This is a genomic window from Sulfitobacter sp. M13 (assembly GCF_053474885.1).
The window spans coordinates 1,232,672-1,347,369 of record NZ_CM130281.1; the positions used below are offsets into that span (position 1 = coordinate 1,232,672).

General features: G+C 58.6%; 99 protein-coding genes and 9 pseudogenes (2 of these 108 running past the window's edge). 54 read left to right on the plus strand and 54 right to left on the minus strand.

Annotation, left to right across the window (positions count from 1 at the left end; all coding sequences use genetic code 11):
- The 3 genes in view from xdhC to xdhA are tightly spaced (each overlapping or abutting the next) and all read right to left on the minus strand, a layout consistent with a single transcriptional unit that may run on beyond the window.
- Positions 1-333, minus strand: the 5' portion of a protein-coding gene (xdhC, locus tag ACVBAU_RS05840) for a xanthine dehydrogenase accessory protein XdhC (protein ID WP_448328416.1). 639 nt of this gene lie to the left of the window's left edge; 333 of the gene's 972 nt are visible here — the first part of the coding sequence; its start codon is at positions 331-333; its stop codon lies beyond the left edge, outside the window.
- A complete protein-coding gene (gene xdhB / locus ACVBAU_RS05845; protein WP_448328418.1) occupies positions 323-2,725 on the minus strand; it encodes a xanthine dehydrogenase molybdopterin binding subunit in 2,403 nt (800 codons plus the stop codon). The genes xdhC and xdhB overlap by 11 nt, the downstream gene beginning before the upstream one ends.
- Positions 2,722-4,140 (minus strand): xanthine dehydrogenase small subunit, encoded by a 1,419-nt coding sequence (gene xdhA / locus ACVBAU_RS05850; RefSeq protein WP_448328420.1) that lies wholly within the window; start codon positions 4,138-4,140, stop codon positions 2,722-2,724. Before xdhA ends, xdhB begins: the two co-directional genes overlap by 4 nt.
- Before the next feature lie 223 nt (positions 4,141-4,363).
- Between xdhA and dnaE the strand changes: the two genes are divergently transcribed.
- A complete protein-coding gene (gene dnaE / locus ACVBAU_RS05855) occupies positions 4,364-7,897 on the plus strand; it encodes a DNA polymerase III subunit alpha (RefSeq protein WP_448328422.1) in 3,534 nt (1,177 codons plus the stop codon).
- A gap of 52 nt (positions 7,898-7,949) precedes the next feature.
- Here the strand turns inward: dnaE and ACVBAU_RS05860 are convergent, their stop codons facing one another.
- Positions 7,950-8,144, minus strand: coding sequence for a SlyX family protein (locus tag ACVBAU_RS05860; RefSeq protein ID WP_138924016.1), 195 nt, complete (start codon positions 8,142-8,144; stop codon positions 7,950-7,952).
- A 170-nt stretch (positions 8,145-8,314) separates the two neighbouring features.
- Here ACVBAU_RS05860 and hisS point away from each other — a divergent pair, with 170 nt between their 5' ends.
- The 3 genes from hisS to hisG are packed head-to-tail and all read left to right on the plus strand — an operon-like array spanning position 8,315 to position 11,588.
- Positions 8,315-9,823: a histidine--tRNA ligase gene (hisS, locus tag ACVBAU_RS05865; protein WP_448328424.1), complete on the plus strand. Its 1,509-nt coding sequence runs from the start codon at positions 8,315-8,317 to the stop codon at positions 9,821-9,823.
- The gene (locus ACVBAU_RS05870) at positions 9,823-10,902 is read left to right on the plus strand and encodes an ATP phosphoribosyltransferase regulatory subunit (protein ID WP_448328426.1); all 1,080 of its coding nucleotides are present in this window, start codon (positions 9,823-9,825) and stop codon (positions 10,900-10,902) included. Before hisS ends, ACVBAU_RS05870 begins: the two co-directional genes overlap by 1 nt.
- Positions 10,899-11,588, plus strand: coding sequence for an ATP phosphoribosyltransferase (hisG, locus tag ACVBAU_RS05875; protein ID WP_335745100.1), 690 nt, complete (start codon positions 10,899-10,901; stop codon positions 11,586-11,588). The genes ACVBAU_RS05870 and hisG overlap by 4 nt, the downstream gene beginning before the upstream one ends.
- A gap of 135 nt (positions 11,589-11,723) precedes the next feature.
- On the opposite strand, the gene ACVBAU_RS05880 is transcribed toward hisG, so the two are convergent.
- Positions 11,724-12,155 carry a DUF1489 family protein gene (locus ACVBAU_RS05880; protein ID WP_448328428.1) on the minus strand — a complete coding sequence of 144 codons (432 nt, stop codon included), beginning with the start codon at positions 12,153-12,155 and terminating at the stop codon, positions 11,724-11,726.
- Positions 12,156-12,289: 134 nt separating this feature from the next.
- On the opposite strand from ACVBAU_RS05880, the gene ACVBAU_RS05885 reads away from it, so the two are divergent.
- A complete protein-coding gene (locus tag ACVBAU_RS05885) occupies positions 12,290-14,572 on the plus strand; it encodes an adenosylcobalamin-dependent ribonucleoside-diphosphate reductase (RefSeq protein WP_138924011.1) in 2,283 nt (760 codons plus the stop codon).
- Positions 14,573-14,944: 372 nt separating this feature from the next.
- Positions 14,945-15,961, plus strand: a complete 1,017-nt coding sequence (locus tag ACVBAU_RS05890) for a hypothetical protein (protein ID WP_448328431.1) — start codon at positions 14,945-14,947, stop codon at positions 15,959-15,961.
- Here ACVBAU_RS05890 and ACVBAU_RS05895 read toward each other — a convergent pair.
- The 3 genes and pseudogenes from ACVBAU_RS05895 to ACVBAU_RS05905 all read right to left on the minus strand — a co-directional run.
- Positions 15,883-16,041: pseudogene (locus tag ACVBAU_RS05895) on the minus strand (transposase domain-containing protein); the annotation flags it as partial. The gene ACVBAU_RS05890 and the pseudogene ACVBAU_RS05895 overlap by 79 nt on opposite strands.
- A 59-nt stretch (positions 16,042-16,100) precedes the next feature.
- Positions 16,101-17,188 (minus strand): IS3 family transposase gene (locus ACVBAU_RS05900; protein ID WP_448325853.1). Its coding sequence is split into 2 segments (ribosomal slippage): positions 16,101-16,927 and positions 16,927-17,188, totalling 1,089 coding nucleotides; the frame shifts between segments, so codons are not numbered across the junction.
- Positions 17,189-17,301: 113 nt separating this feature from the next.
- Positions 17,302-18,476 (minus strand): annotated as a pseudogene (locus ACVBAU_RS05905) (IS3 family transposase).
- Positions 18,477-18,545: 69 nt separating this feature from the next.
- On the opposite strand from ACVBAU_RS05905, the pseudogene ACVBAU_RS05910 reads away from it, so the two are divergent.
- A pseudogene (locus ACVBAU_RS05910) lies at positions 18,546-19,133 on the plus strand (IS30 family transposase); the annotation flags it as partial.
- A gap of 118 nt (positions 19,134-19,251) precedes the next feature.
- Here the strand turns inward: ACVBAU_RS05910 and ACVBAU_RS05915 are convergent.
- Together ACVBAU_RS05915 and ACVBAU_RS05920 are read right to left on the minus strand one after the other, a co-directional pair.
- A pseudogene (locus ACVBAU_RS05915) lies at positions 19,252-20,300 on the minus strand (DUF3179 domain-containing protein).
- A 324-nt stretch (positions 20,301-20,624) separates the two neighbouring features.
- A complete protein-coding gene (locus ACVBAU_RS05920) occupies positions 20,625-21,086 on the minus strand; it encodes a thiol-disulfide oxidoreductase DCC family protein (protein WP_448328433.1) in 462 nt (153 codons plus the stop codon).
- A gap of 321 nt (positions 21,087-21,407) precedes the next feature.
- On the opposite strand from ACVBAU_RS05920, the gene ACVBAU_RS05925 reads away from it, so the two are divergent.
- The 6 genes and pseudogenes from ACVBAU_RS05925 to ACVBAU_RS05950 all read left to right on the plus strand — a co-directional run bounded on the left by ACVBAU_RS05925 (position 21,408) and on the right by ACVBAU_RS05950 (position 25,041).
- Positions 21,408-21,680, plus strand: a complete 273-nt coding sequence (locus ACVBAU_RS05925) for a hypothetical protein (protein ID WP_448328435.1) — start codon at positions 21,408-21,410, stop codon at positions 21,678-21,680.
- A 515-nt stretch (positions 21,681-22,195) separates the two neighbouring features.
- Entirely contained in the window at positions 22,196-22,669 is a 474-nt protein-coding gene (locus tag ACVBAU_RS05930; RefSeq protein ID WP_448328437.1) for a tRNA (cytidine(34)-2'-O)-methyltransferase, read from the plus strand.
- Between the two features lie 189 nt (positions 22,670-22,858).
- Positions 22,859-23,464 (plus strand): DUF1415 domain-containing protein, encoded by a 606-nt coding sequence (locus ACVBAU_RS05935; protein WP_448328439.1) that lies wholly within the window; start codon positions 22,859-22,861, stop codon positions 23,462-23,464.
- Between the two features lie 347 nt (positions 23,465-23,811).
- A pseudogene (locus ACVBAU_RS05940) lies at positions 23,812-23,982 on the plus strand (IS66 family transposase); the annotation flags it as partial.
- 153 nt (positions 23,983-24,135) lie between these two features.
- The gene (locus tag ACVBAU_RS05945; RefSeq protein ID WP_138924003.1) at positions 24,136-24,342 is read left to right on the plus strand and encodes a cold-shock protein; all 207 of its coding nucleotides are present in this window, start codon (positions 24,136-24,138) and stop codon (positions 24,340-24,342) included.
- Positions 24,343-24,654: 312 nt separating this feature from the next.
- Entirely contained in the window at positions 24,655-25,041 is a 387-nt protein-coding gene (locus ACVBAU_RS05950) for a DUF6481 family protein (RefSeq protein ID WP_335745107.1), read from the plus strand.
- A gap of 116 nt (positions 25,042-25,157) precedes the next feature.
- Here the strand turns inward: ACVBAU_RS05950 and ACVBAU_RS05955 are convergent, their stop codons facing one another.
- The 5 genes and pseudogenes from ACVBAU_RS05955 to ACVBAU_RS05975 form a co-directional block, all read right to left on the minus strand.
- Entirely contained in the window at positions 25,158-25,457 is a 300-nt protein-coding gene (locus ACVBAU_RS05955; RefSeq protein ID WP_448328442.1) for a hypothetical protein, read from the minus strand.
- 192 nt (positions 25,458-25,649) lie between these two features.
- A pseudogene (locus ACVBAU_RS05960) lies at positions 25,650-26,428 on the minus strand (IS3 family transposase); the annotation flags it as partial.
- Positions 26,429-27,328, minus strand: a complete 900-nt coding sequence (locus ACVBAU_RS05965) for a transposase (RefSeq protein ID WP_448328443.1) — start codon at positions 27,326-27,328, stop codon at positions 26,429-26,431.
- Positions 27,329-27,369: 41 nt separating this feature from the next.
- Entirely contained in the window at positions 27,370-27,840 is a 471-nt protein-coding gene (locus tag ACVBAU_RS05970; protein ID WP_448328444.1) for an IS110 family transposase, read from the minus strand.
- A gap of 239 nt (positions 27,841-28,079) precedes the next feature.
- Positions 28,080-28,360 (minus strand): annotated as a pseudogene (locus tag ACVBAU_RS05975) (hypothetical protein); the annotation flags it as partial.
- An 841-nt stretch (positions 28,361-29,201) separates the two neighbouring features.
- Between ACVBAU_RS05975 and ACVBAU_RS05980 the strand changes: the two are divergent.
- The 4 genes from ACVBAU_RS05980 (at position 29,202) to ACVBAU_RS05995 (ending at position 32,493) form a co-directional block, all read left to right on the plus strand.
- Positions 29,202-29,735 (plus strand): cupredoxin domain-containing protein, encoded by a 534-nt coding sequence (locus tag ACVBAU_RS05980; protein ID WP_448328445.1) that lies wholly within the window; start codon positions 29,202-29,204, stop codon positions 29,733-29,735.
- A 10-nt stretch (positions 29,736-29,745) separates the two neighbouring features.
- Positions 29,746-31,065 (plus strand): ABC transporter transmembrane domain-containing protein, encoded by a 1,320-nt coding sequence (locus tag ACVBAU_RS05985; RefSeq protein ID WP_448328447.1) that lies wholly within the window; start codon positions 29,746-29,748, stop codon positions 31,063-31,065.
- 4 nt (positions 31,066-31,069) lie between these two features.
- Positions 31,070-31,510: a c-type cytochrome gene (locus ACVBAU_RS05990; RefSeq protein WP_138923999.1), complete on the plus strand. Its 441-nt coding sequence runs from the start codon at positions 31,070-31,072 to the stop codon at positions 31,508-31,510.
- Between the two features lie 680 nt (positions 31,511-32,190).
- On the plus strand, positions 32,191-32,493 hold the full coding sequence (locus ACVBAU_RS05995) for a hypothetical protein (protein WP_448328449.1): 303 nt from the start codon (positions 32,191-32,193) through the stop codon (positions 32,491-32,493).
- A gap of 171 nt (positions 32,494-32,664) precedes the next feature.
- On the opposite strand, the gene ACVBAU_RS06000 is transcribed toward ACVBAU_RS05995, so the two are convergent.
- The 7 genes and pseudogenes from ACVBAU_RS06000 to ACVBAU_RS06030 all read right to left on the minus strand — a co-directional run bounded on the left by ACVBAU_RS06000 (position 32,665) and on the right by ACVBAU_RS06030 (position 39,840).
- A complete protein-coding gene (locus ACVBAU_RS06000; protein WP_448328451.1) occupies positions 32,665-33,381 on the minus strand; it encodes a copper resistance protein B in 717 nt (238 codons plus the stop codon).
- 29 nt (positions 33,382-33,410) lie between these two features.
- Positions 33,411-35,309, minus strand: coding sequence for a copper resistance system multicopper oxidase (locus ACVBAU_RS06005; protein ID WP_448328453.1), 1,899 nt, complete (start codon positions 35,307-35,309; stop codon positions 33,411-33,413).
- A 164-nt stretch (positions 35,310-35,473) separates the two neighbouring features.
- Positions 35,474-35,809, minus strand: coding sequence for a hypothetical protein (locus ACVBAU_RS06010; RefSeq protein ID WP_448328455.1), 336 nt, complete (start codon positions 35,807-35,809; stop codon positions 35,474-35,476).
- A gap of 107 nt (positions 35,810-35,916) precedes the next feature.
- Positions 35,917-36,380 (minus strand): annotated as a pseudogene (locus tag ACVBAU_RS06015) (integrase core domain-containing protein); the annotation flags it as partial.
- Positions 36,381-36,825: 445 nt separating this feature from the next.
- On the minus strand, positions 36,826-37,836 hold the full coding sequence (locus ACVBAU_RS06020; protein WP_448328457.1) for an ABC transporter substrate-binding protein: 1,011 nt from the start codon (positions 37,834-37,836) through the stop codon (positions 36,826-36,828).
- Entirely contained in the window at positions 37,815-39,182 is a 1,368-nt protein-coding gene (locus tag ACVBAU_RS06025; RefSeq protein ID WP_448328459.1) for a sensor histidine kinase N-terminal domain-containing protein, read from the minus strand. Before ACVBAU_RS06025 ends, ACVBAU_RS06020 begins: the two co-directional genes overlap by 22 nt.
- Complete coding sequence (locus ACVBAU_RS06030) at positions 39,172-39,840, minus strand: response regulator transcription factor (protein ID WP_093734456.1); 669 nt, start codon at positions 39,838-39,840, stop codon at positions 39,172-39,174. Before ACVBAU_RS06030 ends, ACVBAU_RS06025 begins: the two co-directional genes overlap by 11 nt.
- Positions 39,841-39,946: 106 nt before the next feature.
- On the opposite strand from ACVBAU_RS06030, the gene ACVBAU_RS06035 reads away from it, so the two are divergent.
- The 3 genes from ACVBAU_RS06035 (at position 39,947) to ACVBAU_RS06045 (ending at position 42,984) form a co-directional block, all read left to right on the plus strand.
- Positions 39,947-40,933: a Bug family tripartite tricarboxylate transporter substrate binding protein gene (locus ACVBAU_RS06035; RefSeq protein WP_335745232.1), complete on the plus strand. Its 987-nt coding sequence runs from the start codon at positions 39,947-39,949 to the stop codon at positions 40,931-40,933.
- A gap of 70 nt (positions 40,934-41,003) precedes the next feature.
- Positions 41,004-41,486 carry a tripartite tricarboxylate transporter TctB family protein gene (locus tag ACVBAU_RS06040; protein WP_448328461.1) on the plus strand — a complete coding sequence of 161 codons (483 nt, stop codon included), beginning with the start codon at positions 41,004-41,006 and terminating at the stop codon, positions 41,484-41,486.
- 4 nt (positions 41,487-41,490) lie between these two features.
- The gene (locus tag ACVBAU_RS06045) at positions 41,491-42,984 is read left to right on the plus strand and encodes a tripartite tricarboxylate transporter permease (RefSeq protein ID WP_273053637.1); all 1,494 of its coding nucleotides are present in this window, start codon (positions 41,491-41,493) and stop codon (positions 42,982-42,984) included.
- A gap of 147 nt (positions 42,985-43,131) precedes the next feature.
- On the opposite strand, the gene ACVBAU_RS06050 is transcribed toward ACVBAU_RS06045, so the two are convergent.
- Both ACVBAU_RS06050 and ACVBAU_RS06055 read right to left on the minus strand, forming a co-directional pair.
- On the minus strand, positions 43,132-43,986 hold the full coding sequence (locus tag ACVBAU_RS06050) for a DUF481 domain-containing protein (protein ID WP_138923986.1): 855 nt from the start codon (positions 43,984-43,986) through the stop codon (positions 43,132-43,134).
- 126 nt (positions 43,987-44,112) lie between these two features.
- Positions 44,113-45,042, minus strand: a complete 930-nt coding sequence (locus tag ACVBAU_RS06055; protein ID WP_171048925.1) for a LysR family transcriptional regulator — start codon at positions 45,040-45,042, stop codon at positions 44,113-44,115.
- Between the two features lie 203 nt (positions 45,043-45,245).
- On the opposite strand from ACVBAU_RS06055, the gene ACVBAU_RS06060 reads away from it, so the two are divergent.
- Complete coding sequence (locus ACVBAU_RS06060) at positions 45,246-45,440, plus strand: hypothetical protein (RefSeq protein WP_448328464.1); 195 nt, start codon at positions 45,246-45,248, stop codon at positions 45,438-45,440.
- Positions 45,441-45,706: 266 nt separating this feature from the next.
- The gene (locus tag ACVBAU_RS06065; protein ID WP_335745230.1) at positions 45,707-45,982 is read left to right on the plus strand and encodes a DUF3253 domain-containing protein; all 276 of its coding nucleotides are present in this window, start codon (positions 45,707-45,709) and stop codon (positions 45,980-45,982) included.
- Here the strand turns inward: ACVBAU_RS06065 and ACVBAU_RS06070 are convergent.
- The 3 genes from ACVBAU_RS06070 to ACVBAU_RS06080 form a co-directional block, all read right to left on the minus strand.
- On the minus strand, positions 45,979-46,299 hold the full coding sequence (locus ACVBAU_RS06070) for a hypothetical protein (protein ID WP_448328466.1): 321 nt from the start codon (positions 46,297-46,299) through the stop codon (positions 45,979-45,981). The genes ACVBAU_RS06065 and ACVBAU_RS06070 overlap by 4 nt on opposite strands.
- Complete coding sequence (locus ACVBAU_RS06075; protein ID WP_448328468.1) at positions 46,299-47,645, minus strand: Y-family DNA polymerase; 1,347 nt, start codon at positions 47,643-47,645, stop codon at positions 46,299-46,301. The genes ACVBAU_RS06070 and ACVBAU_RS06075 overlap by 1 nt, the downstream gene beginning before the upstream one ends.
- 225 nt (positions 47,646-47,870) lie before the next feature.
- Positions 47,871-48,227: a RidA family protein gene (locus ACVBAU_RS06080; RefSeq protein WP_138923981.1), complete on the minus strand. Its 357-nt coding sequence runs from the start codon at positions 48,225-48,227 to the stop codon at positions 47,871-47,873.
- 94 nt (positions 48,228-48,321) lie between these two features.
- On the opposite strand from ACVBAU_RS06080, the gene ACVBAU_RS06085 reads away from it, so the two are divergent.
- The 6 genes from ACVBAU_RS06085 to ACVBAU_RS06110 all read left to right on the plus strand — a co-directional run bounded on the left by ACVBAU_RS06085 (position 48,322) and on the right by ACVBAU_RS06110 (position 55,796).
- The gene (locus ACVBAU_RS06085; protein ID WP_448328471.1) at positions 48,322-49,194 is read left to right on the plus strand and encodes a LysR family transcriptional regulator; all 873 of its coding nucleotides are present in this window, start codon (positions 48,322-48,324) and stop codon (positions 49,192-49,194) included.
- A gap of 120 nt (positions 49,195-49,314) precedes the next feature.
- Positions 49,315-50,775 (plus strand): aldehyde dehydrogenase family protein, encoded by a 1,461-nt coding sequence (locus tag ACVBAU_RS06090; RefSeq protein ID WP_448328914.1) that lies wholly within the window; start codon positions 49,315-49,317, stop codon positions 50,773-50,775.
- Positions 50,772-51,779, plus strand: a complete 1,008-nt coding sequence (locus tag ACVBAU_RS06095; protein ID WP_448328473.1) for a membrane dipeptidase — start codon at positions 50,772-50,774, stop codon at positions 51,777-51,779. The genes ACVBAU_RS06090 and ACVBAU_RS06095 overlap by 4 nt, the downstream gene beginning before the upstream one ends.
- A gap of 47 nt (positions 51,780-51,826) precedes the next feature.
- Positions 51,827-53,377 (plus strand): BCCT family transporter, encoded by a 1,551-nt coding sequence (locus ACVBAU_RS06100; RefSeq protein ID WP_448328475.1) that lies wholly within the window; start codon positions 51,827-51,829, stop codon positions 53,375-53,377.
- Positions 53,378-53,448: 71 nt separating this feature from the next.
- On the plus strand, positions 53,449-55,152 hold the full coding sequence (locus ACVBAU_RS06105) for a hypothetical protein (RefSeq protein WP_448328476.1): 1,704 nt from the start codon (positions 53,449-53,451) through the stop codon (positions 55,150-55,152).
- The gene (locus ACVBAU_RS06110; RefSeq protein ID WP_448328478.1) at positions 55,149-55,796 is read left to right on the plus strand and encodes a DUF3726 domain-containing protein; all 648 of its coding nucleotides are present in this window, start codon (positions 55,149-55,151) and stop codon (positions 55,794-55,796) included. Before ACVBAU_RS06105 ends, ACVBAU_RS06110 begins: the two co-directional genes overlap by 4 nt.
- A 145-nt stretch (positions 55,797-55,941) precedes the next feature.
- Here ACVBAU_RS06110 and ACVBAU_RS06115 read toward each other — a convergent pair whose 3' ends face one another.
- A complete protein-coding gene (locus tag ACVBAU_RS06115) occupies positions 55,942-57,396 on the minus strand; it encodes a sensor histidine kinase (protein ID WP_448328480.1) in 1,455 nt (484 codons plus the stop codon).
- Between the two features lie 323 nt (positions 57,397-57,719).
- The gene (speB, locus tag ACVBAU_RS06120; protein ID WP_335745220.1) at positions 57,720-58,697 is read right to left on the minus strand and encodes an agmatinase; all 978 of its coding nucleotides are present in this window, start codon (positions 58,695-58,697) and stop codon (positions 57,720-57,722) included.
- A gap of 201 nt (positions 58,698-58,898) precedes the next feature.
- Between speB and ACVBAU_RS06125 the strand changes: the two genes are divergently transcribed.
- Entirely contained in the window at positions 58,899-60,287 is a 1,389-nt protein-coding gene (locus ACVBAU_RS06125; protein ID WP_448328482.1) for an NAD-dependent succinate-semialdehyde dehydrogenase, read from the plus strand.
- Positions 60,287-61,696, plus strand: coding sequence for a dihydrolipoyl dehydrogenase (locus tag ACVBAU_RS06130; protein ID WP_448328483.1), 1,410 nt, complete (start codon positions 60,287-60,289; stop codon positions 61,694-61,696). Before ACVBAU_RS06125 ends, ACVBAU_RS06130 begins: the two co-directional genes overlap by 1 nt.
- A gap of 147 nt (positions 61,697-61,843) precedes the next feature.
- Here the strand turns inward: ACVBAU_RS06130 and ACVBAU_RS06135 are convergent, their stop codons facing one another.
- A complete protein-coding gene (locus tag ACVBAU_RS06135) occupies positions 61,844-62,749 on the minus strand; it encodes a LysR substrate-binding domain-containing protein (RefSeq protein WP_448328485.1) in 906 nt (301 codons plus the stop codon).
- A 100-nt stretch (positions 62,750-62,849) separates the two neighbouring features.
- On the opposite strand from ACVBAU_RS06135, the gene ACVBAU_RS06140 reads away from it, so the two are divergent.
- From ACVBAU_RS06140 to ACVBAU_RS06150, 3 genes are all read left to right on the plus strand, one after another.
- The gene (locus ACVBAU_RS06140) at positions 62,850-63,845 is read left to right on the plus strand and encodes a zinc-binding alcohol dehydrogenase family protein (protein WP_448328487.1); all 996 of its coding nucleotides are present in this window, start codon (positions 62,850-62,852) and stop codon (positions 63,843-63,845) included.
- A 280-nt stretch (positions 63,846-64,125) separates the two neighbouring features.
- On the plus strand, positions 64,126-64,431 hold the full coding sequence (locus tag ACVBAU_RS06145; RefSeq protein WP_206338714.1) for a Dabb family protein: 306 nt from the start codon (positions 64,126-64,128) through the stop codon (positions 64,429-64,431).
- Positions 64,432-65,562, plus strand: a complete 1,131-nt coding sequence (locus tag ACVBAU_RS06150) for an aminodeoxychorismate synthase component I (RefSeq protein WP_448328489.1) — start codon at positions 64,432-64,434, stop codon at positions 65,560-65,562.
- 37 nt (positions 65,563-65,599) lie between these two features.
- Here ACVBAU_RS06150 and ACVBAU_RS06155 read toward each other — a convergent pair whose 3' ends face one another.
- The 10 genes from ACVBAU_RS06155 to hmgA all read right to left on the minus strand — a co-directional run bounded on the left by ACVBAU_RS06155 (position 65,600) and on the right by hmgA (position 74,515).
- Positions 65,600-66,910, minus strand: a complete 1,311-nt coding sequence (locus tag ACVBAU_RS06155) for a TRAP transporter large permease (protein ID WP_448328490.1) — start codon at positions 66,908-66,910, stop codon at positions 65,600-65,602.
- The gene (locus tag ACVBAU_RS06160) at positions 66,903-67,361 is read right to left on the minus strand and encodes a TRAP transporter small permease (RefSeq protein ID WP_448328492.1); all 459 of its coding nucleotides are present in this window, start codon (positions 67,359-67,361) and stop codon (positions 66,903-66,905) included. The genes ACVBAU_RS06155 and ACVBAU_RS06160 overlap by 8 nt, the downstream gene beginning before the upstream one ends.
- Complete coding sequence (gene dctP, locus ACVBAU_RS06165; protein WP_448328916.1) at positions 67,358-67,993, minus strand: TRAP transporter substrate-binding protein DctP; 636 nt, start codon at positions 67,991-67,993, stop codon at positions 67,358-67,360. Before dctP ends, ACVBAU_RS06160 begins: the two co-directional genes overlap by 4 nt.
- A 27-nt stretch (positions 67,994-68,020) precedes the next feature.
- Positions 68,021-68,377: a hypothetical protein gene (locus ACVBAU_RS06170; protein ID WP_448328494.1), complete on the minus strand. Its 357-nt coding sequence runs from the start codon at positions 68,375-68,377 to the stop codon at positions 68,021-68,023.
- A gap of 76 nt (positions 68,378-68,453) precedes the next feature.
- Entirely contained in the window at positions 68,454-68,636 is a 183-nt protein-coding gene (locus ACVBAU_RS06175) for a DUF2783 domain-containing protein (protein ID WP_138923965.1), read from the minus strand.
- 2 nt (positions 68,637-68,638) lie between these two features.
- Entirely contained in the window at positions 68,639-70,264 is a 1,626-nt protein-coding gene (locus ACVBAU_RS06180; RefSeq protein WP_448328495.1) for an FAD-dependent oxidoreductase, read from the minus strand.
- A 23-nt stretch (positions 70,265-70,287) separates the two neighbouring features.
- Entirely contained in the window at positions 70,288-71,238 is a 951-nt protein-coding gene (locus tag ACVBAU_RS06185) for an MBL fold metallo-hydrolase (RefSeq protein ID WP_448328497.1), read from the minus strand.
- A gap of 12 nt (positions 71,239-71,250) precedes the next feature.
- Positions 71,251-72,507: a fumarylacetoacetase gene (gene fahA, locus ACVBAU_RS06190; RefSeq protein ID WP_448328499.1), complete on the minus strand. Its 1,257-nt coding sequence runs from the start codon at positions 72,505-72,507 to the stop codon at positions 71,251-71,253.
- Positions 72,504-73,157, minus strand: a complete 654-nt coding sequence (gene maiA / locus ACVBAU_RS06195; RefSeq protein ID WP_448328501.1) for a maleylacetoacetate isomerase — start codon at positions 73,155-73,157, stop codon at positions 72,504-72,506. The genes fahA and maiA overlap by 4 nt, the downstream gene beginning before the upstream one ends.
- Positions 73,154-74,515: a homogentisate 1,2-dioxygenase gene (gene hmgA, locus ACVBAU_RS06200; RefSeq protein ID WP_448328503.1), complete on the minus strand. Its 1,362-nt coding sequence runs from the start codon at positions 74,513-74,515 to the stop codon at positions 73,154-73,156. Before hmgA ends, maiA begins: the two co-directional genes overlap by 4 nt.
- Positions 74,516-74,723: 208 nt before the next feature.
- Here hmgA and rlmF point away from each other — a divergent pair, with 208 nt between their 5' ends.
- Positions 74,724-75,641, plus strand: a complete 918-nt coding sequence (rlmF, locus tag ACVBAU_RS06205; protein ID WP_448328505.1) for a 23S rRNA (adenine(1618)-N(6))-methyltransferase RlmF — start codon at positions 74,724-74,726, stop codon at positions 75,639-75,641.
- A gap of 62 nt (positions 75,642-75,703) precedes the next feature.
- Here rlmF and ACVBAU_RS06210 read toward each other — a convergent pair whose 3' ends face one another.
- From ACVBAU_RS06210 to ACVBAU_RS06230, 5 genes and pseudogenes are all read right to left on the minus strand, one after another.
- Complete coding sequence (locus ACVBAU_RS06210; protein ID WP_138923958.1) at positions 75,704-76,483, minus strand: potassium channel family protein; 780 nt, start codon at positions 76,481-76,483, stop codon at positions 75,704-75,706.
- 177 nt (positions 76,484-76,660) lie between these two features.
- The gene (locus tag ACVBAU_RS06215) at positions 76,661-77,437 is read right to left on the minus strand and encodes a MetQ/NlpA family ABC transporter substrate-binding protein (RefSeq protein WP_448328507.1); all 777 of its coding nucleotides are present in this window, start codon (positions 77,435-77,437) and stop codon (positions 76,661-76,663) included.
- Positions 77,438-77,489: 52 nt separating this feature from the next.
- Positions 77,490-78,164: a methionine ABC transporter permease gene (locus ACVBAU_RS06220; RefSeq protein ID WP_448328509.1), complete on the minus strand. Its 675-nt coding sequence runs from the start codon at positions 78,162-78,164 to the stop codon at positions 77,490-77,492.
- On the minus strand, positions 78,154-79,209 hold the full coding sequence (locus ACVBAU_RS06225) for a methionine ABC transporter ATP-binding protein (protein WP_448328510.1): 1,056 nt from the start codon (positions 79,207-79,209) through the stop codon (positions 78,154-78,156). The genes ACVBAU_RS06220 and ACVBAU_RS06225 overlap by 11 nt, the downstream gene beginning before the upstream one ends.
- 118 nt (positions 79,210-79,327) lie before the next feature.
- Positions 79,328-82,477 (minus strand): annotated as a pseudogene (locus tag ACVBAU_RS06230) (4Fe-4S double cluster binding domain-containing protein).
- Between the two features lie 96 nt (positions 82,478-82,573).
- Between ACVBAU_RS06230 and ACVBAU_RS06235 the strand changes: the two are divergent.
- The gene (locus ACVBAU_RS06235) at positions 82,574-83,059 is read left to right on the plus strand and encodes a MarR family winged helix-turn-helix transcriptional regulator (RefSeq protein ID WP_448328512.1); all 486 of its coding nucleotides are present in this window, start codon (positions 82,574-82,576) and stop codon (positions 83,057-83,059) included.
- A 6-nt stretch (positions 83,060-83,065) separates the two neighbouring features.
- Here the strand turns inward: ACVBAU_RS06235 and ACVBAU_RS06240 are convergent, their stop codons facing one another.
- Positions 83,066-83,524 carry an Lrp/AsnC family transcriptional regulator gene (locus ACVBAU_RS06240; protein ID WP_448328514.1) on the minus strand — a complete coding sequence of 153 codons (459 nt, stop codon included), beginning with the start codon at positions 83,522-83,524 and terminating at the stop codon, positions 83,066-83,068.
- A gap of 114 nt (positions 83,525-83,638) precedes the next feature.
- Here ACVBAU_RS06240 and ACVBAU_RS06245 point away from each other — a divergent pair, with 114 nt between their 5' ends.
- Positions 83,639-84,571: a DMT family transporter gene (locus ACVBAU_RS06245; protein ID WP_448328516.1), complete on the plus strand. Its 933-nt coding sequence runs from the start codon at positions 83,639-83,641 to the stop codon at positions 84,569-84,571.
- A gap of 41 nt (positions 84,572-84,612) precedes the next feature.
- On the opposite strand, the gene ACVBAU_RS06250 is transcribed toward ACVBAU_RS06245, so the two are convergent.
- The 6 genes from ACVBAU_RS06250 to ACVBAU_RS06275 all read right to left on the minus strand — a co-directional run bounded on the left by ACVBAU_RS06250 (position 84,613) and on the right by ACVBAU_RS06275 (position 91,413).
- The gene (locus ACVBAU_RS06250) at positions 84,613-85,695 is read right to left on the minus strand and encodes an SMP-30/gluconolactonase/LRE family protein (protein ID WP_448328519.1); all 1,083 of its coding nucleotides are present in this window, start codon (positions 85,693-85,695) and stop codon (positions 84,613-84,615) included.
- A 127-nt stretch (positions 85,696-85,822) separates the two neighbouring features.
- A complete protein-coding gene (locus tag ACVBAU_RS06255) occupies positions 85,823-86,980 on the minus strand; it encodes a saccharopine dehydrogenase family protein (protein WP_448328521.1) in 1,158 nt (385 codons plus the stop codon).
- Positions 86,981-87,142: 162 nt separating this feature from the next.
- Positions 87,143-88,570, minus strand: coding sequence for an alanine/glycine:cation symporter family protein (locus ACVBAU_RS06260; RefSeq protein WP_138923949.1), 1,428 nt, complete (start codon positions 88,568-88,570; stop codon positions 87,143-87,145).
- A 161-nt stretch (positions 88,571-88,731) separates the two neighbouring features.
- Positions 88,732-89,682, minus strand: coding sequence for an asparaginase (locus ACVBAU_RS06265; protein WP_448328523.1), 951 nt, complete (start codon positions 89,680-89,682; stop codon positions 88,732-88,734).
- A gap of 153 nt (positions 89,683-89,835) precedes the next feature.
- The gene (locus tag ACVBAU_RS06270; RefSeq protein ID WP_448328525.1) at positions 89,836-90,429 is read right to left on the minus strand and encodes a poly-gamma-glutamate hydrolase family protein; all 594 of its coding nucleotides are present in this window, start codon (positions 90,427-90,429) and stop codon (positions 89,836-89,838) included.
- 33 nt (positions 90,430-90,462) lie between these two features.
- A complete protein-coding gene (locus ACVBAU_RS06275) occupies positions 90,463-91,413 on the minus strand; it encodes a class II glutamine amidotransferase (protein ID WP_448328526.1) in 951 nt (316 codons plus the stop codon).
- Positions 91,414-91,594: 181 nt separating this feature from the next.
- On the opposite strand from ACVBAU_RS06275, the gene ACVBAU_RS06280 reads away from it, so the two are divergent.
- The 13 genes from ACVBAU_RS06280 (at position 91,595) to ccoS (ending at position 103,837) form a co-directional block, all read left to right on the plus strand.
- Positions 91,595-92,365, plus strand: coding sequence for a GntR family transcriptional regulator (locus ACVBAU_RS06280; protein ID WP_448328528.1), 771 nt, complete (start codon positions 91,595-91,597; stop codon positions 92,363-92,365).
- Positions 92,362-93,192 (plus strand): tryptophan 2,3-dioxygenase, encoded by an 831-nt coding sequence (locus ACVBAU_RS06285; protein ID WP_448328530.1) that lies wholly within the window; start codon positions 92,362-92,364, stop codon positions 93,190-93,192. The genes ACVBAU_RS06280 and ACVBAU_RS06285 overlap by 4 nt, the downstream gene beginning before the upstream one ends.
- Before the next feature lie 11 nt (positions 93,193-93,203).
- On the plus strand, positions 93,204-94,379 hold the full coding sequence (gene kynU, locus ACVBAU_RS06290; protein ID WP_448328918.1) for a kynureninase: 1,176 nt from the start codon (positions 93,204-93,206) through the stop codon (positions 94,377-94,379).
- 107 nt (positions 94,380-94,486) lie between these two features.
- Positions 94,487-95,203 (plus strand): transcriptional regulator FnrL, encoded by a 717-nt coding sequence (gene fnrL / locus ACVBAU_RS06295; RefSeq protein WP_448328532.1) that lies wholly within the window; start codon positions 94,487-94,489, stop codon positions 95,201-95,203.
- 87 nt (positions 95,204-95,290) lie between these two features.
- On the plus strand, positions 95,291-95,698 hold the full coding sequence (locus ACVBAU_RS06300) for a universal stress protein (RefSeq protein ID WP_448328534.1): 408 nt from the start codon (positions 95,291-95,293) through the stop codon (positions 95,696-95,698).
- Positions 95,699-95,821: 123 nt separating this feature from the next.
- Positions 95,822-97,420: a cytochrome-c oxidase, cbb3-type subunit I gene (gene ccoN / locus ACVBAU_RS06305; protein ID WP_138923943.1), complete on the plus strand. Its 1,599-nt coding sequence runs from the start codon at positions 95,822-95,824 to the stop codon at positions 97,418-97,420.
- Positions 97,421-97,431: 11 nt separating this feature from the next.
- The gene (gene ccoO / locus ACVBAU_RS06310) at positions 97,432-98,256 is read left to right on the plus strand and encodes a cytochrome-c oxidase, cbb3-type subunit II (RefSeq protein ID WP_335745196.1); all 825 of its coding nucleotides are present in this window, start codon (positions 97,432-97,434) and stop codon (positions 98,254-98,256) included.
- Positions 98,257-98,268: 12 nt separating this feature from the next.
- On the plus strand, positions 98,269-98,487 hold the full coding sequence (locus ACVBAU_RS06315) for a cbb3-type cytochrome c oxidase subunit 3 (protein WP_448328536.1): 219 nt from the start codon (positions 98,269-98,271) through the stop codon (positions 98,485-98,487).
- Positions 98,480-99,343 (plus strand): cytochrome-c oxidase, cbb3-type subunit III, encoded by an 864-nt coding sequence (gene ccoP, locus ACVBAU_RS06320; protein WP_448328538.1) that lies wholly within the window; start codon positions 98,480-98,482, stop codon positions 99,341-99,343. Before ACVBAU_RS06315 ends, ccoP begins: the two co-directional genes overlap by 8 nt.
- Before the next feature lie 158 nt (positions 99,344-99,501).
- Entirely contained in the window at positions 99,502-101,064 is a 1,563-nt protein-coding gene (ccoG, locus tag ACVBAU_RS06325; RefSeq protein ID WP_448328540.1) for a cytochrome c oxidase accessory protein CcoG, read from the plus strand.
- Position 101,065: 1 nt separating this feature from the next.
- The gene (locus ACVBAU_RS06330) at positions 101,066-101,518 is read left to right on the plus strand and encodes a FixH family protein (protein ID WP_448328542.1); all 453 of its coding nucleotides are present in this window, start codon (positions 101,066-101,068) and stop codon (positions 101,516-101,518) included.
- A complete protein-coding gene (locus ACVBAU_RS06335) occupies positions 101,515-103,665 on the plus strand; it encodes a heavy metal translocating P-type ATPase (protein ID WP_448328544.1) in 2,151 nt (716 codons plus the stop codon). The genes ACVBAU_RS06330 and ACVBAU_RS06335 overlap by 4 nt, the downstream gene beginning before the upstream one ends.
- Before the next feature lie 10 nt (positions 103,666-103,675).
- Entirely contained in the window at positions 103,676-103,837 is a 162-nt protein-coding gene (gene ccoS / locus ACVBAU_RS06340) for a cbb3-type cytochrome oxidase assembly protein CcoS (protein ID WP_093734199.1), read from the plus strand.
- Here ccoS and ACVBAU_RS06345 read toward each other — a convergent pair.
- The gene (locus ACVBAU_RS06345; RefSeq protein WP_448328546.1) at positions 103,834-104,721 is read right to left on the minus strand and encodes a LysR family transcriptional regulator; all 888 of its coding nucleotides are present in this window, start codon (positions 104,719-104,721) and stop codon (positions 103,834-103,836) included. The genes ccoS and ACVBAU_RS06345 overlap by 4 nt on opposite strands.
- A gap of 101 nt (positions 104,722-104,822) precedes the next feature.
- Here ACVBAU_RS06345 and ACVBAU_RS06350 point away from each other — a divergent pair, with 101 nt between their 5' ends.
- The 3 genes from ACVBAU_RS06350 (at position 104,823) to ACVBAU_RS06360 (ending at position 106,706) form a co-directional block, all read left to right on the plus strand.
- Positions 104,823-105,320: a lactoylglutathione lyase family protein gene (locus tag ACVBAU_RS06350; RefSeq protein WP_138923935.1), complete on the plus strand. Its 498-nt coding sequence runs from the start codon at positions 104,823-104,825 to the stop codon at positions 105,318-105,320.
- Between the two features lie 142 nt (positions 105,321-105,462).
- On the plus strand, positions 105,463-105,939 hold the full coding sequence (locus ACVBAU_RS06355) for a DUF305 domain-containing protein (protein ID WP_448328548.1): 477 nt from the start codon (positions 105,463-105,465) through the stop codon (positions 105,937-105,939).
- Between the two features lie 47 nt (positions 105,940-105,986).
- Positions 105,987-106,706, plus strand: a complete 720-nt coding sequence (locus tag ACVBAU_RS06360) for a glutaredoxin (protein WP_335745238.1) — start codon at positions 105,987-105,989, stop codon at positions 106,704-106,706.
- Between the two features lie 135 nt (positions 106,707-106,841).
- Here the strand turns inward: ACVBAU_RS06360 and ACVBAU_RS06365 are convergent, their stop codons facing one another.
- The gene (locus ACVBAU_RS06365; protein ID WP_448328550.1) at positions 106,842-112,664 is read right to left on the minus strand and encodes a GEVED domain-containing protein; all 5,823 of its coding nucleotides are present in this window, start codon (positions 112,662-112,664) and stop codon (positions 106,842-106,844) included.
- Positions 112,665-112,973: 309 nt separating this feature from the next.
- Here ACVBAU_RS06365 and ACVBAU_RS06370 point away from each other — a divergent pair, with 309 nt between their 5' ends.
- Both ACVBAU_RS06370 and cbiB read left to right on the plus strand, forming a co-directional pair.
- Entirely contained in the window at positions 112,974-113,813 is an 840-nt protein-coding gene (locus tag ACVBAU_RS06370) for a hypothetical protein (RefSeq protein WP_448328552.1), read from the plus strand.
- On the plus strand, positions 113,810-114,698 hold the 5' portion of the coding sequence (gene cbiB / locus ACVBAU_RS06375) for an adenosylcobinamide-phosphate synthase CbiB (protein WP_448328554.1). It continues 53 nt past the right edge of the window; only the first 889 of its 942 coding nucleotides appear in the window; the start codon lies at positions 113,810-113,812; its stop codon lies beyond the right edge, outside the window. The genes ACVBAU_RS06370 and cbiB overlap by 4 nt, the downstream gene beginning before the upstream one ends.

Sequence of the window (114,698 nt, forward strand, 5' to 3'; positions counted from 1 at the left end):
GGGGTAGGTGTCGGGCAGGGCGTCCAGCGTGACGGCATCGAAAACCTCGATCACCACGGTCACCGCCCCGCCACAACATTGGTTCATTGCGGGACCAAGGGCCGCGCGGGTCAGTTTGCTGCGGGGGCCACCCGCCAGCATCATGGCGGCATCGCGCATGGATTGCAGCTCGAGCTGGCCACCGCCGATGGTACCCAAGGCCCCGCCGTCCCAGACCAGCATCGATGTGCCCGCCGGACGTGGGGCAGACCCTTTGACCTGCACCACAACGATGCGCGCGACATCGCCATGCGCTGCGACCGCTTGGGACAGGGCTGCGCGGTCAAAGGGCATTGCGGGTTTTCCCGATCGCGGTCAGTACCGCTTCGGCTGTTGCGGGTGTTTGCAGATCGCTAAATCCGTCGCCACAGGCGCTGACCGCATCCGACAGCGCCATGAAGGCCGAGATCCCCAGCATCAGCGGCGGTTCTCCCACCGCTTTTGACCGATAGACCGTTTGCGCGGGGTTGGGTTCGTCCCAGAGCGCCACATTGAACACATCGGGCCGGTCAGAGATGGCGGGGATCTTATAGGTCGACGGCGCGTGGGTTTTCAGCGTGCCTTTGTCGTCCCAGACCAGTTCTTCAGTCGTGAGCCAGCCCGCGCCCTGCACATAGCCGCCTTCGATCTGGCCGATGTCCAGCGCAGGGTTCAGCGACGCGCCCGCATCATGCAAAATGTCGGCGCGTAGGATCCTGTTTTCGCCGGTCAGCGTGTCGATCACCACTTCGGTGACTGCGGCACCGTAAGCAAAATAGAAGAACGGGCGGCCCTTGCCTGCGATGCGGTCCCATTCGATCTCCGGTGTCTTGTAGTAGCCTGTCGATGACAGTGAGACGCGGTTTTCATAGGCAGAGGCGGCAGCTTGGGCAAAGCTAATGGCCTCCTCCCCGATCTGCACCTGCCCGTCGGCAAAGCGCACCTGATCTGGCGTTGTCTGATAGCGTTCGGCCAGATGGTCGGCGATGCGGTCGCGGATTGTGTCGCAGGCCGCTTGCACCGCCATGCCGTTCAGGTCCGTCCCCGAAGACGCCGCCGTGGCCGAGGTGTTGGGCACTTTACCCGTGTCCGTCGCGGTGATCTTGACTGCTGACAATTCGACGCCAAAGCGACTTGCCGCAACCTGAGCGACCTTTTGGAAAAGGCCTTGGCCCATTTCCGTCCCGCCGTGGTTCAGGTGGATCGACCCGTCCTGATACACATGCACCAGCGCCCCCGCCTGATTGAGGTGGGTGAGCGTAAAGGAGATGCCGAATTTCACCGGCGTCAGCGCGATACCGCGTTTCAGGATCGGCTGGGTCACGTTCCAATCCGCAATCGCAGCGCGGCGGGCGGCATAGTCCGAGGTTTGGGCCAGCCGGTCGGTGAGCGCGTTGATAATGCAGTCTTGCACGGGTTGGTGGTAGGGCGTGGTTTGCGCATCTTTAGGCTTGGGTGGCGTGCCGTCTTGTGGTGCAGGCGGCGCGCCGCGCGAGGCAAGGTCGGCCGCTGCATCGGGCACGGCGCGGTCGTCATGGGCCTGACCGATCGCATCAGGCTGCATCACATCAGCATAGAAATTCGCCCGCCGCACCGTCAGTGGATCACGGCCGAGTGATTGTGCGATATGGTCCATCACCCGCTCGATCCCCACGATCCCTTGAGGCCCGCCAAAGCCGCGAAATGCCGTGGCGCTTTGGGTGTTGGTGCGCAACCGGTGCGAGGTGATGCGGATGTTATCAAGGTTATAGGCATTATCCGCGTGCAGCATCGCACGATCCGCCACGGGCAAGGACAGGTCCATTGCCCAGCCACAGCGGGTGTAATGGGTGAAATCCAGCGCGCTGATCCGGCCCTCAGTGTCAAAGCCGACGGTATAGTCGATGCGGAAATCATGACGCTTTCCAGTGACGATCATGTCGTCGTCACGGTCATAGCGCATTTTGCAGGGGCGTCCTGTGCGCGCGGCGGCTACGGCGCAGGCCACGGCGAGGGCGTTGCCCTGACTTTCCTTGCCGCCAAAGCCACCACCCATGCGCCGCGTCTCGACCCGCACTGCGTGCATGGGTTTGCCTAGGGCCTCTGCCACTTTATGCTGGATCTCGGTCGGGTGCTGGGTCGAGGAATGGACGACCATATCGCCATTGTCTTGCGGCAGCGCGAGTGCGGCCTGACCTTCCAGATAGAAATGCTCCTGCCCACCAATATTGATCGTCCCGCTCAGGCTTTTGGGGGCCGTGGTCAGGGCGGCTGCGGCGTCGCCTTTTTGGTAGATGCGGGGGCCGTCTTCGAAGCGGGACTCAGCGGCCAGCGCCTCTTTAATGGTAAGGATTGGGGAGGTCGGTGTGATGTCTAGATGCCCAAGCCGCGCCGCGTGGCGTGCCGCAAGGTGGGTCGTCGCGACAACCATGAACACAGGCTGGCCCGCGTAATGTACCGCGTCGGTGGCCAGCAGGGGTTCGTCATGGTTGGAGGGCGACACGTCATTGTCAAACGGCAGATCTGCCGCCGTCAGCACCGCCACCACACCGGGGGCGGCTGCGACATCGCGCAGGTCCATGCCATCAAGTGTGCCCGCGGCAACAGTGCTAAGGCCAAAGGCGATGTGCAGCGTTGTGGCCGGTGTCGGGATGTCATCGACGTAGCGCGCGGCCCCCGTCACATGGAGCTTGGCGGCGTCATGGGGGAGGGATTTAGCAACGCTCATGCTGTCACCTCGTGCAGGTTCGTGGGCACGCCATTTAGATCATGCAAATAGCGCAACAGCAGGTTCTGGGCGGTGAGCAGACGATACTGCGCCGAGGCGCGCATGTCGGTCATCGGCTGGTAATCCAGCGCCAGCGCATCCATGGCGCGGCGGATCGTGGCCTCGTCAAAGGATTGATTGACCAGCAGCGCTTCGGTCTGGGTCGCCCGTTTCGGCGTGCCCGCCATACCGCCAAAGGCGATGCGTGCGTCTGTGATCAGGTCATCCTCGCGGGTGATGTTGATACAGCCGCACAGCGCCGAGATGTCCTGATCGAAGCGTTTGCTGATTTTGTAGCAGCGCAGCGTGTCATCCTTGGCAGTTGGCAGCTTTGGCACGGTGATCGCCTCGACAAATTCGCCGGGGGCGCGGTCTTGCTTGCCGTAGTCGATAAAGAAATTTTCCAGCGGTAGGCTGCGGCTGCTGTCACCGTGGCGCAGGTGCAGCGTTGCCCCCATGGCGATGAGTGCCGGAGGGCCGTCCCCGATGGGCGAGCCATTGGCGATATTGCCCCCGATGGTTGCCGCGTTGCGCACCTGCGCCGAGCCATACCGCCGCAACATCGCGCCAAGGCTGGGGTAGAGCGGTGCGAAATGCGCTTCGAGCGCTACGATGGTGGTGGCCGCGCCGATGCGCCAATGATCGCCGCCATCGGTGATGCCGCGCAGGTCAGGGATTTGGTTGAGAAACACCACCGGCCCTAGATCGCGAATTTGTTTGGTGACCCAAAGCCCCACATCCGTCGCCCCTGCGATCAAGGTCGTGTCGGGGTGGTCGGCGTACCAGCGGGCTAGTTCATCTGTGGTCGTGGGGTGCGAGGTCGCAGGGGGCTGTCCGCCCCCGTCCGGCTGCGCCGGCCCCCCCGAGGATTTAGGGCCATCTGGAAGTTTGAGGTTTCTCAGGTGGGCCGGCACGGGGGTTGCCTCGGCCGCTTTGGCAGCCCGAATTATTGGCGCGTAGCCGGTGCAACGGCACAGGTTGCCGGCTAGTGTTGTGTCGTGGTCGGTGGCCCCGTTCAAGTGGTCGGTGGCCATGGTGACGGCAAAGCCCGGTGTGCAAAAGCCGCATTGGCTGCCATGGTGGTCGATCATGGTTTGCTGCACCGGATGCAGGCTGCCATCGGGCGCGGCAAGCCCTTCGACGGTGGTGACGGCCTTGCCATTGATCTGGGGTAGGAACAGGATGCAGCCGTTCAGCGCACGGTGGCCCTGGTCGTCGCTGATCATCACGGAACACGCGCCGCAATCGCCTTCGTTGCAGCCTTCTTTGGTGCCGGTCAGATGTCGGGTTTCGCGTAGCCAATCCAGCAGCGTCGTGGTGGGAGAGACGCCGGTCAGTGACACGACTTCCCCGTTGAGGAGAAAAGTGATGTCCATAGGGTTCGTTCCGCCGCGGTACCTTAGCCCGTGATCTGCGCGGCGTTCGATGCGACGTAGAACGCGGCGCGGGCAAATGTTCAGCGAGGCTAGGCGGGGGCGAGGGGGCTTGGCAAGAGATTTCGTGGGATAAGGACTTGGTCGTGCGTGGTATTGCCGGAAAACTGCGTACGTGGCACCGGTGGGTCTGGTGACTGCGGGTGGGCTTGGGTAAGTTGGCGCTATGGCACAAGCACCCCGATTCATTCACCTGCGCACGCACTCCGAATATTCGTTGTTGGAAGGGGCGTTGCGGCTGAAAAAGCTGCCTGATCTGTGCAAGAGTGCCGGTATGCCCGCAATGGCACTGACCGACACCAACAACATGTTCGCCGCGTTGGAATATTCGGTCGCTATGGGCGGTGCCGGGGTGCAGCCGATCATCGGGTGTCAGGTTGATCTGGCCTATGTGACGGTGCAGCCGGGTGAAAAGCCGCGCGATCCGGCCCCTGTGGTTTTGCTGGCCCAATCCGAGGTCGGCTATGAGAACCTGATGAAGCTGAACTCTTGTCTGTATATCGACAAGGGCGGTGCGCTGCCGCAGGTCACGCTGGAGGAGCTGGAGGCGCTGAACAGCGGGCTGATCTGTCTGACCGGCGGCGCGGGCGGGCCTGTGGGGCAGTTGTTGCAAGGCGGGCAGCGCCCTGCCGCCGAGGCGCTGATGGCGCGGTTGCACGGGGCATTCGCGGACCGGCTGTATGTCGAGTTGCAACGCCACCCCGGCGAGGACGGCCAACCGCTGGCCGAACAGCTTACCGAACGCGGCTTTGTCGAGCTGGCCTATGCTATGGATATTCCGCTGGTCGCGACGAATGACGTCTATTTCCCCAAGGCCGATATGTACGAGGCCCATGATGCGTTGATCTGTATCGCGGACGGTGCCTATGTCGACCAGCAGCACGAACGCCGCCGGCTGACGGCGCAGCATTATTTCAAGTCGCAGGCCGAGATGGTGACGCTGTTTGCCGATCTGCCCGAAGCCATCGACAACACGGTCGAGATCGCCAAACGCTGCGCCTTTATGGCCTATCGTCGTGATCCGATCCTGCCGAAATTCGCGGATAACGAGATCGAAGAACTGAAGCGGCAGGCGCATGAGGGGCTGAAGAACCGACTTAAGGTGATCCCCCATGCCACCAGCGTCGAAGACTATGAAAAGCGGCTGGATTTTGAACTGGGCATCATCGAGGGCATGGGGTTCCCCGGCTACTTCTTGATCGTTGCGGATTTTATCAAATGGGCCAAGGACAACAATATTCCCGTCGGGCCGGGGCGGGGCTCGGGGGCGGGCAGTCTGGTGGCCTATGCGCTGACCATCACCGACCTTGATCCGCTGCGCTATCAACTGCTGTTTGAACGGTTCCTGAACCCCGAACGGGTATCGATGCCTGACTTTGACATCGACTTTTGCATGGATCGTCGTGAAGAGGTGATTCAATATGTGCAGCGCAAATACGGGCGCGACAAAGTAGGGCAGATCATCACCTTTGGTGCGCTTTTGTCCAAGGCGGCGGTGCGCGACATCGGGCGGGTGTTGCAGATGCCCTATGGGCAGGTGGATCGTCTGTCTAAGATGATTCCGGTCGAAGGCGTGAAGCCCGTCAGCATCGAAAAGGCTTTGGCGGATGAGCCGCGCTTGCGCGAAGAGGCCAAGAACGAAGAGGTCGTCGCGCGGCTGCTGAACTATGGCCAGCAGGTCGAGGGGCTGTTGCGCAACGCATCGACCCACGCGGCGGGGGTTGTGATCGGGGATCGGCCGCTGGACGCGCTGGTGCCGCTGTATCAGGATCCGCGCTCCGACATGCCCGCGACGCAGTTCAACATGAAATGGGTGGAACAGGCCGGTCTGGTCAAGTTCGATTTTTTGGGTCTCAAGACCCTGACCGTCATCCAGAACGCGGTAGACCAGATCAAGTCTTCGGGCCGTCATTTGCATGTGGCCGCTGACGGGACAGAGCTGTTTGCGCCGCCCGAAGGCTTGATCGACGATATCGCCACCATCCCGTTGGACGACGAGGCATCCTACAAGCTTTATGCCAGCGCCAAGACGGTCGCGGTGTTCCAGGTGGAATCCAGCGGCATGATGGATGCCCTCAAACGGATGAAACCGACCTGCATCGAGGATATCGTGGCTCTTGTGGCCCTGTACCGTCCCGGCCCGATGGAGAATATCCCCACCTATTGCGAGGTCAAAAACGGCCAGCGCGAGCGGGAATCCGTGCATCCGTCGATTGACCACATCCTAGAGGAAACCCAAGGGATCATCGTTTACCAAGAACAGGTTATGCAGATCGCGCAGGTCATGGCGGGCTACAGCCTTGGCGGCGCTGACCTGTTGCGCCGTGCGATGGGTAAAAAGATCGCCGAGGAAATGGCCAAGGAACGCCCCAAGTTCGAAAAAGGCGCGATGGCCAACGGCGTCGATAAAAAGAAAGCGTCGGAAGTTTTCGACCTGTTGGAAAAATTCGCCAACTACGGTTTCAATAAATCCCACGCTGCGGCCTATGCCGTGGTCAGTTATCAGACGGCCTGGCTCAAGGCGAACCATCCCGTCGAATTTATGGCTGGCGTGATGAACTGCGATATCCACCTGACGGATAAGCTGGCTGTCTATTTCGAAGAGGTCCGCAAGCGGCTTGAACTGCCGTGGGTGCCGCCTTGCGTGAACCGCAGTGATGCGACGTTCAAGGTGGTCGAGGGCGCGTTGGTCTATGCCTTGGGGGCGTTGAAGAACGTCGGTGTCGAGGCGATGAAGCTGATCACCGAAGGCCGCAAGATTGACGGTGTCGACAAGCCCTTTGCCACATTGTTCGATCTGGCGCGGCGGGTTGATCTGAAACGGGTGGGCAAACGCCCGCTTGAAATGTTGGCGCGGTCTGGTGCGTTTGATCAGCTGGACAATAATCGCCGTCGTGTCTGGCAATCGCTGGACGGTTTGGTCAGCTACTCTGCCGCGATCCACGAACAAAAAGCCTCTAATCAGGTGTCGCTGTTTGGCGAGGCGGGCGATGATCTGCCCGAGCCGCGTATCGTGCCGTGCGATGACTGGGAGGCCGCTGAACGACTGACCGAAGAATTCAAAGCCATCGGCTTTTATCTGTCGGGCCACCCGCTGGATGACTACATGGGGCCGATGAAGCGTAAATCCGCCACCGGCGGGGTGCCGTTTCTGACGCTGGACGAGCTAACTGCAAAAGTGTCGATCAAAGGCGCGATGAACGCCCGTTTGGCCGGGATCGTCGCCGGACGGCAGGAACGTAAATCGGCGCGCGGCAATCGCTTTGCCTTTGCACAGCTGTCGGACCCGACAGGCGCGTACGAGGTGACATTATTTTCGGACACGCTGGAACTGGCGCGTGATCACCTTGAAACCGGATCAAAGGTTGTGGTCATGGTCGAGGCCACAATGGAAAGCGACCAGCTGAAACTGCTGGGCCGGTCTGTGGTGCCGATCGACACGGTGGTCGAGGATGCGGGCAATATGGGGCTGCGCATCTTTGTGGAGGACGCAGGGGCGATTCAAGCGGTCGCCGATGTCTTGGCAGGTGCGCGATCTTCGGCGCGCAGCGCGGGCAAGGGGCCGGTGCAACTATGCCTGATGGACCCGACGTTGCCCGGCGAGGTCGAAGTAGACCTCTGTGCCGAATACCCCGTCACCCCCAAGATCAAGGGCGCAATCCGGTCATTGACCGGCGTGATGGAGGTCGAGGAAATCTGATGGCGGCCATTTGGCACGACGGCAGCTGTCCTGCGCCGCCCGTAGCCCCAGATCAGTAGTGCGGCGGGCGTTCGTTCCCGATAACGACGCCTTCGGAGCCTGACGCCTCGCGTTCACCTTCGCGCTGCATCAGCATATGGACCCGCCGCGTCAGCATTGCGATCTCGTTCTCCTGACGGGCAACGACATCGGACAGGTCATCCACCGTGCGGATCAGATGGGCCATTTGTTCTTCGAGCTTATCCATGAGGGCACCTTCTCAACTTGCGCATTTGCCGCCCTCCTAACAGGTTGCGCTGCGTTAGATAAGGGGGGATGCGTGCGCAGGTCTGGACAGCGCGGGCCCGCGTCGCTTGCCCTTAGCGGGGGGTTGGGCTAGACGCGAAGCGCGATATTTAGCCCACAGGATGTGATCCAATGGCCAAGCCAAAAAAGACTCCCCGCCCCAAAGCCGAAGCGCCAAAGGGATTTCGTGATTATTTCGGTGCAGAAGTCACGCAGCGCGCCGAGATGCTGCACAAGATTGCGCAGGTCTATCATCGCTACGGGTTTGACGCTTTGGAAAGCTCCGGCGTGGAGACGGTGCAGGCTTTGGGCAAGTTCCTTCCCGATGTGGACCGCCCCAACGAAGGTGTGTTTGCGTGGCAAGAGGATGCCGAGGCCGACAAGCCCGGCGACTGGCTGGCCCTGCGCTATGACCTGACCGCACCGCTGGCGCGGGTCTATGCCCAACACCGCAACGATCTGCCCACGCCCTATCGCCGCTATGCGATGGGACCGGTCTGGCGCAACGAAAAGCCGGGTCCGGGCCGGTTCCGCCAGTTTTACCAGTGCGATGCCGATACTGTCGGGGCACCTTCGGTTGCAGCAGATGCGGAAATCTGCGCGATGCTGGCGGATTGTCTGGAAGAGGTCGGGATTGAGCGCGGCGATTACATTGTGCGCGTGAACAACCGCAAGGTCTTGAACGGTGTGATGGAAGTCGCAGGCGTGCTGGACCCCGCCAACCCTGATCTTTTCGCCCACGAACGCGGCATCGTGTTGCGTGCGATCGACAAGCTTGACCGGCTGGGTCTGGACGGCGTGCGCGCATTGTTGGGCGCGGGCCGCAAGGACGACAGCGGTGATTTCACCGATGGGGCGGGCCTGACAAATACACAAGCCGATGTTGTCATGGGCTTTATGCAGGCCAAGCGCGACACCGGTGCCGAAACCGTCGCGCGGCTGCGTGAACTGGTCGCGGGTTCTGCCACAGGGGCGCAAGGCGTAGACGAGTTGGAAACCATCGCCGATCTGATGGCGGCCGGTGGGTACGGCTCTGACCGCGTTGAGATTGACCCATCCGTTGTGCGCGGCCTTGGCTATTACACCGGTCCGGTTTTCGAGGCGGAGCTGACCTTCGAGGTCAAGGACGACAAAGGGCGCGTGCGCAACTTTGGCTCTGTCGCGGGCGGGGGGCGCTACGATGATCTGGTCAAACGTTTTACCGGACAGGAAGTCCCTGCAACGGGTGTGTCTATCGGTGTCGACCGTCTACTGGCGGCCTTGCAGGCCAAAGGCCGGATGTCAGCGCAGGCCGAAGGGCCGGTGGTGGTTACCGTGATGGAAAAGGACCGCATGTCCGATTATCAGGCGATGGTCGCCGAACTGCGGCAAGCAGGCATCCGCGCCGAGGTCTATCTGGGTAACCCCAAAAACTTCGGTAACCAGCTGAAATACGCAGACCGCCGTGCCAGCCCGGTAGCGGTGATCGCGGGCGGGGATGAATTCGACAAGGGCATGATCCAGATCAAGGACCTTATCCTGGGCGCTAAAATTGCTGAAAGCGCGACGCTCGAGGAATGGAAAGACCGCCCGAGCCAATATGAAGTGGCGCGTGGTGACCTTGTCGCCAAAGTGCGTGAAATACTGGAGCTGAACCGCTGATGGCGACCCGATCCGAAATCCTTGCCAAGGCCGCGAGCCTGCGCGCCTTGTTCGAGGCGCAGGGGGCAGTGGTGGTTGAGCCGCCGATCTTGCAGCCTGCCGAAACCCTGCTCGATCTCTACGGCGAAGACATCCGCGCGCGTGCATACGTGACGTCGGACGCGATGCGGGGCGAACAGATGCTGCGCCCCGATTATACCTTGCCAGTGGTGCAAATGCATATGGCGCATGGCGCGGACCCGGCACGCTATACCTACGCGGGCGAAGTGTTCCGTCGTCAGGAACGTGACCCCAACCGTGCCAACGAATATATCCAGGCCGGCTACGAAGTCTTTGACCGCGGCGATCCCGCAGCGGCCGATGCCGAAGTCTTTGCCCTGATCCAAGGCGCATTGTCGGGGTTGCCGGTCACGGCGGTGACGGGGGATATCGGTATCCTGATGGCTGCGGTTGCGGGGCTCGATACATCGGCTTCGCGCAAGGCGGCGTTGATGCGCCACATCTGGCGGCCCCGCCGGTTCCGTGCGCTGCTCGACCGCTATGCTGGTAAAACGCCGATGCCTGCATCGCGTGCCGCTTTGCTGGCCAGTGACGGTGCGATCACCGCGCCGCTGATCGGACTGCGCAGCTTGGACGAGATCGAAACCCGCATCGCGGCCCTGCGTGCCGACGCCGCCGAACCGGCGCTGTCGCGCACGCAGGTGTCCTTGTTACTGGCGTTGCTGGATGTGCGGGAAACCATGCCTAATGCGATCAGCCAACTGCATGACCTTGCCGTCGACATGCCCGCCATCTCTGACGCGGTGGACCGTGTTGCCGCACGGGAAAAGGCGCTGGCCGCACGCGGTGTCGATACAGATAACCTGATATTCGAAGCCAGCTTTGGCCGCGTATCGATGGAGTATTATGACGGTTTCGTTTTCGGCTTCCGCGCCGCAACGCGGCCAGATTTGCCTACGATCGCTACGGGCGGGCGCTATGATGCGCTGACCCGTCGTTTGGGGCAGGGTGGTGAAATCCCCGCGGTCGGCGGCGTGATGCGCCCCGGTCTGATGCTGGAACTGGAGGCAGGTCAATGACGATCAAACTCGGTGTGCCCTCCAAGGGGCGTCTGATGGAAAAGACCTTTGAATGGTTCGCCGCACGGGGGATCACCTTGCAGCGCACGGGATCCGAACGTGAATACGCGGGTGCTGTCGAAGGGATAGACGGCGTGTCGCTGATCTTGCTGTCTGCGGGTGAAATTCCCCGCGAACTGGCCGCAGGGCGCATCCATCTGGGCGTCACCGGCACGGATCTGGTGCAAGAGAAACTGGCGTTGTGGGATCAGCTTGTTGCGCCGGTGGATGAACTTGCGTTTGGGCATGCGGACCTGATCATCGCGGTGCCGCAAGCCTGGGTCGATGTCGATACGCTCGACGATCTGGATGCCGCTGCCTCGGCGTTCCGCGACAAACACGGGTTCCGTCTGCGTATTGCCACAAAATACCACCGTCTGGTGCGGGAGTTCCTGCGCAGCACAGGCGTTGCGGATTACGCGCTGGTCGACAGCCAGGGCGCGACAGAGGGCACGATAAAGAACGAAACCGCAGAGGCGATTGCCGATATCACCTCAAGCGGGGAGACCCTGCGCGCCAACCACCTCAAGATTCTGTCCGATGGGATGATTTTGCGGTCGCAGGCGACACTTTGGCGCAGTCGGATGGCGGATATGGATGACGCTGATCGCGCCACGATGACCGCCCTGCTGGCGCGGCTGTCCTAACGCGCTGACGCGCGGCATCTTGCTGATGCGCCTCCGGCGGGAGTTTAAGGGCAAAATGAAGCTGCACGCGCAGCCCTGCTTCATTTTGCCAAATAAACTCAAATCCCGCGGGGGCTGCGGGTGCGAGGGGTACGGTTAAAGTACGCCAATCTCGGCCAGGGCGCGGTTCAGCTCTGTGGGCAGGGGCTCTTCGTGTTCGCGGCCCTCGGGCAGGTCGGCTGGGGCATCTTGAGGGGCGAGGTATCGCCAGCCTTGAAATGGACGTTTGAGACTGCCCTGAACGCGGATAATCTTTGGATCAAGTACAATCGCGCAACGCCGTACGCCGTCCGCGCCCGAAGCCTCTTCCAGACGCAGGATTTTCTGGCGGCACTGGATGACGCCTTTGATCACCCAGAAAATTGACCCGCCGTTCAGAATTTCGGGTTCGCGCTTGGGCCACATGCGAGTCACGTGACGGGGAAAACCGTCGCTGGTCCGCGCCTGTTTTTTTTCCTGCCATGCAGCTAGATCATCGACGGTTTCGGTGCCTACCGACAACTTGATGAGATTAATATGATTTTTCACAGAATCCTCCTGCATCCGCATGCTCCGGACACGACATAATGTAGACGTTAGGGCGTCGGCTTCAACCTGTTGTGCTTGCGCTTTGATTTGGGGTATGGTGAACACCTTCCCAAACAGCTCTCAAGGAATCGAATATGTCACGATTTGCCGCCCCCATTGCCGAACAGATTTGGGACATGAAATACCGTTTTAAAGATGCGGATGGCACGCCGCGCGATGTAACGGTCGAAGACAGCTGGCGGCGCATTGCCCGCGATCTCGCGCAGATCGAAGACGCACCTGAAAAATGGGAAGAGGCGTTCTATGAGGCGCTGGAGGATTTCAAATTTCTTCCCGCTGGACGGATCACTGCAGGTGCCGGCACCGCGCGCCGCGTGACATTGTTCAACTGTTTCGTCATGGGTACCGTGCCCGACAGCATGGCCGGCATCTTTGACATGCTTAAAGAAGCCGCGGTTACCATGCAGCAGGGCGGCGGGATCGGCTATGATTTCTCGACCATTCGTCCCCGTGGCGCGGATGTTTTGGGGGTCTCCGCTGACGCCTCCGGCCCGCTGAGCTTTATGGATGTGTGGGATGCGATGTGCCGGACGATCATGTCCGCCGGTTCACGCCGCGGCGCGATGATGGCCACGATGCGCTGCGACCACCCCGATGTCGAAGATTTCATCTCCGCAAAATCTGACCCTGCGCGCTTGCGTATGTTCAACATGTCGGTGCTGATCACCGACCCCTTCATGGATGCGGTCAAGGCAGATGCCAGCTGGGATCTGCTGTTCAATGGCAAAGTGTACCGCACCGTTCAGGCGCGTGATCTGTGGAACCGGATCATGAAGGCAACCTATGAGTTCGCCGAACCCGGTGTGATCTTTATCGACCGCATCAACGAAGCCAACAACCTGAGCTATTGCGAAACCATCGCCGCCACAAACCCCTGTGGCGAGCAGCCTTTGCCGCCCTATGGCGCATGTCTTTTGGGGTCGATCAATATGGCGCGGATGGTGTCCGATCCGTTTGGCGACAACCCTCAGCTGGACGTCGAGGCACTGAACAAGCTGGTCGCGACTGCTGTGCGCATGATGGATAACGTCGTCGATGTGTCGAAATTCCCCCTCGACGAACAACAGGCCGAAGCAAAAGCCAAGCGCCGCATCGGTCTGGGCGTGACCGGTCTGGCGGACGCGCTGCTGATGGTTGGGCTGCGCTATGGTTCGGACGAAGCGGCAGATCAGACCGAAGCCTGGCTCAAGGCGATTGCGCGGGCTGCGTATCTTGCATCGGTTGATCTGGCGAAAGAAAAGGGCGCATTCCCGCTGTTCGAAGCGGATGCCTATCTGGCGTCGGGCACCATGCAGCAGATGGATGATGATGTGCGCGATGCCATCGCTGAAAACGGCATCCGCAACGCGCTTTTGACCTCTATCGCGCCCACTGGCACCATCAGCCTCTATGCGGGCAATGTCAGCTCGGGGATCGAACCGGTGTTTGCCTATGCCTACACACGCAAGGTTTTGCAAAAAGACGGCAGCCGCACCGAAGAAGAAGTCGTTGATTACGCTGTGCAAATGTGGCGCGATCTGAAGGGTGACACGCCGTTGCCCGACTATTTCGTCAACGCCCAGACATTGGCCCCCTTGGACCACGTTAAAATGCAGGCCGCGGCGCAGAAGTGGGTCGACAGCAGTATCTCGAAAACCATCAACTGCCCCGAAGACATCAGCTTTGACGCGTTCAAGGATGTCTATATGGCGGCGTGGGATCAAGGCTGCAAAGGCTGCACGACCTACCGCCCCAACGATGTCACCGGATCGGTTCTGTCCGTCTCTGAAAGCGCCGACACAGCGCCCGGCGAAATTGCAGCGCAGGCCACGTCGGAAGAGGGCGGTGAAGTCGTCTATATGTCCGACCCGCTGGACCGCCCCGAAGAGCTGGAAGGGTCCACTTACAAGATCAAATGGCCCGACAGCGAGCACGCGCTGTATATCACCATCAATGATGTGGTGATCGGGGGCCACCGTCGTCCGTTCGAAGTGTTCATCAACTCCAAAAACATGGAGCATTTTGCCTGGACCGTCGCGCTGACACGCATGATCTCGGCCGTGTTCCGCCGTGGCGGGGATGTTTCCTTTGTCGTCGAGGAGCTGAAGGCCGTCTTTGATCCGCGCGGCGGGGCCTGGCTGCGCGGCAAGTATATCCCGTCGATGCTGGCCGCTATCGGTGGCGTGATCGAACAACACCTGATCGCAACCGGTTTTATCGCCGGTGAAGGGCAGGGGCTCAAGTCTGACCCACAGGCTAAGGTCGTCGGCCTTGACGCTCCGCGTGGCAAAGCCTGCAGCAGCTGCGGCCAATACGACCTACGCATGGTCGAAGGCTGTATGACCTGCGGCAGCTGCGGTCACAGCAAGTGCGGGTGATATGAGGCTCAATGTGTATTGATGAAAAGACAGGCAATTGAGAGCCACTTTGGCCAAATTGTCTGCCACTGATCAGGTCTATTTCTTCCACTGACCTCTAAGTCATTGAAATTGCTTGATGCAGAAATCGCCGGCCCGAGAGGGTCGGCGCTTTCTTTTCGAGTGTTTGAAGCTTCCGGCTCCTCTTGACCCCACAGCGAAAAACGGTGTTTGTTCGGGGTATGAAAACGCATCGCCATATCCAACTCATACGAGTTTCCTGATCTGCCTCCCCATCGGGAGCGGCACCAGAGACATGCGATTTTCATACCATCCGCTCTTTTTCGCGTGCTGCCGTTTCCTGCCCTTCCTTCCCGGATTTGGAAACTGACCATGAAGCGTATCAAGATTATCGACGTTCCCCACTATGAAACCGATCCGAAAGTGATCGGCGAACACCTGACTGAATTCTTGAAGAAGTACCGCAAGGACAAGGTCGCAGCAGATCTCATTGGTAGCGATGAGCGGTCTGTAGAATTTGACGTCAAAGACTTTGACATGTTTGGAGACGAGTTGTCTGACGGTGTTGAACTCACATTCGAAGACATCCGTCGCATCAACGCGCGCTCAAGCAAGCTCGCCAAGGACCGTGTTGCGGCAGCCGGTGTCTCGCACCTCAAACGCGAGGAGTATGACCGCTTGGAACCGTCTCTGACGGGGATGCAGGTCATCATGGCCAAGAGCCAAACCTGGGCTGACGAAATTGCTGCTCAGTTGCATGACGACATGCCCTGGATGGGTCGGGCAACAGAATATGCATGGCATGCCCTGCGTCGCTCTGCACAGCGCGGGGAGCCCGTCCTGATCCGTCCGGTAATCCTGAACGGCCCGCCCGGTATCGGGAAGAGTGTCTGGGCGCGGTCGCTGGCGGCAGCGCTGGACATTCCCTATGCGGACGTCGATGCAACGAAGGGAGGCGCCGGGATGGCTCTGGTTGGTGTTGAACGGGGCTGGGGCACCGTAACCGCGCCATTGTTACCGCGGCGATTTAGCTTTGATGCGTGCCACCAGATCGGTGTCATGCACGAAGTCATCAAGGAACTCATGCCAGGTTTTGTTGGTGATACGAGCGGCGCGGATCATGTCCATCAGCTCTTCGATCCCGTCATCGGTCAGTGTGGTGCTTGTTTCGTCGGGTCCGACGTAAACGCTGACGATGTTTCCATAGGTCAGGTTGTCGTCGTTGGAGATGATCGCTTCGAGAAGTTCGGCATCCTCGCCCAACATTTTGGCTACGTAGTCGATGCTGCAGACATGGGTCACGGCAGCCATCAGGTGGCCTGTGAATGGGCAGTGTCCAGCGGCACCCAATTCCACGGCAGCAATTCATCCAGCCGGTTGATCTTGTGATCGTGGATACGGTCGAGGATGTCGGCGAGATAGGCCAGTGGGTCGAGACCATTCAGCTTGGCAGTTTCAATGACGGTCATTGCACGCGCGAGGGTTTCTGGGTAATCCCCCCATTTTTAATGAGGTCCAGCGGTAGAATTCAGGCGGCTGTTTTCAGTTTCATTGCGGGTGTTATGCCGCCGATGCCCATGTTGGGTCGTTCGTTGTTGTAAGTCCAGAGCCATTCCGTGGCCTGATCCTGTGCCTCCTCGATGGTTTCAAAGATGTACTGGCTGAGCCATTCGCCGCGAACCGTGCGGTTGTAGCGTTCGATATAGGCGTTCTGTTGGGGCTTTCCGGGTTGGATGTATTCCAGCCTAACGCCTTGTTTTTCTGCCCATTCCATGAGCTTTCCACTGACATATTCGGGTCCATTATCAATACGAATAGCCTTGGGTTTTCCACGCCATTCGATGATCTGGTTCAGACTCCGCACCACGCGCTCGGCTGGCAATGAGAAGTCGACTTCGATGCAAAGGCCCTCGCGATTGAAGTCATCCAGGACGTTCAGTGTCCGGATCGACCGGCCGTCAGAGAGCTGATCGGCCATAAAATCCATCGACCACGTCTCATTTGGCTTGTCAGGCACAGCCAGCGGTTCTGGCTTGTCGCGCTTCAGCCGTTTCTTGGGTTTGATCCGTAGATTCAGCTCCAGTTCGCAGTAAATCCGGTACACGCGTTTATGGTTCCAACAATAGCCCTGCACGTTGCGCAGATACAGAAAGCACAGGCCAAAGCCCCAGGTGCGCTTGTTTGCCGTCAGACGTTCCAACCAATCGGCGATCTCCTCGTTCTCGGTGCTCAGCGTTGGACTGTAGCGATAGCAGGTCTCACTGATCTGGAACGTGCGGCACGCCAGCGCGACACTGACCCCATGCACCGCCACCATCTTCATGGCCATCTCTCGTCGATGAGACGGCCTCAAGACTTTTTTCCGAGGGCTTCCTTGAGCAACTCATTCTGCATGCTCATCTCCGCATACATCTTCTTGAGGCGGCGATTCTGCTCGGCCATGTCCTTCATCTCTGCGATGAGCGACGCGTCCATACCGCCAAATTTAGCCCGCCATTTGTAAAAGCTGGCACTGCTCATCCCGTGCTCCCGGCAAAGCTCAGAGACCGGCACACCGCCCTCCGCCTGCTTCAACACAGCCATGATCTGCGCATCGCTAAATCGTCCGTTCTTCATCGTAAATCTCCTCAGATATCTTGCCGAGAAAATTCTACTTTTGAACACCACTAATTTTAGGGGGGATTACCCCAGCAGTTGTGCGCGGAGTCCTTGGGGTTGAATCTGTGGCCTTAGGCGGCCATTTTGTCCATCGTCTTTCTCTGCAAGAATTCCATTGGCGTCAGGTTGCCTAATGCTGAATGTGGCCTGCACCAGTTGTAGTACTCTTGCCATTCTTCCAGCGTTTCACGCGCATCTTTTAATGTCCCAAACAGCGTTTCATTGAGGCATTCATCTCTGAGCTTGCCGTTGAAGCTTTCTATGAAACCGTTCTGCTGGGGCTTCCCAGGCGCAATGTAGTGCCAATCGATGCCTGTATCCTGAACCCACTTCAGAATTGCCATGCTCGTGAACTCGGTACCATTGTCCGAGACAATCGTCTTTGGCATGCCACGCTCAGCGATGATGCGGTCCAGCTCACGCGCAACCCGTTGGCCCGACAGTGATGTGTCCGCAACCAGTACAAGGTTCTCGCGGCTGAAGTCATCAACAACCGCCAAGATGCGGAAACGACGTCCGTCTGTCAGCGCGTCTGACACGAAATCTAAGCTCCAGCGTTGGTTTGGGCCATCCGGGACCACCATCGGCTTTCTCGTACCTAAGGCGCGTTTCCTGCCGCCTCTGCGCCGTACTTGCAGCTTCTCTTCGATATAAATGCGCCTCACCTTCTTATGCCCTCTCATGCATGTAAACATGCACTGCTGGGTGACAGTTCACAGCAAAACCTTCCCGCGCGACCATCACATGGACGCGGCGGCAACCAAACCGCCGCCGTTCCCTCGAAACGCGCTTGATGGCATCCCTTAGCGCGGCATCATCACCACGGCGCGACAGGTATCGCACCGAAGACCGGTCAATTTGCAGCACTTTACACGCCCGTCGCTGGCTGACCTGATGGACCTCCATCAAATGCGCCACCGCTTTCCGCTTCACAACGGGCGTCACCATTTTTTTAAGTTGATGTCTCGCAGCATGGCATTGTCCAACATCTGCTCCGCCAATAACTTCTTCAGCGTGCCGTTCTCGTCTTCCAAAACCCTCAGCCGCTTCGCGTCAGACGGCTCCACTCTCGGGGCATCGCTGCGCGATACCCTGTCATGCAGTGCATACCGCCATACTTTGATTTTTATTTGTAGAATGTCGCAGAGCTGATCCCGTGCCTCCGACATACATCGGCAGTCTTCTCATCAGCTTCGTGTTCCTTGATCATCGCTATGATCTGTTCGTCCGTAAACCGTGCCTTCATTTGTCCGTCCTTTTGTTAAGCGGACTCTACACAAAATTGGCGGAGTTTTAGGGGCTCAGGTCACTTGCCCATTTGCGGGCGACGCGATCCATTCGTAGGTCTCGTCATGCCACTTTGAAACGCAGCGGTCTCGGCCAGATAAAGGATGCCATATAAATCAAGGAAAGACCGGCAGATGTCGAAGATAGGGCTGTCCCAGGGCACTGGGAAGGAGACTTGTTCGCAGGTTCTGGCAACAGCTTTATAGCCACATTGGTCGAACGCCATACCCGTTTTGTGATGCTGGCCAAGGTTGGCAACAAAGACAGTCACAGCGTCATTCAGGCTTTAATCAAGCAGGCGCGCAAGCTACCCAAAGATCTCTATCGTTCACTGACTTGGGATCGCGGATGTGAAATGGCTGGGCACAAGGTCTTCACCTTCGCGACCGATATCGATGTCTTTTTGTGCGACCCGCACAGCCCTTGGCAACGCGGTACAAACGAAAATACAAACCGCCTGCTAAGACAGTACTTTCCAAAGGGCACCGATTTGTCGATACATAGCCAAGCAAAGCTGAGCGCCGTCGCAAGACAGCTCAATGAGCGGCCTCGAAAGACGCTGGGATACGAAACTCCCGCAGAGCGTTTCAATGCATGTGTTGCGTCGACCCGTTGAAACCACCCTGCGCAGCTGACTTTCACCAATCGAGAATGCTGCACGATGTATGAATTGCCGGTTTCGGGAAGGCGCAGTGTGGCATTGGAGCCAGGTCTGAATGTCGGCTTCGGGCCGTTTAGTCCCTGAGCATCCAACGACCCTCGGGGTGGAAGGCGTGAAACGCGAAAGCGAAGGGGATGTCATGCGCCACATCCCGGCCCTGGGCATCGCGGACACGGACATTACCCACCTCGCGCCCCTGACCAATGTTTCCGGTATCGAGCGCGGAGGCCTGCCCCTCGGCCCAACTCAATGTCAGCCCCCCCTCTTTGATTATGCGTTCACGGGACAGGCGCGTTAGCGGCCATGCCTGGTTACCGACCCGGACCACACGTTCCAGAGGTGGAATGCCGTGCGGCGGGTCCTCGCCCGAATAGAGGAAAGGCCGGGATGTATCGTAGTTGCGATAAGGGTTCGTTCCATAGGCCCTTCGCCAGTCCGGCTCGTCGAGCACAAGCCCGTTTGGATGCGCGTCGCGGAACGCCGCCCAGCTTTCCATCCAGGCTGGAAGCTGAATCAAAGTGCGTCCTGTCATCTCACCTGCGATACCTTCTCCCAGTGCCTGCTGCCACCAGCTTTCTGTCTGTTGGTCGTACATGATCATGTCCGAATGGCGTAGCAGCCCGGAGACGCCGAAGGTCAGCGTGCGTCCGCTAACCCGCCCGTCGAAAACCATTCCAGTGTTACAGAGCGGGCAGAAGGTGACGGTGATCGGTTGACCATCACCACGTCGTTCACGATCTCGTGCCACATCAAGTAGCGGATTGGATAGGCACGGGCCGCGCCGTCGTCGGACAGGTAGGTCATCACAGGTTCGCGGTCATTGAGCCGCGTCTCCTCGGAAGCTCGGATGAAGCTGGGGTCGAGGATCGCCGGGATACCATCGCGCGGCGGCCCGCCAGAGGCGACCTCGCCGAGGTCAATGGCACGGCGCGAGAAATCCGTGTTGGGCCACGCGGCGTCAAAAGGGTTCACCTGCGCCGTGGCTGGTGCGGCGGCCAGCAGGGGCAGCGCGGCAAGCACCTGCAAGAAGGAGCGCCACGGTCCGAAGGAGCGCTTGGGCAGGAAGAGATTTCGGGTCATAGCAGAAGCTCCGGATAAGAAAGTACCGCCAGCATAGAACATCTCTTGATCACGCCTTGTACACAATTGCGTCAGCCTGCCGCACCGAAACGCATCGGCGGCTGTGTCAGAAGATCACGGGATTAGCCCACCGTTTGCCCCGCAAAGTCAGCTTATGACTCGTCGCTTGCCACAAGCGGGCCGTTTGTGAGCTCGGCGATAGCGTTAGACATCTGGCGCACGACGCGCGATCGCCCACCGATAGTACTACGCGATGCACGAATGACTGCAATCGAAGGCTGTAGCGCAGCGCTGAAAAGACCGACCAGAGGCGGCTTTGGGCCGAGATTTGTCCTTTGAACGCATGGCGTAGATCGCTCGGAATGCTCAGGTCATCAGTCTTCGGCGCAGCTTATCGTCGGGCGTAGCGCACATGTCAGACTTGCCGAAGCGATACCGATTGTGCGCTATCCGGCGATATATCCATTCGCGGAGCCCTCGCGGGAGAACGCGTAACAGGCTGGCGAGCCTTGCTCCACCGCCCAAGCGCTCGCCAATCCGGATGATCGCTTCCATTCCGGACCATGCTTGCCCGTCTTCAATAAAGAGCCAGGTCTCAGGGTCCACCGGATCCAGTCCGTAATGACGCACGAGAGCATCGCCCGTTTTCGACTGGGCGGGGCAGAGGCGGAACGTCCCAGCTTTATCCAGTTTCGCGATTGTGCGCGCACCCCAGGAGCAAAGTGCGCAGTCGCCGTCCATGACCGCTATTTGGCCACTGTCGTCGAAGGCAGGAACGGCTGGATCCTCTCGATACGAATAGGCTGTTCTCTCTGCAAGTGCTGCCATTCTACTCTCCATAGTTCTTTGGACCCAGCATGTGCCGTTTCGTACGAAACGACAACAGTGGGCGAGGGTGATCCGCAAGTGCCAGTTTGGCGATACAAACCTGAAGGGCAGCGTCCTCCGCGGTGCGTGATTTCATCCGTCTCCCAATTTTGGGGTTGCGACGAGTGGGCCGCACTGCGGCATCGCAATCCTATGCTGAAGGTCGGCGTTGGGCCGTGCTAGTCACTCTGTCAGCCTTCGATAAGGTCCGGAAAAAGCACCACATGGGTATGGCTCGGAAAACGTAACTCTAAGTCTGACTGGGGTGTCTCGGACCCCAAAATGCCATTCTCCGTCGGCGCTTTGATCACAGCTCTGGCTGTGTTGGGCGCGACCCCGAGGATGACGGCAATATCTCCTTGGCCCAACATGGCCGCAGGTCAGAACTGCACGCAAGAGCTCAGCGACTACCGCGCGGAAGTTCTGCTCAGCGGCATATCGCGTGTGCCGGTCGGCCATAACTCCGATATCCAGAAGTTCGTCCATAAATTTTACCTGGTCGAGACACACCTCGAGAAACCAGCCGGTGAACCGCATGAGCGTAGCAAGCGATAGGTTTCCCCGCCCGTCTCGGTCACCCTGACGCATTCGGTCGGCCACGTAGGGCATCCAACACGATCCTGATCTTCTCTTCTGATGAATAATGCTTGCGCCCCTCTCATCGGTACTGCGTATCGACTGCCGGGCAGCGGCGCGCGCGCTTGATATCCTTGACAATCTTCTCGCTGGGGCTTTTCGTTGTCTTTCTCATCGTCCGCCTCTCGGTGGCTACGATGAGCAACAAACCCTGACTTAGCAAATGACCCGATTTGGACCCATAGGCGCTGACGTCAGACGGGATAAATCTTAGCACGCTGTCCAGTTTTGCAAGACCACGTCACAGGGCCGTTCCTGATCTGGTCCGGCGGAGCCTCTTGTCGGATGTTGCCCTGCATTCAACATCAGTTGAGAGCCCAGAATGCCGCGTTTGGGCGGCAAAGTTGGCGTTGTGAAAGGTTCGGTGATCAGGCTAAGAGGACGCTAACGATGGCCCGATCCTGCGCCCGTGATTTAGAAAGCACGCACACCCTATGTCTGATCTGCGCATGAAGATGGTGTTGGTGACGCCTGAAATTCCGTACAATACCGGTGCTATCGGGCGGACCTGCGTCGCGTTAGATCTGGAGCTTATCCTGATCAAGCCCTATGGGTTTTCTCTTGACGAAAAGTCAGTGCGGCGGGCCGGAACGGATTACTGGAAGCATGTTAATCTTACTGAATATGACAGTTGGCAAAGCTTTTTGGGGGACCGAAAACCATCGCGCGATGATCTCTATTTTTTCGAAGAACACGGCGCTCAGACTTTTTATACTCCGGACTATCAACCGAATTCTTATTTGGTTTTCGGGTGTGAATCTGCGGGCCTGCCGCCTGCCATCTTGGATGGCATGAATGACCGCGTATTCAATTTACCGATGCTTGATACACGTGTACGGTCGCTCAACTTGGCAAACGTAGCTACAGCGGTCGTTTATCAAGCGATGCGCACTCAGTTGGGTGGGTGAATGCAGCGTCCTGCACGAATGTTAGTAACGCGGGCTGCCCGCGTAGCAGTCGGAGATCGGTTTCAAGGCCGGCTATAGGCCGACTGCCAGTGGCGAAGGGCAAAATGACACAATTGACGGTTGTGACTGCGCTGCGTCGATTTTTTTGGCTTTTGCAAACACATTGGAAATTGGGGCAGAATATGCATCATGTTTGTCAAACAAGAGAGGACCTGTCGTATCACTAAGTTTGACCTAAAGACGCTATCAATAGCTCATCAAGACGTGGTCAAAAACACCCGTCGATGGCTTGACCAAATGGTCGTAGGATTAAATCTATGCCCTTTTTCCTCTAGCGTCATCGCCCGAGAGCAAGTGTATTATGCCGTATGTGACGCGACCACCGATGCACAACTGCAGCAGTTCTATTTGACTGAATTACAGCGCCTGCTTGGGGCCAACGAAAATGACATTTCCACAAGCTTGCTCATGTTTACCCAAGGCCTAGAAGAGTTCGGTGATTACCTCGATTTGCTCGACTGGTTTCAGAGCCTATTGGAGCAAGCAGACCTGACAGAGCATGTGCAATTGGCATCATTTCACCCTCAATATCAATTTGAGGGTGTGGCTGTAGACGATCTTAGCAACTTTACTAATCGCTCACCCTATCCAACCATACATCTTCTGCGTCAAGATCAGATGACTAAAGTCCTGGCTCACGTTTTGGAGCCCGAGAAAATTTATTTAGATAACATCAAAACATTGAACAAACTTGGTCGCCGCCAGATCGAAGTACTCTGCCCCTGGGGTATATAAAAACCGTTTGCACTGTCTTTTGGCGGCGCCCGTCGTCAGGAAACTTGGGTCCAAAGGCGGCTTGAACTAAGAGAGAGTTTGGATCATCTGGTTTTTTGCATCGCTATCACCCAACTTTGTGGTGAGCGGCAGCAAAGTTAGCTTGGCTGCCATTTGGGCTCTTGAAATGCTGCGGGATTGACCAACGTCTGCTTTCGGGGAGGCCGTGCTACAGCCTGAATAGACTGGCCCAAGGCCAGCTATGCGCCGTACGTATCGGTCGACACAATCGGCGGAATACGGCTTTTGGTCACGCTCTGCATGGAGGTCTGGTCGAGGCGCTCAAGTACATCATAAAATAGTGGGGTGGTCTGCGCCTGTTGCTGACTGACGGCCGCATCGAGATGGACAGCAATGCCGTCGAACGCGCGATTCGTCGCATAGCTGTGAACCGCGAAAAAAAAAGGGGGCTGTTCGCTGGCCGCGACGCCGGAGCAGCAAACTGGGGTGGCATCGATTCCTTGTTCGAGACCTGCGAATAGAACTTGCATGCTTGGATAAAGAGGGATAGACCTGATACTGTTACGTTATCTCTATCGATTTTTCTGCTCCTTACGGCTCAGTGATACGATCCTGCACTGACTAGCCGAACTGCCGCATTTCGCGGGCAGTGTTTTTTAAGGAGAATTACGATGGCTAATGGCACCGTAAAATGGTTCAACTCTACTAAAGGTTTTGGTTTTATCGCCCCTGAGGGTGGTAGCAATGATGTGTTTGTGCACATCTCAGCGGTCGAGCGCGCAGGGCTCACTTCGTTGAGTGATGACCAGAAAGTTACATTCGATATTGAGTCCGGCCGCGATGGTCGTGAAAGCGCAGCCAATCTAGCCTTGGCTTAAGGCTTTCCCTTTAGGGGGTAATTCTGACAGATAATGGCGGGCGGGTCGGAGACGGCGCGCCCGCTTTCGGATTTCCATGCGGTAGCCCGATCTATTCGCAAGCCGTTTATTCTGCATGACCTTTCAACTGTATTCAGTATGACCTCAGGCGATCACAAAGTGCGCCCTATCAATGCAATGCATGATCTCAACGTGTGCTTTGGAGAAAATCCAGCTAGGCTCGTCCGATAATACCTCAGGTGGCCATTGCATTGATGAAGCCTACAATCCTATTTTATTACTGAACCACACAAACACGAGCCAAAAAAATATATGAAGAAGACCGATCTAGATCGCTTTGACGGACGTCTCAAGAACGCTTCCGAAGCCAAGCAAAATAAACTTGAACGTTTCAAAGCTGCAGCCAATGATCCGGAGCGACTGGCGAAGAATGCTCAAAGAGACGAAGCCGCTGCTGCCCGCAAGTCTGCGCGACAGGCCAAGGCGACAAAGTTGCTACAGGAAAAAGAAGCCCGCGAGCGGCAGCAGGCTGAGATTGCCAAGCGCGAGGAAGAGCAGGCCGAAGTGCACGAGGCAGCCCTTAAAACGGAACTTTCTGAGACTGTCGAGCAAGCGCTAGCTCAACCAGAAACCCGTGAAGCGGAGCGCAAGGCAGAACGGGACCGCCGCTATGCTGCGAGACGAAACCGCAAGCGCTGATTAAACCGAAGTGGTCGCTCGAGGATGAAAATTGCTCGTCAATTTTTGGTTCCGAGTGGCCGTTCCTTTAGCGTTGTCCAAGGGTCAGCATCGCTAAATAAGATTAGCATAGCTTTCTAGGCTTCGGAGGCGGCCAACATCTCGCCGCCGTAAGCATCCATCAGCTCCGCCCCAAATTCCTCGGCACCTTCGATACGTAGGGCTGAGATATGAGCGACGGCGGCATTGCGCACCTCGCGGCTTGGGTAAACCGTAACGATGGCAAAACGGTCTAATTCAACATCCACGAGCATTGAATGTTTTGCGCCCAAAGCCAGAAGCCCCGGAAAGTATTTTCGCATCATGAGCTCTGTCACATGTTGCAAAGTCTCAGTCTCGCCTACCATTCGCCAAGTTGTGATTGAAACAAAACTCATTTTTATCGTCCTCCGCTATATACAAGCGTAGCAGAGTTCGAGGATCTTGTCCCCTCGGTAAGATAACCGTCTTTCGTGGCCCTGACCGCTTCCGCTGCTGCCCTGCCGTCATCGGCACTGCGGCAAAGGTCTCGTAATAGCACTATCAGTCTATTAGACCTGTCGCGCTTTCGTGCGGCCCCAAGGGCTCGCTTAAGCCACCTTTCGGTCGAAGGCGACAGGGCTTTCCCATCCCAGTGCTGAGTGACGGCGGCGCGGATTGTAGAATCCGTTGATGTATTCGAAGATTGCCATCTCGGCCTTCCGTCGTGTTTCCTAAGGATTTCGCCAGATCAGCTCTGCTTTGATGGTTTTGAAGAAAGTCTCGACGACAGCATTATCATAACAGTGACCCTTTCCGCTCATCGATACCTTGAACCTGTGTTGGCGCAGAATCTTCTGATAGTCGTGAGAACAATATTGGGCGGATTCAACCGGTCGTCGCAACATCTTCGTTTATATCCTGTTTGAGCAGCCGGTCGAGTGCCTCTGCAGGCGTTTGCCAGCCGATGACGCGCCGAGAATGTAGATCCATGATCACGGCCAGATACAACCAGCCCTCGCGCGTCCAGACATAGCTAACATCGCCCGCCCATTTCTGATTTGGCTCGTCTGCGGTGCAGTTTCGGTCCAGTAGGTTCGGCGCAATGTTGAACTTATGATCGCTGTCCCCCTCTTGTCTTATGAATTGAGGAGTTCTTGTGCGAAGCTGGAACAGCTACCCAGGCTGAGGCGGGATTGTTCCTTGATATGAGCCAAAGTCACCAGATCAGATCGTTGTCTGCGACTGGCAGGGCGGCTGCGGAAAGCCCGCAAGCCGCTCGAGCTGACACCGACAACGTGACACAGGCGGCTGACTGGGAGGTGTGCCCGGTGTTCCTCGCGAGCCTAAATCTCATTGCTTTAGGCCAGCGAAGTACGCGGTGGCCTTCCTAAGAAACAGCCATGTCAGCCTCCATTGGCAATTTTTGCAAATCATACCCGAATGACTTGGCCCGACGTTTGAGATTGCCGAGCACAGGATTGCGGTATCGTTCCTCGTAATGAGACGCGCCGGGATCCTGATAAGTCATGCTGTGGCGCAGGGTGTTGTAGAATAAAACTGCGATCTTGCGCGCCGTTGCCGTGACTGCTTTCGCTTTGCCTGCCCTTGCTGCCAGCCGCCGGTAAAATGCGCCCAGTGCCGTATCGCTTCGTCCAATGGTGACCGCAGCCAGGCGTAGCAAGGCCGCCGCACGGCTGGATGATCGCCGCGTTCGGGATGATAGAACTTTGCCGCCGGAGATCTTGTTACCGGGTGCCAGACAGAGCCACGATGTGAAGTGCTTGGCACTCGGCCAAGCGCGCAGGTCAGTGCCGCATTCGCCTACTAGCTTGAGCGACAAGGACGGTCCCATCCCATGGATTTGCGTTAGATCAACGCCGAGGACGCCGAACAACGCTGCCCTGCCATCGAACGAAGGGGTGCTGACCTGCTTGGTTTTGGTGCGTGGGCGCGGCAACTCACTTGGGTCATGTTCAGTAACGGAACCCAATGCCGCCAGCGTCGCCTCGAGGTGGCGATCACATTCCAGCATCTTGGTCTGATAGAAGTCATAAAGCTCCAACGATTGGGTCAGCGCAAAGATGTGCTCGGCCCGATCATTCCCATTAAGCGCGGCTTTGATCGTCTCAGTTGAGGCGCGACAAGGCACATCACGATGGGAGGCCAACACATCCAAGTCCCGTTCGCCCGCAACAATCGCACGGATGATCTTCATCCCTGTCACGCCAGTGATATCAGATACAACATGATGCAGCTGCAGGTTCATCTCCATCAGTGCCTTCTGCATGTGCTCCCCTCTTAGGACATCGCTATGCGATACCCTGCCGGTCAATGGATATGAGCCGCCGCATACTCGACCAGCCGTTCCCGTTGGCGCAAATAGGCCCGCAGCGTTGCAATCTCAGCTGTTGGTCGAAAGCTGCCACGCAGAAGCCCATATGAATGCAGCTGCCGCAGCCAACTGGCGTCACTGACGTCGGTTTTGCGACCCGGCACGTTCTTGGCGTAGCGCGCGTTGACCAGAATAACCTCGAAGCCGCGCTGTTCGAGTATCTCGTAGGCTGGGAGCCAATACACGCCCGTGGATTCCATCGCGACGCTGGTCACACCGTGCGATTTGAACCAGTCAGCGAGATCATGCAGATCATGAGTGAAGGTCCCAAACGCACGCACCGGTGTATCCGTTACGTCGGGGTTCACCGCTGCCATATGTTCGCGCGAGCCGATATCAACAGCGGCAGCGCCGATGTTCACGGTCTCAATTGCGGGGGTCCGTCCGGTCTTTTGCTTTGCCATCATCTATCCTCCTGTCGGCAACAGAAGGGCGTGGGCTATGCAAATCCGTCATCTTCCTAACCGGGATCACCGAAAAACGGCGTCACCACTCTCAAGTTCGCATCAACCCATGGACCACGTTCTTTAACGGGGTTCTCGACAACATCGAGACCACCAATAAGCGAACGGCCGCTGCCCTTCATAGCACAACATAGCACAGGCTGTTTCTACCGCGCACAGGCGGGCTCCAACCCGGAACAGTTTTTTAAGATATCGCGCTCCTGCTTGAGGAACTGGATCTCGCGTCGAAGCCGATCATTCTCTTTGGCAAGGCTCAAATCTTCTTTCGACACCACATCAGTGCCTCGATGCGCTGTGATCCATTTGTTCAGCGTCGACATCCCGACGCCCACCTTCTCGGGACATTGCTGGGCAATACCCTGTCAGGCAATGGATCATCCGCCACCTGTTTCCGCGTCAGCCCGCTTGTCAGTGCGATCCGCACCGCGTCCTGCCGGAATACGTCCGTCCGCTTCAGTCCCAAAGTTGATCTTCTTTATTGCAGTAAATGCTATCAAAGCGGCGGCACGAATGCGCGCCAGGTCCAAATTTGGACCTGGCTTCCAACCCTGCCATGCTGCGGGTCATATAATAAAATGGGCTCGCTCAATCCAGGATTGACAAACCTCTAAGGTCACAGCTACCACCTATTTATGTATTGTAGTGGCTCAATCTTGGTAGTGATAAAGACATTTTTATGTCTAGTGCTGATATTGACGTTGGCTCTGCTAGCCCCTTCCGCGAGCCATGCTACGTCTGGAATGCACGGCGATTATCATGCGATGATATCCCAAGCCGACGATCAAGATGCCGAACATATGCATAAATTCGCACAGCCCAAAGCACCGCATGGAGATTGCGGTGCTGTCGCGGAAACGGCTGCTGATGCTGAATCTTCGGGGCAGTGTTGTAGCGGAGTCTGCTTTTCTGTTTTTCTGGGCGACACAGTTAGTGATTTTGTGGAACAGGCAACAAGTGGCAAATACCTGACCCTCCACGCACAAGCCGAGTCCATTGAGCCTTCCGGTTTTCTCCGACCTCCCCATTCCTGATCTAATCTAAGGCTCCATGCGGGGTCTTCGCATTACGCATCGCTATGCGTGATCCCGACGTCCATGGTTCTCAGCGCCGGTCGGGCAATGACTGCCATTATGTCTGAAGATCACGACATTGAGCTTATTGCCGAGCGTGCGAAGTGGAAGCTGACAGTCACTCAAGTGAAATGGCTCAGAGCGTAGGGCATTGGGTGAAATCCCTGGTCATCCACCATTTCGAGAAGTTTGACCCAATCAAGAACCAATAAACACAGCCTTGTGGAACAGATCATGAATGCAGCCCTCAATATTTTTACCCTCTGTCTATCGTTGATTTCGATCGGCACACTCACGCAAGCAAGCTCGGGCAAAGGCCAAAAGCCTCGCTCCACCGCCTACAACCTGCCGGGGCACGATCCGATTGGAAAGCCCGGTGATAACGCTTCTATAACAAGAACAATCGAAATTTCGATCAAAGAAACCGAGAACGGCTATTTGCTGTTTGAGCCAGACGCGATCCATATCGAAAAGGGTTCAGTTGTAAGGTTTGTAGTCAATAACCCGGGCGATCTGGATCACGATTTTTTTCTTGGCTCGTTCAATGAAATTGCTGAACACAAGCAATGGATGCGTGAACACCCAGACATGCAGCATGACGGCCTCAATGCTGTTTCCATCTCAAGTGGGCAAAGTGACGAGTTAGCATGGCAGTTCTCAGCCGCGACGAAACTCGAATTTGCCTGCCTCCGGCCTGCTCATCGCGAAGCAGGTATGTGGGGAGTCATCATGGTACATGAGCGCCTTGCCTCAAACTCCAACGGGTGAGGTTATTCTAATGACGTTCATGGATAGATATCACGTGTTTGTACACGACGTATCCGCCATCTTTGGATACGACTACAACGACGCGACGCCCGATTGGGTACATCCGTTTATTCACATCATCCTGATTTTGACGCCGGCGTTGCTGATCACTGCCGGCGGCTATCTTGTACTTCGCGGGCTTTTGGGGTTCTGGCGAAGACAGAGCGCACCCGCAATTCAGTTCCAGCCTATTCGGGGACTCGATGCGGGTCTTTTCGCCAGCGTCTTGAGGTACTCAAAACGGCAACAGGCCATCATGGTCATGATCAGCTTGATTGCTATGCCGATACTCTATTTGACCTTGGAATTGCCAAAACAGATCGTGAACAATGCGCTGGATGGGCCGCGTTTTCCAATCAACGTCTATGGCTGGGACATGGATCAGCTTTCCCTGCTCCTACTGCTCTGCGGTCTTTACCTTCTGGCGATCATTTTGAACGGGCTTAATAAATACATCCTGAACGTATTTAACGGCTATGTCGCTGAACGGTTTTTGCGGCGTTTCAGGTTGCTGGTCTACCGGCAGTGGCGCAGAGATCCTAACTCCACAGACAAAAGCGAGATCGTCCCGATCCTAGCTCAGGAGGTTGAGCCGATCGGGGGCTTCGCGGCGGATGTTCTCACCTTGCCGATCCTGCAAGGCGGTACTCTCGCGACCATCCTGCTGTTCATGTTTATTCAAGATCCGGTTTTGGGCGCTGCCGCACTTACGGTTTTGCCCATTCAGCTGGTCCTGCTGCCTAGATTACAGCGTCGGGTCAATGTCCTGTCGCGCACAAGGATCAAGGAGGTACGACAGCTCGGCAGGCACCTCAGCGACCAGTTGCGCGCAAGGCAAGCCGAGTCTGGTGGCCTGGGCCCGGCAAGCGCGAGTTTTCGAGAACTTGAGCGGGTGCGACGCAGAATATTTCGATTGAAATTCTTTATCAAGGCACTGAACAATTTCCTGACTGCTCTTACTCCGTTTCTCTTCTACTCGTTGGGCGGGTACTTTGTAATCGAGGGCCGGATTACGCTTGGAGCGCTGGTCGCTGTGCTAGCCGCTCACAAGGACTTTTCGGCACCCCTGAAGGAACTCTTCCGATACTATCAGACCCTCGAAGACACAAAGATAAGGTATCAGGAGATTACGAATTTTTTCAGGAAAAATGAGCAGTTTTCTCAACCCGAAGAACGACGAAGTCCACCAGTTGATCCAGTGCCTACCATGTCGCAATTCGTCAATCGTCGTGGCCAGCATTACACTGCGGGTACGCTTGGGCCTCGCCGCAACTTTAAAGAAGGAATTTAGCTAAATGAAATGGATAGCGATTGCATTTGCCTTGATCGTAATGATTGCCGGGGCTTGGTACATCACTCCGAACGGTAATCAATATACCAGGCCATCGACGGACCGAAAACCAACCTTGCCAGAAGGTGCGATCGTTTCCGTTACCCTGCCTGCCAGCTTTTCCGAGCAGGAGCAAATTGGCGCGCGCGCCTATGATGCAGCCTGCGCTGCGTGCCACGGCGCAAATGCGCAGGGTCAGGACGGCATTGCCCCGCCTCTGGTGCATAAGATTTACGAACCCGGCCACCATGGTGACATGGCTTTTGTCCTTGCGGCGAAAACCGGCGTTCGTGCGCATCACTGGAGGTTTGGGAACATGCCCGCCGTTGAGGGCGTGACGAAAGCCGATGTTCTCAATATCGTCGCCTACGTTCGTGCATTGCAGCGCGCCAACGGTATCAACTGAGCCACCCGTGCGGAGGAAACAACAGCCATCGTTTGAGCGCAGGAATTCGAAGCGCAAGAGCCGATGGGCCGATGTCGCTAAGTCTGACGCGCTTTCTTGCAGAGTGGCTTGGTCTAATTGAGATCGCGGTTAACCCGCACATGCCGTGGAATATCCTGGCTTCGACCTGCATGCGCTTGATGCACCAGCCGGCATAAACACCCGCAAACCACACCTTGAGACATTCGAGGATGGTCGCAGCGCTATGAGCTGGACAGAAAAGATCGGCGCTAACACCGCCGTTAGAATGGCGGTGTTAGCGGTTGCGACATGGTCGGTGGCCTGAACCATTTACCAATCCGATACAGTGTATGTGAACCTCGCCTCATCGGTGCCCATCTGGGCTTCTCTTTGTCGCTTTAGCGCCGCCCACGTTCAAACCCAAATATCTCACCGTAAATCGCTAAACCCCACCTAAATTACGTCGTTAACGACGTCATTTAGCACCTCGTTTAGATAATCATCGGGAAATCTTGCGGGCGGGCACAACGGAACGGTTGCGAACTTAACGGGCAGGGCAGCTATCAATATGACGCCAATATCGCATTATCAGAAGGGTAGGGGGTAAACTGGACAACGCCAGTTATTCCGCATGTTGGCAGTTCGCAACGCAAGCATGGCAAGTGTAGCTTTTGCTCCGAATGACGATGGCGGTCTTGGGGTGCATTGGCTGGACGGCCGCCGATATCACCGCGCGGCTGACGGCAGCCGCATTGAAAATGCCATACCAGTGCGAGATCGACCCTGATGTTAAAATCGAGCCTATAAATGTGATGGGCGCAACTGCGATCAACTGTTATCAAAAATCTGCGGGCGGCGCTGGGGCCGACGCCATCGCCGCAGCTTACCGTGACCGAACGGTGGATGAAATCCGCGATACCTCAATAGTAAGGCTGGCGGACCACGACTGGACGCAACCTGTCGCCATTTACGAAGATGGCTGAGAAGTCGCTGGCTGCCTTGAGGCTGGACCCGCTGCTGATATCCTGAAAATAAATGTTTCGGCTATTTGGTTCGCCGGAGCCAAAACTTAAAGTTGAAAAACCACAATGGTCAACGGCGCGCATCGGCCCGCAGACAATCTGCCTGCGGGCCGATAACTCACTTATCAAGCATCAGAAAAACAGACGTGTCCCGAACACAAGGGAGAGATTGTCGCTTTGGCCCCCCGCAGCCTCAGTCAGGTCGGCCGTGCCGCCAAAGGACTTCTCGTAATTCACTCCGACGTAGGGCGAAATGGCGCGATCCACGAGATCGTAGCTGAGCCGTGCGCCGATCTCGATCGTTGCACCGCCAGCCGCTTGGCCCGCTTCGGTGTCATCCTTGAACGGCATGTTGACTTCGATGCTTGGCGTCAGGATCAACCGGTTGGTCAGCAGAGCCTCGTATTCAGCCTCAAACCGGCCGAACGGGTACTCGGAGAGATAGAGATCCGCGTCAATTTCGAACCACTGCGGCGCGAGCCCTTTGACACCGACCACCAGATTGTACCGGTTCGGGCCCTCGGTCGGGGTGCTGGCATGCGCACCGACCACAGCATCAAAGAATGTTGAAATCGGCATTTGCAGACGCAGCTGGTTTTCGAGCGTTTCGAAGTCGTTTGACGATGTCTCCATCTCCGCTTCGCTTCTGAATACCAGCCGCAGTTCGTCGTTGCCGACCATGGCGTCGAAATCCCAAACCAGAACATCTTCGTCATTTTCGCCTAAACGATATTCAAGCTGCTCGACTTGGACGCCATAGATCAGCGGTGGCACACCAGGCTCTGCAAAGACAGCGCCGGCAGTAAAGGTTGCCAGAGCCACTGCTCCGGACGTGATAAGGTTTTTCATCTGAGTACCTTTTAGATTTGTATGGGAGCTCATGTCGGACCACCGACAACGACGACTTTGCGGAACATGCCCGCTTCGGCGTGGTAGGACAGGTGGCAGTGGAAGGCCCACTGACCCGAGGCATCAACTTCGGTTTCGGTATAGACCGTGGTGCCGGGATTGATGTTGACGGTATGCTTGATGGGGTTCCACTTGCCCTTGCCGGTATCAAGCAAGGACCACATGCCGTGCAGGTGCATCGGGTGCGCCATCATCGTCTCGTTCACGAACTTAAAGCGTACACGCTCGCCATAGTTCAGTACGATCGGGTCGGCATCCTGCATTTTAACGCCGTTGATCGACCAGATATAACGCTCCATGTTACCGGTCAAACGCAGTTCAATGGTGCGCGTCGCCTTGCGATCCCGGAACAGTGGTTGGCTTGCTTTCAGGTCGTCATAAGACAGAAACTTGCCGCCGTTCGCTGCATGAGGCGTCAGCCCGCTCCCTTTCGCATAGAACTCGGTTTTGCCGTTCATGTCGTTCATGCCTGCCATGGATTTCTTGGACATTTTCATGCCGCCCATATCCATGTTCTTCATGTTGTGCCCCGCGTGAGCACCGGCCTTCTTTTTGGGCATCTTCATGCCGCCCATATCCATGTTCTTCATGTTGTGCCCCGCGTGAGCATCGGCCTCCTTATTGGGCATCTTCATATCGCCCATATCCATGTTTCCCATGTCATGCCCTGCGTGTGGATCGGCATCAGTTTTCGGCATTTCCATTCCGGCCATGTCGTTCATGCCGGTATCGGTAAGGTTCATTTTCATACCGCCCATGTCCATGTTCCCCATGCTCATGCCATCCATGTCCATGCCCATACCACCCATCATGCCTGACATATCAGCCATGGTAAGAAGCGGTTGCGGGCGCAAATGAGGGACACCGCCGACAAGTCCGGCCTGCGGTGTAAGGGTGCCCCGCACCAGTCCCGTACGGCCCATCGATTCAGCGATCACCGAATAGGGCATGTTCTTACGCGGCTCGACGATCACGTCGTAGGTCTCTGCGACAGCGATGCGCAGCTCGTCAACGACGACAGGTTTCACGTTGTTGCCGTCCGCTTGCACGACAGTCATCTTCAGGCCCGGTACCCGCACATCGAAGTACGTCATTGCTGACGAGTTGATGAGCCGCAGGCGCACTTTCTCGCCTGCTTTGAACAGGCCGGTCCAGTTTTGTTTGGTGCTCTGCCCGTTAATCAGGGCGGTAAAGCCTTGGATGTCCTCAACGTCAGTCGGGGTCATCCGCATTTTGCCCCACATCTTGCGGTCTTTGAGGGTCGCTTTCAGCCCGTCTGCCCGAGCGTCGTTAACAAGATCATCGAGCGTGCGTTGGGAGCGGTTATAATAGTCGGCCGAGCGTTTCACGTTTCGGAAGATCTTGTTGCCGCTGTGGGGGTGCTTATCGGTCAACTGCACGACATAGTCGCGATCGGCATGAACAGGATCGTGGCCTTTTGGCTCGATCACGATCGCTCCATAGGCACCATCAGGCTCTTGAAAGCCGGAGTGGCTGTGGAACCAATATGTGCCCGCCTGCTTGATCGGGAAGTTGTAGGTGAAGGTCGTGCCCGGCTTTATGCCGTTAAAGCTGATGCCGGGCACGCCGTCTTGGCGGAACGGCAGGATCAGACCGTGCCAGTGGATCGACGTCGACTCGCGCAGGTTGTTTTTCACGTTCAGGGTGACGTTTTCACCCTCTTTGAAACGCAAAACAGTCGGGATCTGGCTGTTGTTATAGCCGACGCCCTTTTTCTTGAAGTCACCGGTGTCGATACGGATGTTGTCGACACTGATGTCATAGGTTCCGGCAGTGGCGCTTAGCCCGCCCAAAGTGGTTACCGCCAACCCCAGAAGGGCCGCGCGGAACATGGCAATGGAATTCATTTCCATTCCTTTCAATGATTTACAAATGAGAACGGCGCGCGAGAACGCGACGTGAGTTTCTTTGTCTATATGTGAGTTCGCCAAAAGCCGCGGATGCATTCAGATCGCGGTTACACGTCTAAAGATAACCGACCTTTAAGATTGGTTAAAAACAGGCGTTGGCTTTAGCTTGTCGCGCGCGGTGGCGGCGTCTCGATTGCGGCGAAAATTTTGTAGGATTTGGTCTGGAGCGAAAGGTGGCTGATGGAAATCCGGATCGCTGGGGGCTGTGAAAGCTTGTAGGTGGCGCACGACGCAATTAAGCAGTGGCCTGCCATCGCAGCGCAGCCATCATCGGCACCATTCATTCCGCTCGGCTGGCCGCACATAGAACTTGCGTGGACACCGGCCATTTCATCGGACGCCGCTCCCGCTGATGCGGTAGTATGCGTCATCAGCGACGGTAACGTCACCGTAAGCGCCAGCAGGAAAACCAGAAAATAGCTGCGCAGGTTTGACATGTCATCCAGTTCGAGAGGGCTTCCTAATCTCGATCAGGTAACACAGGTTTTATAAAAAGAATAGGGCATGAGCTACTCCTCATTGGTTGGGCAGTATCTAGCGTAAATTAAGCTAATTTTTGCACCGGCTGATCGGGGTTGGTTGTTTTGTTTCTATGCCAATGGACCACGGCTGGTAGCCTGCCGCCAAGGGTAGAATGCGGTCGCTTGTGATTGTAGAACTCGATCCACTTTCTGACGCCCGCTTTAGCTTCTGAACCGGTCTTCCAAGCATGCAACTAGACGCACTCGTACTTCAGAGACCGCCACAGTCGTTCGACAAAGATGCTGATCCGTTGCCCGGCAGGGTTATGCGCAGCATGATCCCGAGTGGGGCGGCGGGATGTCAGGTTTCTGATAGATCGGCATGAGGCCCATCATCCGCATCAGGCGTCTGATCCGCTTCTCGTTCAGCAGATGGTCTTCATTGCGTAAATGCCACGTCATCCGCTGGCCGTCAGGGTAATGCCGAAAGCAATGTCCCGAGAGGCTGCCGCACACCGTAAAACGGGGTCTCCAGGAACTGCTTGTCCCCTCTCATCGAAACTGCGTTTCGACTGCCGGGCAATGGATCAGCCGCATCAGTTCGAGGGGCATCTCCGTCTCTCCCTTAGGCTCATAATAAAACGACGACCGCGAGATCGACAGCAACGCACACTGCTTGCTGACTGACAGATCTGATAGGTTCGGCTCAATCATCTTGCGCCTCATTTGCCGGTCCAAGGTTCCAATGTGAATGGCCGGTTGCAGGCACTGGGACCACCGACGAAGATCGCACCCTTGGGCTAAACGTTCTTCGCTTCGACACGTCGAAAAACGAACCCCACCAGACCATTGGACATCCATTAATCTACAGCAGACACGCCTTCAATTTCCCAACGCATGGCAGTGAATGTTGATTTGCGTAGCCACGAGACACATAGATGCAAGTTTCGCGTGCGCGAAGTCCTAGGCATTCCCCGATCACGTCGAAACCTCTACCGCTCTTGGATAATCGCACTTTCCCATTCACGAATGAAAATTTGCTGCTTGAGCCGATCAAGATACGTCATCAACGCAGGTTCGAGGCTGATGGACGCACGGCCACTGGTGGCTTGAAATGCATCAAGCGATGGCAAGGGGAAGTTTTCAGAGGAGCCTTCAGCTTGCAGACCGATCAGGTGGCTCACGAAAGATTCAGCCAAGATCAGGTCCGATGCAGATTTGGACACGAATGCGGATCGCATCATGGTCGTCGGAAAGTCGGAGGGCAGGATAACGGTCAACGCGTCTTGGGTGTCTGCACGCGCCAGTGCGTAGCTGCCAAGCACATTATAAGCGACCAAAATGCGACCTTCTGCGAGGTCGTCAATCATTTCACCCGAACAACAATAGAGTTGCGCGTCAAGACTGCCGATGACTTCCATGAGCCGCCAAAATGTTTCGGAGGCACGGGCGTCTTGCGTTGCAAACAGGTACCCCAATCCCGAAAGGCGCACATCGTAGGTCCCGACCTTTCCGTCAAACAGCTCTGCGTTGGCACGCAGGACTTCGATCAAGTCTTGGCGCGTGGCGGGTAACGGCAGTCCTTTAAACGCGGCGGCGTTGATGACGATGGCCGCCGGTTCGATGGTGAACGCAAACAGACTGCTGCGCCATTGCGCCCAGTCGGGATGCTCCAACTCTCCCAGCCGCTGTGCAAAGCCGTCATTGGTGAGCTTGAGTTGCAAATCCATCGCGCTTGAAATGACGACGTCAAATTGGCCAGGGTTCCGGCGGAATAGATCATCCAGATCGGCTGTACCTGTGACAAGATATTCAACGGAAATGCCCGGCCGCTGTGCAATAAAACTCTCGATTATCGGAATGAAAAACGATGTGTCTGTGCTGGAGAGTATCCGTAGCGAGTGCGGCGCGCTTTCGCCCCCGAATATCCGCCGATCCTCCCACTCTTGAGCGGCCGCAAACACTGGCCAGACAGACAGAATTAGAATTGCAAAGTAACGCATGCGCCGCCTTCCGTTCTGTTGGACAATACCATGGTGCCGTTGTGCGCGGTTGCCACGTCTTGCGCAATTGTCAGCCCAAGCCCGGACCCGATGTGCCCCTGCGTATCACCGCCGCGGACAAACCGTCCGGCGAGCTTGTCCATCTCGGTGGGTAAGAACCCGCGACCCTGATCAAGGACATCGACCGAAATACGCGGCTTTGTTTGAACGTGGATCGTAATCGACGTGTCCGCCGGCGCGTATTTAAGCGCATTGTCGATGAGGTTGCGAAAGGCGTTTTGCAGCAAGACCGGATCGCCCCGTATGATCGCGGGTTCGGTGCTTTCAAGGTCAATTGTTACATCGCGCATATCGGCCACAGGCATCATCCGTTGCACGAGGTCACGCAACAACCCATCAAGTTCTACGTCTTCGCGTTCGAGGTTCTCGGCTCTAAAGGTGACCATCGCATGATCAAGCAACTGCCCCGCCGCGCGCGAGCTTTCGTCAATTGCGCGCATCATGGAGCGCAAGGCGTCGCGGTTTTCCTGTGTCTCTACCCGCTGAAACGTGGCCTCTGCGTAAGACCGCACGGTGGCCAGCGGCGTGCGGACACGGTGCGCCGCCTCGGCGATGAAGTCTTCGGATTGCTTTAGGGATTGGTCCAAGCGTGACATGAGCGTATTCAGCGACCCCACCAGTGGGACCATTTCAGAGGGCACCGGTTTGAGGAACGGGCTGAGGTCCTGCGGGCCGCGCCGCGTCACGGATGTGGTCAGACGGCTTAGTTGGCCGATCGTCGTTGACGCTGCCCAAAATGCCAACGCCGTCGCAAGGGCGAAGAAACCCGCCCCGAACAAGGCCACGTTGCGCGAAATCCTGTTCAGCGTTTCGGCCAGCGCATCTTGGGTCTGTGCCACGCTGACAGAGACCTGTCGCGGCGTATCGATCCCGATCAAAGTTCGGCTCGCAGTGGCGATGCGGATGATGGCGTTGTCGTAGTTCGTCGATGTGAACATACTCTCACCGGATTGGACGGGCAGGACGGCCTCCAATCCATCGTAGCCAGACAGCAGCGCGCCATCCTCGTAGATAGCATAGAACACGCGATCGTCGGCCGATGTGCTGAGCATGGACAGGGACGCATAGGGAAAGTCCAATTCAACAGCGCCGTCACGCAGAACAGCGGCGTCAAGAATGGAGGAGACCGACGCGCCGAGAATGTTGTCCTGACCCTCTTGCGCTATCTGGGTCGCATAGGCCCGTACAACAAGGAACAACAGCATCGCAAGAAGGGCCGCCCCACCGGTCAGTATCATCGCCAGCCGATTGCGCAGTGATCCAAAGACGACGACGTTATTCGTCATGATCGAGCCTGTAGCCTAAACCACGCAGGGTTGTGATCTGGACGCTGGACCCTTCGAGATGTTTGCGAAGCCGTCCAATATACACCTCGACCGCGTTTTCGGACACATCGTCCTCATACGAAAACAGCCGATCTACCAGTTTTTGCTTTGAGAAGACCCGCCCCTTGGCGTTTGTCAAAAGCTCAAGCAATCGCAGTTCCCGGTTGCGCAGATTGATCGTCGTGCCTTTGACGTTCAGGTACCCTCTGACAGGGTCAAATTCGACGTCTCCCAAACGGGTTGTCGGTTGCGCCGTACCGCTTTTGCGGCGCAACACCGCGCGACAACGGGCCTGCAATTCGGCGTGATCAAAAGGCTTGGTAACGTAATCATCTGCGCCAAGATCAAGCATGCTGATTCGATCTGAAACCTGACTGCGCGCTGTCAAAACGATCACCGGCGTGTCATTTTTCGCAGCACGATGCTGCTTGAGAAAGCTGCGCCCATCCCCGTCGGGCAACATGATGTCGAGCAAGATAAGATCGTATTCACCGACCTGCGCGAAGGCCACAGCCTCGCTGATTTTTGCAGCGTGATCAACCTGATGCCCATCCAGTCCCATGCGGGAACAGATCGCATTTGCCAGCTCCGGATTGTCTTCGACGAGGAGGAATTTCATGCGCTCTTTGTCCTTTAGAAGGCTGATGACAGGTCTATGTCAGGTTGATGTGATTGTCTCGTCCGACAGAGCCGTAGGGAGAACGGCTATCAAAAGGGAGAAGACAATGACAACTTTTAAGATGGGCCGTCGTGCCCTGATCGCGACGGCTGTCGCGACGCTTGGTTTTGGAACGTCTGCATTTGCGGACAGTCACCAAATGCTCGACAGCATCCATTTCCTGGTTCCCGGCGGTGCTGGCGGCGGTTGGGATGGAACAGCACGCGGCACGGGGGAAGCTCTGACGGAATCCGGGCTTATTGGTGCTGCGTCCTACGAGAACATGTCCGGTGGGGGCGGCGGAACAGCGATCGCGTATCTGATCGAAAACGCCGAGAGTAACTATGGCACGCTGATGGTCAATTCGACCCCGCTAGTCATCCGTGGCCTGACGGGTGAGATTTCGCAGACCTATCGCGATCTGACGTTGGTGTCGGGGACGATCGGTGATTATGCGGCCCTTGTGGTTGGCAAAGACAGCCCGATCAACTCGATGGAAGACTTCCTCGCGGCCTATGACGCGGACGCTGCTGGCACGCCCATCGGTGGCGGGTCTGTTCCCGGCGGCCTTGATCACGTTGTTGCGGCAATGGTGATGCAAGCAGCCGGGCGCGATGCGCTCGATGTGAACTACATCCCCTATGATGCAGGCGGCACCGCGATGGCAGCGTTGCTATCGGGTGAGATCAAGGCGCTGTCCACGGGTCTCTCCGAGGCGATTGATCTGTCCGAAGCGGGCGAAATTAAGATCATCGGCGTTACATCCCCAGAACGCGTGCCGGCGTCGCCAGAGTCGATGACGATGATGGAGCAAGGCATCGACACGACGTTCGTCAACTGGCGCGGCTTCTTTGCAGCACCGGGTCTTCCAGCAGAAGATCTAGCGGCCTATCAGGATGTGATCAAAAAGATGTATGACACCGAAGAATGGGAGGCCGTGCGCGCCCGCAACGGTTGGGTCAACATCCACAACCCCGGCGACGATTTCCGGACATTCCTTGATAACCAAGAGCAGGTTATCGGTGATCTGATGCGCCAACTGGGCTTCTTGTAAGCCTAATAAAGCGGGCGGCGCATAGGCTGCGCCGCCCGCTTTAACTTTTAAATTTGGGGGGATTGGTCGCATGGCCTTGGATCGTTGGATCGCTCTTGTTCTGTTGAGCACTTGTTTACTTTATGGCTACGTCGCGTGGTTCACGATGGACGCCAATTTGGCGCCTTTTATGCAGCGCAAACCAGTTTGGCCCAGCTCGTTCCCGAAAATCCTGTCGATACTCGGCACTGTGCTGTCGCTCGTCATTCTGCTTGGCCTTGAAAAGGGAGAGCAAGTGATCGGCGAGATCGATCACCGCCGTCTGACGGATTACAAGCTCGGGCAGGCGGTCTTGATGCTGGCGTTGATGGTGGCCTATGCGCTGTGCCTGCGCCCGTTGGGGTTTCTTGGATCAACCACCGTCTTTCTGGTCGCCGGATCGTTCATCTTGGGTGAACGCAGATGGCATGTGATGATCCCTGTGTCGCTGCTGACGGCGGGGACCATCTGGTATCTAGTGCAGGAAATCCTCGGGATTTTTCTGCGCCCATTGCCATTCTTCTTGGGGAACTGATCGCATGCTCGAAGGAATACTGATTGGCCTGCAAACGGCCCTGTCTGTCCAAAACCTTGCGATGGTCATTGGCGGCTGTCTGATCGGCACGTTCATTGGGATGCTGCCGGGTCTCGGGCCGATGTCGATCATCGCGATCATGATCCCGATTGCCATTTCACTGGGTGATCCATCCGCTGCGCTGATCCTGCTCGCAGGGGTGTATTACGGCGCGATCTTTGGCGGGTCGACATCGTCAATCCTGCTTAATGCGCCCGGTGTCGCAGGGACCGTTGCCTCCAGCTTTGACGGCTATCCGATGGCGATGCAGGGCAAAGCGGGCAAGGCGCTGACGATCGCGGCCATCGCCAGTTTCGCGGGCGGCACGGTCGGTGCTATATTGCTGATGATTTTTGCCCCGATGCTAAGCTCTGTCGCGCTGCTGTTCCACTCTGCCGAATACTTCGGACTGATGGTCGTCGGACTGTCGGCCATCGCGGCCTTTGCAGGAAACGGTCAGGTCGCCAAAGCGTTGCTGATGACGGTGCTGGGTCTGATGATGGCAACCGTCGGTCTTGGGTCGTTGTTCAACATGCCCCGCTTTACCGGCGGCATGATGGAGCTACAGTCGGGGTTCGGATTTGTCACCTTGGCGATGGCGATGTTTGCTCTGCCAGAAGCGATATTTCTTGTCCTCAAGCCTAAGAACATGGGTGACAGCGGTGGCGAAATCAAAGATTTGCGCATTACCCGCGCAGAGGCTCGCGCCATAGCACCTGTCATCGGTCGCCAATCCGTTCAGGGGTTTTTCATCGGTGTTCTGCCAGGGGCTGGGGCGACAATCGCTTCGTTCTTGGGCTACGCCGTCGAGCGTAATATCGCGCCAAAACACGAGCAGGACGAATTCGGCAAAGGGTCGATCAAAGGTCTTGCTGCACCCGAAACCGCCAACAACGCCGCGTGTACCGGATCGTTCGTGCCATTGCTTACGCTTGGTATCCCGGGGTCTGGCACGACGGCCATTCTACTGGGTGCGTTGATCGCGCTGAACGTCACACCGGGGCCACGCCTTATGATCGACGAGCCGCAGATTTTCTGGGCTGTCATCATGTCCATGTTCATCGGTAATTTCGTCTTGTTGATCCTGAACCTGCCGCTGATCCCCTATATCGCCAAGGTCCTCGCAATCCCGCGCAATTATCTGATCCCGTTCATTTTGTTTTTCACTTTGATGGGCGCGTATATAGGTCAAAACAACGCTACCGAATTGCTGCTGCTGGTCGCCTTTGGGGTCTGCGGCATTGCGCTGAAATTCGCGAATTTTCCGCTGCCACCCTTGCTCATCGGCTTTATCCTGGGCGGCATGATGGAAGATAATTTTGCCCGTTCAATGCAGCTTTATGGCGGGCTATCTTTCATTTGGGAGCGTCCGATGACATTGGGGCTTCTGATCGTTGCGGTCTTGCTGGTTCTGTTGCCGGGTATCCGCGCGCTGCGCCTGCGGGCGAAGGGCGTCTGAAAAGAAGTAGAACAGGCGCGTGCTCGTGCCTGTTCTACGTGATTTCGCAACAGGCCAAAATAGAAACAGAGAATGGGTTCCCCCATTCTCTGTTCAAAGCACCCTTCGGTAGTACGAGGTAAAACCTACCGAAGGTCTAGCCTGGTTTTAGAAGCCCAGGACCAGCGAAACGCCCAGTGTATTGTCGGTCGATTTCAGACCGGCAGACGGGTCGGTGTTGTAGTCTGTGCGATAACTCACGCGTGTCGACAGATTGTTCGACATCTTGTAGTTGATGCCTGCATCGTTCGAGAAGATCGTGTTTGCATCCGATCCAAGAATGTCGGTGTCATTGGTGAAAGAAACCGTATCTGTCAAAGCGTAGAAATAGCGCGAAGACACAATAAATCCGAATTCAGTATCAGATACGCCAGCTGCGTCTTTGTAGTAACGCGCACCGGGGCCTGCTTGAACGCGCCATGTGTGGTCAGGTTCGTTCAAGACCCGGTAGCCGGGGCCAAAGCCAAGGAAGGCATCGGTTTCTGTGCCGGGGATAATCGCGCCTGTGTTGTCTGTGAGCAGGCCATCATACTGGAAACGGCCAATCCCGAACATGTAGAATTCCGGTGTGAAGTAACGGCTGGCTTCATATGTGCCAAAGAACTTTTCTTCGTTCTTAATGCCATTGGCTTCGCCGTATTCCACGGCGAACCCGACAAGGTGGTTCCAGTCGCCAATACCGTAGGTCAGCCGGCCAGCGCCTGCCAATTCACCGTTGTCGGTGTTGCCGGATGTACCGGACGCAGAGAGCGCAAACGAACCGCGCCAGCCTTGGGCCACGCCATTTGCGCCAAAGCGATCTGCGTCTTGACCGCGACGCTGGTCGCGCTCGACTTCGGTTGTGATGTCGTCGATTTGGTCATTCAAACCGGTTACGCCGGTCAATGTGCTTTGGGCTGATACAGGTGCAGCAATGATCAGCGCCAGAGTGGAAACTGTGGCAAATTTTGCGAGAGTGTTCATGGGTCAATCCTTCCCCAAAAGAAGTGATCCGAACCGGGAATGGTCCGAAAGCATCTCTGCTGGATCAGGGTTTAACGTCACAGTTAAGGTGAGGATAATTCAATTTAGTTATACATAAAACGATAATTAGTCGTTTGTAATTTGGGGAGGTAGCACCGGTTCATAATCCTCCATGGCGGATAATTCGTCTACGAGATATTCCTGATCTTTTTCAGCCGCATGCACGACGGCCTTCAATGTCGTACGGGCCAACTCGGCTAGATCAGCATCAATGTCCTCGCGCCAAACGATCCAAGAAGGGTAATGAAACCGTGGCGCGTCCGCCACAATGTAAAGCTTTTCTTCGTTCAAATAGCGCCTGACCGATCTGGCGGGCAAGAAACCAGCCGCATGCCGGTTGACGATATACTCCATCGCCAAGGCACCCAACGCCAGTGACTGGCCAGAATCCGTAAGATGAGGGAGAGCAATCGCAAGCGCGTGGGTGAACTCTGGTCCCCAATCCACGGCAACATACCCGTCGAGGTTTTCCAGCGTCGCGTTGGGATAAGAGGCAACAAGTATCAACTCATCGTCCAATGCCGGTTCAACGATCAGGCCGGGCCGAAGCTGGGGCGTGTATAAGAGTGCTGCCTGAACCACGCCCTCAACAAGAAATCGTGTGATGCGGTCTGGCATGCCAACCTCGCCATGCACACTAAGCTCGGGCATCCTCGTTTGTAGCGCATCGAGCCAGCGAAAGCCCAAGCCCGGCCAAAGCGAATATTGCGCGCCGATACTGAGGGCGCGCGAATACCCATGCGGGATGGAGATTTTTTGCCGCGCTTCCTCCCAGATTTTCAAAAGGCTCAGCGCATAGGGCTCGAACTGTTGACCCTCGGCCGTCAAGACTGCACCCGCCTTGGATCGGATGAACAGCTGGTGCCCCAAACTATCCTCGAGACGCTGAATGCGCAGGCTGATGGCCGATTGCGTTACAAAAAGCCGATCTCTCGCGGCAACGAACGAACCTGTGTTGGCAACCTCAAGGAACGTTTTGATCAGGGTAATATCCATCGTCAATCCATAAGCTAAACTTGCCTCAAGCATCATTCTTATTCGTTATTGGAATGGCATAAAAGTCCTTATGTAGATGTCAGCAAGGCGAAGAACGGAGATTCGGGTATTCGAGCCCAAAGGGTAGCTGCTGCTGCCGCTTCCTTTCCGGGGGGTCGCTTTGAAGGATAGGCCAAGGCCTGATGCACAAAAGGAAACTGAGTATGTTGAATTCAAAAGTAGTACTTATCGCCGCAATGATCGGCGCACTGGCAAGCCTCTCGGCCTGTTCCACCGAACAAGTCGTGGACAACACCGTGGGGGCAACTGGTTTCGTCGCTAAAACTGCGGTCAAAGGCACTGTTGGCGCGGGCCGATTGGCCGTCAAAGGTGTCAAAAAGGTCTCGGGCACCGAATAAGAAGACGCTCTCAATCTGATAAACGACGTTCTGAATGGCGCGCTGAAAAGCGTGCCATTTTTGGTTCTGAGACGCATGACTTTCAATATCTGAGCGCAGCGTCAGTGGTTACACACAGGGTATATGAACATTAATTTGCGTGTATATTGGGGCAATAAGGTCTTCAAATGAACGCGCGATCCGCAGATGGGGTGGTATGAAGACAGGGCTGTCGGATTGGGCTTTACGCGATGGACTGTGCATCGAGGCTACGGAAGGTTGACCGCATGAAGCCCTTTGCAGACCCCGCGCGTATTGCCGCCGCTATTGTTGACCTCGCCGCAGCGCGAGGCGCGGATAAGACGATTTGCCCCTCCGAAGTTGCCCGCCATCTTGGAGGGCAGGACGAGGCGGCGTGGCGGCCTTTGATGGATCCTATACGCGAGCAGGCGATCAAGCTGGCCGACGAGGGTGCAATATTGATCAAGCAAGGTGGCACGCCGGTCGACACCAAGGACCTTAGCGGAATCTACCGCATCGCCATCGTTAAGGACACGCGTTAGTCGCTCGGAAGGCTGCGCCACCAATCAGCATAGGGCGAATTCTTGGGGTGGTGACGGTTCACGTCCGGCGCGCCGTCGTCCCACCAGACCGGCCCCCGTTCGCCGAGCGCAACCTTTGCCGCCTGCACCTGCTTGCGCGCCTCTCTCAATTCATCATCGGATTTTGCTGTTTTTACCAAAGACCGCGCCTGCATAAGCCGCTTTACCTGCGCAGTGCGTTCCGCCTCGGAAAGGGCAGGGTCGGTGCAGCGCCACAAGCGGTCCTTCACCAGAAAATAACGACCGTCCGGGGTCACGGGATAGGCTTTACCGGCCATCAGAAACTGCAAAAATGTGTGTCGTGGTCCGAAACGGGCGCATCGCCAAAATCAGCTTGATCCGGAATCCGACCAAAGGCGATTTTGGCACCCAGATAGCCGCCCGGCACGGTGCTGCGCGGGCCGAGTGAAATCGCATCCGGCCCATGGGTCGCACGCAATCTGTCCATGACATCGCTCACGTCCTCCCAGCGGTTTTGTTCATCACGCATTGTGCCATTGCCGGTGTCGTGGTCGCTGAAAAGATCCTCGGTCATGTTCTCATCGCTTACCAATCCATGCAACATCACACTGACCGATCTTGGCCGGAAGGGTAGGGCGGCACGCGCAGCGGTCAGCGCTTCGTTAAGAGCAGTGAGAAAACGGTGATCGTCCCGCGCAGGGAGAAATTGCGCTTCCCACCCCCAACGAAGGTCGGCTTTGCCTGTGCGTGACATCGGGCGTTGCCCGCCGCGAAAACCCAGCGACAGCTTGGTTGCTCGCAGATTAGCGCGCCGCAGCCGACGGCCTGCGCTGATCGTGAGTTGCTGCGCACATTCGCGCAGCTTATCGGGGTTACGCCAATCTGCCGGCAACATCCGGCTGTGCCCAAACATGCGCTTAACCGTGGCTGGGCGTTCCGCATGCGTGCCATGAAGCTCGCACCAGAACCGCTCTCCCTCGACGCTGCCCCAAATCGCACGCGCCTGTTTCGGGGCAAGACGCCAAAGCCCCTCAAAATCCGAAATACCGGCGGCGTTCAGACGTGCCTCCATGCCCTGTGAAATTCCTGGCAACTTTCGCAGTGCCAAATGCACCAACTGATCCGGTAGCGCAGTGGCTTCGATCAGGGCGAAACCATCCGGCTTGTTCATTTCGGCCCCGATCTTAGCCAGCGTTTCAGTGGGGGCCATCCCGATAGAGCACGTCAGCAAATCGCTGAAATTCTTCGCCAAGGCCCGTTTGATGCGGCGCGCCAGAGCTTCGCCCTCGCGTGCCTCACTGGGCAGCAGATGGCAGACCACCTCGTCAATCGACCGGACCTTGGCCACGGGCAGGCAGGTCTCTATGACCTCCAAAATGCGATTGTGCAGGCGTACATAAACATCATGCCGCGCGACGACAAAAATCATGTCAGGGATCAGTGCCCGCGCCTCTGACATTTTTGCCATAGACTTTAGCCCGAGCGCCTTTGCCTCGCGGCTGATTGCAATGCAGCCCGTATGAGGCGAATCGAGCGGGATCACCCCCACAGGCTTGCCGCGCAGGTCGGGATTGAAATACTGCTCTGCCGTCGCAAAAAAGCTATCGAAATCAAGGTATAGCCGTTCCACTGCGTGGGTTTGGCCTCGAAACTGATACGTCATTTGATGCTACTCTATAATCACAGGAACATTATAGGAACATATCTGCCGAGCGCCAACCCCATCGGGTGGGCGGACTGAAACCTGAGTGAAGTTCAGGGGCCGCCCACCAGCTCGCTCAACAGTATCCACAAGCGGCCATGACCGCCTTGCGAAAGGCGATGTGATACGCCGCCTGTTTGAGGGTGTTGTCGAATAGCACGGTCAGAATGGCGCGGGCACCGAGCGTTATTCCTCCGCGGCGATGGCCAGCACCTCTATAAGATAATGCGGCTGCGCCATGCGTGCTTCGACGCAGACACGGGTTGGCGGCACAACGGACGAGACCCAATCGTCCCAGACCGCATTCATCCCGGCGTAATCGGCCATATCCGCAAGCCAAATTTGCACCGAAATGAGGTTCTCGCGGCTGGTGCCAGCCTGACCAAGAAGCTCATCGATCTTGGCGAAAACGTCGCGCGACTGAACCGCGATATCGCCCTCTTTCAACTGTGAAACCTGACCGGCAAGATGCACTTGGCCGTTGTGAATGGAAATTGCCGAAAAGCGAGCCGAGCCGCCGATTTTTCTGAGGCTGTTTGTCATGAAGTGTTCCTTGCAACTATCTGACGCCATGTAGACAGGAGGAGTATGTTCAGGCAAAGTTCATTATCTGAAATCTACTTCAGGGAATTTGAAATTGGCGATTAAGATCGAAATGCTGCGCTGCTTTTGCGCAGTGGTGGAACAAGGCAACCTGAACGATGCCGCATTGCAGTTGGCGCGCACCCCTTCGGCGGTGTCGATGATGCTCAAGCAATTTGAGGAACATGTGGGCGCGGCCCTGTTCGAGACGGCGCGAAAAGCGCGGCTGACACCTTTGGGTGACATGATCTATAGCGAGGCTCGGCGCGAGATCGATCACTTCGGGCGGACTGTTTCGGCCATTGAGGGGCTATCGCGTGCCGAAGAAGGACAGGTGCGGCTGGCGGTGACGCCCTCGGTGGCGACTGTGGTGCTGCCCGCTGTGATCCGGCGTTTCCGCCGCGATCACCCCAAAGTACGCATCGACATGCGCGACATGGACAGCGCGGCCGTGCAGCGCGAGATGGAGGCCGAACGCGCCGACATCGGGCTGGGCAGCATCGCGGGTGGGCCAGATTTTGATCGCAAGCTGCTTTTCTCTGATCCCTTCGGCGTGGTCTGCGCGCCGGAAGATGCGCTGGCGCTGCGTGGGAAGCCTGTGATTTGGGCTGACCTCGCAGCGCGTGATTTCATTACACATAGGCTGTGCCATCTCATCGAGGACCCGGAGTTTGCCCCCATTCTCGACGCAGCGGCAATGTCGGTGCCCAATACTGCGTCATTGCTGGCGCTGGTGCGCGGTGGGGTTGGGCTTACCTTGCTGCCGCGCCGTGCGGTGCCAGAGGACGATCCGAGATTGGTATTTCTGCCGCTCGCGCAGAGCAATGCACATCGTCATCTTTACCTCGTTTCCCAACCCCGCCGCCTCTTGCCGCCAGCAGCACAGGCGTTCTTGGCAGCGCTCGAAGCCGAACAGGCGGGGCAGTAAATTCAATTTTCCTGTAGTAAATTCAATTTAATCGAATTTGATTGAATCGTCATATTCAGGCTTACTGTCGCCAAGCATCCGGGACACCCCGGCCAGACAGGAGACAGCCCAATGAACGTCATGACGGACCTCAATCGCAATTACATCGCAGGCGCGTGGGTCGCGGGCACCGCAGAGATCGAGAACCGAAACCCGTCGGACCTGACCGAGATTGTTGGCCGCTATGCACAGGCCAGCGCTGCGCAGCTTGACGAGGCATTGAGCGCGGCCCGACGGGCGCAGGCGATTTGGGCAGGTTACGGCCCCGAGCGCCGGCATGACGTATTGATGGCTATTGGCACCGAACTGATGCGCCGCGCCCCCGAGCTGGGCGAACTTTTGTCGCGCGAAGAGGGCAAGCCACTGGCCGAAGGCAAGGGCGAAGTCTACCGCGCCGGACAGTTCTTTACCTACTACGCTGCCGAATGCCTGCGCCAGATTGGGGACACGGCCGACAGCGTCCGCGCAGGCGTAGAGATCGACGTGCGGCGCGAGCCGGTTGGGGTGGTGGCTGTGATCAGCCCTTGGAACTTCCCAACGGCGACCGCGAGCTGGAAAATCGCGCCGGCCTTGGCCTATGGCAACGCGGTGGTCTGGAAGCCCGCCAATGTCACTCCCGCCTCAGCCGTGGCGCTGACCGAGATCATCAGCCGTCAGGATATTCCCAACGGCCTGTTCAACCTCGTCATGGGCGCAGGCCGCGAGATTGGTCAAACGCTGGTGGAAAGCCCTGCATTGGATGCGATTTCCTTTACCGGTTCGGTGCCAGTGGGGCGCGGGATCGCCGCTGCCGCCGTGCAGAACTTTACCAAGATCCAGATGGAGATGGGCTCGAAAAACGCGCTTGCTGTGATGGATGACGCTGACCTTGACCTCGCCGTCAGTCTCGCGCTTGGCGGTGCCTTTGGCGGGTCGGGACAGAAATGCACGGCATCCTCGCGGTTGGTGGTGCACGCGGCGGTGCACGACGTCTTTGTCGAAAAGCTGGTGGCGGGGGCCAAGGCCATGAAGGTCGGCCCCGCGCTGGCGGAAGGCACGCAGATCGGTCCGGTGGTCAGCGAAGAGCAGCTTCAAGCCAATCTCGGCTATATCGAACTGGGCAAATCCGAAGGCGCGGTGCTGGAATGTGGTGGCGCGCGGCTGAGCATGGAGACTGAGGGCTACTACATGTCCCCGGCGGTCTTCACAGGCACGACCAATGACATGCGCATCAATCGCGAGGAAATGTTCGCCCCCATTGCATGCGTCATCAAGGTCGGTAGCTATGCCGAGGCGCTGGCCGTGGTGAATGATACCGAATTTGGCCTGACTTCGGGCATCGTCACCCGCTCCATCGCGCGGGCCACGCATTTCCGCCGAAATGCCCGTACCGGCTGCGTGATGGTCAATTTGCCCACTGCTGGCACTGACTATCATGTGCCCTTTGGCGGGCGGGGTAACTCGTCTTACGGCCCGCGCGAGCAGGGTTCCTATGCCGCCGAATTCTACACCACGGTCAAGACCGCCTATATCGCCGCGGGCACGCCGGAGGAACTGGCGTGAGCTACCGCATCGACTGTCTGCAATACGCGAATTGGTCGGAGAAGGTCTTCCGCCAGATGCGCGAAGGCGGCGTGGATGCGGTGCATGTGACCATCGCCTACCACGAGAACTTCCGCGAAACGGTGCTGAACATCGAAGCCTGGAACCGCCGGTTCGAGCAGTTTCCGGACCTCATCTTTCAAGGCCGAACGGGCGATGATGTGCGCCGCGCGAAGGAAACGGGACGCACGGCGATCTTCTTTGGTTTCCAGAACCCCAGCCCCATTGAGGATGACATCGGCCTTGTCGAGATCGTCCACACCCTCGGCGCGCGCTTCATGCAGCTGAGCTACAACAACCAATCGCTGTTGGCCACGGGCTGCTACGAGGCCGAAGACCCGGGTCTGACCCGCATGGGCCGTGAAGTGATCGAAGAGATGAACCGCGTGGGCCTCGTGGTCGATATGAGCCATTCGGCGGACCGCTCCACCTTAGAGGCGATTGAGCATTCCGCACGCCCGACCGCAATTACGCATGCGAACCCGGCGCAATGGGCACCGGCACGGCGCAACAAGTCCGACGCGGTCATTCGTGCACTGACGGAAAGCGGCGGCATGATCGGGTTTTCGCTTTACCCGCATCACTTGAAAGACAAGAGCGCCTGCACCTTGCAGAGCTTTTGCGAAATGGTAGCGCGGACAGCCGAGATGGTCGGGGTGGGCAGCCTCGGGATCGGATCGGACCTTTGCCAAGATCACCCTGACAGCGTGGTTGACTGGATGCGTATGGGACGTTGGACCAAACGGATCGACTACGGCGAAGGATCGGCCGCGGCACCGGGGTTTCCGGACATGCCCGACTGGTTCCGCGACAACCTCGATTTTGGAAACGTTGAAACCGGTCTGCGGACCGTGGGTTTCGACGCACAGGAAGTGGCCGGGATCATGGGAGAGAACTGGCTGCGCTTCTTTGATCTGAGCTTTGGCACTGCGCGTAAGACGCAGGCTCGGCGGGCCGCGGAATAATCCGCAAGCCCGACGCATAACGACGAATTTCCTTCAGGGAGGATGGGATGACGGACCAAACACAAAGCCCGGTGGCGCAAACGCCAAGTGCCGGACATATCAACAAACCACTCTTTGCCATCACGGGAGGCTTCATCGCGGTCTTCTGCCTTCTGGCGCTTCTTGACCTCGAAATGCTCTCGGCCATTGTCGATAGCAGCTTTGCCTTCTCGGCCAAGTATTTCGGTCTCTATTGGCAGGTGCTTCTGCTGGCCACTTTCCTGATCGGGTTGGTGCTGATCGTCCTGCCGGGCAGTCGCGCGATCATGGGCGGGCTGGCACGACCGGAATTCTCGACCTTCCAATGGGGGTCGATGATCATGTGTACCCTGCTTGCCGGGGGAGGTGTCTTTTGGGCTGCGGGTGAGCCGATGGCGCATTTCCTGTCCTCGCCGCCGCTTTTCGGGGCCGACGCAGGCACACCCGAAGCTGTCGCGCCCGCGCAAAGCTTTATGCATTGGGGGTTCCTCGCTTGGGCGATCCTTGGTGCGCTGACCACGGTGATGCTGATGCATTACCACTATGACAAGGGCCTGCCGCTCGCGCCGCGCACGCTGCTTTATCCGCTGTTTGGCGAGCGTGCAATAAAGGGGCCGATTGGCTTGGCTGCAGATGCGTCCTGCATCATTGCCGTGGTCGCGGGCACTGTGGGGCCGATTGGTTTCCTGGGGCTACAGGTCAGCTACGGGTTAAACACGCTCTTTGGCATCCCCGACAGCTTTGCCACGCAGGCCTTGGTAATCGCGGCGCTGGTCGCGCTCTATACGATTTCGGCCATGACGGGGCTAACCCGTGGAATCCAACTGCTCAGCAAGATCAACGTGATCCTCGCTGCCGGGTTGCTGCTCTTCATGCTGGTTTTCGGCCCGACGGTCTTTATCTTCAAAAGCTACTTCGCGGGCCTTGGCTCCTACTTTGGGAACTTCTTTGGCATGGCGCTTTATCGCGGCGAGGCAGGGCTTTTCGGAGAACCGGGCTGGCTGGGCTGGTGGACGGTGTTCTTTTGGGGCTGGTTCATGGGCTATGGCCCGCTGATGGCGATGTTCATCGCGCGTGTCTCGCGAGGGCGGTCGATCCGGTCGATCATCGTGATGCTGTCGCTGGTCGCGCCGATCGTTACCACCTTTTGGTTCACCATCGTCGGTGGCTCGGGGATCGCGTTTGAACTTGGCAACACCGGCTCGGTCTCGACCGCCTTTGAGGGGTTCAACCTGCCGGCGGCCCTTCTGGCGATCACGCAACAACTGCCTTTGGGCTTCATCGTGTCGCTGCTGTTCCTGATCCTGACCACGATCTTCGTGGCCACGACGGGCGACTCGATGACCTATGTGATTTCGGTCGCCATGTCGGACGAGGACATGTCGTCGATGCCAGTCCGGGTGTTCTGGGGCATCGGCATGGGGCTGATGGCGGTGATCCTCATCTCGCTCGGCGCTGGCGGTGTCGGCAAGCTACAAAGCTTTATCGTCGTTACCGCGGTGCCGGTGTCGCTGGTGCTTCTGCCCTCGCTCTGGGATGCACTTCGCATCACCTTGGCCAAGGGTCGCGGCACGGCTTGAGAACGTCGCCGGGCGGCCCGAAATGGGGTGCCCGGCATGAGACTATGATATCATGCAAGAGGAGGCGCGTGATGAAACATGGCCAGCTCAACCCAGACCGCGTCGCCCTGCGCCCTGCACAGACCGTAATGCGGCTGGCGCGGATGGGATCGTTCCACCAATCGCGGCTGTCTTTCATGCGGGTGCTGCTGCGGCGGCTCAAGGCCGAAAACTGGCGCTTTGAACGTCGCGCCTTCGAGATTGACGCTCAAGGCGTGGGCCATGCGGTATATACCATGCACGGCCCGTCCCGCAGCTACAGCCTTGTCGCCTTTGCCCATGATCTGCCGCCCGAACAACGTTCCGACCGGGTGATCGCCACCGCTTGGGACACGACCTTTACCCTCTTCGATGGCCTGCCCACTGACGCCGACATCACCCGCCTGTCGCAGAATATCCCGCTGCAAGAGGCCGGACGGGTCACGACATCCGAGATCACGGTTTCCCGCGCGAACCGTTCGGTGCGCCTGTTCGATCATGTCGTCGATTGTCTGAGCCGGGGCGAACAGCCGCAGGCGGCGGACGTCGATGCGGTGGGCTACCTGATGCGCACCACGGCGGTCTACGGCTCCGGCAAGCTTGGTGCTGCAGACCGCGAGAGCATCGCCGACCGGCCCGAGTTTGCCGCGCCCTTCCAAGCCGAGATGCTGACGGTTTTCTTGATCCGTGGCTTCGTGCTTGATCTTGTCGAGCACCTTGGTGCACGTCGCGGCGGGGAGGGGGCCGTCAAACTTGATGGCGCCTTGCGCCGCCGCTTTGGCATCGGCAATTCAACGGGGCTCGGCATGGCGCCCTTCTTGCTGAACCACCCCATTCTGCTCAACAACTGGATCAAAGCACGCGAGACCGCGCTGGCCCGTGTGCGCGCTCTCCCCGTTGTCTCATCTGAAGAGACGGAGGCCTTTTTGACCATGCTGCGCCGGGGACGGCGCAACGTGGATGACTGGCATTCAGAACATCCGCTACAATGCGACAAGATTGCTGGGCTAAAGACAGACCTTGACCGGCTCGACGCGCATTTGGGAAGCGGCGCGCTTAATGCGCCAATGCCGTGGGATACGCTCTATCGCTGGGCCGAAGGCGCGCTGAGCCTTGAGGGGCAAGAGCTTCTCGTAGCGCTGATGATGGAACCTTACGGCGCGCTGGTCGACGACCTGCCCAGCCGGATGAGCGCGGATGAGGGCGCTGGGTTCCGCATCGACGGCAGCATGACCGCGGCCCAGTTGCGCGGCATCCTTGAGCGTGACTATGCTTGGGCGCTCAAGATCGACTGGGACAGCCCCGAGAGTCAGGCCAAGGCGTGGTATGTTTCCGCCGAGAAACTCGAGCCACGCTTGGGAGAGCGCCATCTGGAGCCGGTCGCGCCCTATGAACAGCCGCTGGCACCGGGTCGTGATGCGGCGATGTTGTTCAACCAACTCAGTGGCGAGCCTGACCAGATCCGCGTTGCGGATTTCCTCCTGCGCCATCCGGAGCATCGTCACATCCTGCGCCGCGTGCAGATTGTCGCCCGCCACCCCTATGCCGAAATCCGCGACAACACCGTCAGCGCCGATATCCTGCCCATCGACCTGTTGCGCGCCAAACTGTCTTTTTTCGGCGCCTGCCATTTCGACCCACGCTCAGACCGTTGGGTGCGGATCAACATGTTCCGCAACGCGCCGTTCCCGCATGAACTGGCCGAGATGGAGTTCGCTGGCTGGACCTATCCCGCTCTGGTGGAGGTGCCGGTGTGATCTGTTCGCTCAATGAAATCGAAGTCCTCGCACGTAAGGCCGCGCGGGGCGGTGGCATGAGCTGGGGGCTTGCCGAAGAGGCCGGCAAGGCGGTGCGCTGGCTCAGTGATAATGGGTTCCCCGGCCCTTGGCTGCTATCCGAGTTATTGCGCCAGAACGATGGAAAGCCTTATTCCGACCTCGCGCTGCAACAAGAAAAGGAGGGTATCTCGCGCGCGCGGAACGGTCTGCTCTGCCCGATTATTGCAGGCGCGTTGATTTGCGATCAGGCAGACGATCTGAAGGACGGAAAGGAACTACAACTGGGCGATGTCGCGGTGCCCCTTCTGCTGGCCCCCTTTGCCTGCGAGGCCGCCCGATCTGCCGGGGTCAGCGTGGCTTTGGAATGGGGCGGGGTCACTCTTAGTCTCGGAGACAGCACGCCGCGGATGAAGGGGGAAGAGGCTGTGCTGCTCGTGGCGGAAACGGGAATAGTTACCCTGTCCCGGACCATTGGACAGGCAGACGGGGCGGTTCGGCTATGTTCTGATCGTGATGTAACAAGAGAGACAATGCGTACGCTGGAAAGCTATGCGCACCGCACCTATGCCCCCGCCACCGCAGAAAGCCGCGCCGGGGCGGGTGCCGGGCAAGAGGGCGACTAGCAGTGTCGTCGCTGGGTAAATGAGCGGGCCTGTATTGAGGGGGTAACCCCCCATTTTCAAGGGGGGCCAGACGTAGAATTCAGGCGGTTTCTTCACCGTCTTCTTTACCGCGCTTAGGATGCCTGCGCTGCCAGCAAAAGAAGGCTTAGGCGGCGTCTTGCAAAGGCACCCGTTTATCTTCGATGCCAATTGGCACGACGAAATAGAATTCGCTCCCGACACCCTCGACACTGGTCACGCCGATATCACCGCCATGGGCCTCGACTATACCTTTAGAAATAGCCAAACCCAGTCCTGTGCCGCGGTGCTTTCGTGTGTCTGATGAATCGACTTGGGTAAATTTGTCAAAAATTCTCGTGCAATCGCCTGGTGAGATACCGCACCCAGAGTCCGCAACGTCAATCCGCACTGCCCCGATTTCCTTTCTAACAGAAACGAAAATCTTTCCATTTTTCGGTGAGAATTTGACAGCGTTTGAAAGCAAGTTTCGAACAACCTGGGCTATTCTGTCAGGATCAACATTGCCGATGAGCGGCCCGTCGTCCCCTGTATAGAAGTATTCTACCTCTTGTTCCGTATCATAGGACATCATGGTCTCGATTTCATCTCTTACAATGGAGACGATATCCGAAGGGCGCTTGGACACCTCAAGGTTTCCTGTATCAATTCTCTCGAAATCCAATAGATCGTTTACGAGCAAATTTAGAATATTCGAATTCTTTGCCGCCATCGCCACCAATCTTTCTGCGGCGACCGACAATTCAATTATCTTTCCTGATTTTAACATTTCGAGGGAGCCTTTTATCGACGTTAATGGCGTCCGTAACTCATGGCTAACCGTCGAAATAAATTCGCTCTTGCTTTTGTCAGAGGCCATTGCGCGTATCTGGGCATACTTTAACTGTTCATTGTTGTATTTGAGCCGCCGGAACATAAGCCATAAGCCAGCCGATGGGATGGAGAGTGCCAGCAGGATCATACCGGCCATCAGCACACCGACGAAAGCGTATTCAACGCGCACGGCCGCCGTCTTGCTCGTTTGGTCCATGTAGGTCTCAGCGATCGCGACCAGTCGCCCGCTGTCATATACCGGCAAATAGGTTTCGCTATATAAATCAGGCCGATTGGGCTTCGACCGCCCGTTCTCTACGGTAGTATAGGCCTCGCCGGTTTTCACAACGGATGCGGCAATTGCATTGTGCTTGCCCAGACTTTCGCCTGTGGCGGTGGGATCATCCGACTCAAAGCGGAGCACCCCATCGGGGCTGAAAATCTTGAATCGGAAGACGCCGCCAAAGCTGGCGAGATCTCGGAACGCGTCCCAATTTTCTGGTTTAATCGGCGCCCCGTCAGCCAAGGCAGCTATTTCAGGAACCTGTTTTACCGCAAATTCCGCCCACTCGAGCGACCGCCGGGACGCATCACGTTCCACCCCATGGTGAACCATAACGGTCGCGATCTGATAGGTCATAAACGCCAACAGGATAAAAAATCCGAAGGTAACGGCTATGATGAATTTTGGATCAATACGTGCGGGCACAGTTCCTGTTGGGGCGGTAATTCCGTTTGCGCTGGGGGGAGTGCTGTTAAATTTGCTCATGCACTTTTCCTAATGTCCAAACGCCGCTTTTGAGAGGAACTCAAAGCCCTGTCGTTTAGCATAAAATTTTACGCTTCTGCGTTACTTTTTAATTTAACCAACTTTTCTCCTAGTGGGCGAATTAGGCGAAATTGAGGCCCATAGGCGCTTAGTCTGGGCATCGGTGGACCTTTTGATCCACCACGCCCGCTGACATCAACAACCCAACGTTGGCGGGACGTTATATCGATGTATCCAAGATCGGCTGTGGGCCTTAACTCAGCACTCCTGAAACTGCAGTATTTTTGCAGCCGTAGAAATCTAGAGATGTCAGGGACGGTCCATCATGCTGATGTCTGCTTTTTATTATGGAAAATAAAGCCGATGAAGTTCAGCAAAAGCTGTGCGGCCAAGATCTGCGTGCTTTCAGAGGGATCATAGGCGGGGGCGACTTCGACCAGATCGATGCCGACCACATCGCCCCGCTTGCTGAGACCTTGAAGTATTTCCAATACGTCATAGTAGTGGAACCCGCCATGACTTGGCGTGCCAGTGCCCGGCGCGATAGACGGGCAAAACGCATCAATATCAATTGTGACGTAATAGCGAGCACCTTCCGGAATCCGCTCGAGAACCGACTGCGTGCCAAGCGCGCGCACTTGGCGCACAGACAAGATATCGGATCCCCGTGCGCGCGCATCAATGTAGCCTTCTCTTGCGGTCGAGGACACGTTGCGGATGCCCAATTGGGTCATGCCGGATACATAGTCCCTTTCTAAGGCGCGGCGCATCGGGTTGCCGTGCCCGTCGGTGACGCCCTTGCGTTCATCGACGAAATCAAGATGAGCGTCGATCTGCACCACATGGATCGGGCCGTTTTCGGCACAATTATCTTCAAAGGCTTTAATGCAAGGAATGTTGATCGAATGGTCGCCACCAATGGTCACGGGCAGGGCACCAGCGTCGAGAATCTTCTTAACCCCATAGGCAATATTGGCGTGGCTTTCGTCGGTTTTGGTATGGATGATATCGGCGTCCCCAATGTCCACGATCCGCACAGAGGCATCCAGATACGTCGCATCGTCTTCGTGATCATAGGCACCCGCATGACCAAAGCTGAAAAGCGTGGACGCTTCACGAACAGAACGCGGACCAAATCGTGCCCCTGACCGGAACTGACACCCGAAATCAAACGGTGCCCCTAGAACCGCAACATCAGCGTCGATCTTGTCCCAATCCTGCACGTAGGGCCTTTTGCCAAAAGTCGCGATCCCGACAAAAGGCAGGTCGAGCCGCCCCGTTTCATAGCTATGTGACGACATATTCTATTCACTTTCGATTGTTTGTTTTTCAAGGGGGGTGCGCTCCATCATGGATCGCCTTCACCGAAACAGGGCAGAAACCCTTGGAGGTTTCAATCTGCTCTCCATAATGTGCGCGCAGCATAATCGCACACAAGGAACGAATGCAGAAAGGATACGTTGTCTCCCTAGAATTCATTTGTAATCAGTACGGAGGCATTCATGACCGGCCAGATCACCACCATCAATCCAGCGACAGAGGAAACTCTGGAAACCTACACCCTCATGACCAACGACGAGGCGCGCGACGCCGTGCGCGGATGCCATGACGCTTTCCTTGATTGGCGGCTGAAATCGACCACGGACCGCGCCAAGATCATTCGGGCGATTGGTGAGGAGCTTTCCAATAGCAAAGAAGATTTTGCCCAGCTCATGACCCGCGAGGTCGGCAAGCTGATCGGCGACAGCCGCGACGAGATCGATCTGTGCGTGCAAATCTGTAACTTCACTGCTGATCACGGACCTGACGCGTTGGCCGACGAGGAACGCGATATTCCCGGTGGCACGGGTGTCGTCCACTATGCCCCTCTGGGCGTCATTTATGGTATCCAGCCGTGGAATTTCCCCTGCTATCAGGTGGTGCGCTATGCCATCTCCAACTTGATGACGGGCAACGGGGTTCTTCTCAAGCACGCGGAAAACTGTACCGGGTCGGGGCTTTTCCTGCGTGATCTGATGGAGCGAGCAGGCCTTCCAAAGAACCTCTTTATGGTGCTCTTGATTGACCACGACCAGTCCGATCTGGTTATTGAAAACGATCTGGTGCGCGGCGTGACCCTGACGGGTAGCGATACCGCTGGCCGGACCGTGGCGCAGAAAGCGGCGGAGCAGCTGAAAAAGTCCGTGCTCGAACTTGGATCGAACGACGCTTACATCGTTCTGGACGATGCCGATATCGATCTCGCGGTGGATACTTGTGTCACGGCGCGGATCTACAACAACGGCCAGACCTGCGTGAACGGTAAGCGCTTTATCGTTACGGCGAAAAATTACGACGCTTTCGTCGAGGGCTACACCCAGAAGATGAAAGCGATCAAGATGGGTGATCCGACGGACGCCAACACCGGCCTTGGACCAATGGCGCGCAACGATCTGCGCGACAAACTGGCGGAGCAGGTGGCAGAAAGCGTCAAAAAAGGCGCACGCGCCGTGGTCGGAGGCGAGACGCCGGACCGCAAGGGTGCCTATTACCCCGCGACCGTGCTGGTCGACGTGAAGCCTGGCCAGCCCGCCTATGACGATGAGCTGTTTGGTCCCGTCGCTTCCGTGATCCGTGCCGAGAACGACGAAGACGCCATGCGTATCGCCAACGATAGTCGTTATGGCCTTGGTGGTGGTATCTTCAGCCGTGACGAGGCGCGCGCACGCAAGCTGGCGAGCGAGCAGTTCGATACCGGTATGATCACGCTCAACGGGTACAATATTGCGCTTCCGAACATGCCATTCGGCGGTGTGAAGAACTCGGGCTACGGGCGCGAGCATGGCGGCTTTGGCATGAAGGAGTTCGTCAACGCCAAATCGATTTATATGACGGATCAAAAGGCGAAGTGATGGCGCATCATGACATCGATGTCGCTATCATCGGGGCCGGCACTGCCGGCCTCGCTGCCGAGCGGAGCGCGCGTCGCGACGGCGCGCGCACTCTCCTGATCGACGAGGCCTTCCGTGGCACGCTGTGTGCAAACACCGGCTGCATGCCGTCCAAGCTTCTTATCGCTGCCGCAAACGCGGCGCATAATGCTCGTGGCACGGGCGTATTCGGTGTTGATGTGGGACATGTCGAAGTCGACGGACAGGGGGTGCTAGAACGCGTCCGCCGCGAGCGTGACAAATTTGTGAGAGCAACGCGTGCATCGTTCGACACTCTGCCGGCTGGGACCTGTATTCAGGCACGCGCGCATTTCACAGGTCAGAACGCGCTTACCCTCGACAACGGCGACACGGTAAGCGCCAAGGCAATTGTGATCGCGACCGGATCTTATGCGCGTATTCCCGAGCCGTTCGAGGGCCTCGGCGATCTTGCCCTCACCAACGAGAGCGTGTTCGAGATGCAAGATCTGCCCGCGTCTCTCGCGGTGATCGGGGGCGGTGCGATCGGGCTGGAACTGGCGCAGGCTATGTCGCGGCTTGGCGTCGACACGGTTCTTTTTGATCATGGCGACACACTCGGCGGGGCGCAGGATTCAGACGTGCAGGCCGCACTTGTCGACATCATCGGGGAGGAGCTTCCGCTCCATCTTGGCGTCGACGTGAGTGTGGAAAAACTCGATGGTCGCGTGCAACTGTCGTGGTCCGGTGCTTCCAGCGGCATGCGCGCGTTCGACCGCGTTCTTGTCGCGACCGGCCGTCCGCCTGCCTTTGACGGTCTCGGGCTTGACGCGGCAGGGCTTGAGCTTGACGAACATGGTGTGCCGGTCTTTGACCGTACCACGCTGCAATGCGGCGACACGCCCGTTTTTATCGCGGGTGACGTGAACGCTGACGCGGCCGTGCTGCACGAGGCAAGCGACGAGGGAAGCGTGGCAGGGAGCAACGCCGCCGCTTTTCCGTCGATGGATGCCCACCCGCGTATGCCGACCTTCACGCTAACCTTTAGCGATCCGCCGCTCGCCATACTCGGCGAGGGGCCCGATGAGAACACGTTAACCGGCTGCGCCTCCTATGCAGATCAGGGCCGCGCCAAAGTCGAAGCGCGCGCGAAGGGTCTTGTCCGGCTTTATGCGGCGGCACCTGACGGGCGTCTGACGGGTGCCGAATTGTTTTGCCCCGGAGCGGACCACATGGCGCATCTGCTGATCCACGCGATCCAGCGCGGCGAGACGGCAAGCGACCTTTTGAAGATGCCGTTCTACCATCCAACCCTCGAAGAAGGGCTGAAATCGGCACTACGCGAGATCTGTGCTGCAACGCCGGTCGCCCTGCCGATCGGACGCGGTGCCAATGACCCGCCGGGGGCCTGAACCTTAGGTCACGATAGTCATCTCGTGCTGACATTGACTTGCCTCGCCTATTCGCGCGTGATCCGCGTCGAATGGGTGGGGCAGGAACTGCACACGCCGCATGAGCTTGTGCCCATGATCGTTCCGAGCAATTTTGGCGCACCGCGGTCAGGCACCCCACTCGGCGCGGGTGGCTAGATTATCGATTAAAAAGTCGATCAAGATCCGTGTTTTCGGGGTGAGCACGTTCGAGCGGGGATAGACCAGCCACAAAACCGAATTGTCGTTCAGCTTCCATTTCGGCAACACCCGTATCAGGCGGCCCGAGGCAAGCTCGTCAGTGACGCTCCAGAGCGAGTTGATCGACACGCCCGCACCGGCAAGGGTCGCTTCGCGCTGCGCGTCGCCGTCGTCCACGATGGTACGGCAGTTCATACATGCCGGATCAAGAAGCGCGGTCGCCCCCTCGGGTCCGATCAGTTCGCGTGGCTCTAGGTCTTTCCAGGCAGTGAACCGATGCCCATCAAGCTCTGCCGGGGTCTGCGGTGCGCCATGCGCTTCGATATAATCGCGAGAGGCGCATAACACGCGGGTGTCTTCCGCCAGCCTGCGCCCCTTGAGGCTGCTGTCTGTCAGGGGCGCGCTGCGTAGGGCAAGGTCAAAACTGCCCTCGATCGCATCGAAGCGGGTGTCGGATAGGCGGAGGTCCAGCGTCAGGTCTGGATACAATGCGTGGAACCTGGGCAACAAAGGCATGATATGCCGCTGCGCAAAACTGCTTGGCGCGGCAAAGCGCAACGTACCCTTCGGGCTGGTTTCACTGCCGCCAAGGACGGCTTTTGCTGCCTCTGCCTGTGCCAGAATTTCGCGGGCATAGGGAAGGAAATCGGACCCCTCGAGGGACAGCGACACCTTGCGCGTGGTCCGGTGCAGCAGCTCGACACCAAGCTCTTGCTCCAACTTGGCGAGCCTTGCGCTGGCCACAGCCGGCGCAAGACCAAGGTCCCGTCCAGCGGCAGAGATATTCAACCTGTCGGCGGCCATGACAAAAAGGCGCAGGTTGTCAGTATCCACGGTATTATCTCCAAAAACCGAATAATCAAATCCGAAAACTGCCGTATTTTTATGGTTTCGCAAGGGCTATCTGTCATTCAACAGAAAAAAGGACCAACACATGAAAGCCATCGGCTACAGCACAGCGGGCAACGCAGACACGCTCGAAATTATTGAAATGGACCAGCCAGTGGTCGGACCACGCGATCTTTTGGTCGCGGTCGAGGGGATCTCGGTCAATCCGGTGGACGTCAAACTGCGCGCCGGCGTAGAGCCTGAAGGCGCTGCGCGCGTGCTTGGGTTCGATGCGGCTGGCGTCGTCACTGAAACCGGCGATGAGGTGACAGGCTACAAGGTCGGCGACGCGGTATATTACGCCGGTGATGTCACCCGCGCCGGTACCAATGCCGAATTTCATGCGGTGGACGAACGGATCGTGGGACGTAAGCCTGCCAGCCTCGACTTTGCCGATGCCGCCGGACTGCCGCTTACGTCGATCACCGCTTGGGAAATGCTGTTTGACGCCTTTCGCCTGACCGAGGGGGGCGGCAGTGGCCAGACGCTACTGGTCATCGGCGGTGCCGGAGGGGTGGGGTCGATTTTGATCCAACTCGCCAAGGCGTTGACCGGGCTCACGGTTATTGCCACTGCCTCGCGGCCCGAAACGCAGGACTGGGTGCGCAAGATGGGGGCGGATCACGTGGTGGACCACCGTGGCGATCTGGCTGCGCAGGTGGCTGACCTTGGTCTTGTCCCCACCTATGTCGCCGCGCTGACCGCGACGGACCAGCACTGGCCCGCGATCATCGATCTGATTGCACCTCGCGGTCAGATCGCCTTGATTGATGATCCCGAAGCTCTCGACATCAAGGCGGCAAAGCCCAAGGCTTTGAGCATCCATTGGGAATTTATGTTCACCCGCTCGATGTTTGGCACTGAAGATATTTGTGCCCAGCGTGATTTGTTGAACCGTGTCGCCGAGATGATCGACGCAGGCACCCTGCAATCCACCGTCACCGAAAGAGGAGACGCCCTTACCATCGAAGCCCTGCGCGCCGCCCATCTGAAGCAAGAAAGCGGCCGCGTGATCGGCAAGCAGGTGTTGGGCGGCTTTTGAGCCGGCACTGACTGAAGGGCAGGGGTGCTGGTCCACATAGGGGCGTTTCCCTGCCTGAAGCGGTCGTGCCAAGCCACGAGGGTGACTTGGTTGATATGTGCGCTGTGGCCTTGCATCGCGAGGCCACGGGCCGGCGGTTTGCTGAGATGCGCAAGGTGGATGCGCGCGCCGCCGCTGCCAGTATTGTGTTGCAGATGGTCTCGTGAGATGAGCAGCAGCGGCGGGAACAGCATGTCCCACACCCGAAGTCCCACCGCTAACCGTGCATAGGAACAGTCAAATGTCAGACAAGAAATCTAACGGCCAGATCATTCGTCACGTCGTGTTTTTCAGCAGCAAAGACGCCAAGGATATTGACCAAATTGTCGAAGGTCTGTCCATGCTCGGAACCATCCCGTCGGTGAAGCATTTCGAGGTCTCGCGGAACAGGAATGAAGATCGCTTTGGCAATGACGTTGATGTGATCGTCTATGCCGAGTTCGAAAACGAGGCTGCGTTGACGGCGTATCGGGCGCATCAGATTTATCAAGACTGTATCGACATCGTCCGCCCGCTGCGTGAAATGCGTATCGCAGCTGATTTCTAAATGGCACACACCGCGCAAGGTCCGTCGATCCTGTTTGACCGGGGGCCGCTTGGAACCGGCTCTTGGTTTCATCGACCGGCACACCTCATCGAGGCTTGGCACCCCGACGAGGTGGCCGATACCCTGCGCGCGATAGAAACCGAACACAAATCCGGAAAATGGCTCGCAGGGACCGCGTCCTACGAACTGGGCTACGCGCTCATTCCGAAACTGCGCGGCAGATTGCCGGCAGATCGGAGCGAACCGTTGCTGCGCTTTGGCGTCTTTGATCGGGTTGATGCGCCGCCCGCGCCGGTTTCGACAGGCGACGCCAGCCTTGGACGTTTCAAACCTGAGTGGGATTTTCCAACCTACAAGACGGCTTTTGATGCCATTCAGAGCTACTTGCGCGACGGGGATATCTATCAGGCCAATCTGACGTTCCCTATGACGGCGACCTACGAGGGCCGTCTTGATCGTCTTTATGAGCAGCTGAAACAAAAACAGCCCGTGCCCTACGGTGCCTTTGTTGATCTTGGCGGCGCAAAGCTGTTGTGTCGTTCGCCCGAACTGTTTTTCTCGCTTTCGGCCCAAGGACAGCTGCGCACCCGTCCAATGAAGGGAACGGTCAACCGTGGCGCGGATGCCGCAGAGGATGAAGCGCTAAAAACGTGGCTGCGTGCGTCCGAGAAAAATCAGGCCGAAAACCTGATGATCACTGACCTTCTGCGAAATGATTTCGCCCGTATTTCAGAGATAGGCAGCGTACGGGTGCCGGCCCTGTTCGAAATCGAAAGCTATGCGACGGTGCATCAGATGATCTCGGAGGTGACGGCGACGATCCGTCCCGACTGCACACTGACTGATATCCTGACGGCTGTTTTTCCCTGCGGATCAATTACAGGTGCGCCAAAAATTCGCGCGATGGAGATCCTTTCGGACCTCGAAACGACGGCCCGCGACGCCTATTGTGGCGCGGTCGGATGGATTGCGCCCGATGGGACGATGGAATTCAATGTCGCCATCCGGACGTTAGCCTGCACCGCCGACGGTCAGGCAAAGCTGAACGTCGGCGGCGGGGTCGTGTACGATAGTACCGCCCAAAGCGAATATGACGAAGCGCTGCTAAAAGCGCGGTTCGCCCAGCTTTAGGGCAATTGGCGGTCCGTTCCTTGCCGCTTGAGGCGGGCTAGGTCAGCAGAACAAGCGAGATCGACGGGATCGCCAGTAGCAGCGCCAGACGTACGATGTCGGCGATCCAGAACGGCAATACGCCGCGAAAGATCGTGCTCAGCGAAACGTCCTTGAGGACAGAGCGCAGGACAAAGACATTCATACCGACAGGCGGTGTGATCAAGCTGATCTCGGTCACGACGACGACAATCACGGCAAACCAGATCAGAACAAGTTCCGGGTCGCCCAATACGCCGCCGCCGAAATCCAGCTGGCTCACGACCGGATAGAACACAGGAACGGTCAGCAAGATCATCGACAGGCTTTCAAAGACGCAGCCCATGATCAGATAGATCGCAACCATGATAAAGATCACGCCCCATGCGGACAGATCATAAGTGTAGACCAGATCGACCAAACCATCGGGCAACCCTGCAAAGTTCACAAACGCCGAGAAAATTTCGGCACCGATGATGATCGCGAAGATCATGCCCGACGACGACACGGTCTGGCGGCAAGCGTCGACGAAACCGCTCCGGTTCAGTCCCCGGATAAGCAACGCAAGGACGAGCGAGAAAATGGCCCCCATGCCCGCGGCTTCGATAGGGGTAAAGAACCCGCCATAGATGCCGCCCATGATGAAAACAAACAGTCCCAATGTGCCAAATACGCCGATACGATCATGTTTCGTCATCGGTTCCGACTGCGTCACAGGCGGGGCAAGATCGGGCTTTAACCTGACGGCGACCACTACGGCGACCATGTACAGGATGATCCCAAGCAGCCCCGGCAGAAGCCCCGCAATAAACAGCTTGCCGATGTCGCTTTCGGTCAAAAGGCCGTAGATAATCAGGATCACGGAGGGTGGAATGAGGATCCCGAGCGTCCCGCCCGCAGCGATTGCACCGGAGGCGAGGCTATCGGAATAGCCGAATTTCCGCATCGGCGGCATGGCGACACGGCTCATTGTGGCAGCGGTCGCAAGCGATGACCCAGAGACAGCAGAAAATCCGCCGCAGCTTAGGATCGTGGCTAGCGCAAGCCCGCCCTTCATACGTCCGAACAACCGGTCAGCACCGGCAAACAACCCGTGCGCGATGCCCGATTGCGCCAATATATTGCCCATAAAGATGAACAGGGGCACGACGGATAACGAATAGCTGAGCCCGGTTTCGAACACCGCATTGCCCACCATCGCGCCAGCGGCATTCCAGTCACGCATGAGGCCAAAACCGATGCCGCCCACCAGCGACATCGCAAAGGCAATCGGCATCCGCAAAAAGATGAGACCCAGAAGAACCAGGATCCCGACGGTCGATTCAATCATTCTTGGCAGTCCCTTTTATGATCCCATAGCCAGCCGCAAGCAGACACATGACGGCACCGAGCAGCGCAAGCGGCGCATAGGGGACGCCCCAGGCCACTGACCGTGCACCATCATTTGCCTGCGCTTGGCTGAGCAGCCCCAAACGCCACGCAAAGAACAGTAAGGTCCCCGCGCACAGGATCGCGATGGCCAGCGAAAGCACGTGTTGCAGGCGGGCGGGCAGGAAGCTCGTGGCGATGTCGACATCCACATGTTCCCCCGCACGGCTTACCAGTGGCAGCGCGGTGAACACGAGGGCAGCCAAGAGAATTTCGGTCAGTTCGAACGCCCCCTTCAAGGGCGCGTTCAAGAAGTATCGGCCGATCACATCAAGGCCCGTGACGGTCATCAGGCCAAGCAGAAGTGCGATTGAACACACTTCAAGCCCCCGGCCCAACAGACGCATGATCATTGAGCAACACCAGAGATTTCGCGCAGACGTGCCAGCGCGGCGCGCCCGTCAAATTCGCTGCCAAGGCTTTCGGCCCATGTGGTCTCTAGTGTTGTTGCCGATGCGCGCGCGGCGTCAAGAACCGCAGCTGGCGCGGCATAGACCTCGATGCCGGCCTCTTCGATCGCGACCACGGCTGCGGCGTCCGCCGCGTCCCATGCCGCGCCAACCCGCTCTGCAAAAGCAACACCCGAGATGGCATCAATCGCGGCTTGGTCTTCGGCGCTTATGCCGTCCCATTTCTTTTGGTTCATCACCAGAATCCACGACGTGTTATAGATCCCGCCCGGGACGGTCATCGAATACTTGATGTCGTCCGTCAGATTGAACGCGGTCAGGGCCTCGTAGGTAAAGGCCGCGCCGTCGATCACGCCGCGCGACAGTTTCTCGTAGACCTCGGTAGAGGACATGAACAACGGCGTCGCACCAAGGTCTTCCACGAATTCGGCAATATAGCCGCCGGGGACGCGCATATTTAGGCCGCTAAAATCTTCGGGCGTTTCAATGCGGCGCACATTGTTGTGCAGTAATCCGGGGCCATGGACGAACAGGCTGAGCAAATGGGTGCCTTCGTGATCGTCACGCGCGCCCAGATCTTCAGTGTAGACGGTCCAGAACGCTTACGATGCGGTCACGGCGTCGTCACCGATAAAGGAGAACTGCCCAACTTGAGACGCATCGAAACGATCGTCCTGGCTAAAGCTGTGCAGCCCGTAGGTAATGTCGGCAATGCCGTCTTTGGCCATGTCAAAATGCGCCGGTGGGCTGCCCAAAGCACGGCCCAGAACCCGCACGGTGACACGGCCTTGCGTGACCTCTTCGACCTCTTTGGCCCAAGGTTTGATCGCGTTGACCACGATCGGGTGGCGCGGTGGCAGCCAGCTGGACAACACCAGTTCGGTATCCGCGAAGGCTGGCACAACAGCTGTGCCCGATAGCAATGCGCCGATCAGCGCGATGGATGTGAATTTCGTCATGAGTATTCCCCCCTTTGGGTTGTTTCAACGCGGCCTCCCTGCCGCGATGTTTCGATGTCCGATGTTTCGAACGGTGTTACTTTGCGGCGTTCAACGCGGCGCGCAGGATCGCCCTGTCGCCCAGGTGGTTGGCCAGAATAAGGATCAGCCGCGCATTGAACGCATCACTTTCGTCCTTGCTCAGCCCGCTGTGCGCCCCAAGCAGTTCATCATAAAATCCGTCGGGATCTTTGATATTCGGGTTCAGATTGAGTTCCATGTTCACTGCCCTCTTCCTGTCGCAATGCGCACACCGGACTGGATGTCGGCAGCGCTGGCTGCTGCCCAACGGGCCGCGACATGTTGGTCCGGGCGGATCAGATAAATGCCGCTGGGGGCGGCACCCAAATAGCGCGCAGCGATAGCGCCGCTTGCGTCGTCACGGCCGGTATCCAACGTCACTGTCTTCAGTGCGATCCCGTCAACGTCCGCAAGCTGCGGCGCCTCTGTGTTGATCGCCAGAACAGTAAAATCCCCCCCCAGAACATCCAGCAAGAACCCGGCTTTCAGGGGGGCGTCGCTGCAATTTGCACCGACCCGGCTGACCGTCGGGCCGTTCAGCGCATCGGGCCCATTCAACGACAGACCGTCATAGCTGCAAGGCAGCGACAGTCGACCGGAATTCACCATAACCCGCGCGAAAGAATGGTCATGGGCAAGCTCGAGCACAGCGTCACGGAAGATTTTGCTCATCTCGGTCTTGGGGGTCAGGAAATCGGTCGCTCGGGTGGAGTTCAGAATGTTTTCATCCGCACCGTGCACCCGTTCTTCTGAATAGCTGTCCAGCAGCGTATCGGGGGCAAGACCTTTGACCACCAGATCAAGCTTCCACGCCAAATTGTCCGCGTCTTGCACGCCGGAATTCGCACCGCGTGCGCCAAACGGCGACACTTGATGCGCGCTATCGCCCGCGAACAGCACGTTCCCATGACGAAACTTTTCCATGCGTCGACATTGGAATGTGTAAATCGAGGTCCATTCCAGCTCGTACTCGGCATCCTTGCCCAGCATCGCATCCACGCGCGCACGGATGTTTTCAACGCGAAGCTCTTTGGCGCGGTCAATGTCCCACCCAAGTTGGAAATCAATGCGCCAGATATCGTCGGGCTGTTTGTGCAGCAGGGCAGAGGCACCGCTGTCTTTGAAAGGGGGGGCAAACCAGAACCAGCGTTCGGTCGGAAAGTCGGCCTTCATTTTGACATCGGCAATGAGAAAATTATCCTCAAAGACGCGCCCCGCAAAGCCGAGCCCCAGCATGTCGCGTGTGGGCGAACGCGCCCCATCACAGGCAATTACCCAATCCGCCTCAAGCTGGTAGGGGCCGTCGGGCGTATTGACGTCGAGCAGCACATGGTCGCCCTGCTGCGCCATACCGGTGACCACATTGCGCCCGCGAATTTCGATGGGCGCGCCTTGCGACTGCGCCACGCGAATTTCCTCTACGAGGTATTTCTCGAAATACGGCTGTTGCAGGTTGATAAACGCAGGTGCCTTGTGCCCGTCTTCGGGCGACAGGTTGAATTCGAACACGCGTTTGTCGCCGTGGAACACCTTGCCGACGTTCCACACGACGCCCTTGTCGACCATTCCCTTGGCTGCCCCCAGACGGTCGCAGATTTCAAGCGTGCGTTTGGCAAAGCAGATGGCGCGACTGCCTTGTCCGACGCCTTCGTGGTCATCGAGCACCAGAACAGGCGTGCCCTTGCGCCCAAGATCAAGGGCCGTTGCCATCCCAACAGGCCCACCCCCGACGATCACCACAGGGTGTCGTCGAGGTGCCAGATCTTGACCTGCGACCTTTTCGTATGGGTACAGTTTGAACGCGATGTCGTAACGGACGTCGACCATGAGTTGTCCTCCCAGACTTGGCCTTAGCCCTGCAACTGCGTCCACATTTCCAAATCGCGTTTGTCGGTCCAGATACGGGGGTGCCAGATACCGCGGGCCTCGTCGAAGGCGCGGCTGACGTTAAACGGCAGGCAGTGTTCATAGATCGCGTAGTCGTGGAATTTCGGATCACATTCGGCGCGCACGGCATCCCATGCGTCTTTCAATGTGCCGCCCTTCATGGCGACCCTTTGTGCGGGCTTGTACGTGCTTTGGACAAAGTCGCGCGTGCTTTCAATTGCCCGTTCAACAGCGTCTTTGCCGATCAATGCCGCCCCGCGACCCGGTGCGATGGCGTCGACATCATATGCTTTGATATTATCAAGCGTCTGGCCCCAATCGCCAAAATACCCGTCACCACAATAGCACGCAGAATGGTCTTCGACGATGTCGCCGGTGAACATCACATTCTGGTCGGGCACGTGGATAACCGCATCACCTGCCGTATGCGCACGGCCGATGTGTTTGATATCAACGCGACGTTTGCCCAGATAGACCGTCATACTGTCGTTAAAGGTGGTCGTCGGGTAGGTCAGGCCCGGGATTGATTCATGGCCTTCAAACAGACGTGGGAAACGCTGGAATTCACTGTCCCAATCTTCCTGACCGCGCTCTTCGACCATGGCGCGGGCGGCGTCCGACATGATGATCTGATCCGCCCCATAGGCCGAAGCACCCAACACGCGCACGGCGTGATAGTGGGTCAGTACCACATGGCTGATCGGTTTGTCGGTGACTTCGCGCACTTTTTCGATGACCTTATTGGCCAAACGCGGCGTTGCCTGCGCTTCGACGATCATGACGCTGTCGTCGCCGATGATGACGCCCGAGTTCGGGTCGCCTTCGGCTGTGAACGCCCACAGACCCTCTCCGACTTCGTCGAACGTGATTTTCTTTTCGGACAGATCCCCTTGGGATGCGAATGCTTTTGCCATTGTCTTGGTCCTTTATGTGGGGAATTTAACGGCGGGACGGATCGTGCCTTCGCACGTGCCGAACCCGATCTGATACCCGTCGCCCTTTGCGGCACCGCGCAGGATCAACGTGTCGTTGTCTTCGATGAATGTGCGGGTCTCGCCGGTATCGAGCGTGAAGGGGTCACGCCCCGCCCAGCTCAGCTCCATCAGGGACCCGTATTCGGATTTATCTGGCCCCGAGATCGTACCGGAGCCCAGCAGATCGCCAGAGTTCATGCCGCAGCCGCCGCTGGCATGGTGGCACAGCTGTTCGGCGGCGGAATAATACATCCGGCTATAGTTGGTTTTCGACAGAGACGTCGCCGTGGCGGCACCTTCGGGCTGCATCAAAACCTCGAGCTCGATGTCGAACAAGCCGTCGATGGTGCTGTCGAGATACGGCAGCAGTTCCTTTTCACGCGCTGGTGTCGCCGTGCGGAAGGGATCAAGTGCCGCCGCAGTGACGATCCACGGAGAGATCGACGTGCCGAAAGCCTTGCCCTGAAACGGGCCAAGCGGCTGATATTCCCAGCCCTGAATGTCGCGGGCAGACCAGTCATTCAGCAGCACATAGCCAAAGATCATCGCATCCGCCTGATCGACCGTGATCGGGGTGCCAAATTCACAAGACGTGCCGACGATCGCGCCCATCTCAAGCTCGATATCCAACCGTTTGGAGGGGCCAAAAGACGGCACATCGGCGTCAGGGGCCTTGGATTGGCCGTTGGGGCGGTGGATGTCGGTGCCGGAAACAACAACAGAGGATGCGCGACCGTTGTAGCCGACCGGAATGTGCAGCCAGTTGGCCGGCAGATCTGGCGTCCCGCGCAGGATCGCGCCCATATTCTGTGCGTGCTGACGGCCCGCATAGAAATCGGTGTATTCGGATACCATCAGCGGCATATGCAATTGCGCATCCGCGCGCGGGACGAGGTAGGGTTCAATCGCCGCCTGATCCGCCGCCTCTTCGGCCAACATTTCATGCAGCCTTGCGCGCAGCTTGGCCCAGACGTCGGGGCCCAGTTCCATCACATCATTCCAGAACGGCAGGTCGAAGGCGGCGTCGTCGTCCAGACGGATCAGCCCTGCGGTTTCAAGCGCCGCCATATCAAGGATCATGTCGCCAATCGCGACCCCGCAGCGGGCGTCTTCGTCGCCGACGGAAAATACGCCATAGGGCAGATTGTTCAGAGGAAAGGGGGTGTCGGGCGTGTTGGCGCTGGTTACCCAGCTTTTCATCAATGTCATGTGGCTACTTTCGCGTCAGTCTGAGTGTCGGGCTGAGTGTCAGGATGCGCATCGGCGATGGCCGGGATATTCAGGCAAAGCCGTTCAATGCGCGCGATTTTCGGGAATGGCGTCAGGTCAACGCCCCAACGATGGGCGTTATAAACCTGAGCCGTAATGCAGATATCGGCGATGTTGGGGGCGTCACCAAAGGCAAAGCTGTCGCCGGCCGGCAGCATGGCTTCGAGCGCTGCGAACCCTTCGTTCATCCAGTGGCACATCCAATCGGTTGCCTGATCGGGCGTGGCACCAAAACGGGATCTAAGTTGCCCGATCAGACGCAGATTGTTCACAGGATGAATATCAAGCGCGACGGTATGCGCCACCGCCATCACCCGCGCCCGCAGCAAAGCATCAGCAGGGATCAGGCGCGGTTCGGGCCACGTCGCGTCAATATACTCGAGGATCGCCATCGACTGGGTCAGCGCCGTGCCGTCCTTTAGCACCAAGGTCGGCACGCCCTTGCCGGCGTTCAGCGCAACGTAATCGGGCGCGCGCTGATCGCCAGCAACAAGGTCAACCGGCACCGTGTCATACGCCACACTCTTAAGGTTCAGCGCAGCGCGAATGCGGTAGGATGTGGTCGATCGCCAGTAGGAATAGAGTTTCATTTCTTACCCGGCGTCCCGTCGAACTTCTTTTCGATGTCGGCCCAGCAATCGATGTAATCATCCTGCAAGGGGGCCTCATGGCTGGCGAATTTTGTCAGTTGCTGCGGGAAACGGGTCTCGAACATGAACGACATCGTATTATCGAGCTTTTCAGCCTTAAGATCCGCGTTGGACGCCCCCTCAAAGGCGTTGCGGTCAGGCCCGTGGGGCAACATCATATTGTGCAGGCTGATGCCGCCTGGGATGAACCCTTTGGGCTTGGCATCGTATTGCCCGTAAATATTGCCCATCAATTCGGACATGATGTTCTTGTGGTACCAAGGAGGCCGGAAGGTATCTTCGGCGACCATCCAGCGTTCGCGGAACAGGACAAAATCGATGTTCGCGGTGCCTTCTTGCCCGGACGGGGCGGTCAGAACGGTAAAGATCGACGGATCAGGATGATCGAACAGCACCGCGCCCACGGGGCAGTAGGTGCGCAGATCGTATTTCATCGGCGCGTAGTTTCCGTGCCAGGCCACCACATCCAGCGGCGATTGTCCGATCTTGGTTTCATGAAACGCGCCGCACCATTTTACGGTTACGGTCGACGGCACTTCGCGGTCTTCGAACGCGGCCACGGGGGCCTTGAAGTCACGCGGGTTGGCCATGCAGTTGGCCCCGATGGGCCCCCGCCCGGGCAGCTCGAATTTCTGGCCATAGTTCTCACAGACGAACCCGCGACACGGACCCTCAAGGACTTCGACACGGTAGACCAGCCCGCGCGGAATAATGGCGATCTCTTGCGGCGCGACGTCGATAATTCCCAGCTCGGTTGAAAAGCGCAAACGGCCTTCTTGCGGGACGACCAGCATCTCGCTGTCGGCGGAAAAGAAATACGCGTCGATCATGGATTCAGTCACGAGATACACATGCGTCGCCATGCCAACCTGTGTGTGGACATCGCCTGCGGTCGTCATCGTGTGCATGCCCGTCAACCATGTCAGCGGCGTGTCACTATGCGGCAGCGGGTCCCAGCGGTATTGGCCAAGGCTGGTCACCTCGTCCACGATATTGGGCGCGGATTTCCAGTGCGGCAGGTCGATCTTTTCGTAGCGATGCGAATGTTTGACCGACGGACGAATGCGGTAGCACCACGTACGTTCGTTTTGATGGCTTGGCGCGGTAAAAGCCGTGCCGCTCAGCTGTTCGCCGTACAAGCCATAGTTACATTTTTGTGGGCTGTTCATCCCTTGGGGCAGGGCATCAGGCAGCGCTTCGGTTTCAAAATCATTGCCGAAACCAGGCATGTATCCCGCGTTTGGCCCTGCAAGGGAGGGGGCCTGGGTCATGCGGGTTGGATATTTTTTATCAGTCATCGTCGCCTCCATGGGTCCGGTTCTTTGATTGCCTAAAGGTTGCATTTGTAACTAACAACGGTTTTTTGGGGAGAGCGATAAAAATAATTGACCCGTTGGATGAACCACGGGGAGGGGCCTTTCGCTTTGGTTTTACTCTGGGGGCGCATGGGCGTAAGACGGGCGCAGAGCTTTGCTTCTTTCCCACCCCTTCAAAAAAGGCTTCTCGATGGCCACCAAGACCAATCTACACCCCCGTAACCCGCATAAAGAGGGCTATGATTTCGCGCGCTTGGTCGCTTGCCTCCCTGAATTGGAGCCCTTTACGACCCGCAACCCCGCGGGTGAGACCACTATTGATTTTCGGGATGTGGCAGCTGTTCGTATGCTGAACCGGGCGCTGCTCAAGTCGCACTACGATGTCGAGGTCTGGGATCTTCCCGCCAATTATCTTTGTCCTCCGATTCCGGGGCGTGTCGATTATATCCACCATCTGGCGGACCTGCTGGCGCGCAGTAACGGGAACGAAATTCCGCGCGGGCCGAAGATCAAGGCGTTGGATATCGGGACCGGTGCCAGCTTGGTTTACCCCCTCACCGGGCAGAGCGTTTACGGCTGGCATTTCACCGGCGTGGATATCGACCCTGTGGCGCTTAAGTCTGCGCAACAGATTTGCCGTGATAACAATCTGGACGTGGACCTGAGGCTGCAGCCCGCCCGCGAAGATGTCTTTAACGGTGTGATAAAGCCCGACGACCGTTTCCACGTCAGCCTGTGCAACCCGCCCTTTCACGCCTCGATGGAAAAAGCCGCCAAAGGCACCCAGCGAAAATGGGCCAATCTTGGCAAGGGGCGTTCTGGCAAGCTTAACTTCGGCGGTCAAAACGCCGAGCTTTGGTGCCCGGGCGGCGAGATAAAGTTCATCGCCAATATGGTCGACCAAAGCCGGGCCTTTGCCGATCAATGTCTGTGGTTCACGTCGCTCGTGTCGAAAAAGGACAATGTGCAGACGCTATATAAAATCCTGAAAAAGGCCAAAGTGGCCAACTGCGACGTTGTCGAAATGGCGCAGGGGCAGAAAACAAGCCGGTTTATCGCGTGGTCCTTTATCAGAAAAGACCAACGCCCAGCCTTTATGAAAGCTTAAAGGCGATAGGGGAGAGCGCCGTACGGTCGGGTCGGACGCGCTGCCCGCCCGATCTGCGCGGCCTAACCGGTGGTGTCGCCTTTGGTCTCGATCTTGAGCGTGGTGCCGCAATGTTTGCAGTGTACGGCATCAGACTCGTGGCGGCTTAGCCCGCATTCTGGACAGGTGTGTTTCACCTTGGCGGGCTGGAAGATCGTACGCGCCAGCTGCACAAAAAGCGCGACGCCGACCACCATAATGAAAACCGACAACAGCTTGCCGCCCGTCGTGGTCAACGTGATGTCACCAAAGCCTGTTGTTGTAAGCGTCGCCACAGTGAAATAGAGCGCGTCCACATAGCCCGCGATGCCTGCATCACCATCAAAGGTCAGGACGAAAACCAGCGACGTGATGACAAAGATAAAGACCAGCAGGTTCACCGCCGCAAGGATCGCATCCTCGTGTTTGCGAAAGAACATGCTTTCACGCCTGAGATCGTACAATAGATGGTACGCATGGATCAGTCGAAGTCCGCGCAGCACCCGCAAGAACGCAAAGCTTTCGGCCATCAGCGGCGCAAGCACCAGCGATATCACCACCACAAGATCGGCAAGCGTATAGATGCGCAGCAGTTCTTTGCGCAGGTTCGTAGAGATCCACAGCCGCGCGGCAAGATCAAGCACGATAAACACGCCAAAGACCGTGTTTAGCGTGACGAAAAGGGGCGTCGAAGTGAGGGCTGCAGTTGCGATAAAGTAGACGATCGAGATTGAATCAAACAGGATCAGGCCATAGCGGAACCGCCGCGCGCGGGTGCTGCGCCCGTCGTACAAAGATTTGAGCGTGCTGCGAAGATCGTCCATCGGTTCAACTTGCTATAGGTTTCGGGGACGGTCACACGACATGCCGCTGCATGTCAAACTGGCGCAAGTGTCGCCAATATCAATGTCTTGCGTTTGCGCTGTCACCGGTGGGCACTGCTATCAACGCACAAATGCGCCGGATACCGCCCGTGCAACAGGCGGTATCCGGCAATTACCTTACCAGGATGTAATCACAGTCCCGTGGTAGCTTTCGTCGATGAACGCTTTGATCTCGTCCGAATGATATGCCTCTAGCAGGGTCTTGACCCAAGGTGCGTCTTCCTTGCCCTTCTGCACAGCGATCACGTTCACATAAGGGTTGTCGGCGCTTTCCATCGCGATGGAATCTTCCTTGGGGCTCAAGCCCGATGCAATCGCGTAGTTGGTGTTGATCAGCGCCGCGTCCAAGTCCGCCAGCGAACGGGGCAGTTGTGCCGCGTCGAGTTCCTTGAACGACAGGTCTTTGGGGTTCTCGGTGATGTCCAGAACCGTCGGCACCAGACCAGCTGCGGGATCGATTTTGATCATGCCAAGCTGTTGCAGGACCAGCAGCGCACGGCCCCCGTTGGTGGGATCGTTCGGGATGCCAAAGGTCGCGCCTTCTTCAAGGTCGGCGATGTCGGTGATTTTGTCCGAATAGACGCCCATGGGCGTGGTGATCGTGTTGCCCACAACCGCCAGCGCAAACCCGCGGTCTTTCATCTGCGCCTCAAGGTAGGGCACGTGTTGAAAGGAGTTCGCTTCGATGTCGCCATCGGCCAGCGCTTGGTTTGGCACAACGTAGTCAGAGAATTCGATGACATCGATTTCAAGACCCATCGGCTCTGCGACGCGGGCGACTTCTTCCATGATCTCGGCGTGCTCGCCGGGGGAAACGCCGACTTTGATTTGCTCGGCCATCAAGGATGTAGCCATCAGCGCAATTGTGGATGTCAGGGTTAGAAGACGTAGCATGTGTATGCTCCTTTAACTAGGAAACGAAGTAGGGGGAGGAGGCGACGGTGCGCTATTGCCCGCCGCTTTTGGTGGCGCGCTTGTCGACGGCAACGGCAATGCGTTCACCGATGGATTGCACAAGCTGCACCAGCACGATGAGAATGATCACAACGACCGCCATAACATCCGGCATAAACCGTTGATAGCCATAGCGAATGCCCAGATCACCAAGGCCTTCGCCGCCCACGGCACCGACCATCGCGGAATAGCCGATCAGGCTGACGATGGCGAGGGTCAGGCCCAGTGTGATACCGGGCAGCGCCTCTGGCAGCAGCACCTTGATAATGATCTGTAGCGGGGTCGCCCCCATGGCCCGCGCCGCCTCGATGAGGCCGGAATCGATCTCGCGGATCGCGTTTTCGACCAGACGCGCGATGAAGGGCACGGTGGCGATGGTCAGCGGCACGATAGCGGCTGTCGTGCCGATTGACGTGCCAGCGACCATCCGCGTGAAGGGGATGATCGCGACCACCAGTATGATAAACGGGACCGACCGTGTGGCATTGACTACGAGGCCGAGGATTTTGTTGACCCACGGTGCCGACAGCAGCTCGCCGCGTTGCGAGGTCGCCAGAAACAACCCCACGGGCAGGCCAAGCAGCGTTCCCAGCAGCGCCGAAACCGCCACCATATACAGGGTCTGGCCCGTGGCCTCGATCAGTAGGTTGATAAGGTTAGCCGACATAGCCAAGCACCTCCGTCATAAGCCCGTGGCTTTCCAAAAATGAACGCGCCTCTGCGGCCTTGGCCACGGGCAGCGACACCAGCAGGTTCCCGAAAGGGCGCGTGCCGATTTCCTCGACCGCACCGGCCAGGATGTTGACCGGAATGCCCATGTCCTGCGTCAGCCGCGCCAGCATCGGGTCGGTGGCATGCTGGCCTGCAAAGGTCACGCGGATCACCTCTTCGCCGCCCTGCGCGGGTGGGTTTGGCATCAGACGGTCCTTCACGAAAGCGGGCAGGGTGACGCCGGTCACCCCCGACAGGAAGGACCGTGTGGTCGGATGCTGTGGCGCGGTGAAAATATCATAGGTCTCGCCATGTTCGACGATGCGCCCGCTGTCGATCACCGCGACATGGCTGGCGATGTCACGGACCACACCCATCTCGTGGGTGATCAGCAGGATGGTCAGCCCCAGTTCGCGGTTGATGTCTTTGAGCAAGGACAGGACGGTTTGTGTCGTTTCGGGGTCCAGCGCCGAGGTCGCCTCGTCCGACAGCAGCACCTTGGGGCCTGTGGCCAGTGCGCGCGCGATCCCCACCCGTTGCTTTTGCCCGCCAGACAGCTCTGCCGGATAGCGTGTGGCGTGCGAGGTCAGCCCGACCCGTTCGATCAGGTCGGCGATACGTTGTTTGATCTGGGATGATGGCACACCGGCGATTTCCAGCGGCAGGGCGATGTTGCCCGCCACGGTGCGCGAGGCCAGCAGGTTAAAGTGCTGAAAGATCATCCCCACATCGCGACGGATCGCGCGCAGCTTGGCCCCTTTGGCGGCCCCGACATTCTGTCCACCCACCAGCACCGCACCCGTCGTGGGCTGCTCGATCCCGTTGACCATGCGCAGCAACGTTGATTTGCCAGCGCCGGACCGTCCGATGATGCCGGTGATCGACCCTGGCACCATCGCCAAAGACACGCCTTCAAGTGCCGTGACAGTCGCACCGCCGGATTTGGAATAGGCTTTGCCCACGTCTTCAAACGTGATCGAAGCGCCGTTGGGTTCTGTCATGATCGGTCCAGCCTGAGGTCGGTTGCGGTGGCGCCCGTAGACAGAAAGGCAGGGGGTATTGCAAGCGCAGTTTTCGCATACCCGCCCTGTCTTTACTGGCGCTTTGGCGGGTAGGTTTTTATAGGTCTAGAACAAGATGGCCATCCGCCTGTGTTGCGCGCGACTGGCAGGTGATCAGCGTCGTTTCGCGTTGGGCCTGCGACAGCACATAATCGCGGTGGTCAGCGTCGCCCTGTAACAGCCCGCAGGCGCAGACGCCGCAAATACCGTCGGCGCGCATTTCACGTCCACGGGCACGCCTGCCTCTGTCAGCATATCCGACAGACTGCGATCTGCGGGAACGTGGATATCCTTGCCGGTCTTTGCCAGATGGACCGTGAAACTGTGGTTCTCGCGCGGCGGGGCCTCGGGGACGGCGAAATATTCGATATGGCAATGATCCTCGGCAAAACCCGCATAGGCTGCGGCGGCCATCGCGGCCTCCATATAGGCTGGCGTGCCGCAGGCGTAGGCGTGGCTGCCCTTGGGGTGATCTGACAGGATCGCATCAAAGTCTGCCCGACTGCCCTGATCGCTGATGTGCAGCACCGCGCGCGTGGCCCAAGGGGCGGCGGTGATTTCATCGGCAAAGGCCAGATCAGCGGCAGTGTGGGCCGAATAGTGCAGTGCAAAGGGCCGGCCCAGCTGGTGCAGACGATGTGCCATAGCGATCATCGGCGTGATCCCGATGCCGCCCCCCATCAACACGCTGAAGGCTGCGTCTTCGGTCAGGGGGAAATGGTTGATCGGACGCGCCGCGAAAATCTTGCGGCCTTGGCTAAAGATACGGTGCATCAGCGCACTACCACCGCGCCCCTGATCCTCGCGCTGAACGGCAATGACGTAGCGCGACCGGTCTGACGGATCGCCGCACATGGAATACTGGCGCAGGTACTCGGGCGCGATCACCACATCCAGATGCGCCCCTGCCTGCCACGCGGGCAAATCCGCCCTGTCTGGGTCGCGCAGCTCGTACCGCGTGATCCCGTCGCTCAGCACGTCAGCGCGCGTGACGGTCAGCGCCAGCACCGGACTGTCGGCCAGCGGTTTGAGCGCGGGCACCAATCCTTTCGTCTCGCCGCGTGCGACCCGCGCGCGGTGCGTTGCGGCGGGTATCATCTCGCCATAGGCTCGGATACCGGCCTCGCGGTCCATCGGGTCGGGATAGGGATAAGGATGCGGGGCCAAGGGTGCAGGGTAGACGGCAAGCGTCTGGTCCTTGGGGCTGAGCTTCAGGTCTTTTTGCAGGCCACGGGTATTTACCGGCTTGTCGGTGGGTCGATAGCCGCCGTCGTCCTGCACCTCCAGGTCCCACCACCATTTCTTGACGGGGTTGATGTCGCCGCGGCCAAGCAGATCGTCCAGCTTGGCAAGGGCGGGGGCCGTGGCAGGCAGCTTCATCGCGGTCCAGCGCCATACGCTGTCGGCCAATATCCCTTCAAGGTTCCACGGGCAGGTTTTCATGCAGCGCCCGCACATGGCACCGCCTTCGGTCGTGATCCGGTAGGTGGCGCATTTCTGGCTGTCCGACTTCCAAATCTCATAGCCGTTGAACATCAGCTTCGGCCCCGCCGTGATCGCCCCCGAGGGGCATTCGCGGGCGCATTTCTGGCAGCTTTCGCAGAATTTCTGCAGGCCGAAATCGATCGGCTTGTCGTGGATCATCGGCAGGGTGGTCGTCACCGCTCCCGATTTCAGACGTGGGCCAAGGTAGGGGTTCAGGATCACCTCGCCGATGCGGCTGACCTCGCCCAGGCCCGACAGCAACAGCAAGGGCGGTTGCAGCACATCGCCGTCCATCACCGTATGCGCCTTGGCCGGATAGCCCAGATCGCGGATCAACCGCGCCAGCACGCCGCCCACAAGGCTGAATCGCAGATAGGCCCGCATGGATTGCGCCACGCTGATCCAGTCATCGCCCGAGGCCCCCTCCATCGTGTCAAATCCCTGATCGATGACAAGGCTGATCGCCTGATCATGGGGCGGGTCAATCGCGGTGCCGGTGGCGTCATGGCTGTACCACGCCCAGTCGGGGCAACGGCTGACGCCCACGGCATCGGCCCCCAGAAAATAGGCGACGGCTTTGACCATCTCTGCGGCTTGCTGAGGGGCTGGGGATATTTGTGTCTCGGCCGCCTTGCCATCCTGCAGCAGGCAGAAAGCCCCCAAGGCACGCCGTTGCGCCATGGATGTCGGCGTTTTGCGAATGTACCGCCCGCCGGTGGCCCCGTCTTGCAGTTTTCTTGCCCATATCCCCGAACAGCGCACGGCTGAACATATCGGTACGTTTGGGCAGGCGCGGGATGCGGGGCTCATCCATATAGGTCGTGGGGCTGTCCACGCGTTTAAGCTTTTCGAACGGCTGCGCGCCATCGGCAAAGCGCCGCGTCGCATAGGCGGGCGGTGTGCGGGGCAGGGTGGCTGTGGCGGCCAAGGGCCGGTCGCAGGCCACGTCCATTGCCATGGTGATCGCGGCCAGCGAAAACCGCGTGCCGACAAAGGGGGCGGTCAACTGGCCGTCTTGGGGCAGGGCGAGCCCCGCCGCCACCGCCAGCTGGCTCAGGTCCACATCACTTGCCGTCATGGTATGCCCGCGCGCCGGACGCCCCAGCAAACGGATGTAATTTGACAGCACCGCCGCCGATTCAGCGGCCAGCAGAGAGGATCGGTGATCCTCCATCCCCGCAATCCACGCGGCACCGGGTTCATTCTGCTCAACGGCGCGGGGGTGCGCAAACAGGACCACCAGCGCATGGGTATGCGCGTTGATGACTGTCTCTGGTGCCGAGACTGAATCGCGCAGGTCCGCCATGATCGCATCCACGCCCGAGGCCAGCGTCTTGACCTGTCGCGTCTGCAAATCCTGGGCCAACCGCGCGACATCCGCGTTGCGGAGGGGCTGTGCCAAATGGTGATCGGGGGCGAGCTTGCAAATCCCCACCATCGTCGCGTCGTTGAAATAGGCAAACGCCTTGAGGTGCTGCGCGCGCTCTGTCAGATCGGCGGGGATGTCGGCCAAAGCGGTGTTCACCAGACCTTCGCGGATCGCATCCAGCATGGCGCGATGATCGCGCGTGGCCTGCGCCAGAGGGCGGTCATCCTCCGCAGGCCCCAAAGCTTTGAAAGCTGGCACAGGCCCTGCCGCACCATCTGCGCGCTGCAGCTTTTCAGTCTGATATGCGCCCATGTGGGGGGGGCGGTTTTTGCGCGAGCGCAGCCGTGGGGTCATGGTCACTACCTTTGATTTCGGCATTATAGTTGCCTTTGATCAACTATTTTGCAAGCAAACAGTAGCGGCGCGGCAAAAATGAAGTATTCATGCGTTATGAGCGAACCCGACCTTACGAGCGAACCCGAAAATTCCGCCGCTTCCTACAGCCTGCACGACAGGCTGGGCTTTCGCGTGTCGCGGCTGGCGGCAATTATGCGCGCTAGTCTGGACAAAGAGCTGTCGCAGCTTGGGCTGACACGGTTGGAATGGTGCGTGTTGGCCAGCATCGCGTTGGAAGGCATCACCGCACCCTCTGAAATCGCCGAGAATATCGGGATCACCCGCCCCACCGCGTCACGGACGTTTAAGCAGATGCGCGCCAAGGGCTGGCTGCTGCAGAACTTGACGGATGGGGACGGGCGCGCCCGTGCGATCACGCTGACCGGCGCGGGGCAAGACCTGCTGGCGCGGGCGCGGGTGCTGGTCGACACGCATCAGGCACGGTTTCTGGGCAAGCTCGACCGCCAGGCGGCCGCGCATTTTCTATCGTCGCTGGATACGCTGCTAGAAGGCGTCCACGACCGGTTCGACGACCCGTAGCGCGGCTTAGGTCACGGCAGGAAATACGTTCGACTGTTTCAGCACGCCGTAGGCAAAGCTGGAATCAATCGACGCGATGCCGGGGATATTATGCAGCTTGTGGCGCACGAATTCCTCGTAGCTTTTTAGGTCCTCGACCAGCACCCGTAGCAAATAATCCTCGCTGCCGGTGATGACATAGCAGTCCAGTATCTGGTCGGTCTCGTGCACCTTCTTTTCGAACAGTTTCACCACCTCGCCCGTGTGGCTGCTCAGCCTTATGCGTACCAGTGCGGTCACCGGCAGCCCATAGGCGCGTTCGTCGACAATGGCGGTATAGCCCTTGATGACGCCCTTCTCCTCAAGTGTGCGGGTGCGGCGCAAACAGGGGGAGGGTGACAGGTTCACCTGTGCGGCCAAATCCTGATTGGTCAGCCGACCATTGCGTTGAAGCGCTTTTATGATCTCGCGATCCTTGCTGTCCATTTTGGCCTCTTAGGGGCAGGATGTGCCTCAAACTCGTATTTTGGCGCAATCATTAGCAACCATCTGCCGAGCGGTACAGCGTAAAACGGCGCAGATACAATGCGCAGGAATATAATGCTCAGCTCCCCCTCGATACCCGCCACGAACGGATTTTCCCCGCAGCAAATCCCCCTTCGACCGCTGGTCGGCTACCTCGCGATTGCGGTGACCGTGCTGGTTTGGGCGGGGTTCGCGCTGTCGACCCGTGCGGCCAGCGGGGCGCAGTTGACCCTTGGTGACGTGGCGTTGATCCGCTCGGCAATTCCGGCACTGGTATTTTTGCCCTTCCTGCCCAAGCGGATGGCGATGCTGAAACGGCTGCCGCCGCACCGCTGGCTGATGATCGCAGCCGGTGCGGGGCTGCCGTTCTTTGGGCTGGCGGCCATGGGCGGTGCGCAAACCTCGGCGACGCATGTCGGCGCGTTGATTGCGGGGACGACGCCGGTGTCGGTCGCGGTGCTGACGTGGGTGTTCTACCGCCAACGCCCTGACGCGCTGCTGCCGTTGGGGATTGTGCTTGTCGGGGTGGCAGCGCTGATCGGGGCGTCAGGCAATCTGGCGGCGGGCAGCCTGTCGGGCGTGGCATTGCTGCTGTCGGCAAGCCTGCTTTGGGGCTGCTATACGCTGGGGCTGCGTGGCAGCGGGCTGGACCCGATCGGTTGCGCGCTGGTGCTGGCGCTGCCGTCGACGCTGGTGCTGCTGCCGTTGCTGGCAACGGGGGTGCTGCCAAGCAGTCTGACGCAGGTGCGTTTGGCTGAGGCGATGCCGTATATCCTCGCTCAAGGCATCGGCGTGGGCCTTATCTCGAGCCTGACTTACGCCATCGCCATCGCCCGTCTGGGGGTCGCGAAATGTGCCGCCATCGGTGCGCTCGCCCCCGCGATTGCTGCTGTGTTGGCCGTGCCGCTGCTGCACGAGGCGCTGTCAATGGGCACGATCCTGGCCGTTCTCATCATCTGCGCAGGCGTCATGCTGGCGAGCCGACCCAAGCGGGAAACCGATGCGTGACGCGGGCCCAAGTGTCGGACCCGCGCCCGCGCCCGCGCGTGTCAGCGTGCAAGGGCGTCCAGTATCCCCAGCCGCGGTTCGGTCAAGGAAGTCACCGCGATGCGCCCGTCAGGCAGGGTCACGGCACCAGTCGTCAACGCATAGTCGCCAGCCGGATCCTGAAGCGTTTCCAGCACCTTACCCGACGCATCCATACGCAGGATAAAGCCATAGCGCAGCGGTGCGGGTTTCATGCTGTCCGGCAGGCGCATAATCACACGGCGCAGGGCGGGGTAGCCCGCCAGCGTGTCCATCGCGGGATTGCGCGGGCTGACCAGACCGATCCAAAACGTGCCATCCGGCGCATTGTTGATGTTGTCGGGGAACCCCGGCAGGTTTTCTAGAACAACCGATCCCGCGCTGCCGTCTAGCGGGAAGCGCCAGACGCGGTAGCTGCCTGTTTCTATCACGAAAACCGCGCCCTCTGCATCATCCACCGCGACCCCGTTGGCAAAGTTCAGGCCACCCGCGAACACTGTGGTTTCGCCCGTTGCGGGGTCGTATTTCAGGATGCGCCCGTTCGCAGAATGCTCCACCAGATCCAGCACGGATGCTGCCAGCGTGCCGCCATTGCCCTCTGCCCCAAAGCGGGTCGAGGCGTCCGAGAAATAGACGCTGCCATCAGCGGCGATATCTACATCATCGGCGTAAAGGATCGGGCTGCCGTCTTTGGTCGTCTCGGCCAGCAGGGTCACAGCACCCTTACGGTCAATCGCAAGCAGGCCGCGATAGGCGTCGGCTACAAAAAGCGTGCCATTGTCGTCAAATTCTATCCCCAATGGGCGACCGTCGGTTTGAGCAAAGACGCTGATCGCCCCGTCGGCTTCGACCCGCAGGATTTCACCATCGTGGGTGGCGACATATACCAGCCCGTCCGGCCCGATATCCGCATCCTCCGGCCCGCTGCGCCCATCTAGGTCAATGATCTCCAGCGCGGTCAGCCGGTCGTTGGGTGCGTAGTCTGCGGTATAGCCCTGATCTTGCGGTGCCTCCCACGCGACGGGGGCGACAGACACGGGCCAGAACGCCAGATATGCCAGCGCTGCCAGTAGGCCGATGCCGAGTAGAGTGAATAGTTTTCTCATGGGGGATCCTCCGCAGGATTCGCGCGTAGGTAGTGGCGCACAGTGTACGGTTGCCGATCCGCTGCGCCGGTTCAAGAGGCAGCACGCGGAGCCCCCGCAGTGATGGTCACCGCGAGGGAGGCATTCGTCAGCTTTCTACGTCAAAGCTGAGCCCCGCATTGGCGGTCAGCCGGTCGATGATCGCGCTGCCAAAAACGGGTGCCGCTGTCAGAACGCCACCGGGGGCGGCTGCGGCCTCTTCGATCAGGCAGATCGCTGCTTCGGTCAACATCTTGGAGGTAGACCCGTAGCCCGGATCACGGTCGCCCTTGACCCCGACAGTCAGCCGCTCGCCCCCGTCGGAAACGCCGGTGAACATCAGGTCATAGCTGCCGTTGTCGCGTTCCTCTTTCGAGGGGCCTTCGCCCGGTTTGATATCACCGTCGCCCATAGGGTTGGATTTGGCGATGCTGCTGGCGATCGCTTCGCCCTTCTCGCCCTTGCCGGTGAACATCATCTCTTCGTAGGTGAATTCCGTGCCGTAGGGGTGGCCCATCAACATGTTTGATCGGTGCACATTCTTGGTGTTGATCGACGCCATGACAAAGGGTGCGACCCAGATGCCAAAATCGGGGTCTTCGTAGGGCTTGTTGCCATAGGGTTGCTTGGGCCCCTCGAACCCCGGTGTCAGCGCAAAGGACGACACCAGACGTTTCATAACCTCTGGGTCGCCCATGGCGAGCTTCATGGTTTCTTTGCCCGACGCGGCTGTCCCGCCAGAGAAGGTCCCCTTCATGCCGCGCACCCGACCTTTGACCTCCCGAAGCGGCGCGCCAAAGCGTTTCTGCGCTTCTTGTTGCAGAAAATAGACACCCATGTCGAAGGGAATGCTGTCGAAGCCACATGAATGCACGATCCGCGCACCGCTGGCTTTGGCAGCATCGTTGTATTTCTCGATCATGTCCCACATGAACGGCGGCTCGCCCGACAGGTCGACGTAATCGGTGCCGGCTTTGACACAGGCCGCGACCAGCGGTTCGCCATACAGCAGATAGGGGCCGACCGTGGTGATGATAACCCGCGCCCGTGCGACCATCGCGTCCAGCGACGCCGGGTCAGAGGCATCTGCCTCGATCAGGGGCGTATCGCCAGGCAGGCCCATCTCGTCGCGCACCGACGCAAGCTTGGATGCGCTGCGACCGGCCATGGCCCAGGGACGATCCGGATAGGTCGCGTGGATGTATTCCGCGACCAGCCGCCCCGTAAATCCAGTTGCGCCGTAGATGATGATATCGAATTCAGCCATGTGCCGTTCCTCCCCGATTGGTTGCATGTCTTTGCGCAACTATGGGGCGAGGCAGGCGGTATTGACCATCACCGAGTTCTGGAACGCTGCGTCGGGGTGCAAAAGAAACGGGCCGCAGCAGATGCTACGGCCCGTCTCGAAGTCAGGTAAGATGCGTTCAGATCACTCTGCGGGGAGCTTCCACGCGTCGCGGTCGATGTCCAGATCGGCATAGTCATCGGGGTTCAGCACAGGACGTTCGATGCCGGCCTTAAGCTGCTGACGGAAGTCGCGCAGCAGGCGCATGGCCACAGGAAACAGCATCATGATCGCCAGCAAGTTGACCAGCGCCAGAATACCCATCATCGGATCCGAGAAGAAGAACACCGCTGTCGCCGCCGGTGCTGTCGCCCCAAGGAAGACAATGGCGATGATCGCGATCCGCAGACCCAGAATACCCAAGGGGCTTTTGGTCAGCACAGTCATCGCGTTTTCACCCAGATAGTAGTTGTAGATGATCGACGAGAACGAGAACAGCAAGATCGCGCCGCTCAGGAAATACTGCACCCATGTGCCCAGATGCGACACCATGCTTTGCTGTGTCAGCGCCACACCGTCGATGCCTTCGGCACCGGGGACATAGACATCGCCCAGCAAGATCACGAAGGCCGTGCACGAACAGATGATGATTGTGTCGATAAAGACCGAAAACGACTGTGTGATGCCTTGGCTGATCGGGTGGCGTACCTCTGCTGTGGCAGCCACGTTCGGCGCTGAACCAAGGCCGGCCTCGTTCGAGAACAGACCGCGACGCAGACCTTGGGCGACGGCCGCCCCCATGCCACCACCGACGGCTTCTTGCAGGCCGAAGGCGTTGGTGACGATGTCATAGATCACGCCGGGCAGGCTGGTGATGTTCAGCAAGATCACGATCAGCGCCATTCCCAGATACCCGATGGCCATGATCGGCACCACAACATCGGACACTTTGGCGATGCGGTGGATGCCGCCAAAGATGATAAAGCCCGAGACGATCGCCAGCGCGATGCCGGTCCAGATGCGGTCAATGCCAAAGCTGTCTTGCATGGACCCAGCGACCGTGTTGCCCTGGAACGCGTTAAAGCCGAGGCCAAAGGCGGCAATCAGGCAGATCGCGTAAACCACGGCCAGCCAGCGGTATTCTTTGCCCAACCCGTGGATGATCGCGCCAGCCGGACCGCCGCGGTAGGTGTGCTCTCCGACTTTGCGTTTGAACAGCTGGGCAAGCGAACATTCGACAAGGCTGGTGGCCATGCCGACCAGCGCGATGGCCCACATCCAAAAGACAGCACCGGGACCGCCAAGCGAGATCGCAACTGCGACCCCTGCGATGTTCCCGCCGCCGACACGTCCGCCGACCGATACCAGCAGCGCTTCGCGTGCCGAAATCTGATTGGAATCGTCCGCGTTGTTCTTGTTCGACAGGACGCGGAACATGCGGCCAAAGTATTCGATCTGCACGAAACCGGTCGTGATGGTGATGAAGATACCGAAGATGACGAGGATCGGGATCAGCGACCACCCCCAGGTGAAGTCTCCGATCCAGCCGAAGAGAAGTTCAAGAAATTCCATATTTATGTCCCTATGTTTTGCCGCGTTTTAAGGCGATCGTGCCCAAAGCGTAAAGCCGAATGACGCGGCAGGACGGATGTGCCGGTCATGCCGCGTCTAGTGCGTTGAAACTTATGAGCTTAATTTTTTGGCAAAGCCGAGACGGGACGGCTTTTCAGAGGTTAATCCGCCATTTCTCCGCATTGATCTGTCGCCAGATAGCGTTGTCGCGCGTCGAAATCGCTGTGCTGGCTCAGCGCGAACTGGATTTTTACAAAGGCCATTTCAGGTGTCATCTGGCCACCGTCGACCGCGCCGCTGTCTCGCAGCGCCTTGCCCGCGGCATAGGTGCCGATCTGCATGCCGCCTTCGGCACATTGGCTGACGGCGACCACCGGAACGGCCCTGTCTTGGGCCTTGCGCAGGGCAGCGCGCAAAGGAGGGCTGTCGGGGACCGTGCCGGCACCATAGCAACGCAGGACGATCCCGTCGCACATGCCCGCAGCCGGATCCAGCAAAGCGGCGCTGAAACCGGGGGTGACAGTCAGCACTGCGACCTCATGCGGGCGCAGCGGGCTAAGTTCGGGGGCAGGGGCTGCAATGCGCGGCACGCTGTCTGTGGGCGCGGCGGTAAAGGCGTCCAGTGCTTGCGAATGGGCCTTGCGCACGCGTGCGCCATGCAACCGTTTGCCGCCGAACTGGACCCAGACACCAGCCGCCGCCGTACGGGCAGCGGTCAGCGCATCGATCAGATTTGCGGTGCCATCGGTATCGGCGACGGTCAGCGGGCGCATGGCTCCGGTCACGATCACGGGACGTGCCAGTCCGGGCAGCGCAAGGCACAGCGCAGCGGCGGTATAGGCCAGCGTATCCGTGCCATGGGTTACAACAAACCCGTCAAAGCGATCACGGTACTGGTGGATGGTTTCGGCGATACGCAGCCAGTCCTGCGGCGTGGCTTGGGCGGAATCGATCAAGGGATCAAGCCGCAGCACCTCGACCGTGTCTGCGACGAGACCACTGGCAACCAAGGCAGCCACGGCGTCTTCGACCACGCCCGCACGCGGTGCAAATCCGTCGGGGGTCTGGGCCATGCCAATTGTGCCACCGGTATGGATCAATAATATCGCCATGCTGCACCCTTTGTGCTGATTGCCCCTGCAAAGGCCTCTCTTAAAAGTGCCGCAGGCGGACCAGATGCGTCCGCTGCTGTCAAGCCTGCATCAGGCGGGCTGGATTGCCATGCGTCGGGCGGACCCGATCAGAGTACCTGCACAGGGTGCCAGTCAGGCTCTGTCGGAGGTACCGGCCTTCGTTATCGCTTTGCAAAGCGCGGCGCTAAAGCGGTCCATCATCGCGGTATCTTGTGACAACGCGTGGCGCAGGGATCGCGACAGTTCTAGCTGCACGCCCGCGCCGCTGAGGGTGCGATTGCAGATGTTGGTCGGATGCACGCCGGGCAACGCCGTGTTGAGTTCAGCCGCAAACCCCGCGGCGCGCAGGGCTTCGCCAATGGCATCGCGCAGGCCTTCGGCACGGCCCCCGAGCCAGACCGCGTCGGTGCCGTCGTTCTTGCGCCCGTGCACGGCGACCGACGTGACTGCCCGCGCCACCAGTGCCAGTGCGTCGGGTTCATCAAACCGGTGCGAGGTAATGTGGAAATCGCCATGGGCACCGAGGTGCAGCGCCTCGAACAGATAGAACGACAGATCATCCCCTGCCACAGCCCGCGCGATCTGCGCCGTCTCGGGTTCGATCGTGCCCCCATGCGGCGCAAGGATCACAACGGGCGTGCCGCGATCCTTGACTGTGATACGGTAGTCTTTCCCCGCCTCATGCGCGGCGGCAAGCGTGGCGAAATCGGGATAACGGTCGGCCATGTATGTCCTTTCCAACGTGCAGAGGGGGGCGGGCTATACGTCCAGCTTTGTCACGGTCTTGGAGATTTTGCCATCTGTACGGCGCAGGGCGACCATCTCTCCAAAACGGATACGCAACCAGTCATCGCCGTCTTCAGTCAGTGGTTCGGACGCGAAAATGGCCGAGGTCGCTTCCCCCTCGGCGCTGCTGTCGACCTTGTAGCTGTCGGCGTAGTCCTGATAATTCTGGCCCATCAGCAGGTACATCGGTTCCAGTAGCATCGACAAAGAATAGTCGTCGGTGCCGGGGCCTGCCTTGCGCAGCTCTTTCCAGTCGCCCTCGGGGGCCGTTTCGCCCTTGTGGCCTGCGCCATAGTTCACGCCGATGATCCGGTCGGGGGACACCAGCGCGATCTTGAGCTTGGTTAGGGCCACCAAGTCCAGTTTGCGCATCGCCTCCAGCACCGCGCCAAGCAGCTTTTCAAACGCCGCTTGCACATCGTCATCGCTGTCGCCCTCCATCAGGGACAGCAGCAGCACGTAGAAGAATTCGGTGTCGGTCGTGCCCTTCATCTGGCGAAGATAGTCGTCCTTGCACAGCGTCAGCAATTCGCGTTGCAGCAGCCGCCAATGGGGCAGGGCCCCGTTCTGTGCGATGATCCACGGCGTGCCCTTGAACGAGAACGGGTGGCAGTTTTCATCGGCCAACACGTTGCGCGCATCATAGGCCGCGGCGCGGACATGGGCGAGCATGGTGCTGGCCTGAAGACTGGGAATGATCCCGGGGGCGTTGTCATCATGAAACGCCGCCATTGGGCGATGATACAACAGCGGCTCTTCGGGTTTCAGCAGATGCGCGCTCCATAACCCAAATCCCCAGCCCGCGAGTTGCAGGTTCGGGTGCAGTTCGGGATCAAGGCTCTGGTTGATCAGACTATTTTCCGGCTTGGTTAGCAGGCTTTCAAGCGGAATTTCGGGCCCGATATAGGCGAGAACGCGACACATAGGTTTCCTATCTCTTCAAAGGGCGATCACGGGCATCACAGTCAAAAGCGCTGCGCCGTGTGTTTGTGGCAGGACAGGTAGAGCGTCGCCGGCCAAAGACCAGATCACCTGCGGAAATAATAATATACGATTTACATGATCGTATTTACTTGTCAGAATGTGCGGGGAGAGGGGCGCGCCTATGACACTTCGGCACTCGAAATCAGACATCCTATTCGACAGGCTCCGGCGCGACATCCTGACGCTAGAATTACCGCCTGGCATGGTCTTGCGCCTGCCTGCGTTGTCCGAGCGCTATGCCATCGGGCTGACGCCCGTTCGCGAATGTCTGAACCGGCTTGCGGTGGAACAGCTGGTCGTGCCCGAGCATAACAAGGGCTTTCGCGTCACCCCACTGACCCGCGCCGACCTTCTGGACCTAGAACGCAGCCGCGACGCTGTCGAAGGGGCGATGCTGGCCCATTCCGTCAGCCAGGCCGATGATGCATGGGAGGCAGGGGTCATCGGTGCCTATCACCACCTGTCGCAAACGACCGTGCCGTCGGTAATTCATGAAGATGACGCGCTTGCCCAATGGACACGGCGGCATCTGGCCTTTCACCAAGCGTTGGTCGCCGGTGCGCGGTCGCCTTGGATGGCGCGGTTTGCAGGGCAGTTGCAGGATCAGCTGGGCCGCTATCACCGCTTTATTCAGTCAGGCCTGCGCGATCTGACCCAAACCGCGCCATCGCTTGCGACCAAAGCGGCCGCTGGCTCTGCTGCTGGCATGGCGCTGGAACCGCACCGTGCGCTTTATCAGGCAGCACTTGATCACGATCCGGCTGCGGCGCTTGCGGCCTTTCGCCATCACACCGGCCTCAGCATCGCCGCCTTCGAGGAGCTATCGACCTTGATGCCTGCCCATTCGCCGTTTGCTAAAACCCTCGGCCCCCAATCGGAGACTCCCGCATGACCGGCTACAACCCCGCTGACGAGGGCGCACAAATGTCCTTTGCCAAGGATATGTCTTATACCGACTACCTGTCACTTGACCCGATCCTCGGGGCGCAGAACTGCAAATCGGACGCCCACGACGAGATGTTGTTCATCATCCAGCACCAGACGTCCGAGCTGTGGATGCGCCTTTGCCTGCACGAGCTTTCTTCCGCCCGGACGCATTTGGCGCAAGGCGATTTCGCCCCCGCGATGAAGATGCTGGCCCGTGTGGCGCGTATTTTTGAACAGCTTAACAGCGCGTGGGACGTGCTGCGCACAATGACCCCCAGCGAATACACTGATTTCCGCGATGACCTTGGCGCGTCGTCGGGGTTCCAGTCGCATCAATACCGGCTGATCGAATTCATCCTCGGGAACCGCAACCGTGCGATGATGAAGGTGCATGAACACCGCCCTGAACTGCACCACATGTTGACGCAGGAACTGGGCACGAAATCGCTGTATCACGTGGCGCTTGACCTGCTGGCAGAGGCAACGGGGCAAAGCTTTGACGCGCATGTCTATGCGATGGACACCCCCCATGCGGCGGATGATGCGGTCATGCAGGCGTGGGTCACCGTGTACAAAGACCCGCGCGCCCATTGGCAGCTGTACGAGCTGGCCGAAAAGCTGGTCGATCTGGAAGATTACTTTCGCCGCTGGCGGTTCAACCATGTGACCACGGTGGAACGCATCATCGGATTTAAACGTGGCACGGGCGGCACGTCGGGGGTGAAATACCTGCGCCGGATGCTCGAAGTCGAACTTTTCCCCGAACTCTGGAACTTACGAGGTGTCCTGTGACCCAACTGCCGATGAAAGACCGCTTCTCCCTGCCCGAGGGCATGATCTACCTTGACGGAAACTCGCTAGGGCCGCTGCCAGTGGGCACGGCCGAAAAGGTTCAAGATGTGGTGCAGGCGCAATGGGGCGCGCATCTGATCAAGGGCTGGAACCTTGACGGATGGATGGCGCAGCCCGCCCGTGTGGGTAACCGCATCGCCCGTTTGATCGGCGCGCCAAAGGGGTCGGTGACCATGGGCGACACGCTATCGGTCAAAGTGTTTCAGGCTCTGTCTGCCGCGCTAAAGATGCGCCCTGACCGGCGGGTGATCCTGTCGGACAGCGGCAACTTTCCGTCGGATCTGTATATGGCCGAAGGGTTGATCAACCAACTGGGGCAGGACTACGAGCTGCGTATCGTCGCCCCCGAAGAGGTGGCAGGTGCCATGACCGACGATGTCGCGGTCGCGATGATCACGCAGGTCGATTATCGCACGGGCCGGATGCACGACATGGCGGGCATCACGGCGGCGGCCCATGGGGCTGGGGCGGTGATGCTGTGGGATCTGGCGCATAGCGCAGGGGCCGTGCCCGTCGATGTGGCTGTCTGCAATGCTGAATTCGCCGTCGGTTGCACCTATAAATACCTCAACGGTGGGCCGGGGGCCCCGGCGTTTATCTATGCGCGGCCTGATATTGTCGCCGAAATCCAACCCGCGCTGGCCGGATGGCTGGGGCATGATGCGCCTTTCGCGTTTGAAACAGGCTATCGTCCGGCACCCGGCATCGAACGCATGCGCGTCGGGACACCCCCTGTGATCCAACTGGCCGCGCTGGAACACGCGCTGGGCGTTTGGGACGACGTGGATATGGCCGACTTGCGTGCCAAGTCCGTCGCGCTGAGCGAACTTTTCATCCAGCTTGTCGAAGAGCACTGCCCCGAGCTGACGCTGGCCAGCCCACGCGACGCAAGCCACCGCGGCAGTCAGGTGTCGTTTGCGTCAAAGAATGGCTATGCGGTGATGCAGGCCCTAATTTCGCGGGATGTGATTGGTGATTTCCGCGCGCCCGACATCATGCGCTTTGGTTTCACGCCGCTTTATATCGACGAGGCCGACGTGCGCGGTGCGGTGGATATTCTGGCCGATATCCTGAACACCCGCAGCTGGGACCGACCCGAGTATCATCAAAAGCGCGATGTGACCTGACCGGCACAAACCATGCTCTGCCACAGCAAGCGACATCGGGACGCAGCGCTGTGGCGGGGCGCGTCTTGGCGATGGTTATTCGCGCAGTTGGGCGCTATGGTTGTGCCATGCTTGATCTACAGTCCCGTCCGAAATGCAGTGAATGCCCGATCCGTCACCGTGCCGTTTGTGCGCGCTGCGACGACGACGAGCTGTTGATGCTTGAACAGATCAAAACCTATAAATCGTTCAAGGCGGGGGATCAGGTGCTGTGGCGCGGTGATGGGCTGACTTATGTCGCGTCGGTCGTGGCAGGCGTCGCCAGCCTTGGGAAAACGATGGAAGACGGGCGCACCCAGATGGTCGGCTTGCTGCTGCCGTCGGATTTTATCGGCCGTCCCGGGCGCGAGACGATTGATTTCGATGTGGTGGCGGTGACCGATGTGACGCTGTGCTGCTTTCACCGCAAACCCTTCGAGGCATTGATCGAAACCACGCCCCATATTGCCCAACGGCTGATGGAAATGGCGCTGGATGAACTGGACGCCGCGCGCGATTGGATGCTGTTGCTGGGCCGCAAGACCGCCCGCGAAAAGATCGCGACCTTCATCGAAATGCTGGTGCGCCGACAACAGCTTACCATCGCCGACGCAATGCATCAGGAGCTCGTTCTGCCCCTGACACGTCACGAGATCGCCAACTATCTGGGTCTCACGCTCGAGACTGTCAGCCGCCAGCTTGGCGCGATGAAGAAAGAGCGTATCGTGCAGTTCGTTGACCGCCGCCGGTTCCGCGTGACCGACCTTAAGGCGCTGCACGTGGCGTCAGGTGACGACTGCCCCTAAAGATATTTTTCTACTGATTTGATCTGCATCAACGCGGGTGTCCAAACAGTAGTGTCTGATGCCTGCACCTTCATAGGAGAGTGCAGCATGTACAAGAATATCCTGATCCCCGTCGTTTTCGAGACCCCCGAAATCACCCAGACCGCCTTTGACGCGGCGCAGGCGCTGGCGTCAAGGGATGCCAAGCTGACGTTGCTTCACGTGATTGAAACGGTGCCGATCTATGTCGCGGACTACATTCCCACCGACGTTTTTAGCGTTGCCCGCGAGACGGTGCAGGCGCGGCTGGAGGCGTTGGCGCTAGAGCTGCCCGAATGTACCACCGCCATTGCTGACGGGCGGGCGGGACCGCGGGTGACCCGCTGGGCCGAGGAAAACGGGATGGACTGCATCGTCATCGCGTCGCACCAGCCTGCGTTTTCGGACATTCTGCTTGGCTCTGTTGCGCAATATGTGGTGCGCCACGCCAAATGCGCGGTGCATGTCGTCAGATAATCGGCACCCTCACGGGCAAACTTGACCCAGATCAAAGACCGGTTCGCGTGGCCCCTTTACGCCCAAAGCGCGAACAGGAAAGCGCCGCCCCGATCAGGGCGGGCGCATACATAGAGGTCCGATATGAATTACTTGAAACTCGTCATTCTGGCGCTGGTGGCGTTGATCGCTGCGATGGGGGCCAGTTGGGCACGTGATATCGCGTATCAGGTGCATGCGCTGATCATCATGGGCGTCGCGGGGGGCATGTTTTTATGGGTCCTGCGCCACACGGACGAGCCTGAACGGCCGCGGCCCATGTCCACCGGCTATGCCGATGGGGTGATCCGCGCAGGCGTGATTGCCACGGCTTTCTGGGGAATTGTGGGGCTGCTAGTGGGGACGTTTATTGCGTTCCAACTGGCCTTTCCGGCGTTGAACTTTGACTGGGGGCAACCCTTTACCAACTTTGGCCGGCTGCGCCCTCTGCATACGTCGGCGGTGATTTTTGCCTTTGGCGGCAACGCGTTGATCGCGACCTCTTTCTATGTGGTGCAGCGCACCTGTTCGGTGCGGTTGTTTGGCGGCAACCTCGCGTGGTTTGTGTTCTGGGGCTATCAGCTGTTCATCGTGCTGGCCGCCACCGGATATCTGCTGGGGTCCACGCAATCCAAAGAATACGCAGAGCCCGAATGGTACGTCGATATCTGGCTGACGATCATCTGGCTATGCTATCTGGCGGTGTTTCTGGGCACGCTGATCATCCGCCGCGAGCGGCATATCTACGTCGCCAACTGGTTCTACCTTGCCTTTATCGTGACCGTCGCGATGCTGCATGTGGTCAACAACCTATCGGTGCCGGTCAGCCTCTGGGGGTCGAAATCGGTGCAGGTTTTTGCCGGTGTTCAAGATGCCATGACCCAGTGGTGGTACGGGCATAACGCGGTCGGCTTTTTCCTGACGGCGGGCTTTCTGGGGATGATGTATTACTTCGTGCCCAAACAGGCGAACCGCCCTGTCTATTCCTACAAACTGAGCATCGTCCACTTCTGGTCCCTGATCTTTCTTTATATCTGGGCGGGGCCGCACCACCTGCATTACACCGCGCTGCCTGACTGGGCGTCGACGCTTGGCATGGTGTTCTCGATCATCCTGTGGATGCCCAGCTGGGGCGGTATGATCAACGGCCTGATGACGCTGCAAGGGGCGTGGGACAAGCTGCGCACCGATCCGATCTTGCGGATGTTTGTACTGTCGCTTGGCTTTTACGGCATGTCCACGTTCGAGGGGCCGATGATGTCGATCCGCGCCGTTAATTCGCTCAGCCACTATACCGACTGGACCATCGGACACGTCCATTCCGGTGCGCTTGGCTGGAATGGCATGATCACCTTTGGTGCACTTTATTTCCTGACGCCACGGCTTTGGGGGCGGGCAAAGATGCATTCTATGTCGGCGATCAACTGGCACTTCTGGTTGGCGACCATCGGCATCATTTTATACGCGGCCAGCATGTGGGTCACCGGCATCATGGAGGGCCTGATGTGGCGCGAGGTCGATGATCAGGGGTTCTTGGTCAACTCCTTTGCGGACACCGTGGCGGCGAAATTCCCGATGTATGTGGTGCGTGGTATGGGCGGTATTTTGTATCTCAGCGGCGCGCTGATCATGGTCTGGAACATGTGGATGACGATCAAAGGGGGCGCAAAACAGTCCGCACCCGTTGGCGTTCCGGCGGAATAAGGGCAATCGCAATGGCACATAACACTAAAATCACCGATCCCGCGCAGGATCCCAATGTCTCAACCCTGTCGGACGCTCCGCAAGAGATCCCGAACGAGCTGCCGCATCACACCGCATTGGTGAACCGGCACGCGATCCTCGAGAAAAGCCCGACGCTGTTGTTGATCGCATCGCTGCTGGTGGTGTCGATCGGCGGCATCGTCGAAATCGCACCGCTGTTCTGGCTTGAAAACACGATCGAAAAGGTCGAGGGCGTGCGTCCCTATTCCCCGCTCGAACTGACGGGGCGCGACATCTATGTGCGCGAAGGGTGCTATCTATGCCACAGCCAGATGATCCGCCCCATGCGCGACGAAGTCGAACGCTATGGGCATTATTCGCTGGCGGCGGAATCCATGTATGATCACCCGTTCCAATGGGGGTCGAAACGCACCGGACCGGATGTGGCACGCGTGGGCGGGCGGTATTCCGATGCGTGGCATGTGGACCATCTGTCCGATCCGCAATCGGTCGTACCGGAATCCATCATGCCGAAATATGCGTTTCTTTCCGACACGCGGATTGACGCAGACCACGTGCAGGATCTGCTGAAAACCCACCGCTTTGTGGGCGTCCCCTATACGGACGAGCAGATCGAACAGGCCGCGTCGGATTTCAAGGTGCAGGCCGACCCGGATGCCGACTACGACGCGATGCTTGCGCGGTATCCCGGTGCTGCGGTGTCGAACTTTGACGGTGCGCCCGAACTGACCGAGATGGACGCGCTCATCGCGTATTTGCAAGTGCTGGGGACGATGGTCGATTTCTCGACCTTTACCCCCGACGCCAGCCGATAAGGAGGTTTTGCAATGGATACCTATTCTTTCCTGCGTCAGCTGGCAGACAGCTGGGTTCTGCTGGCGATGTTCAGCTTTTTTGTGGGCGTGATCTTGTGGGCTTTCCGGCCCGGCAGCTCTGACACCTATGCCGCCGTGGCGCGCATTCCATTGCGCGAAGACGCGCCCGCGGGGTGCGCGGGCTGCAACGGCGCAGACTGCGCCGCCAAGAAAGGAGCCCGAAATGACTGATCACAAGCAAGACGATGTGACCGGCATCGAGACGACGGGGCACAGCTGGGACGGCATCGAAGAGCTGAACACCCCGCTGCCGCGCTGGTGGCTTTGGACGCTGTATCTGACGATCATCTGGGGCATCGGCTATAGTGTGGCCTATCCTGCGTGGCCAATGATTTCAGGGGCGACGAGCGGTCTGTTGGGCTGGTCCACCCGCGCCAAAGTAGCGCAGGACATCGACGCGCACGCGCAAAAGAACGCGCAGCTGGTGGCGGAATTGCTGGGCACCGACATGGAGGCGTTGCCTCAGGATGCTGACCTCAACCGCTATGCTATCGCGCGTGGCGGTGCGGTGTTTCGCGCGAATTGTTCGCAGTGTCACGGGTCGGGCGCGGCAGGGGCCAAGGGCTATCCCAACCTGCTGGACGACGACTGGCTTTGGGGCGGGGCGATGGCGGACATCGAATACACCGTGCGCCATGGCATCCGCAACGAACAGGACGTCGATGCGCGCTACAGCCAGATGCCTGCCTTTGGCGCGATATTGGGCAAGGATGACATCGCGGCGGTTGTTGAACACGTGATCTCGCTTTCATCGTCCAATTTTGACGTGGCGCTGGCCCAAACGGGTGCCGAGGTGTTTGCAGATAATTGCAGCGCTTGCCACGGTGATGCGGGGCAGGGTGATCGCAGTCAGGGTGCCCCCAATATTGCCGATGCGATCTGGCTGTACGGCAGCGACCGGCAGGCGCTGACCCAGACCGTGACGAATGCGCGTTTCGGCGTCATGCCCCCCTGGGGCGGGCGTCTGGAAGAGGCCGATATCCGCGCGGTTTCTGCCTATGTCCACTCTCTGGGAGGGGGGGAATAGCGCAGAAAGCTGACGGTGGCGGCTCTGCCCGAGTGCCACTGTCCATCCCCAAGGCGGTCCTGTTCGCAAAACGAACCGCTTTGGGGGTGTTTTTGACTCAGATCAAAGTGTGCTGTCTTGACCTTCGATAAGGTGGCGGTGCGAACAGGATACATCTGATGACACAAACGTCACCTCCATCTCTTTATGCCCCGCGAGAGCCGGTTTTCCCGCGCCGCGTCGACGGGTTCTTCCGTCGCTTTAAGTGGGGCATCATGGCCGTCACGCTGGGGATATATTACCTCACGCCGTGGCTGCGGTGGGACCGCGGGCCCAACTTGCCGGATCAGGCGGTGCTGATCGATCTGGCGCATCGGCGGTTCTATTTCTTCTGGATCGAGATATGGCCCCATGAATTCTATTTCGTGGCCGGTCTGCTGATCATGGCGGGGCTTGGGTTGTTTCTGTTTACCTCTGCTTTGGGGCGTGTGTGGTGTGGCTATGCCTGCCCGCAAACGGTCTGGACCGATCTGTTCATCCTTGTCGAACGCTGGATCGAGGGCGACCGCAATGCCCGCGTCCGGCTGCATCACGCGGGCTGGGGCGTACACAAACTGCGCCTGCGCGTCACCAAATGGGTGCTTTGGCTGGGGATCGCGGTGGCGACAGGCGGGGCGTGGGTGTTCTACTTTACCGATGCGCCGCAGCTGGCCCGGGATCTGGTCACGCTCGACGCGGCTCCGGTGGCGTATATGACCATCGCGATCCTGACCGCCACGACATTTCTGTTGGGGGGCTTCATGCGGGAACAGGTGTGTATCTATATGTGTCCCTGGCCGCGTATCCAGGCCGCGATGATGGACACCGACACGATCACGGTCGCCTATCGCGACTGGCGCGGCGAGCCGCGCGGAAAGGGTAATCTGCGCAAACGCGAACGTGCCGCCGCTCAGCGCGCCCAAGACCAGATCGCCGCAGCAGGGCCGGGGGCCGCGCGCTACGGGCCTACCCCATACCCCGACCGGGGGCGCGCCGCATTGCCCACCGATCTGCCCCCCGTTCCGTCCGCAGACACCCAAGGGGATTGCATCGACTGCATGGCCTGCGTCAACGTCTGCCCCGTGGGCATCGACATTCGCAACGGCCAGCAGATGGAGTGTATCACCTGCGCCCTGTGCATCGACGCCTGTGACGATGTGATGGCCAAGATTGGCAAGCCGCGCGGATTGATCGACTATCTGGCGCTGTCGGACGAGACAGCCGAACGGGCCGGCCAGCCGCCCAAACCGCTGTGGCGTCATATTCTGCGACCGCGCACGCTGCTTTATACCGCCGCGTGGGCGTTGATCGGGGTCGCGCTGGTCTATGCGCTGTTCATCCGCAGTGCGATTGAACTGACCGTCAGCCCCGTGCGCAACCCGACCTATGTCACCCTGTCGGACGGCGCAGTGCGCAACATCTATGACGTACGCCTGCGCAACAAACAGGGGCGTGATGCCACCGTTCAAATCGGGATCACGAGCGACAGCGCGCTGACTGTCACGCTCGAAGGGCAGGGAAACGCGGGCGCAACCGTCGTGCTGCCTGCCAACCAGACGATCCTGCAACGGGTCTATGTCACCGCCGCGCCGCAAACCGAAGCGTCGACCGCCGATATGACGCAGTTGCGGCTATGGATCGAGGATACCGGCACCGGCGACCGCGCGTCGAAAGCCACCAGTTTCAATGGAAAGGACCGCTAGAATGGTACAGGAAATCAAAGGCTGGCATGTGTTCGGTGTCTTTGCCGCGGCGTTTAGCGTGATCATCGCGGTGAACCTGACGCTGGCGTATAATGCCGTGCACAGTTTTCCGGGGCTGGAGGTCAAGAACTCCTACGTTGCATCGCAAAGCTTTGATGTGGACCGCAAGGCGCAAGAGGCGCTTGGTTGGGAGGTGTCGGCGACCGTTACGAAGGGCGTGTTGCGGGTCGCGGTGCTGCGCGAGGGAGAGCCGCAAGAACCGCAGGTCACAAGTGCCGTATTCGGGCGGGCGACCAGCGTTGCGAATGACCAGACCCCGGCTTTCGTCTTTGACGGCCAGGCGTTGGTCGCGCCTGTTGTCGCGGGACCGGGCAACTGGAATTTGCGCCTGAAACTGCGCGACGCCGAAGGCACGCTCTTTCAGCAACGTGTTATCGTAAAGGTAAAGGAATGAGCGCCATCGCCGCATGCCCCGGCTGCGTTGTAGCACCGGCAATCGCGCAGATGGCACCGCAATCGGGCCCGCCGGATCTGGTGCTGTCACTGCCCGCAATCCACTGCGCTACTTGCATCAATACGGTCGAACGCAGCCTGCGCGCCTTGCCGCAGGTCCGGTCGGCGCGGGTCAACCTGTCGCTCAAGCGTGTCTCGATCCACGCCAGCGATCTTGACGCCGAACAGGCGGTCGCCGCGCTGGATCGCGCAGGAATAGAGGCGCATCCGCTGGACCAAAGCCTGCTGGAAAGCCGGCAAGACGACATCGGGCGTGGGCTGCTGATCCGGCTTGCCATCGCCGGTTTCGCGATGATGAACGTCATGCTGTTTTCCGTTGCGATCTGGTCAGGGGCGTCAGATGCAACCCGCGCATTGTTCCACCTGATCTCTGCCGTGATCACCCTGCCTGCGGTGCTGTTTTGCGGCCAGCCGTTCTTTGCCAATGGGATGCGGGCGGTGCGCAGGGGCGGGCTAAACATGGACGTGCCGATCTCGCTTGCGATCCTGCTGGCTGCGGGGATGTCATTGTATGAGGTTCTGAACGGCGGGCATCACGCCTATTTTGACGCGGCATTGTCGTTGACGTTTTTCTTGCTGGTTGGCCGCTATCTGGATCACCGGACCCGTAGCTCTGTCCATTCCGCCGCAAAGGAACTGGCCGCGCTCGAGGTGCAGACCGCGCAGCGCGTTCATGGAACCGGTGTCGAAAGGGTTGCGGTCGGCCTTTTGCGCGTCGGGGACACGGTGCTGGTGCCGACGGGCATGCGCGTGCCTGTTGACGGGGTGCTGAACAGTGCCGCGGCGCAGGCCGACCGGTCGTTTCTGACCGGCGAAAGCGCGGCTGTCGCCTTGACCCTTGGCGATGTGGTTCAGGCCGGAGAGATCAATCTGGGCGCGCCCTTCGAGATGACAGCGACTGCCGTGGGCGAAGATACAACCCTGCGCCGCGTTGCCGCGCTGGTTGAAATGGCCGAGAACAGCCGCAACAGCTATACCAATCTGGCCGACCGCGCCGCGCGCATTTATGCGCCGATGGTGCATCTGCTGGCGCTGGCGGCCTTTGTCGGGTGGGTGGCCTATGACGGCGACCTGCGCCACGCGCTCAACGTGGCGGTTGCCGTGCTGATTATCACCTGTCCCTGCGCGTTGGGGTTGGCGGTGCCTGCGGTGGCAACCACGGCCATTGCACGACTGTTCGATATGGGGTTTCTGGTCAAATCAGGCACCGCCCTTGAACGGCTGGCAGAGGTGGACATGGCCGTGTTCGACAAAACCGGCACGCTGACGCGGCAGGGGAAACCCGCGCCACTGGCAGAGCTTTCGGTCCAACAGAGTGCCATCGCGGGGGCCTTGGCCCAAGCATCGGCGCATCCGGTGGCGCAGGCTATTCTGGCAGCATTGCCCGTTCATACGCCCGCTGTGCTGGCCGATGTCACCGAAGTCGCCGGGCAAGGGATGCAGGGGGACATCGACGGCGTGACTGTGCGGCTGGGACGTGGCGAATGGCTGGGGGCTGCGTTCTCCGGCACCGGGCTGCGCATCGGGAGCGCACCGGCCGTCCCGCTGGCCGTGACAGAGACCCCGCGAGAGGGGGCCGCAGATACGTTGGCATGGTTATCCGCCCAAGGGATCACGCCCCAGATCCTAAGTGGCGATCGGCAAGCTACGGTGCAGGCGTTCGCCGCAAAGCTTGGCGTGCAGTCGGCCCTTGGTGATATAAGCGCACCGCGAAAACATGACCGGCTGGCGCAGCTTCAGGCGCAGGGGCACCGCGTGTTGATGGTTGGCGACGGGTTGAATGATACGGCTGCCTTGGCGCTGGCGCATGCTTCTGTCGCGCCGTCCTCGGCGCTGGATGCGTCGCGCAATGCGGCTGATGTGGTGATGTTGCGCGAGGGGCTGGACCAGTTCCCGCTGCTGATCGTAATCGCGCGCGCTCTGACCCGTTTGTCACGTCAGAACTTTGCCATCGCGGCGGGTTATAATGCCATCGCCATTCCGGTCGCGCTGCTGGGATATGCCACCCCGCTGCTGGCCGCGATTGCGATGTCGGCGTCGTCATTGACCGTTCTGGCCAACGCCATGCGCGTGAAATATGTGAAATGAGGCATTTGCAATGAACGTGCTTTTCATCCTGATACCCGTGTCCGTGATCCTTGGCGGCCTTGGGCTTTGTGCGTTTCTCTGGACGTTGAAGTCCGGCCAGTATGACGACCCGCAGGGCGCATCGGCGCGGGTTTTGCTGGATGATGATGCCCCGCCCGAGAGCCGGCCTTAGCCACGCGTTTCGACGGCCGCGGTGATCCCTTCCGCAGTGGCGGCGACACGGGCGAACTCGGCTCGGTCTTTACGGGCGATCAGCCACAGATCATGAAACCGCCGGTCGGGCAGCGCATGCACCGATAGCGCATCGCGCTTGGGGAACGCCTCCACCCCGGAACGTGGCAAGATCGTATAGCCCAGCCCTTGGGCGACGGGCAGGGGAATTTGCCCGATCTGGTTGATCGAGCTGCGGACCCGCAGATGTTCTGCCCCACGGTAATCATCAAAATTGCGCGCCAAAAGGTCGTCCGCATAGGCGTTGCCGTCGGGGTGCGCGATGAACCCCAACGCATCAAGACGCTGTAGGGTCAGGTCAGTGGTATCGAAAGCGGCTGGCAGAACCAGACACAGCTCTTCACGGCATAGGGGGGTCGCCTTGATACGCGGCATATCGGGGGCCCGGGTCACCACGCCCAGATCCAGTCTGCCCGCCGCCACCTCCGCCACAATTTGCGACTGCGGTGCCGCGTTCAGGTCAACCACGAGCTTTGGTGCCTGCAACATCCGCGCGATCAGTTGCGGATAAAGCCAAAGCGCAAAGCTCCCCGAACAGCCGATCCTCACGGTGCCTATCAAGGGGTCATCGCGCTGCATCCTGTCGCGCAGCGCGCGTTCCTCTGACCGGCGAGCGCGACCGATGGACAGCAGTTCCTCTCCTGCAGGGGTCAGGGTAAAAGACTTGCCTTCCCGCAAGATCAAGGGCTGACCCACCTGCTGTTCAAGTTTGCGCAGATGCTGCGACACCCCCGGTTGCGTCATGGCGAGCTGATCAGCAGTGCGCGTGAAATGACCGATGTCGCAAAGGGTCGTGAACGTCTCCAACCATGAAGCATTCAACATGGTATATCCCGAAATGTTATTAAATCCATTCCATATGATAATTTTATGTTTGCAGGCGGTCCACCTAAATCATGGGGGTATCAGTGACCAAAGGATAGATCATGACACCGACACCACGCAGTTTTTCTCACATCGGGCTTTCTGTACCCGACCTTGATCAGGCCGTTCAGTTTTACGCCGATATTCTGGGCTTTTACGTCATTATGCAGCCGACCGAGATCGTCGAGGACGGCAGCGATATCGGGCAGATGTGTACCGATGTCTTTGGCGCGGGATGGGGGCGGTTGCGTATCGCCCACCTTGCGACGGCGGACCGCATCGGGATCGAACTATTCGAATTTGAGGGCAACCACGCGCCCGCCGACCCATTGAACTTTCGCCAGCACGGCACCTTTCACTTCGCCATCCAAGACCCAAATCTCGAAGATCTACTGGCCAAGATTGTCGCGGCGGGGGGCAAACAACGGATGCCCGTACGGGAATATTTTCCTAACGATAAACCCTACCGCATGGTCTATGTCGAAGACCCCTTTGGCATTGTATTCGAGCTGTATAGCCACAGCTACGAGCTGACTTATTCCGCCGGTGCCTATCGTTAACCGAGCGGATTTTTGCGGGCGGTGGTAGCCTTCCGCCCGCATAGAGCAATGCGTAATTTAAGAAAAAAATCGATATCGGCGGGAACCCTCCTGCGTGGGAAGGCCGTTTTGTTGGCATAGCAATCTCACGAAAGGACTTCTCATGTCATATTGGCGCTTCTTTGCAATGATCATTACTTCGACCGTGGTGATGTTCGGTTTGATGTATCTGAACACCTATGCGATCGATCACGTGTTCTTTAGTGAAACCCGCAGCTATATGGCGCTTTATATGGGCGCGGTGATGGCGATCATTATGCTCGCATTTATGTTGGGCATGTACAGCAACCGCGGCGCGAATATTGCTATCTTTGTTGGCAGCGCGCTGGTTTTTGCGGTGTCGCTATTTTTGGTGCGCAGCCAGACCACAGTGGATGATACCTCGTGGATGCGCGCCATGATCCCGCACCATTCGATTGCCATTCTGACCAGCGAGCGGGCCAATATATCGGACCCGCGGGTGCGCAAGCTGGCCGATGATATCATCAAAGCACAGCGGCTGGAAATCCACGAGATGAAAGCGCTGATTGCGGACCTTGAAGGTGGGCCGGCGGCCACACCTGAAATCGACGGGAAGTGAGGTAAGCCGTGGCTGATCAACACACACAACCCGCCAAACTTTACCGGATGATGATGCCCGACCACACCTGTCCCTACGGACTGAAATCCAAGGACCTGCTGGAGCGTCAGGGATATGAGGTCGAGGATCATCCCCTCACAACCCGCGAGGAAACCGACGCGTTCAAAGCAAAGCATGATGTCGAAACGACGCCGCAAACCTTTATCGGAGGCGAGCGGATCGGTGGCTATGATGATCTGCGCATCTACTTTGGGTTGGACAAGCCCAAGGACGCGCAATCGGACACGTCCTACCAGCCGGTGATCGCCATTTTTGCGGTTGCATTCCTGATGGCGCTTGGCCTGTCATGGTTCGCCTTTGAGAGTATCCTGACTGTGCAGGCGTTCCAGTGGTTCGTCTCAATCTCCATGTGTTTTCTGGCGGTGCAAAAGCTGCAGGACATCGAGAGCTTCTCCACGATGTTCCTAAACTATGATTTGCTCGCCAAACGCTGGGTGCCCTATGGCAAGGTCTATCCCTTCGGCGAGGCTTTTGCGGGCATCGCCATGACCGCGGGGGCCTTACTGTGGCTGGCAGCACCGGTTGCGATCGTGATCGGCGGCATTGGCGCAGTGTCGGTGATCAAGGCTGTTTATATCGACAAGCGCGAACTGAAATGTGCCTGTGTCGGTGGCAGCAGCAACGTGCCGCTTGGTTTTGTATCTTTGACTGAGAACCTAATGATGCTGGGTATGGGGCTTTGGATGCTCGTTCGGTTGTTGGGCTGATCCGCGGTCGCGCGGCCCTGTCATCTGCGGCTGAACCCTTTCGTGTGCCCCCCCTCGTGCCGCTGCTGCGGGACGAGGGGGCTTTTTTGCAAGCGGGCGAAACAGTCCTTTCTTCTAACCGATTGATGGCCTGCCTTAGGGCGCGATACGCACCTCGAAAGAGACGGACCCCGTCGCGCCGGGGTCATGCGACCCGGTGCAGTTCCATTGCAGCGACCCCGCGTAACCTGCCGCATTTGTCCCCGGCGTGGTCACGTTGCAGACCACGTCCCCGCTGATGGAAACCGGGCTCGGGATGGCGGAGGCCAGTTCGGTATAGGGCGGTGTGCGGTCGTGGATGACGATGTTGGTTGCCGGCAGCTGTCCGGGGTTGTCGAGGAAGATGCGGTATTCCAGCACATCCCCTGCAGCTGCCCCGTTGCTAACCCCTTCGGGCGTGCCTTGGGTCACGTTGCGTACCGTCTTGCGCAGCTTCAGTACCCCTTCGGAGGATTCCACCCGCACCAGATCGGTGTTGCGGTCCTGTTCGGTCACACCCGACGCGCCATAGGTAGTGTCAGCGATGACATCGAATGCGATGGTCGACCCCGGTGCCGCAGCACCCGAGGCGGTAACCCGTGCCACAAGACAGATGCGCGTGCCGATGGTGACAGGCAGGGCCGCGGTGATCGGACTGGTTGCCGTCCCGTCGCAGGCCGCGTCCTCATACAGCGCAACAGAGAAAAGACCCGGCGCGGTGATCGACTGGATGTCGGTATCAAACACCACGGACCCTTCTGCATCGGCAAAGTATTCATGCCGCAGGCTCACCACCTGTGCAGGCCTGATCGCGCTTTGCTGGCTTTCGCTCAGGCGGGCATCCTTGACCAAGCCGACATTTAGATCGGGGTAAGAGGTTCCCGCTGCTGGCGTGAAGGTGAACGCGCCGTCGCGTGTATTAGGGTTCTCCAGCCCCGGGGGGGTACCCGGATTTTCCGACACAGCGAGATACCCGTTATCAGGTACGACCGTGATGGTGACGGCATCGGAAAAGCCTTCGGGTAGGGTCAAGCTCCAGCTTCCATCGCTGGCGATTTCAGGTGATCCGACAAGCGTGCCGCTGCTGTCGGTGATCCGGATCTGGGCCGCACTGGTGTCCGCTTCGGTGGCCCCTTGGAGGGCATCATAAGCCGTGTCCGACCCCGCGCCATTGTCGATGAAGACACGCCCCGACAATGTCGGACCTGAACCTGCGAAGGTGACGCTGACGGACGCTTCGTCATCATCGGCGATCCCGTCGCCAAAATCGTCCGTCAGCGCACCCACGCTGGGGTCACTGTCCGGGTCCGGCAGATCAGCGGCGGTGATTTCGGCAGCGTTCGTATGCTCGCCCGTGGCGTTCATGGTGACCCGCAGTGTCAATGTTTCGCTTGCGCCGCTGGCCACATCTCCGGTCTCCCAAATACCGGTGCCGGCGTCATAGGTATCCGTACCATCTGCCGGAGTGGCAGAGACAAAGGTGAACCCGTCGGGGATAAGGTCGCGAACCCGGACCCCGGTGGTGCCATCAGGCCCGTCGTTTGTGACGGTGAGGACAAAGTCGAGCGCGGTACCCGGCCCTGCTTGGGTGATTGGCTGGCCGCCGGTGTCGAACACAGTCTTGGTCAGCGACAAATCCGCGGTCGCCCCGCCGTTTACAAAGCCAAAATCAACATTGCGCACACTGCCGGCTGTGATCGTGACGCCGGTCTGCGGGGTCACCGAACCTGCAACAAGCCCGGCGGGGATGTCGGGGTCGGCTTCGTCAACCTCTATGCGGTAGGTGGTCGTGGCAGACAGATTGAGGAACTGATAGGTACCGTCGCTGGCCGTTTCTACGCTGCTCAGGAACGTGTCATCTGCCGTGTCGGCCGTGCCATTGTCGTCATACAAAGAGACAGTCACGGCACTGATCGCGGTTTCGCCGGGCTGGTAGGTGTCAGAGTAATTGGTGTCGCGGTAGACAATGCCCGCCAAGGTGCCTTCGGGTGGTAGGGGACCCAAGCGAGAAGGGCAGTTCAGCCCGTCGTTCAAGCCACCATCACCGGAGGGCACCGTATTGATCAACTGACCGCCGCCCGAGCCTGACCCCTGAACGCCGACATCTGCTTCATAGATATCATTGGTCACGTTCTGGTTGAGGTACATTCTGCCATAAAGGTCGAACCATACCGCACCATAAGACTGATCCCAGGCGGTCGGGCCGAATTCCAGCGGCGCGCGTGTGCCCGGCGTCCCGTCGGCAGGGTCGATATAGAATAGACGGTCAGACGCTTCGTTCACGCCGTACAACATACCGTCGTTGGGGTTATAAGCGATGTCAGAGGGCTCAACGGCAGCTGACAGCATGATCAATCCCAGATCCACCGGCGCTGCTGGGTCGGTCAGATTCAGCAGTTGCAATGCATTGGCACCCTCCACACGGTAAACCATGACCCCATTTGGAAGGATATCGCCCGCCGAGGACCCAACAGCAGCGGTGGCGGGTAGGGTGGCGACCACTTCGTAGGCACCGGTGGCGTCCAGGCGGATCAGTTCGCGGGTTCCGGTTCGCACGCCATAGAACAACCCGTCGAGCGCATTATACCCCCAGCCCCCATCATATTGCGCCCCGGCAGATGTGCCGATGTCGGTTGCCGTAATGCTGTACACGCCGCCCGATTCCGCAAAGCTGAGACGTTGCAGTTGCGAATTCGCCTGTGTCACGCGATAGAGCGAGCCGTCGCAGCTAAAAGGCACAGCCCCCGCCGAGAGGATGACCTTGTAATCTTCGACTTCGCCGTCAAAATTCAGCCCATCAAAAGGGTCTGCCGCAACCGCACTGGACGTAGACCAGCGGATGCGTGCATGGGTAAAGCCGCTGGTGATATTTGCAGGCACCGGGATGTTCAGCGTGATCTGGTTGTTGAACAAACCGTCCGTGTCCCCTGCGCCACCATCGCGGTAGTCGATCGCGATATGCTCTGATGTGTCGAACGTGCCGCTTTGGTCAAAATCCACCCAAAGTTGCAGGTTCGTGACGCCCGATACCACTGGAATACCCAAGGCAAGTTGCAGGCTTAAGGTTTCATGAGTGACGATCGTCAGCGGCACGGTGGTGCCCGCCTCGAGAATGGGAAAGACGGCGATGGAATCTTCGTCGTCAAAGCCGGACAGGTCATCCGCGTCGGAATCAGGGCTGTGCTGTGGCGTTTGTTCGGTGTCGGGTTCGCCGGCACCCAGATAGATGTCCGGCACAACGACATGTCGCGGATCGCCATAGGAGGCGGGCGCATCGCCACGGTCGGACAGATCAGCGGCCGCGATGACCAGTGAATAGTCCTCGACCTCACCATCCACGGCAAAGCTCGAGGTGGACAAACCGGGCTCCGAACCATAGCGAAAGCGCGCAAAGGTGGTCGATGTCGTCGCATCTGACGGCACAGTCACATCGATTTGGATGACGCCGTCGCCTGCGACGTTATCGAACTGCGTACCGTCGTCCTTAAGATCCAGCGCGATGCGCTCGCCGAGCGTTTCCTCGAACAGGCCGTCACCATTAAAGTCGATCCAGGCTTGCAGGTTGCCGCTGCCAGTGACCGCAATATCAAGGGTGCTAATCATCCCTTGGGTGAGGACGGGAAAAACGACCCCGTCTTCATCATCGGTGCCAATCAGGTCATCTGCGGTCGCAGTCGCATCGGACTGGGCAACCAATTCGATATCAGGCTCGATCAGGCCAAGGTACACACTCGGTGATGCATCCACGCCGTGGGTCGCCGTGAGATAGCTCAGAGGGGCATCGCCAAAGTCTACGCCCAAGCCAGCGAAGACTGCAATCGTCACCAAGGCGCGGTCGCAATCGCTGGGTTCCAGCGCGTCACAAAGTTGGTATTCGATGGTGTAAACGCCGGCTGGTACACCGGCCGGTACGACGACGCGGCCCGCTTCGGCACCACTTACCTCCAAGACGGGAACCGGGTCGCCGGTGTTTTGCGGGACGGCTTCGGTCAAGACGGCGAGCGTGCCGGTCGGAAAGGCTGCGGGCAAGCCATTGATGGTGTCATTCGCCATGACCTCGCCAGCAGTCCCCCCGAGCAGTGTATTTACGGGCGACGCGGTGTAATCATCGTCCTGCGCCACAACATTGGGCGAGGTGTTTGAAATCGCGCACAGCTGGATGCCGGAGCCGCGCGTGGCACTGCGGTCGGACGACCCGGTGTAGCCGTGGATGAACTCAGCCTCGACGAAGGTGCTGAATTCATAGGTTACATAGTTGTCAAAGCTCGTCTCGTTGGGCTCGTCCACCCAGTCTGACGGATTGCCTACCTTTGCAGGGTCCATCGAGATTGCATTCGGGCCAGCCGGAAACGACGACAAGGGCGTGGTGTTGAAGAAAGAGGTATCTGTCGGCGTGGTCAGAGAGCCCACCACATCGGAGGAATCGTCATCATCGTCGCGGCTGTCCACGTCGGTTTGCTGGACGATAATGCCGTTGATGCGGCTTTGGTCAATCGCCAGACCTTGGGGATTTGCTGATGTGGCGCTGCCATCCTGAACCAAACGGAGCCTATATGTGATATAGGCATTATCTTCGGGCGTCATCTGCGCCTCGAGCGAGGTGTCCAGCTCGAGCGAACTCGCGTTGTTGATGCTGGTGACCTGCATCACGACATCGATCGGATTGCCGTTGATGTCGGTTGTCACGTCTTCGTACAAAAAGATGTCGGACAGCGTCACATTCGACTGGCTGCCCGAACCCGCGAGCTGACTAGAGGGTTGGCTGAATACGGATTGGGGCGTGCAGCTTTGCGAGCCGGTTTCGCCGGATAGAACGCTGCTGACAATGGACAGCGATTGCGCGTTCGATTGCAGGCGGGACACGAAGGGTTGACCGATACGCCCGATACCGGCCACAGCACTGCTGTCTATGGTGCCGGTCAGCACATCTGACGCCTGAATGGTATAGTCGGCTTGGCAGACCACTGTGCCCCCGGGGGCGACCGGTATACTGATGGCCGGGCAAAGTACGGGCCCAAGCAGATCATCCTCGATCACGATATCCTGTCCGGTGTTAAAGGGCAGGGCACCGGTGTTCGTGATGGTATAGCTATAGGTAACCGTTTCGCCCTGCGTCCCCGTGCTGGGGCTGGCACTGCGGGTCAGGGAAATGCTTTGATCGACGTTAAACGATGCATTGCCCAACACACCAATCGCCCGTGCCCCTGGGTCGTACTCCGTCAACGCGCTATAGTTTCGCACGTCCGCAATCGATTCATCGTACCAGAAAGTCACGGCAGACGTGGCATCGGGGAATGTCGCGCGCACCGTGCCCCGATCATCATTGCCCGACGACGCAGAGGGGGTGGCCCCTTCGAAGTAGATACACTGAGCCTGGTTCGCACCGATCGGTCCGGTAAAGCCCGAACCGGGACCTGGACCTACAAGGACAACCGGGGTCGTACTGACGGTTGCAAAGGTCGGATTCCCGTTGTCACCAAAACCGGTCACAAAGTCACATCGATCGCCTAATGAATCTGTATCAGTTGTGTCGATATCAAGAACATCGATCACCAGATTGTCGATCGGAAAGGCAACGCCGCCCGAACTGGTAGAGACCGAAGTGGTCGTTCTGGCATCGCCGAATGCGCCGCTGTTCTCGGGCGCGTCGGAAAAGACGACAAGCGCTTCGACATTGCCACCAAGAAATGCCACGTCATCCGGCGTCTGGTTCGAGCCGAACTCCGCGAAGATACCGGTGTGTGCTATTCTAAAATCAACCTCGAACCCGTATTGGTCGCGCAGCGTCGCGGTCAGCGGGCCAAGATTGCCTGCCGGCCAGTCATAAAAACTCCAATCAAGGACGAACTCACCTGCATCGGCCTTGCCGGTGCCTGCCACAACCAAAGCTGCCAAAGCGGCACCGCGGAGCGTGGTATAGGTTAAATCTGCGATCGACATCATACGGACCTCTTGTTGCGGTGTCCCAAACACCTTTTACATTGGCCGAAGACGAACGCGCCGCCTTTCCTGCCCCCCGGGATAAGTCCAAAGTTCTCACACAAGGTTAACGCGAGCGAGAATGCTCAGGTACAATCTGACTGCCTTCCAGAATAGGCCCCTATACTTTCGAGAGCGCGGCGCGCAGAATCGGTAGGCAGGGCGGGGCGGAAAAGCCTTTGCCCCATAGTCGCTTGCCTTGTTGCCGTTTGCCTGAGGATCGTGAATATGGCGTCACCAATTCCCTGCCTCCGGACGAAAGCCATTATTTTGCAGACAATTTTCGATAATTCAGGAGCGTCTGCAGAAACTGCGCCTGTTTTCGGTCATTTCGGTGAATGGCTGCAGGGCCGTTTGGGGCCGGCGGGGCCGGTTGTACTGGTGACGATGGTGTGCCCTGCGCATGGGGTGCAGGCACGGTTCACGCGGGGGAGAAAGTTGACATTGGTGCATGACGGGCCAGCGGCGATCAACCGTGAACAGCTTGAGCGTCTGATAGATATCGCCGGGGTGGAAAAGGGTCGCTTTGCTTTGTCTGGTAATTTGCCCGTTGCCGTCGGGGCCGGAGCGTCTACGGCGGGTTTGGTCGCAGTGGCGCGGGCGGCGGGCGTGGCCGAAGACCGGTTGCCGTCGCTTTGTCTGGCGGTCGAAGGGGCCACTGATCCGTTGATGCTCCCCCATCCCGACAGGGTCGTCTGGGCCTCGCGTCTGGCCCAAGGCAAGGGTGTGATTGCCGCACCGCCACGGGCCGATATCATCGGCGGATACTTTGGGGCACCGATCCGGACCGATGCGGCGGATGACGGTTTCGCAGACATCTCTGACCTGCTGCCGGCTTGGGAAAACGCGACCGCACAGCAGGATTTGCCACAGGCCGCGCGATTGGCCAGCGTCAGTGCAGACCGGACAACAGCATTGCGGGGCCCCCGAAACGACCCAAGCGCGGCATTGGCGCAGCGGCTTGGCGCTTTGGGCTATGCGCGCGCGCACACCGGATCTGCCCGCGCCTTTATATTTACGCCCGGCAGCGCTCCGGATGATGCAGAGCAGGTGCTGGCAGACTACGGCCTGACGGGCGCAATGCGGTTCAAGACCGGAGGTATGGCATGATCGGTGCGGCAGGCATCTTGCTGGGATTTCTGGTCGAGGCGGCGCTGTCGTGGCCCGCGCCGCTTTATGCCAAGATCGGGCACCCTGTGTCATGGATTGGCCATGCCATCCGCGCGATCGAGACGCGGTTGAATACCGCAGAAAAAACGCCTGCGCGGTTGCGTCTGTTGGGCGGCGTCGGCGTTTGCATGGTGCTGACGCTTGCTGTCGTGCCTGCGATTGCGGTCGCTGCGGTGCTGCCCGATGGGTGGGTCGGCTACGCGATTGGCGGCGTGCTGGCTTGGCCGTTTCTGGCACCACGGTCGCTGTTTCAACACGTAGCAGCGGTGGCCAAGCCCTTGGCCAAAGGGGATACTTCCGCAGCCCGCTATGCCGTTTCCATGATCATCGGGCGCGATCCTGACAAGCTGGACGATGCCGCAATTGCGCGCGCCTCGCTTGAAAGTCTGGCTGAAAATGCCTCGGACGGGGTGGTGGCTCCTGTGTTCTGGGGCGTTGTTTTAGGGTTGCCGGGGCTGGTCGGCTACAAAGCGATCAACACGATGGATTCGATGATCGGCCACCGGTCGGCGCGGTATCGCCACTATGGCATGGTGGCTGCGCGGCTGGATGATCTGGTCAATCTGATTCCGGCGCGCCTGACGGGGCTGCTCTTTGTGCTGGTATCGGGTCACACGCAGCGGGCCGCCGCCGTGATGCTGCGCGACGCGCGCCACCACCGGTCCCCCAATGCCGGTTGGCCCGAAGGTGCGATGGCCGGCGCACTTGACGTCCGCCTGTCCGGCCCGCGTGTCTATGGTGCAGAAATCGCGGATGAACCTTGGTTGAATGCGGAGGGTCAAGAGGCGGACGCGACAGGGCTGCGTCGGGGGCTGGCGCTTTACC

What these genes read in the sequence shown, in the direction of transcription:
- xdhB (WP_448328418.1), bottom strand. Translation starts at nt 2,725, where the DNA reads ATGAGCGTTGCTAAATCCCTCCCCCATGACGCCGCCAAGCTCCATGTG.
- xdhA (WP_448328420.1), bottom strand. Translation starts at nt 4,140, where the DNA reads ATGGACATCACTTTTCTCCTCAACGGGGAAGTCGTGTCACTGACCGGC.
- dnaE (WP_448328422.1), top strand. Translation starts at nt 4,364, where the DNA reads ATGGCACAAGCACCCCGATTCATTCACCTGCGCACGCACTCCGAATAT.
- ACVBAU_RS05860 (WP_138924016.1), bottom strand. Translation starts at nt 8,144, where the DNA reads ATGGATAAGCTCGAAGAACAAATGGCCCATCTGATCCGCACGGTGGAT.
- hisS (WP_448328424.1), top strand. Translation starts at nt 8,315, where the DNA reads ATGGCCAAGCCAAAAAAGACTCCCCGCCCCAAAGCCGAAGCGCCAAAG.
- ACVBAU_RS05870 (WP_448328426.1), top strand. Translation starts at nt 9,823, where the DNA reads ATGGCGACCCGATCCGAAATCCTTGCCAAGGCCGCGAGCCTGCGCGCC.
- hisG (WP_335745100.1), top strand. Translation starts at nt 10,899, where the DNA reads ATGACGATCAAACTCGGTGTGCCCTCCAAGGGGCGTCTGATGGAAAAG.
- ACVBAU_RS05885 (WP_138924011.1), top strand. Translation starts at nt 12,290, where the DNA reads ATGTCACGATTTGCCGCCCCCATTGCCGAACAGATTTGGGACATGAAA.
- ACVBAU_RS05890 (WP_448328431.1), top strand. Translation starts at nt 14,945, where the DNA reads ATGAAGCGTATCAAGATTATCGACGTTCCCCACTATGAAACCGATCCG.
- ACVBAU_RS05920 (WP_448328433.1), bottom strand. Translation starts at nt 21,086, where the DNA reads ATGGCAGCACTTGCAGAGAGAACAGCCTATTCGTATCGAGAGGATCCA.
- ACVBAU_RS05925 (WP_448328435.1), top strand. Translation starts at nt 21,408, where the DNA reads ATGCCATTCTCCGTCGGCGCTTTGATCACAGCTCTGGCTGTGTTGGGC.
- ACVBAU_RS05930 (WP_448328437.1), top strand. Translation starts at nt 22,196, where the DNA reads ATGTCTGATCTGCGCATGAAGATGGTGTTGGTGACGCCTGAAATTCCG.
- ACVBAU_RS05935 (WP_448328439.1), top strand. Translation starts at nt 22,859, where the DNA reads ATGTTTGTCAAACAAGAGAGGACCTGTCGTATCACTAAGTTTGACCTA.
- ACVBAU_RS05945 (WP_138924003.1), top strand. Translation starts at nt 24,136, where the DNA reads ATGGCTAATGGCACCGTAAAATGGTTCAACTCTACTAAAGGTTTTGGT.
- ACVBAU_RS05950 (WP_335745107.1), top strand. Translation starts at nt 24,655, where the DNA reads ATGAAGAAGACCGATCTAGATCGCTTTGACGGACGTCTCAAGAACGCT.
- ACVBAU_RS05955 (WP_448328442.1), bottom strand. Translation starts at nt 25,457, where the DNA reads ATGAGTTTTGTTTCAATCACAACTTGGCGAATGGTAGGCGAGACTGAG.
- ACVBAU_RS05965 (WP_448328443.1), bottom strand. Translation starts at nt 27,328, where the DNA reads ATGCAGAAGGCACTGATGGAGATGAACCTGCAGCTGCATCATGTTGTA.
- ACVBAU_RS05970 (WP_448328444.1), bottom strand. Translation starts at nt 27,840, where the DNA reads ATGATGGCAAAGCAAAAGACCGGACGGACCCCCGCAATTGAGACCGTG.
- ACVBAU_RS05980 (WP_448328445.1), top strand. Translation starts at nt 29,202, where the DNA reads ATGAATGCAGCCCTCAATATTTTTACCCTCTGTCTATCGTTGATTTCG.
- ACVBAU_RS05985 (WP_448328447.1), top strand. Translation starts at nt 29,746, where the DNA reads ATGACGTTCATGGATAGATATCACGTGTTTGTACACGACGTATCCGCC.
- ACVBAU_RS05990 (WP_138923999.1), top strand. Translation starts at nt 31,070, where the DNA reads ATGAAATGGATAGCGATTGCATTTGCCTTGATCGTAATGATTGCCGGG.
- ACVBAU_RS05995 (WP_448328449.1), top strand. Translation starts at nt 32,191, where the DNA reads ATGACGATGGCGGTCTTGGGGTGCATTGGCTGGACGGCCGCCGATATC.
- ACVBAU_RS06000 (WP_448328451.1), bottom strand. Translation starts at nt 33,381, where the DNA reads ATGAAAAACCTTATCACGTCCGGAGCAGTGGCTCTGGCAACCTTTACT.
- ACVBAU_RS06005 (WP_448328453.1), bottom strand. Translation starts at nt 35,309, where the DNA reads ATGAATTCCATTGCCATGTTCCGCGCGGCCCTTCTGGGGTTGGCGGTA.
- ACVBAU_RS06010 (WP_448328455.1), bottom strand. Translation starts at nt 35,809, where the DNA reads ATGTCAAACCTGCGCAGCTATTTTCTGGTTTTCCTGCTGGCGCTTACG.
- ACVBAU_RS06020 (WP_448328457.1), bottom strand. Translation starts at nt 37,836, where the DNA reads ATGCGTTACTTTGCAATTCTAATTCTGTCTGTCTGGCCAGTGTTTGCG.
- ACVBAU_RS06025 (WP_448328459.1), bottom strand. Translation starts at nt 39,182, where the DNA reads ATGACGAATAACGTCGTCGTCTTTGGATCACTGCGCAATCGGCTGGCG.
- ACVBAU_RS06030 (WP_093734456.1), bottom strand. Translation starts at nt 39,840, where the DNA reads ATGAAATTCCTCCTCGTCGAAGACAATCCGGAGCTGGCAAATGCGATC.
- ACVBAU_RS06035 (WP_335745232.1), top strand. Translation starts at nt 39,947, where the DNA reads ATGACAACTTTTAAGATGGGCCGTCGTGCCCTGATCGCGACGGCTGTC.
- ACVBAU_RS06040 (WP_448328461.1), top strand. Translation starts at nt 41,004, where the DNA reads ATGGCCTTGGATCGTTGGATCGCTCTTGTTCTGTTGAGCACTTGTTTA.
- ACVBAU_RS06045 (WP_273053637.1), top strand. Translation starts at nt 41,491, where the DNA reads ATGCTCGAAGGAATACTGATTGGCCTGCAAACGGCCCTGTCTGTCCAA.
- ACVBAU_RS06050 (WP_138923986.1), bottom strand. Translation starts at nt 43,986, where the DNA reads ATGAACACTCTCGCAAAATTTGCCACAGTTTCCACTCTGGCGCTGATC.
- ACVBAU_RS06055 (WP_171048925.1), bottom strand. Translation starts at nt 45,042, where the DNA reads ATGGATATTACCCTGATCAAAACGTTCCTTGAGGTTGCCAACACAGGT.
- ACVBAU_RS06060 (WP_448328464.1), top strand. Translation starts at nt 45,246, where the DNA reads ATGTTGAATTCAAAAGTAGTACTTATCGCCGCAATGATCGGCGCACTG.
- ACVBAU_RS06065 (WP_335745230.1), top strand. Translation starts at nt 45,707, where the DNA reads ATGAAGCCCTTTGCAGACCCCGCGCGTATTGCCGCCGCTATTGTTGAC.
- ACVBAU_RS06070 (WP_448328466.1), bottom strand. Translation starts at nt 46,299, where the DNA reads ATGGCCGGTAAAGCCTATCCCGTGACCCCGGACGGTCGTTATTTTCTG.
- ACVBAU_RS06075 (WP_448328468.1), bottom strand. Translation starts at nt 47,645, where the DNA reads ATGACGTATCAGTTTCGAGGCCAAACCCACGCAGTGGAACGGCTATAC.
- ACVBAU_RS06080 (WP_138923981.1), bottom strand. Translation starts at nt 48,227, where the DNA reads ATGACAAACAGCCTCAGAAAAATCGGCGGCTCGGCTCGCTTTTCGGCA.
- ACVBAU_RS06090 (WP_448328914.1), top strand. Translation starts at nt 49,315, where the DNA reads ATGACGGACCTCAATCGCAATTACATCGCAGGCGCGTGGGTCGCGGGC.
- ACVBAU_RS06100 (WP_448328475.1), top strand. Translation starts at nt 51,827, where the DNA reads ATGACGGACCAAACACAAAGCCCGGTGGCGCAAACGCCAAGTGCCGGA.
- ACVBAU_RS06105 (WP_448328476.1), top strand. Translation starts at nt 53,449, where the DNA reads ATGAAACATGGCCAGCTCAACCCAGACCGCGTCGCCCTGCGCCCTGCA.
- ACVBAU_RS06115 (WP_448328480.1), bottom strand. Translation starts at nt 57,396, where the DNA reads ATGAGCAAATTTAACAGCACTCCCCCCAGCGCAAACGGAATTACCGCC.
- speB (WP_335745220.1), bottom strand. Translation starts at nt 58,697, where the DNA reads ATGTCGTCACATAGCTATGAAACGGGGCGGCTCGACCTGCCTTTTGTC.
- ACVBAU_RS06125 (WP_448328482.1), top strand. Translation starts at nt 58,899, where the DNA reads ATGACCGGCCAGATCACCACCATCAATCCAGCGACAGAGGAAACTCTG.
- ACVBAU_RS06130 (WP_448328483.1), top strand. Translation starts at nt 60,287, where the DNA reads ATGGCGCATCATGACATCGATGTCGCTATCATCGGGGCCGGCACTGCC.
- ACVBAU_RS06140 (WP_448328487.1), top strand. Translation starts at nt 62,850, where the DNA reads ATGAAAGCCATCGGCTACAGCACAGCGGGCAACGCAGACACGCTCGAA.
- ACVBAU_RS06145 (WP_206338714.1), top strand. Translation starts at nt 64,126, where the DNA reads ATGTCAGACAAGAAATCTAACGGCCAGATCATTCGTCACGTCGTGTTT.
- ACVBAU_RS06150 (WP_448328489.1), top strand. Translation starts at nt 64,432, where the DNA reads ATGGCACACACCGCGCAAGGTCCGTCGATCCTGTTTGACCGGGGGCCG.
- ACVBAU_RS06155 (WP_448328490.1), bottom strand. Translation starts at nt 66,910, where the DNA reads ATGATTGAATCGACCGTCGGGATCCTGGTTCTTCTGGGTCTCATCTTT.
- ACVBAU_RS06160 (WP_448328492.1), bottom strand. Translation starts at nt 67,361, where the DNA reads ATGATCATGCGTCTGTTGGGCCGGGGGCTTGAAGTGTGTTCAATCGCA.
- ACVBAU_RS06170 (WP_448328494.1), bottom strand. Translation starts at nt 68,377, where the DNA reads ATGACGAAATTCACATCCATCGCGCTGATCGGCGCATTGCTATCGGGC.
- ACVBAU_RS06175 (WP_138923965.1), bottom strand. Translation starts at nt 68,636, where the DNA reads ATGGAACTCAATCTGAACCCGAATATCAAAGATCCCGACGGATTTTAT.
- ACVBAU_RS06180 (WP_448328495.1), bottom strand. Translation starts at nt 70,264, where the DNA reads ATGGTCGACGTCCGTTACGACATCGCGTTCAAACTGTACCCATACGAA.
- ACVBAU_RS06185 (WP_448328497.1), bottom strand. Translation starts at nt 71,238, where the DNA reads ATGGCAAAAGCATTCGCATCCCAAGGGGATCTGTCCGAAAAGAAAATC.
- fahA (WP_448328499.1), bottom strand. Translation starts at nt 72,507, where the DNA reads ATGACATTGATGAAAAGCTGGGTAACCAGCGCCAACACGCCCGACACC.
- maiA (WP_448328501.1), bottom strand. Translation starts at nt 73,157, where the DNA reads ATGAAACTCTATTCCTACTGGCGATCGACCACATCCTACCGCATTCGC.
- hmgA (WP_448328503.1), bottom strand. Translation starts at nt 74,515, where the DNA reads ATGACTGATAAAAAATATCCAACCCGCATGACCCAGGCCCCCTCCCTT.
- rlmF (WP_448328505.1), top strand. Translation starts at nt 74,724, where the DNA reads ATGGCCACCAAGACCAATCTACACCCCCGTAACCCGCATAAAGAGGGC.
- ACVBAU_RS06210 (WP_138923958.1), bottom strand. Translation starts at nt 76,483, where the DNA reads ATGGACGATCTTCGCAGCACGCTCAAATCTTTGTACGACGGGCGCAGC.
- ACVBAU_RS06215 (WP_448328507.1), bottom strand. Translation starts at nt 77,437, where the DNA reads ATGCTACGTCTTCTAACCCTGACATCCACAATTGCGCTGATGGCTACA.
- ACVBAU_RS06220 (WP_448328509.1), bottom strand. Translation starts at nt 78,164, where the DNA reads ATGTCGGCTAACCTTATCAACCTACTGATCGAGGCCACGGGCCAGACC.
- ACVBAU_RS06225 (WP_448328510.1), bottom strand. Translation starts at nt 79,209, where the DNA reads ATGACAGAACCCAACGGCGCTTCGATCACGTTTGAAGACGTGGGCAAA.
- ACVBAU_RS06235 (WP_448328512.1), top strand. Translation starts at nt 82,574, where the DNA reads ATGAGCGAACCCGACCTTACGAGCGAACCCGAAAATTCCGCCGCTTCC.
- ACVBAU_RS06240 (WP_448328514.1), bottom strand. Translation starts at nt 83,524, where the DNA reads ATGGACAGCAAGGATCGCGAGATCATAAAAGCGCTTCAACGCAATGGT.
- ACVBAU_RS06245 (WP_448328516.1), top strand. Translation starts at nt 83,639, where the DNA reads ATGCTCAGCTCCCCCTCGATACCCGCCACGAACGGATTTTCCCCGCAG.
- ACVBAU_RS06250 (WP_448328519.1), bottom strand. Translation starts at nt 85,695, where the DNA reads ATGAGAAAACTATTCACTCTACTCGGCATCGGCCTACTGGCAGCGCTG.
- ACVBAU_RS06255 (WP_448328521.1), bottom strand. Translation starts at nt 86,980, where the DNA reads ATGGCTGAATTCGATATCATCATCTACGGCGCAACTGGATTTACGGGG.
- ACVBAU_RS06260 (WP_138923949.1), bottom strand. Translation starts at nt 88,570, where the DNA reads ATGGAATTTCTTGAACTTCTCTTCGGCTGGATCGGAGACTTCACCTGG.
- ACVBAU_RS06265 (WP_448328523.1), bottom strand. Translation starts at nt 89,682, where the DNA reads ATGGCGATATTATTGATCCATACCGGTGGCACAATTGGCATGGCCCAG.
- ACVBAU_RS06270 (WP_448328525.1), bottom strand. Translation starts at nt 90,429, where the DNA reads ATGGCCGACCGTTATCCCGATTTCGCCACGCTTGCCGCCGCGCATGAG.
- ACVBAU_RS06275 (WP_448328526.1), bottom strand. Translation starts at nt 91,413, where the DNA reads ATGTGTCGCGTTCTCGCCTATATCGGGCCCGAAATTCCGCTTGAAAGC.
- ACVBAU_RS06280 (WP_448328528.1), top strand. Translation starts at nt 91,595, where the DNA reads ATGACACTTCGGCACTCGAAATCAGACATCCTATTCGACAGGCTCCGG.
- ACVBAU_RS06285 (WP_448328530.1), top strand. Translation starts at nt 92,362, where the DNA reads ATGACCGGCTACAACCCCGCTGACGAGGGCGCACAAATGTCCTTTGCC.
- kynU (WP_448328918.1), top strand. Translation starts at nt 93,204, where the DNA reads ATGAAAGACCGCTTCTCCCTGCCCGAGGGCATGATCTACCTTGACGGA.
- fnrL (WP_448328532.1), top strand. Translation starts at nt 94,487, where the DNA reads ATGCTTGATCTACAGTCCCGTCCGAAATGCAGTGAATGCCCGATCCGT.
- ACVBAU_RS06300 (WP_448328534.1), top strand. Translation starts at nt 95,291, where the DNA reads ATGTACAAGAATATCCTGATCCCCGTCGTTTTCGAGACCCCCGAAATC.
- ccoN (WP_138923943.1), top strand. Translation starts at nt 95,822, where the DNA reads ATGAATTACTTGAAACTCGTCATTCTGGCGCTGGTGGCGTTGATCGCT.
- ccoO (WP_335745196.1), top strand. Translation starts at nt 97,432, where the DNA reads ATGGCACATAACACTAAAATCACCGATCCCGCGCAGGATCCCAATGTC.
- ACVBAU_RS06315 (WP_448328536.1), top strand. Translation starts at nt 98,269, where the DNA reads ATGGATACCTATTCTTTCCTGCGTCAGCTGGCAGACAGCTGGGTTCTG.
- ccoP (WP_448328538.1), top strand. Translation starts at nt 98,480, where the DNA reads ATGACTGATCACAAGCAAGACGATGTGACCGGCATCGAGACGACGGGG.
- ccoG (WP_448328540.1), top strand. Translation starts at nt 99,502, where the DNA reads ATGACACAAACGTCACCTCCATCTCTTTATGCCCCGCGAGAGCCGGTT.
- ACVBAU_RS06330 (WP_448328542.1), top strand. Translation starts at nt 101,066, where the DNA reads ATGGTACAGGAAATCAAAGGCTGGCATGTGTTCGGTGTCTTTGCCGCG.
- ACVBAU_RS06335 (WP_448328544.1), top strand. Translation starts at nt 101,515, where the DNA reads ATGAGCGCCATCGCCGCATGCCCCGGCTGCGTTGTAGCACCGGCAATC.
- ccoS (WP_093734199.1), top strand. Translation starts at nt 103,676, where the DNA reads ATGAACGTGCTTTTCATCCTGATACCCGTGTCCGTGATCCTTGGCGGC.
- ACVBAU_RS06345 (WP_448328546.1), bottom strand. Translation starts at nt 104,721, where the DNA reads ATGTTGAATGCTTCATGGTTGGAGACGTTCACGACCCTTTGCGACATC.
- ACVBAU_RS06350 (WP_138923935.1), top strand. Translation starts at nt 104,823, where the DNA reads ATGACACCGACACCACGCAGTTTTTCTCACATCGGGCTTTCTGTACCC.
- ACVBAU_RS06355 (WP_448328548.1), top strand. Translation starts at nt 105,463, where the DNA reads ATGTCATATTGGCGCTTCTTTGCAATGATCATTACTTCGACCGTGGTG.
- ACVBAU_RS06360 (WP_335745238.1), top strand. Translation starts at nt 105,987, where the DNA reads ATGATGATGCCCGACCACACCTGTCCCTACGGACTGAAATCCAAGGAC.
- ACVBAU_RS06365 (WP_448328550.1), bottom strand. Translation starts at nt 112,664, where the DNA reads ATGTCGATCGCAGATTTAACCTATACCACGCTCCGCGGTGCCGCTTTG.